This window comes from Nonomuraea montanisoli (assembly GCF_013363975.1).
GTDB lineage: Bacteria > Actinomycetota > Actinomycetes > Streptosporangiales > Streptosporangiaceae > Nonomuraea > Nonomuraea montanisoli.
In genome coordinates, this window is the sequence record NZ_JABWGN010000001.1 from 338,479 (window position 1) to 453,821 (window position 115,343).

General features: G+C 72.3%; 98 protein-coding genes (2 of these 98 only partly in view). 35 read left to right on the top strand and 63 right to left on the bottom strand.

Translation table 11 applies throughout. From position 1 onward, the window contains the following. Both HTZ77_RS01550 and HTZ77_RS01555 read right to left on the bottom strand, forming a co-directional pair. On the bottom strand, window positions 1-686 hold the 5' portion of the coding sequence (locus HTZ77_RS01550; RefSeq protein WP_175587590.1) for a phosphomannomutase/phosphoglucomutase. It extends 679 nt beyond the left edge of the window; the window shows 686 of its 1,365 coding nt (coding positions 1-686); its start codon is at window positions 684-686; its stop codon lies off the left edge, out of view. Between the two features lie 40 nt (window positions 687-726). Beyond that, window positions 727-1,092, bottom strand: a complete 366-nt coding sequence (locus tag HTZ77_RS01555) for a DUF3499 domain-containing protein (protein WP_175587591.1) — start codon at window positions 1,090-1,092, stop codon at window positions 727-729. Between the two features lie 294 nt (window positions 1,093-1,386). On the opposite strand from HTZ77_RS01555, the gene HTZ77_RS01560 reads away from it, so the two are divergent. Beyond that, complete coding sequence (locus HTZ77_RS01560; protein ID WP_312888105.1) at window positions 1,387-1,752, top strand: metallopeptidase family protein; 366 nt, start codon at window positions 1,387-1,389, stop codon at window positions 1,750-1,752. Window positions 1,753-1,827: 75 nt separating this feature from the next. On the opposite strand, the gene HTZ77_RS01565 is transcribed toward HTZ77_RS01560, so the two are convergent. Both HTZ77_RS01565 and HTZ77_RS01570 read right to left on the bottom strand, forming a co-directional pair. Continuing rightward, the gene (locus HTZ77_RS01565) at window positions 1,828-2,088 is read right to left on the bottom strand and encodes a WhiB family transcriptional regulator (protein ID WP_049564653.1); all 261 of its coding nucleotides are present in this window, start codon (window positions 2,086-2,088) and stop codon (window positions 1,828-1,830) included. A gap of 320 nt (window positions 2,089-2,408) precedes the next feature. After that, the gene (locus tag HTZ77_RS01570) at window positions 2,409-4,979 is read right to left on the bottom strand and encodes a hypothetical protein (protein ID WP_175587593.1); all 2,571 of its coding nucleotides are present in this window, start codon (window positions 4,977-4,979) and stop codon (window positions 2,409-2,411) included. A 192-nt stretch (window positions 4,980-5,171) separates the two neighbouring features. Here HTZ77_RS01570 and cofD point away from each other — a divergent pair, with 192 nt between their 5' ends. The 3 genes from cofD to HTZ77_RS01585 all read left to right on the top strand — a co-directional run bounded on the left by cofD (window position 5,172) and on the right by HTZ77_RS01585 (window position 8,289). After that, window positions 5,172-6,122 (top strand): 2-phospho-L-lactate transferase, encoded by a 951-nt coding sequence (gene cofD / locus HTZ77_RS01575; RefSeq protein WP_175587594.1) that lies wholly within the window; start codon window positions 5,172-5,174, stop codon window positions 6,120-6,122. A gap of 41 nt (window positions 6,123-6,163) precedes the next feature. After that, on the top strand, window positions 6,164-7,465 hold the full coding sequence (locus tag HTZ77_RS01580) for a coenzyme F420-0:L-glutamate ligase (protein ID WP_175587945.1): 1,302 nt from the start codon (window positions 6,164-6,166) through the stop codon (window positions 7,463-7,465). A gap of 89 nt (window positions 7,466-7,554) precedes the next feature. Next, window positions 7,555-8,289 (top strand): lytic polysaccharide monooxygenase, encoded by a 735-nt coding sequence (locus HTZ77_RS01585; protein ID WP_175587595.1) that lies wholly within the window; start codon window positions 7,555-7,557, stop codon window positions 8,287-8,289. A 67-nt stretch (window positions 8,290-8,356) separates the two neighbouring features. Here HTZ77_RS01585 and HTZ77_RS01590 read toward each other — a convergent pair whose 3' ends face one another. The 7 genes from HTZ77_RS01590 to HTZ77_RS01620 form a co-directional block, all read right to left on the bottom strand. Then, the gene (locus HTZ77_RS01590; protein WP_175587596.1) at window positions 8,357-10,036 is read right to left on the bottom strand and encodes a substrate-binding and VWA domain-containing protein; all 1,680 of its coding nucleotides are present in this window, start codon (window positions 10,034-10,036) and stop codon (window positions 8,357-8,359) included. A 154-nt stretch (window positions 10,037-10,190) separates the two neighbouring features. Beyond that, window positions 10,191-12,782 carry a bifunctional FO biosynthesis protein CofGH gene (locus HTZ77_RS01595; RefSeq protein WP_175587597.1) on the bottom strand — a complete coding sequence of 864 codons (2,592 nt, stop codon included), beginning with the start codon at window positions 12,780-12,782 and terminating at the stop codon, window positions 10,191-10,193. A 56-nt stretch (window positions 12,783-12,838) separates the two neighbouring features. After that, window positions 12,839-13,732: a DNA-3-methyladenine glycosylase family protein gene (locus HTZ77_RS01600; protein WP_175587946.1), complete on the bottom strand. Its 894-nt coding sequence runs from the start codon at window positions 13,730-13,732 to the stop codon at window positions 12,839-12,841. A gap of 421 nt (window positions 13,733-14,153) precedes the next feature. Further along, window positions 14,154-15,233 (bottom strand): mannose-1-phosphate guanylyltransferase, encoded by a 1,080-nt coding sequence (manB, locus tag HTZ77_RS01605; RefSeq protein ID WP_235994120.1) that lies wholly within the window; start codon window positions 15,231-15,233, stop codon window positions 14,154-14,156. A gap of 32 nt (window positions 15,234-15,265) precedes the next feature. Beyond that, on the bottom strand, window positions 15,266-16,384 hold the full coding sequence (locus HTZ77_RS01610; protein WP_175587598.1) for a glycosyltransferase family 4 protein: 1,119 nt from the start codon (window positions 16,382-16,384) through the stop codon (window positions 15,266-15,268). A gap of 95 nt (window positions 16,385-16,479) precedes the next feature. Then, window positions 16,480-17,373: a lysylphosphatidylglycerol synthase domain-containing protein gene (locus HTZ77_RS01615; protein ID WP_175587599.1), complete on the bottom strand. Its 894-nt coding sequence runs from the start codon at window positions 17,371-17,373 to the stop codon at window positions 16,480-16,482. After that, a complete protein-coding gene (locus HTZ77_RS01620) occupies window positions 17,370-18,188 on the bottom strand; it encodes a class I SAM-dependent methyltransferase (RefSeq protein WP_328808363.1) in 819 nt (272 codons plus the stop codon). Before HTZ77_RS01620 ends, HTZ77_RS01615 begins: the two co-directional genes overlap by 4 nt. Before the next feature lie 150 nt (window positions 18,189-18,338). Here HTZ77_RS01620 and HTZ77_RS01625 point away from each other — a divergent pair, with 150 nt between their 5' ends. Next, complete coding sequence (locus HTZ77_RS01625; protein WP_175587600.1) at window positions 18,339-19,298, top strand: lysylphosphatidylglycerol synthase transmembrane domain-containing protein; 960 nt, start codon at window positions 18,339-18,341, stop codon at window positions 19,296-19,298. Here HTZ77_RS01625 and HTZ77_RS01630 read toward each other — a convergent pair. The 3 genes from HTZ77_RS01630 to HTZ77_RS01640 all read right to left on the bottom strand — a co-directional run bounded on the left by HTZ77_RS01630 (window position 19,199) and on the right by HTZ77_RS01640 (window position 23,419). Continuing rightward, entirely contained in the window at window positions 19,199-20,260 is a 1,062-nt protein-coding gene (locus tag HTZ77_RS01630; protein ID WP_175587601.1) for a glycosyltransferase family 4 protein, read from the bottom strand. The genes HTZ77_RS01625 and HTZ77_RS01630 overlap by 100 nt on opposite strands. Window position 20,261: 1 nt before the next feature. After that, on the bottom strand, window positions 20,262-21,155 hold the full coding sequence (locus tag HTZ77_RS01635; RefSeq protein ID WP_328808364.1) for a glycosyltransferase family 2 protein: 894 nt from the start codon (window positions 21,153-21,155) through the stop codon (window positions 20,262-20,264). A gap of 173 nt (window positions 21,156-21,328) precedes the next feature. Next, window positions 21,329-23,419, bottom strand: a complete 2,091-nt coding sequence (locus HTZ77_RS01640; RefSeq protein WP_175587603.1) for a hypothetical protein — start codon at window positions 23,417-23,419, stop codon at window positions 21,329-21,331. A gap of 192 nt (window positions 23,420-23,611) precedes the next feature. Here HTZ77_RS01640 and HTZ77_RS01645 point away from each other — a divergent pair, with 192 nt between their 5' ends. The 4 genes from HTZ77_RS01645 (at window position 23,612) to HTZ77_RS01660 (ending at window position 29,598) form a co-directional block, all read left to right on the top strand. Beyond that, entirely contained in the window at window positions 23,612-25,276 is a 1,665-nt protein-coding gene (locus HTZ77_RS01645) for a hypothetical protein (RefSeq protein WP_328808365.1), read from the top strand. A gap of 144 nt (window positions 25,277-25,420) precedes the next feature. Next, the gene (locus HTZ77_RS01650; RefSeq protein WP_175587604.1) at window positions 25,421-27,055 is read left to right on the top strand and encodes an LCP family protein; all 1,635 of its coding nucleotides are present in this window, start codon (window positions 25,421-25,423) and stop codon (window positions 27,053-27,055) included. A 177-nt stretch (window positions 27,056-27,232) separates the two neighbouring features. Beyond that, window positions 27,233-28,549 carry an acyltransferase family protein gene (locus HTZ77_RS01655; RefSeq protein WP_175587605.1) on the top strand — a complete coding sequence of 439 codons (1,317 nt, stop codon included), beginning with the start codon at window positions 27,233-27,235 and terminating at the stop codon, window positions 28,547-28,549. A gap of 56 nt (window positions 28,550-28,605) precedes the next feature. Further along, window positions 28,606-29,598, top strand: a complete 993-nt coding sequence (locus HTZ77_RS01660) for a glycosyltransferase (RefSeq protein ID WP_175587606.1) — start codon at window positions 28,606-28,608, stop codon at window positions 29,596-29,598. Here HTZ77_RS01660 and HTZ77_RS01665 read toward each other — a convergent pair. Together HTZ77_RS01665 and HTZ77_RS01670 are read right to left on the bottom strand one after the other, a co-directional pair. Next, a complete protein-coding gene (locus tag HTZ77_RS01665) occupies window positions 29,595-30,518 on the bottom strand; it encodes a hypothetical protein (RefSeq protein WP_175587607.1) in 924 nt (307 codons plus the stop codon). The two genes, HTZ77_RS01660 and HTZ77_RS01665, sit on opposite strands and share 4 nt — an antisense overlap. Next, window positions 30,515-31,009 carry an RNA polymerase sigma factor gene (locus tag HTZ77_RS01670; protein ID WP_328808393.1) on the bottom strand — a complete coding sequence of 165 codons (495 nt, stop codon included), beginning with the start codon at window positions 31,007-31,009 and terminating at the stop codon, window positions 30,515-30,517. The genes HTZ77_RS01665 and HTZ77_RS01670 overlap by 4 nt, the downstream gene beginning before the upstream one ends. A gap of 53 nt (window positions 31,010-31,062) precedes the next feature. Between HTZ77_RS01670 and HTZ77_RS01675 the strand changes: the two genes are divergently transcribed. Further along, a complete protein-coding gene (locus HTZ77_RS01675; RefSeq protein WP_175587609.1) occupies window positions 31,063-31,776 on the top strand; it encodes an acetoacetate decarboxylase family protein in 714 nt (237 codons plus the stop codon). A 28-nt stretch (window positions 31,777-31,804) separates the two neighbouring features. Here HTZ77_RS01675 and HTZ77_RS01680 read toward each other — a convergent pair whose 3' ends face one another. From HTZ77_RS01680 to HTZ77_RS01705, 6 genes are all read right to left on the bottom strand, one after another. Beyond that, window positions 31,805-32,689 (bottom strand): glycosyltransferase family 2 protein, encoded by an 885-nt coding sequence (locus HTZ77_RS01680; protein ID WP_175587610.1) that lies wholly within the window; start codon window positions 32,687-32,689, stop codon window positions 31,805-31,807. A gap of 186 nt (window positions 32,690-32,875) precedes the next feature. Beyond that, window positions 32,876-33,643, bottom strand: a complete 768-nt coding sequence (locus tag HTZ77_RS01685; protein ID WP_175587611.1) for a CDP-alcohol phosphatidyltransferase family protein — start codon at window positions 33,641-33,643, stop codon at window positions 32,876-32,878. Continuing rightward, a complete protein-coding gene (locus HTZ77_RS01690) occupies window positions 33,621-34,661 on the bottom strand; it encodes an iron-containing alcohol dehydrogenase family protein (protein WP_175587950.1) in 1,041 nt (346 codons plus the stop codon). Before HTZ77_RS01690 ends, HTZ77_RS01685 begins: the two co-directional genes overlap by 23 nt. 60 nt (window positions 34,662-34,721) lie before the next feature. Beyond that, the gene (locus HTZ77_RS01695) at window positions 34,722-35,453 is read right to left on the bottom strand and encodes a phosphocholine cytidylyltransferase family protein (RefSeq protein ID WP_175587612.1); all 732 of its coding nucleotides are present in this window, start codon (window positions 35,451-35,453) and stop codon (window positions 34,722-34,724) included. 78 nt (window positions 35,454-35,531) lie between these two features. After that, the gene (locus HTZ77_RS47225) at window positions 35,532-36,167 is read right to left on the bottom strand and encodes a DUF5941 domain-containing protein (RefSeq protein WP_175587613.1); all 636 of its coding nucleotides are present in this window, start codon (window positions 36,165-36,167) and stop codon (window positions 35,532-35,534) included. A gap of 43 nt (window positions 36,168-36,210) precedes the next feature. Beyond that, window positions 36,211-37,716, bottom strand: a complete 1,506-nt coding sequence (locus HTZ77_RS01705) for a CDP-alcohol phosphatidyltransferase family protein (protein ID WP_268959886.1) — start codon at window positions 37,714-37,716, stop codon at window positions 36,211-36,213. Window positions 37,717-37,809: 93 nt separating this feature from the next. Between HTZ77_RS01705 and HTZ77_RS01710 the strand changes: the two genes are divergently transcribed. Beyond that, a complete protein-coding gene (locus HTZ77_RS01710; RefSeq protein WP_175587614.1) occupies window positions 37,810-39,111 on the top strand; it encodes a bifunctional cytidylyltransferase/SDR family oxidoreductase in 1,302 nt (433 codons plus the stop codon). 56 nt (window positions 39,112-39,167) lie between these two features. Here the strand turns inward: HTZ77_RS01710 and HTZ77_RS01715 are convergent, their stop codons facing one another. Further along, window positions 39,168-40,208 carry a glycosyltransferase family 2 protein gene (locus HTZ77_RS01715; RefSeq protein ID WP_175587615.1) on the bottom strand — a complete coding sequence of 347 codons (1,041 nt, stop codon included), beginning with the start codon at window positions 40,206-40,208 and terminating at the stop codon, window positions 39,168-39,170. Window positions 40,209-40,289: 81 nt separating this feature from the next. On the opposite strand from HTZ77_RS01715, the gene HTZ77_RS01720 reads away from it, so the two are divergent. From HTZ77_RS01720 to HTZ77_RS01740, 5 genes are all read left to right on the top strand, one after another. Continuing rightward, entirely contained in the window at window positions 40,290-41,759 is a 1,470-nt protein-coding gene (locus HTZ77_RS01720; protein ID WP_175587616.1) for an LCP family protein, read from the top strand. 34 nt (window positions 41,760-41,793) lie between these two features. Next, window positions 41,794-42,144 carry an STAS domain-containing protein gene (locus HTZ77_RS01725; RefSeq protein WP_175587617.1) on the top strand — a complete coding sequence of 117 codons (351 nt, stop codon included), beginning with the start codon at window positions 41,794-41,796 and terminating at the stop codon, window positions 42,142-42,144. Between the two features lie 153 nt (window positions 42,145-42,297). Continuing rightward, window positions 42,298-42,477 carry a hypothetical protein gene (locus HTZ77_RS01730; RefSeq protein ID WP_205301953.1) on the top strand — a complete coding sequence of 60 codons (180 nt, stop codon included), beginning with the start codon at window positions 42,298-42,300 and terminating at the stop codon, window positions 42,475-42,477. Window positions 42,478-42,703: 226 nt separating this feature from the next. Next, complete coding sequence (locus HTZ77_RS01735) at window positions 42,704-43,543, top strand: LLM class flavin-dependent oxidoreductase (RefSeq protein ID WP_328808366.1); 840 nt, start codon at window positions 42,704-42,706, stop codon at window positions 43,541-43,543. A 101-nt stretch (window positions 43,544-43,644) separates the two neighbouring features. Continuing rightward, a complete protein-coding gene (locus HTZ77_RS01740) occupies window positions 43,645-44,388 on the top strand; it encodes a DUF4097 family beta strand repeat-containing protein (RefSeq protein WP_175587618.1) in 744 nt (247 codons plus the stop codon). 179 nt (window positions 44,389-44,567) lie between these two features. On the opposite strand, the gene HTZ77_RS01745 is transcribed toward HTZ77_RS01740, so the two are convergent. Further along, on the bottom strand, window positions 44,568-45,398 hold the full coding sequence (locus HTZ77_RS01745) for a hypothetical protein (RefSeq protein ID WP_175587619.1): 831 nt from the start codon (window positions 45,396-45,398) through the stop codon (window positions 44,568-44,570). A gap of 250 nt (window positions 45,399-45,648) precedes the next feature. Between HTZ77_RS01745 and HTZ77_RS01750 the strand changes: the two genes are divergently transcribed. Together HTZ77_RS01750 and HTZ77_RS01755 are read left to right on the top strand one after the other, a co-directional pair. Continuing rightward, window positions 45,649-47,613, top strand: coding sequence for a sialidase family protein (locus HTZ77_RS01750; RefSeq protein WP_205301954.1), 1,965 nt, complete (start codon window positions 45,649-45,651; stop codon window positions 47,611-47,613). A gap of 327 nt (window positions 47,614-47,940) precedes the next feature. Continuing rightward, the gene (locus HTZ77_RS01755; RefSeq protein ID WP_175587620.1) at window positions 47,941-48,630 is read left to right on the top strand and encodes a FadR/GntR family transcriptional regulator; all 690 of its coding nucleotides are present in this window, start codon (window positions 47,941-47,943) and stop codon (window positions 48,628-48,630) included. A gap of 45 nt (window positions 48,631-48,675) precedes the next feature. On the opposite strand, the gene HTZ77_RS01760 is transcribed toward HTZ77_RS01755, so the two are convergent. Both HTZ77_RS01760 and HTZ77_RS01765 read right to left on the bottom strand, forming a co-directional pair. Further along, on the bottom strand, window positions 48,676-49,323 hold the full coding sequence (locus tag HTZ77_RS01760; RefSeq protein WP_175587621.1) for a DUF4240 domain-containing protein: 648 nt from the start codon (window positions 49,321-49,323) through the stop codon (window positions 48,676-48,678). Between the two features lie 61 nt (window positions 49,324-49,384). Then, entirely contained in the window at window positions 49,385-50,965 is a 1,581-nt protein-coding gene (locus HTZ77_RS01765; RefSeq protein WP_328808367.1) for an AAA family ATPase, read from the bottom strand. A gap of 78 nt (window positions 50,966-51,043) precedes the next feature. On the opposite strand from HTZ77_RS01765, the gene HTZ77_RS01770 reads away from it, so the two are divergent. Beyond that, entirely contained in the window at window positions 51,044-51,454 is a 411-nt protein-coding gene (locus HTZ77_RS01770; protein ID WP_175587622.1) for a hypothetical protein, read from the top strand. A 310-nt stretch (window positions 51,455-51,764) separates the two neighbouring features. On the opposite strand, the gene HTZ77_RS01775 is transcribed toward HTZ77_RS01770, so the two are convergent. Continuing rightward, window positions 51,765-52,928 carry an acyl-CoA dehydrogenase family protein gene (locus HTZ77_RS01775; protein ID WP_175587623.1) on the bottom strand — a complete coding sequence of 388 codons (1,164 nt, stop codon included), beginning with the start codon at window positions 52,926-52,928 and terminating at the stop codon, window positions 51,765-51,767. Between the two features lie 96 nt (window positions 52,929-53,024). Here HTZ77_RS01775 and HTZ77_RS01780 point away from each other — a divergent pair, with 96 nt between their 5' ends. Next, a complete protein-coding gene (locus HTZ77_RS01780) occupies window positions 53,025-54,368 on the top strand; it encodes a UDP-glucose dehydrogenase family protein (RefSeq protein WP_205302018.1) in 1,344 nt (447 codons plus the stop codon). 180 nt (window positions 54,369-54,548) lie between these two features. On the opposite strand, the gene purE is transcribed toward HTZ77_RS01780, so the two are convergent. The 3 genes from purE to HTZ77_RS01795 all read right to left on the bottom strand — a co-directional run bounded on the left by purE (window position 54,549) and on the right by HTZ77_RS01795 (window position 57,155). Continuing rightward, entirely contained in the window at window positions 54,549-55,046 is a 498-nt protein-coding gene (gene purE, locus HTZ77_RS01785) for a 5-(carboxyamino)imidazole ribonucleotide mutase (RefSeq protein ID WP_175587955.1), read from the bottom strand. 14 nt (window positions 55,047-55,060) lie between these two features. Further along, window positions 55,061-56,209: a 5-(carboxyamino)imidazole ribonucleotide synthase gene (locus HTZ77_RS01790; RefSeq protein WP_175587625.1), complete on the bottom strand. Its 1,149-nt coding sequence runs from the start codon at window positions 56,207-56,209 to the stop codon at window positions 55,061-55,063. 67 nt (window positions 56,210-56,276) lie between these two features. Then, window positions 56,277-57,155 carry a hypothetical protein gene (locus tag HTZ77_RS01795; RefSeq protein ID WP_175587626.1) on the bottom strand — a complete coding sequence of 293 codons (879 nt, stop codon included), beginning with the start codon at window positions 57,153-57,155 and terminating at the stop codon, window positions 56,277-56,279. A 294-nt stretch (window positions 57,156-57,449) separates the two neighbouring features. On the opposite strand from HTZ77_RS01795, the gene HTZ77_RS01800 reads away from it, so the two are divergent. Continuing rightward, entirely contained in the window at window positions 57,450-57,929 is a 480-nt protein-coding gene (locus tag HTZ77_RS01800) for a GtrA family protein (RefSeq protein WP_175587627.1), read from the top strand. Window positions 57,930-57,944: 15 nt separating this feature from the next. Here the strand turns inward: HTZ77_RS01800 and HTZ77_RS01805 are convergent, their stop codons facing one another. From HTZ77_RS01805 to HTZ77_RS01845, 9 genes are all read right to left on the bottom strand, one after another. Further along, window positions 57,945-59,222, bottom strand: coding sequence for a sensor histidine kinase (locus HTZ77_RS01805; protein ID WP_175587628.1), 1,278 nt, complete (start codon window positions 59,220-59,222; stop codon window positions 57,945-57,947). Between the two features lie 3 nt (window positions 59,223-59,225). Beyond that, entirely contained in the window at window positions 59,226-59,894 is a 669-nt protein-coding gene (locus HTZ77_RS01810) for a response regulator transcription factor (protein ID WP_043620820.1), read from the bottom strand. A gap of 357 nt (window positions 59,895-60,251) precedes the next feature. Continuing rightward, the gene (gene bfr / locus HTZ77_RS01815; protein WP_175587629.1) at window positions 60,252-60,731 is read right to left on the bottom strand and encodes a bacterioferritin; all 480 of its coding nucleotides are present in this window, start codon (window positions 60,729-60,731) and stop codon (window positions 60,252-60,254) included. Between the two features lie 16 nt (window positions 60,732-60,747). Next, window positions 60,748-60,924, bottom strand: a complete 177-nt coding sequence (locus tag HTZ77_RS01820; protein WP_175587630.1) for a (2Fe-2S)-binding protein — start codon at window positions 60,922-60,924, stop codon at window positions 60,748-60,750. A 108-nt stretch (window positions 60,925-61,032) separates the two neighbouring features. Continuing rightward, on the bottom strand, window positions 61,033-61,653 hold the full coding sequence (locus HTZ77_RS01825) for an MBL fold metallo-hydrolase (protein ID WP_175587631.1): 621 nt from the start codon (window positions 61,651-61,653) through the stop codon (window positions 61,033-61,035). Then, a complete protein-coding gene (locus tag HTZ77_RS01830) occupies window positions 61,653-62,738 on the bottom strand; it encodes an S-(hydroxymethyl)mycothiol dehydrogenase (protein ID WP_175587632.1) in 1,086 nt (361 codons plus the stop codon). Before HTZ77_RS01830 ends, HTZ77_RS01825 begins: the two co-directional genes overlap by 1 nt. A 15-nt stretch (window positions 62,739-62,753) precedes the next feature. Beyond that, window positions 62,754-63,803: an adenylate/guanylate cyclase domain-containing protein gene (locus HTZ77_RS01835; protein ID WP_235994121.1), complete on the bottom strand. Its 1,050-nt coding sequence runs from the start codon at window positions 63,801-63,803 to the stop codon at window positions 62,754-62,756. Then, window positions 63,800-64,312, bottom strand: coding sequence for a PH domain-containing protein (locus HTZ77_RS01840; RefSeq protein WP_175587633.1), 513 nt, complete (start codon window positions 64,310-64,312; stop codon window positions 63,800-63,802). Before HTZ77_RS01840 ends, HTZ77_RS01835 begins: the two co-directional genes overlap by 4 nt. A 61-nt stretch (window positions 64,313-64,373) precedes the next feature. Further along, entirely contained in the window at window positions 64,374-65,195 is an 822-nt protein-coding gene (locus HTZ77_RS01845; protein ID WP_175587634.1) for a biotin--[acetyl-CoA-carboxylase] ligase, read from the bottom strand. An 80-nt stretch (window positions 65,196-65,275) separates the two neighbouring features. Between HTZ77_RS01845 and HTZ77_RS01850 the strand changes: the two genes are divergently transcribed. The 3 genes from HTZ77_RS01850 to HTZ77_RS01860 all read left to right on the top strand — a co-directional run bounded on the left by HTZ77_RS01850 (window position 65,276) and on the right by HTZ77_RS01860 (window position 69,526). Further along, window positions 65,276-67,480, top strand: coding sequence for an FdhF/YdeP family oxidoreductase (locus tag HTZ77_RS01850; RefSeq protein WP_175587635.1), 2,205 nt, complete (start codon window positions 65,276-65,278; stop codon window positions 67,478-67,480). After that, a complete protein-coding gene (fdhD, locus tag HTZ77_RS01855; RefSeq protein WP_175587636.1) occupies window positions 67,477-68,316 on the top strand; it encodes a formate dehydrogenase accessory sulfurtransferase FdhD in 840 nt (279 codons plus the stop codon). Before HTZ77_RS01850 ends, fdhD begins: the two co-directional genes overlap by 4 nt. A gap of 100 nt (window positions 68,317-68,416) precedes the next feature. Further along, entirely contained in the window at window positions 68,417-69,526 is a 1,110-nt protein-coding gene (locus HTZ77_RS01860) for an epoxide hydrolase family protein (protein ID WP_175587637.1), read from the top strand. Window positions 69,527-69,621: 95 nt separating this feature from the next. Here HTZ77_RS01860 and HTZ77_RS01865 read toward each other — a convergent pair whose 3' ends face one another. Continuing rightward, the gene (locus HTZ77_RS01865; protein ID WP_205301956.1) at window positions 69,622-70,806 is read right to left on the bottom strand and encodes an MFS transporter; all 1,185 of its coding nucleotides are present in this window, start codon (window positions 70,804-70,806) and stop codon (window positions 69,622-69,624) included. Between the two features lie 129 nt (window positions 70,807-70,935). Here HTZ77_RS01865 and HTZ77_RS01870 point away from each other — a divergent pair, with 129 nt between their 5' ends. After that, window positions 70,936-71,280 carry an ArsR/SmtB family transcription factor gene (locus tag HTZ77_RS01870; RefSeq protein WP_175587639.1) on the top strand — a complete coding sequence of 115 codons (345 nt, stop codon included), beginning with the start codon at window positions 70,936-70,938 and terminating at the stop codon, window positions 71,278-71,280. Window positions 71,281-71,332: 52 nt separating this feature from the next. Here the strand turns inward: HTZ77_RS01870 and HTZ77_RS01875 are convergent, their stop codons facing one another. The 3 genes from HTZ77_RS01875 to HTZ77_RS01885 form a co-directional block, all read right to left on the bottom strand. Next, window positions 71,333-73,954 (bottom strand): phosphoenolpyruvate carboxylase, encoded by a 2,622-nt coding sequence (locus HTZ77_RS01875; protein ID WP_175587640.1) that lies wholly within the window; start codon window positions 73,952-73,954, stop codon window positions 71,333-71,335. A 68-nt stretch (window positions 73,955-74,022) separates the two neighbouring features. Further along, window positions 74,023-75,591 (bottom strand): hypothetical protein, encoded by a 1,569-nt coding sequence (locus HTZ77_RS01880; RefSeq protein ID WP_328808368.1) that lies wholly within the window; start codon window positions 75,589-75,591, stop codon window positions 74,023-74,025. Further along, entirely contained in the window at window positions 75,588-76,382 is a 795-nt protein-coding gene (locus tag HTZ77_RS01885) for an ABC transporter ATP-binding protein (RefSeq protein WP_175587641.1), read from the bottom strand. Before HTZ77_RS01885 ends, HTZ77_RS01880 begins: the two co-directional genes overlap by 4 nt. Window positions 76,383-76,418: 36 nt before the next feature. Here HTZ77_RS01885 and HTZ77_RS01890 point away from each other — a divergent pair, with 36 nt between their 5' ends. Further along, a complete protein-coding gene (locus HTZ77_RS01890) occupies window positions 76,419-78,002 on the top strand; it encodes an acyl-CoA carboxylase subunit beta (protein WP_175587642.1) in 1,584 nt (527 codons plus the stop codon). 14 nt (window positions 78,003-78,016) lie between these two features. Here HTZ77_RS01890 and HTZ77_RS01895 read toward each other — a convergent pair whose 3' ends face one another. Next, window positions 78,017-78,817 (bottom strand): RNA-guided endonuclease InsQ/TnpB family protein, encoded by an 801-nt coding sequence (locus tag HTZ77_RS01895; RefSeq protein WP_175587643.1) that lies wholly within the window; start codon window positions 78,815-78,817, stop codon window positions 78,017-78,019. A gap of 101 nt (window positions 78,818-78,918) precedes the next feature. Here HTZ77_RS01895 and HTZ77_RS01900 point away from each other — a divergent pair, with 101 nt between their 5' ends. Continuing rightward, window positions 78,919-79,119: an acyl-CoA carboxylase subunit epsilon gene (locus HTZ77_RS01900; RefSeq protein WP_175587644.1), complete on the top strand. Its 201-nt coding sequence runs from the start codon at window positions 78,919-78,921 to the stop codon at window positions 79,117-79,119. A 108-nt stretch (window positions 79,120-79,227) separates the two neighbouring features. Continuing rightward, complete coding sequence (locus HTZ77_RS01905; protein ID WP_175587645.1) at window positions 79,228-80,169, top strand: NYN domain-containing protein; 942 nt, start codon at window positions 79,228-79,230, stop codon at window positions 80,167-80,169. Here the strand turns inward: HTZ77_RS01905 and HTZ77_RS01910 are convergent. From HTZ77_RS01910 to HTZ77_RS01925, 4 genes are all read right to left on the bottom strand, one after another. Further along, entirely contained in the window at window positions 80,127-82,397 is a 2,271-nt protein-coding gene (locus tag HTZ77_RS01910) for an MMPL family transporter (protein ID WP_175587646.1), read from the bottom strand. The two genes, HTZ77_RS01905 and HTZ77_RS01910, sit on opposite strands and share 43 nt — an antisense overlap. Before the next feature lie 120 nt (window positions 82,398-82,517). Then, the gene (locus HTZ77_RS01915) at window positions 82,518-82,787 is read right to left on the bottom strand and encodes a hypothetical protein (protein WP_175587647.1); all 270 of its coding nucleotides are present in this window, start codon (window positions 82,785-82,787) and stop codon (window positions 82,518-82,520) included. Next, entirely contained in the window at window positions 82,784-83,113 is a 330-nt protein-coding gene (locus HTZ77_RS01920; protein WP_175587648.1) for an ArsR/SmtB family transcription factor, read from the bottom strand. Before HTZ77_RS01920 ends, HTZ77_RS01915 begins: the two co-directional genes overlap by 4 nt. 59 nt (window positions 83,114-83,172) lie before the next feature. Further along, a complete protein-coding gene (locus HTZ77_RS01925; protein ID WP_175587649.1) occupies window positions 83,173-84,144 on the bottom strand; it encodes an ArsR/SmtB family transcription factor in 972 nt (323 codons plus the stop codon). Window positions 84,145-84,265: 121 nt separating this feature from the next. Here HTZ77_RS01925 and HTZ77_RS01930 point away from each other — a divergent pair, with 121 nt between their 5' ends. The 3 genes from HTZ77_RS01930 to HTZ77_RS01940 all read left to right on the top strand — a co-directional run bounded on the left by HTZ77_RS01930 (window position 84,266) and on the right by HTZ77_RS01940 (window position 87,706). Next, a complete protein-coding gene (locus HTZ77_RS01930; RefSeq protein WP_235994122.1) occupies window positions 84,266-85,480 on the top strand; it encodes an MFS transporter in 1,215 nt (404 codons plus the stop codon). 160 nt (window positions 85,481-85,640) lie between these two features. Next, entirely contained in the window at window positions 85,641-87,203 is a 1,563-nt protein-coding gene (locus HTZ77_RS01935) for a DNA-3-methyladenine glycosylase 2 family protein (protein WP_175587651.1), read from the top strand. Beyond that, window positions 87,200-87,706 carry a methylated-DNA--[protein]-cysteine S-methyltransferase gene (locus HTZ77_RS01940; protein ID WP_175587652.1) on the top strand — a complete coding sequence of 169 codons (507 nt, stop codon included), beginning with the start codon at window positions 87,200-87,202 and terminating at the stop codon, window positions 87,704-87,706. Before HTZ77_RS01935 ends, HTZ77_RS01940 begins: the two co-directional genes overlap by 4 nt. Here the strand turns inward: HTZ77_RS01940 and HTZ77_RS01945 are convergent. Then, window positions 87,646-88,857 carry an MFS transporter gene (locus HTZ77_RS01945; RefSeq protein WP_175587653.1) on the bottom strand — a complete coding sequence of 404 codons (1,212 nt, stop codon included), beginning with the start codon at window positions 88,855-88,857 and terminating at the stop codon, window positions 87,646-87,648. The genes HTZ77_RS01940 and HTZ77_RS01945 overlap by 61 nt on opposite strands. Window positions 88,858-88,946: 89 nt before the next feature. On the opposite strand from HTZ77_RS01945, the gene HTZ77_RS01950 reads away from it, so the two are divergent. Further along, window positions 88,947-89,378: a MarR family winged helix-turn-helix transcriptional regulator gene (locus tag HTZ77_RS01950; protein WP_175587654.1), complete on the top strand. Its 432-nt coding sequence runs from the start codon at window positions 88,947-88,949 to the stop codon at window positions 89,376-89,378. Window positions 89,379-89,505: 127 nt separating this feature from the next. On the opposite strand, the gene HTZ77_RS01955 is transcribed toward HTZ77_RS01950, so the two are convergent. The 12 genes from HTZ77_RS01955 to HTZ77_RS02010 form a co-directional block, all read right to left on the bottom strand. Beyond that, window positions 89,506-90,408, bottom strand: a complete 903-nt coding sequence (locus HTZ77_RS01955; protein ID WP_175587958.1) for a hypothetical protein — start codon at window positions 90,406-90,408, stop codon at window positions 89,506-89,508. A gap of 458 nt (window positions 90,409-90,866) precedes the next feature. Further along, entirely contained in the window at window positions 90,867-91,547 is a 681-nt protein-coding gene (locus tag HTZ77_RS01960; RefSeq protein ID WP_175587655.1) for a hypothetical protein, read from the bottom strand. Window positions 91,548-91,837: 290 nt separating this feature from the next. Then, complete coding sequence (locus tag HTZ77_RS45725; protein WP_328808369.1) at window positions 91,838-94,723, bottom strand: hypothetical protein; 2,886 nt, start codon at window positions 94,721-94,723, stop codon at window positions 91,838-91,840. A 1,247-nt stretch (window positions 94,724-95,970) separates the two neighbouring features. After that, on the bottom strand, window positions 95,971-96,363 hold the full coding sequence (locus HTZ77_RS01970; RefSeq protein ID WP_175587656.1) for a flp pilus-assembly TadE/G-like family protein: 393 nt from the start codon (window positions 96,361-96,363) through the stop codon (window positions 95,971-95,973). A 125-nt stretch (window positions 96,364-96,488) separates the two neighbouring features. Further along, complete coding sequence (locus HTZ77_RS01975) at window positions 96,489-96,857, bottom strand: TadE/TadG family type IV pilus assembly protein (protein ID WP_175587657.1); 369 nt, start codon at window positions 96,855-96,857, stop codon at window positions 96,489-96,491. Window positions 96,858-97,096: 239 nt separating this feature from the next. Next, window positions 97,097-97,489 (bottom strand): TadE/TadG family type IV pilus assembly protein, encoded by a 393-nt coding sequence (locus tag HTZ77_RS47985; RefSeq protein ID WP_328808370.1) that lies wholly within the window; start codon window positions 97,487-97,489, stop codon window positions 97,097-97,099. Between the two features lie 299 nt (window positions 97,490-97,788). After that, the gene (locus HTZ77_RS01985) at window positions 97,789-98,010 is read right to left on the bottom strand and encodes a Flp family type IVb pilin (protein ID WP_175587659.1); all 222 of its coding nucleotides are present in this window, start codon (window positions 98,008-98,010) and stop codon (window positions 97,789-97,791) included. After that, window positions 98,010-98,930, bottom strand: a complete 921-nt coding sequence (locus HTZ77_RS01990) for a type II secretion system F family protein (protein ID WP_175587660.1) — start codon at window positions 98,928-98,930, stop codon at window positions 98,010-98,012. Before HTZ77_RS01990 ends, HTZ77_RS01985 begins: the two co-directional genes overlap by 1 nt. 263 nt (window positions 98,931-99,193) lie before the next feature. After that, complete coding sequence (locus tag HTZ77_RS01995) at window positions 99,194-100,036, bottom strand: type II secretion system F family protein (protein WP_175587661.1); 843 nt, start codon at window positions 100,034-100,036, stop codon at window positions 99,194-99,196. After that, window positions 100,036-101,331 (bottom strand): CpaF family protein, encoded by a 1,296-nt coding sequence (locus HTZ77_RS02000; RefSeq protein WP_175587662.1) that lies wholly within the window; start codon window positions 101,329-101,331, stop codon window positions 100,036-100,038. The genes HTZ77_RS01995 and HTZ77_RS02000 overlap by 1 nt, the downstream gene beginning before the upstream one ends. After that, window positions 101,328-102,044 carry a hypothetical protein gene (locus HTZ77_RS02005; RefSeq protein ID WP_175587663.1) on the bottom strand — a complete coding sequence of 239 codons (717 nt, stop codon included), beginning with the start codon at window positions 102,042-102,044 and terminating at the stop codon, window positions 101,328-101,330. Before HTZ77_RS02005 ends, HTZ77_RS02000 begins: the two co-directional genes overlap by 4 nt. A gap of 1 nt (window position 102,045) precedes the next feature. After that, on the bottom strand, window positions 102,046-102,720 hold the full coding sequence (locus tag HTZ77_RS02010) for a hypothetical protein (RefSeq protein WP_175587664.1): 675 nt from the start codon (window positions 102,718-102,720) through the stop codon (window positions 102,046-102,048). 796 nt (window positions 102,721-103,516) lie between these two features. Between HTZ77_RS02010 and HTZ77_RS45735 the strand changes: the two genes are divergently transcribed. Further along, a complete protein-coding gene (locus tag HTZ77_RS45735) occupies window positions 103,517-110,284 on the top strand; it encodes an FtsK/SpoIIIE domain-containing protein (protein ID WP_235994123.1) in 6,768 nt (2,255 codons plus the stop codon). Between the two features lie 758 nt (window positions 110,285-111,042). Here the strand turns inward: HTZ77_RS45735 and HTZ77_RS02025 are convergent. Together HTZ77_RS02025 and HTZ77_RS02030 are read right to left on the bottom strand one after the other, a co-directional pair. Continuing rightward, window positions 111,043-111,978, bottom strand: a complete 936-nt coding sequence (locus tag HTZ77_RS02025) for a DUF418 domain-containing protein (RefSeq protein ID WP_235994124.1) — start codon at window positions 111,976-111,978, stop codon at window positions 111,043-111,045. Between the two features lie 860 nt (window positions 111,979-112,838). Next, window positions 112,839-113,699, bottom strand: coding sequence for a TetR/AcrR family transcriptional regulator (locus HTZ77_RS02030; RefSeq protein WP_175587666.1), 861 nt, complete (start codon window positions 113,697-113,699; stop codon window positions 112,839-112,841). A 570-nt stretch (window positions 113,700-114,269) separates the two neighbouring features. On the opposite strand from HTZ77_RS02030, the gene HTZ77_RS02035 reads away from it, so the two are divergent. Both HTZ77_RS02035 and HTZ77_RS02040 read left to right on the top strand, forming a co-directional pair. Beyond that, window positions 114,270-115,139: an ABC transporter ATP-binding protein gene (locus HTZ77_RS02035; protein ID WP_175587667.1), complete on the top strand. Its 870-nt coding sequence runs from the start codon at window positions 114,270-114,272 to the stop codon at window positions 115,137-115,139. Continuing rightward, a protein-coding gene (locus HTZ77_RS02040; RefSeq protein ID WP_175587668.1) for an ABC transporter permease crosses the window boundary here: on the top strand, window positions 115,136-115,343 show its 5' end (the start). 1,127 nt of this gene lie beyond the right edge of the window; the window shows 208 of its 1,335 coding nt (coding positions 1-208); its start codon is at window positions 115,136-115,138; the stop codon falls past the right edge of the window. The genes HTZ77_RS02035 and HTZ77_RS02040 overlap by 4 nt, the downstream gene beginning before the upstream one ends.

Here is a 115,343-nt window from a genome sequence, read left to right on the forward strand (position 1 = left end):
CGCTGCAGATCGCGCAGGTTGGCCGGCTCCAGGGGGTTGGCCTCGTGGTTGGGGAAGGTGCCGTCGAGCTCGAAGTAGAGGGGCACCGTCTCGATGGGCAGCCCGTCGAAGACGGCGGGCACGGTGTGGCCGCCCATGCCGTTGCCCGCGTCGACGACCACCTTGAGCGGCCGGATGCCGGACAGGTCGACGAGGGTGCGCAGGTGGCCCGCGTAGCCCTGGAGCAGGTCCTTCTCGATCAGCGCCCCGTTCGCGCCGCCGCCGGCGAGCGCGCCGCCCGAGGCCAGCAGCTCGGCGGCCCGGTCGCGGATCTCGGTCAGGCCCGTGTCGCCGCCGATCGGCACCGCGCCCGCGCGGCACATCTTCATGCCGTTGTAGCGGGCCGGGTTGTGGCTGGCGGTGAACATCACGCCGGGCAGCCCGAGGCTGCCGCTGGCGTAGTACAGCAGGTCGGTGGACCCGAGCCCGGCGTAGACCACGTCCACGCCGCGCGAGCGCGCGCCCCGCACGAACGCCGCGCTCAACGGCACGGACGACTCGCGCATGTCATGGGCGACCACGGCCGACTCCGCCCCGGTCACCTCCGCGAACGCCGCCCCCACGGCCTCCGCCGCCGGCTCGTCCAGCTCGTCGGGCACCACTCCGCGTACGTCGTAAGCTTTGAAGATCTTGGCGAGGTCGCCCACTCTCCAGCTCCGCCCCTAGGTCTGCTACGTCTGGACGAGCCTACCGGTCACGGTGCTGCTGGGCGGAACGAAGAACGCGCAGATGCCCGCGGCGGCCGACCTCGACGCCCTGCCCGACCGGCTCGCCGCCGCCGGGGGTGGGCCGGGCGGCCTCGCGCACGGCGTTGGCCAGCGCCTCCAGGTCGTCGGAACTGGGCGAGGCGCCGTCCGTCGGCAGGCGCACCACCTCCCAGCCGCGGGGGGCGGTCAGCCGCTCGGCGTGTTCGGCGCACAGGTCGTAGCAGTGTGGCTCCGCGTACGTCGCCAGGGGGCCGAGAACAGCGGTCGAGTCGGCGTATACGTACGTGAGCGTGAAGACGGCAGGCTGGCTGCAGGCGGTGCGGGAACAGCGGCGGACGGGGCTCACGGAGGGACCGTATCCGGTAAGGGGGCGGGGCGCCACTATCTGAGCGCTCTTAACGAGCGTGTCGCCACAATTCGGACAGCTGTCGCAGCGTTCGGACGCCTGTCGCAGCGTTCGGCCGAGTGTCACAGTGTTCGGCCGCCTGTCGCAGCGTTTCCACCCACATGCCCCCGATGGCCGTCGTCCTCGGCCCCGGAGGCCGGGTCCCCTTAGACTTGCCGTGTGACACACGAGCGGCGCCCGAGGCGGCGCGATCGGCATGGTCGCGGCCTGCGCGGTCCACTGGCGCCCTCCCACGTGCCCATAGCGCGCTCGCGCAGCGAGCGGTTCGACGACCTGGTGCTCGACGCGGTCGACCGGCTGCGCCCGCAGTGGGGCAAGCAGCTCTCGGCGGTGGAGTTCGCGGTGGAGGACGTGCCTCCGCTGAGCGAGCTGGGCGACGGGCCGGGCATGGGCGCCGACCCCGTGCCGTTCGGGCGGGCCGAGGTGGCCAAGGGCGCCGACCCGGCGTCGATCGTGCTCTACCGCCGCCCCCTGGAGGCGCGCGCCCGCGACCGCGAGACGCTCGGGGCGCTCGTCCACGACACGGTCGTGGAGCAGGTCGCCACGCTGCTCGGCCTGTCGCCGGAGACGGTCGACCCGGGCTACGACGACCGCCGCTGACCGGCCCGTATCCCCCGCTCGCGCGCATGAGAAAGGGCCACGCGGAGCTCCGCGTGGCCCTTTCGGCAGATATCTCTAAACGGCCTGGCGCTTGATCCTTCTGCGCTCCCGCTCGGACAGTCCACCCCAGATGCCGAACCGCTCATCGTGCTCAAGTGCATATTCAAGACACTCTGCACGTACTTCGCAGGATCGGCAGACCTTCTTGGCCTCTCGGGTGGAGCCGCCTTTTTCCGGGAAGAACGCCTCAGGATCAGTCTGCGCGCACAGGGCGCGCTCCTGCCATCCGAGTTCTTCAGCGTCAAGCTGATCCTGTGCGATGACCAGATCGGTCACTGCACACCTCCCTGCCGCCCGCCCGCAATGGAGCCCCCCATGAACGCCTCCCTTATTACCCACCCACGGGAAGGCGTAACAACATGGTTGTAATTACACGCGTGTGCTGTACGTGACGTCAAGCGGCATGCCGGTATCCGGGGAAAGGCCAGCTCTCGCCCCGGTGTGCATGGCATGTGATGTTCGCACCTGACCCATCACCACGTGATCCATGGCGTTGGCCTGGCGTGTTCAACGCTGTCAGCGGTCGGAACCGTACCAGGGCGGTATAGAGCCCCGCCCGTGGCCCACCTACTCTCTAGCCGTGCTTTGCCGGTTCGTTACCTGCGTGGCTCGTTGGGGGTGTATATGGCTGTGGGGTCGATCGGGTCGTCGCCGTCGCGCGACCGGTCGGCGCCGCCCATTCCGTAGGGCTGCTGCTGCTGGTCGAGCCGGATCGTCGACTCGGGGTTGCCCTGTGGCCAGCCCTGCGAGGGCGGCTGCTGCTGGTAGGGCTGCGGCTCGTAGTGCGCCGGCTGGGGCTCGTAGCCCTGCTGGGCGTGCTGGCCGTATCCCTGCTGCTGCGGGGCGCCGGTCTGCTGCTGGGGGTTCCCGTACAGCGCGTCGTACGGCCCGGGCTGCTGCTGCTGGCTCGGGTACCCGGAGTGCTGTCCGGTCTGCTGGCCGGAGTGCTGATACGTCTCGGCCTGCTGGTAGGCGTCGAGGAGCTGCTGCGAGCGCGGGTCGACGGGCGGGTCCGGCTCCTGGTAGGCGGACTGGGCGTACTCGTGGCCGGAGTAGCCGGTGAACGGCTGGCCGCCCTGCCCCTCGTACGCGGGGCGCGCCTCCTGGCCGGCCGGGGGGTACGGCACGCTCGGCGAGGTCTCGCCGGAGGTGTGGACGGGGTCGGCGGGGCTGTTGAAGGCGTTCGGCTGCTGGGCCTGCGGCTGGTAACCGGCCCCGGCGTCGTGGGAGGGGGCGTAGGGCGCCGCCGGCTGGACGCCGCTGGGGGGCTGCGGCGTGTAGGGCGTGTACGGCGTGCCGCCCTGGGGGTCCGTGGCGTAGGGGTTCGCCTGGGAGTCGGGGGCCGGGGCGTAGACGTCGGGCTGGGAGTGGGTGGGGGTGTAGCCGCCGGGCCGCGTGTCCGCCGGGGTGTAGCCGCCGCCCGGCTGGGAGTCGGCCGGGGTGTACGGCGTGAGCGGGGTGTCCAGCGTCGGATAGGTGCCGGGGCCCGAGTCGGCCGAGGAGTAGACGTTCGGCGAGGACGGCGAGGACGGCGACGCGGGCGAGTCCAGGGCGTCCAGGGAGTCGAGGGAGGAGTACGCGCTCGACTGGCCGTAGGCGCCGGGGTGGCTGTCGGCGGGGACGTACGGCGCGGGCTGGTACTCGGTCTGCTGGTAGTCGCTCTGCTGCGGGTAGCCGCCGCCGGGCGCGGTGTCGGCCGGGGTGTAGTCGGCGGTGGTGTAGGAGGGCTGGGCCGGGGCCTGGGGGCTGTAGGTCTGCTGGCCGGACTGCGGGGGGAACGCCTGGGTGGGGCTGGTCTGGCCGAAGCCCTCGGGCTCGGCGGGGCCGCCGTACGGGGACTGCTGTGCGCCCTGCCCGGCCGGGGCGCCGTGCTGGCCGCTCGGCGGGGCCTGGCCGTAGGCGGGCTGCTGCTCGGACCGGCCGTAGGCGCTCGCCGGGTCGGCCTGCCCGTAGGCGCTCGCCGGGTCGGTCTGGCCGAAGGCGCTCGCGGGGTCGGGCTGGCCGTACGCGGGCTGCTGGTCGGGCCGGCCGTGACCCGGCTGCCCGCCGAACGGCTGCTGCGGATGCTCCGGCTGCCCGCCGAAGGGCTGGTGGTCCGCCTGGCTTCCGAACGGCTGGTGCTCCGGCTGGCTTCCGAAGGGCTGCTGGTCGGGCGGGGTGAAGCCCGGCTGGGGCTGGCCGTAGGACGGCTGCTGGTGGACGTCGGGCTGGCCGAACGGCGTCGCACCGGGCTGGCCGAAGGGCTGCTGCTGCTCGTTCTGCCCGTAGGCCGGCTGCTGCTCGCCCGGTCCGTAGGAGGTCGCGGGGTCGGTGTGCCCGAAGGAGGCCGCGAGGTCGGCCTGCCCGTAGGCGGGCTGCTGCTCCGGCTGGGCGAAGCCCTGGTCGGAGTGGCCCGGCCGGGGGTCGGCGTCGGCCTTGCTGTCGCCCGGAGCGGCGGGGAGCGCGGCGCGGGGCTGGGGAACGGGCTGCTGCGGGGGCTGCGGCTGCTGGTAGGGGTCCTGCGGGCCGTGGGGGGCGCCGTCGGGCTGGCCGAAGCCCTGCTGGCCGTGCGAGGCGCCGTCGGGCTGGCCGAAGCCCTGCTGCCCGTAGGCGGGCTGCCCGCCGTACTGGCCGGGCCGGCCCTGCGGGTCGGCGGCATACCCGGGACCGAACGCGTCGGAGCCGCTGCCGTGGACCGGGTTGCCGTACGGCGTCGCGCCGAAGCCGGAACGCGAGCCCTGCCCGGAGTTCGCGGCCATGGCCTGAGGGAGCAGGAAGGCCAGCGCGATGGCCGTCAGGCCGAGCTGCGGCACGCCCGAGAGCAGGAACTCCACCGTGAGCCGGACGCCGCCGCCGGCCAGCAGCCCGAGCAGCAGCGCGAGCGCGCCGAACAGCGCCGCGAGGCCGAGCGCCCCGGTCGCGCCGAGGATGATCGGCCGCGCCTTGGACGACGGCGGGCCGAACCGGGTGACCAGCAGCACGGAGCCGACGAGCAGGGCCACGGCCACGGGGCTGGTGAGGCCGGAGAAGTTGGTGAAGGCGCGGTCCATCAGGGACGAGCCGCCGCCGTACGGGGTCGTCGTGCCGATCAGCACCCGGCCGACGGCGAGCAGGACGTTGATCGCGCCCGCTGCCAGCATCAGCCAGGCGGCCGGCTCCCTCAGCCGCGCTGCGTCAAGTTTGTTCACGACTACTCCCATCGGACCCTTTAGCCCGAAGGGAGTTTGCCACATCACCGCCATGGATGACGGGAGTCCCGCCAACCACTTATCCCCCAAAAGCCCCACATCGCCCGCTATGCCGTGTTTTTCGGAGGGTTGCGGATCGGCAACGCCGAGGCCGTCTCGGGCGTGTCAGAGGCCGGTGGAAGACTGGTCGGCATGCACATCGTGTCCCTCGCCGGCGGCATCGGCGGCGCCCGCTTCCTGCGCGGACTGCGCGAGACCTCGCCCGACGCCCGGATCACCGTGATCGGCAACACCGGTGACGACATCACCCTCTTCGGCCTGCGGGTCTGTCCCGACCTCGACACGGTCATGTACACCCTCGGCGGCGGCATCAACGAGGAGCAGGGCTGGGGCCGGACCAAGGAGACCCACGTCGTCAAGGAGGAGCTGGCCGCCTACGGCGTCGAACCGCAGTGGTTCGGCCTCGGCGACCGCGACTTCGCCACCCATATCGTCCGCTCCCAGATGCTGGAGGCCGGCTTCCCGCTCTCGCAGATCACCCGGGCGCTGTGCGCGCGCTGGCAGCCGGGCGTCGAGCTGCTGCCGATGAGCGACGACCGCTGCGAGACGCACGTCGTCATCACCGACGAGCGCGGCCGGCGGGCCGTCCACTTCCAGGAGTGGTGGGTGCGGCTGCGCGCCTCGGTGCCCGCCGAGTCGATCGCCCTGGTCGGCGTGGACGGCGCCAAGCCGGCCCCGGGCGTGCTGGAGGCCATCGAGGAGGCGGACGTGGTGATCCTGCCGCCGTCCAACCCGGTGGTCAGCATCGGCACGATCCTCCAGGTGCCCGGCATCCGCGAGGCGCTGCTGCCCAAGACGGTCGTGGGCGTCTCCCCCATCATCGGCGGCGCCCCGGTGCGCGGCATGGCCGACGCCTGCCTCACGGCGATCGGCGTCGAGACCACGGCCCAGGCGGTGCTCGACCTGTACGGCGCGGAGCTGATCGACGGCTGGCTGGTGGCGCCCGAGGACTCCGGCGTCCGGCTCGACGGCGTGCGCGTCGTCGCCCGGCCCATCCTCATGCGCGACCCCGAGACGGGCGCCGACGTGGCGGCCGACATCGCCCGCGGCGCGCTCGACCTGGCCCTGGAGCTGGCCCGATGACCACCGACCCGACGACCACCAGCCCGACGACCACCAGCCCGATGGCCACCGACCCGACGACCGCCAGCCCGACGACCGCCGGGTCGGTCGAGGTCGTCCCCGTCACCGGCATCGGTGAGGTCCGGCCGGGCGACGACCTGGCGCTCCTGCTCCGCGACGCCGGCCTGCGCGACGGCGACATCGTCGTCATCACCTCCAAGATCGTCAGCAAGGCCGAGGGGCGGGTGCGCCGCGCGCCCGACCGCACGGCCGCCATCGAGGAGGAGACGGCCCGGGTCGTCGCCCGGCGCGGCGACACCGTGATCTCCCAGACCCGCCACGGCTTCGTGATGGCCGCGGCCGGGGTCGACGCCTCCAACACCGAGGCGGGCACCGTCCTGCTCCTGCCGGAGGACGCCGACGCCTCGGCCCGCCGGGTCCGGGCCGGGCTCGGGGCCCGGGTCGGCGTGATCGTCTCCGACACGTTCGGCCGCCCCTGGCGCAACGGCCTGACCGACCTGGCCGTCGGCGCCGCCGGCGTCGTCCCGCTGGAGGACTTCCGCGGCGGCGCCGACACCCACGGCAACCCGCTCAACGCCACGGTCACCGCGCTCGCCGACGAGATCGCCTCGGCCGCCGAGCTGGTCAAGGGCAAGCTGGCGGGCGTGCCGGTCGCGATCGTGCGCGGCCTCGGGCACCTCGTCACGGACGACGACGGGCCCGGCGTCCGCCCGCTGATCCGGCCGGCCGACGACGACCTGTTCCGGTACGGGTCGCGGGACGTGGTGTTCGCCCGCCGGACGATCCGCGCGTTCTCGGAGGAGCCGGTGGACCCGGCCGCGGTGCGGCGCGCCGTCGCCGCGGGCATCGCCGCGCCGGCGCCGCACCACACGACGCCGTGGCGGTTCGTGCTGGTGGAGTCGGCGGCGGCCCGGCTCAAGCTGGTGGACGCGATGCGCGAGGCCTGGATCGCGGACCTGCGCGGCGACGGCTTCACCGAGGAGTCGGTCGCCAAGCGGATCCGGCGGGGCGACGTGCTGCGCGACGCGCCGTACCTCGTGGTGCCGTGCCTGGTCATGGAGGGCTCCCACACCTACCGCGACGACCGGCGCAACGCCTCGGAGCGGGAGATGTTCGTGGTGGCGATGGGCGCCGGGGTGGAGAACCTGCTCATCCAGCTCGCCGTCGAGGGGCTGGGATCGGCGTGGGTGTCGTCCACGATGTTCTGCCGTCCGGTGGTGCGCGAGGTGCTGGACCTGCCGGAGACGTGGGACCCGATGGGCTGCGTCGCCGTGGGCCACGCCGCCGCGCCACCCCGCGACCGCGCCCCGCGCGACCCGGCCGACTTCATCCTCACGCGGTGAAGCCCTGACAGGGCATGTCATCGGCCATTTACCATTAGGAAAGTTTCCTTTACATTTGGGGCAACCCCCCAGGTAAAGGAGCACTTTCAATGCGAAGGACGCTCACGTTAGTCACCGTGGCGGTGATCACGATCGCCGCCGCGGTGTTCGTGGCCGAGCCCGCCATGGCCCACGGGTACGTCAACTCGCCACCGAGCCGCCAGGCCTTCTGCGCCCGCGGCCAGGTGCCGGACTGCGGCGACATCATCTACGAGCCGCAGAGCGTCGAGGGCCCGAAGGGGCTGCGCACCTGCCACGCCAACGTCTCCCGCTTCGCGCAGCTCAGCGACGAGAGCAAGCCGTGGCCGGCGACCTCGGTCGGCACCAGCGTGACGTTCACCTGGACGTTCACCGCCCGGCACGCCACCAGCTCCTACGAGTACTACATCGGCGACACGAGGGTGGCCTCCTTCAACGGCAACGGCCAGCAGCCGCCCGCGACGGTCTCCCACACGGTGAATCTCTCGGGCTACACCGGCAGGCAGAAGGTCCTGGCGATCTGGAACATCTCCGACACCGCCAACGCCTTCTACTCCTGCATCGACCTCCAGATCGGCGGCGGTGGGGGCAACCCGACGCCCACCCCGACCCCGACCGTCACGCCCACCCCCACCCCCACCCCCACGCCGACCTCGAACCCCGGCGGCACGTGGAAGGCGGGCACGGCCTACGCCGTGGGCGCGGTGGTGACCTACGGCGGCGCCTCCTACCGGTGCCTCCAGGCGCACACCGCGATCGCCGGCTGGGAGCCGCCCAACGTCCCCGCGCTCTGGCAGCGCGTCTGATCCGCCCGTCCCTCCGATGACCGGGCGCCGCCCCGCGCAGCCGGGGCGGCGCCTTCGCGCTTCCGGCTCAGGGCGTCTGCTTGCAGGTGGGGTGGCACAGGCGGCGGGCCAGCGCGGCGAGGAAGACGTCGATGATCTCGCCGGGCTGCTGCGCCACGTGCAGCGACCCGTTCGTCGCGGCCGTGATCTGGCCGAGGCTGTCGCGGTCCGCGCCCGCGCCGAACGCGATGACGACGATCTGCACGGGTCTGTCCGGCCGCCACTCGTCCTTGAGCTTGCCCACCAGCTCCTGGAGCGTCACGCCGCGCCCGTCGTCCTTCCCGGAGGTGATCACGAGGAGCGTGTTGTTCATCTCCTCGTGGTACTCCCGGGTCACCTCGCGGAACCCGGCGAGGATCCCGTCGTAGAGGGAGCTGTCGCGGTCCGGGTGCGCAGTGATCGTGCTGGTCAGCTCGTCGAGCACGCTGCGCCGGATGACCTGGCCGGTGTCGGGCCTCGTGATCGGCCCCAGCGAGACGCGCTCCTGGTAGCCCTTCGCGCCGCCCAGCCCGTCGGCGAACTCCCACATGCCCATGTGCGTCGAGTCGGGGAACAGCCGCAGCCCGAGCTTGGCGGCCTGGAGGGCGATGCCGACCCGGGTGGTGTCCTTGACCCGCTCGGCCATGTGCCGGGAGGTGTCGGCCAGCACGAGGATGTTGGTCGGCGGGGCGAGCCTGCTCCACGCCTGCAGCGCCTCGTCGATGTCCTCCGGCGACACCGACGGCCGCGTCATCGGCGTCTCGGACGGCACCTGCGGACCGGGCGAGACGGGCCCGCGCGCGCCGTCGCCGGACCAGAACCCGGCCCGCCGCACGAGGTCCTGCGCCTCCCCGCCGCGCAGCCAGTCGGCGAAGACCTTCGACGCCTCGGCCACGTCCGGGTCGGTCGCGGTCACCACGTACGGGTAGTCCAGGATGATCGTGCCCTCGCGCGGGCGCAGCGCGACGACCGGGTCGGCCGACGCCGCCCGCCGGTTGTGCTCCCACACCGACTGCTCGGGCACGATGACGACCGGCCGCTTCCAGAACGCGCGGTCGTCCACGGCGGCCATCATCGTGCGGTAGTCGGGGGCGGAGCCGGCCTGCGCCCAGCGCACGAACGCCGTGAGCGCCTTGTCGGCCTCGGCCCCGGCGCCCACCACGTCCCGGGCCGCGGCCACGGTGGCGATGCCCGCGCCGACCAGCGACGGGTCGGGCACGCGCACGACGTCCGGCTCCTGCTCGGTCGGCAGCAGCCGCCCGCGCACGGTCGCGGGGAAGACCATCCGCCAGTTCATCTGGGTGCCGCCGACGGAGAACGTCCGCGCGAGCGAGGAGCGGGTGGCGAAGACCAGCGGGGAGGTCGCCACCACGCTCTCCCCGGCCGGCAGCCCGCTCGCGCCCTGCTTGCGGGCCAGCCGGATCCAGGCCGAGGAGTCGGCGATCCAGCCGTCCGGCCGCTGGCGCAGCACACCCGCCCGGTCACCGATCAGCGTGCGCAGCACGGTGGCCGGCGGCTGCTCGGTGACCTGGACGAGCACGCACCGGCCGCCCGAGGCGGTCTTCGTCTCGTTGAAGCGGGAGGCGGCCTCCATCGCCACGGGCGCCACGTCGACCGCCGCCGCGACGTTGACCAGAACAGGCTCTCGCGTGGCGCACAGCGCCCCGCCGCCGCCCAGGAGCACCACGAGCGTGCCGGCGACGAGGACCACGGCGGTGGCCCCCGCCATCAGCCCTCGCCGGAGTGCCTTCCTCCGCCGCAGCTCAGCGCTTAACGCGGCGCGGTGTCGACCCAACCGCACGATGAACCCTCTCTCCAGGGGAGTGATGATTCTTCCAGCGCCTCCGGGGCGAGGCGCAAGTGCAAGTTAGAACATGTTATATCTACGCCAGCGGCAAGACCCTGCGCACGCTCGTGCAGACGCCGTCGCTCGCGAGGGAGGCGGCCAGGCGCTCCTCGTCCGGAACGCCGTACTCGGTGGTCCGCTGCCGGACCGGCCGCCCGGTCGCGCCCGCCATCGCGCGCAGCTCGCTGATCGTCTTGTACGAGCCGTTCTCCGACCCCGCCATGCGGCTGATCGTCTCCTCCATGAGCGTGCCGCCGAGGTCGTTGACGCCTCCGTCGAGCACCTGGCGGCACAGGTCGTCGCCGAGCTTGACCCACGAGCACTGGATGTTGGAGATGGCGCCGTGCAGCAGGATCCGGGCCAGCGCGTGCACGGCCCGGTTCTCCCGCGCGGTGGGCCCCGGCCGGGCGATGCCCGCCAGGTAGATGGGCGCGCTGGTGTGGACGAACGGCAGCAGCACGAACTCGGAGAAGCCGCCGGTCTCCTCCTGCAGCCGCCTGATCAGCTTGATGTGCCGGACCCAGTGCCGGTGGGTGTCCACGTGGCCGTACATCATCGTGGACGTCGTCGGGATGCCCACCCGGTGGGCCGTGGTGACCACCTGGATCCACTCGGCGGTGGGCAGCTTGCCCTTGGTGAGCACCCAGCGGACGTCGTCGTCGAGGATCTCGGCGGCCGTGCCCGGCAGCGAGTCGACCCCGGCCTCCTTGGCGGCGTGCAGCCACTCCTCGATCGACAGGTCGGCGCGGCTGGCGCCGTTGACGACCTCCATCGGCGAGAACGCGTGGACGTGCATGTCCGGCGTCCGCTCCTTGATCGCCCTGGCCAGGTCGAAGTACGCGGTGCCGGGCATGTCGGGGTGGATGCCGCCCTGCATGCACACCTCGGTGGCGCCCGCGAGCCACGCCTCCTCCGCCCGGTCGGCGACCTGGGCCAGGCTCAGGGTGTACGCGTCGGCGTCGGTGCGGCGCTGGGCGAACGCGCAGAACCGGCAGCCGGTGTAGCAGACGTTGGTGAAGTTGATGTTGCGGTTGACCACGTACGTGACGTCGTCGCCCACGGTCCGGCGGCGCAGGTCGTCGGCGATGGCGGCCAGCTCGTCGAGGGCGTCGCCGTCGGCCGACAGCAGCGCCACGGCCTCGTCCTCGCTGAGGCCGGCCGGGTCGCGCTCGGCCTGGCGCAGCGCCTGCCGGACGTCGGAGGGGGTGCCGGCGCCGGATCCCGCCCCCGCCGTCGCCGCGGGCCCGGTCGCGGCGGCCGGGTCGAGGCGCTCGCGCAGGGCCTCCCAGTCGCCGTAGACGTGGTCGAAGTCGTCGCGCCGGTCGTGGGTGCGGCCCGTGGTGTCCACCTCGACGTGCAGGTCCACCCGGCCCGAGGCGGTGAAGCCGCCGTCCGGCTCCTGCCACGGCAGCCCGCGCGGGGTCACGTCCTCGCGGGCCAGGCCGGTGTCCGGGTCGGCCAGCGCCTGGACGTGCGCGAACAGCCGGGGGTCCAGCCACGGCTCCCCCGCCAGCACGTACTCGGGGTAGATGGTCAGCCGCTCGCGCAGCCGGAAGCCGGCGCCGGCGGTGCGGGCCGCGAGCGCGTCGATCTGCGGCCACGGCCGCTCCGGGTTGACGTGGTCGGGGGTCAGCGGCGACACGCCGCCCCAGTCGTCGATGCCCGCCCGGATCATCAGCTCGTACTCGGCGTCGACGAGGTTCGGCGGGGCCTGGAGGCGCATGCGCGGGCCGAGCACCAGCCGGGCGACCGCGATGGTGGCGGCCAGTTCCTCCAGGTCGGCGTCCGGCAGGCCGCGCATGGCCGTGTCCGGCTTGGCGCGGAAGTTCTGCACGATGACCTCCTGGACGCCGCCGTACTCGCGCGCCACCCGCCGGATCGCGAAGATCGACTCGGCCCGGTCCTCGACGGTCTCGCCGATGCCGATGAGGATGCCCGTGGTGAACGGCACGTTGGAGCGCCCGGCGTCCTCCAGCACGCGCAGCCGCACGGCGGGGTCCTTGTCGGGCGAGCCGTAGTGGGGCTGCCCCTTCTCCTCGAACAGCCGCCGCGAGGTGGTCTCCAGCATCATGCCCATGGACGGGGCCACCGGCTTGAGGCGCTGGAGGTCGCGCCAGCCGAGCACGCCGGGGTTCAGGTGCGGCAGCAGGCCGGTCTCCTCCAGGACGCGCACCGCCATGGCCCGCACGTACGACAGGGTGTCGTCGTACCCGTGGGCGTCCAGCCACTCACGGGCCTGCCGCCAGCGGTCCTCTGGGCGGTCGCCCAGCGTGAACAGCGCCTCCTTGCAGCCCATCGCCGCGCCCTGCCGGGCGATCTCCAGGACCTCGTCCGGGCTGAGGAACGCCGCGGGCAGCTTGTGCGGCGCGGTCGCGAACGTGCAATAACCGCATTTGTCGCGACACAGCCTGGTCAACGGGATGAACACCTTGCGGCTGTAGGTGATCACTCCTTCCCGTCCCACCGCGGCGAGCCCGGCGTCCCGTACCCGGGACGCGTGCTCCAGCAGGGTGTCCAGATGTTCGCCGCGGGCGTGCAGGAGCACGGCGGCCTCGGTGACGTCGAGGGCCTTGCCGTCACGGGCACGGGCGAGCGCGCGACGCAGCGCGCTGTCACTGACCAGACTCATACGAGGCACACTACGACGACCTGAGTTCGCCCCCCGCACCCAGGGGTGGCCCGAGGTCAGAAGGAGCGGTAGTCGCGCACGGCCATCCGCGGGCCGCGCGCGGGCGGGCGCAGGCCCGTGAGCATGACCAGGACGGAGGCCCGGTGCCGGTGCCCGGCGTACGGCTCCAGCAGCCGCAGCATGCCCGGGTCGTCGGTCTTCTCCCCCGTCAGCGCGTAGCCGACGAGCTTGGCCAGGTGGAAGTCCCCCACGCTGAGCGCGTCGGGGTCGCCGAGGGCGCGCTGGCGCACCTCGGCCGACGTCCACACGCCGACGCCGGGCAGCGCCCGCAGCAGCCGGTCGAGCTCCTCGGTGGTGGCGGCGGCCTCCAGCTTGGCGGCGTGCCAGGCGGCCGTGGCGATGGTCCGGGCGCGCACGGCCTCGGCGCCCGCGCGGTGCCAGTGCCAGGACGGGACCTGCGGCCACACCTCGGGTTCGGGCACCACCCGCATGCCCTCGGGGGCAGGGCCCGGGGCCGGCGTGCCGTAGCGGTGCAGCAGCCACCGCCAGGCCCGCCACGCCTCACGGCCGACGACCTTCTGCTCCAGCACGGCCGGCACCAGGGCCTCCATGACGCGGCCGGTGCGCCCGATGCGCAGCCCGGCGTGCCTGCGGGCGGCCTCGGCCAGCACCTCGTGCCGCACCGCGAACCCGGTCAGGTCGTCGTCGGCCCCCACCCAGGCCGGCATCATCTCCAGCAGCCACCCGGCCCCGGGGCCCCACGCCCGGCCGAGCACCGCGCCGCCGTGGACGCCCACTCGCAGGGTGCCGGGGCCGTCGGGGGTCCTGGAGGTGCGCCATACGGCGCCGTCGGGGGTCTGCCGCCAGGTGGGGTCGCCGGAGCCGCGCCGGTGCGGGGCCAGCGCCAGCCCCACGTCCAGCGGCCCACCGGGCTCCCACCTGCGCTCCATCACCCGTCCAGTGTGCCGCCTCACCGGCCCGGCCGCGGACGCCGAGGGGTGTCGGGCGCCCAGGAAAGGTGTGCCCCTCAAGGAGGATGCGCCCTCCTCGCGAAGAGGGTCACCCCGCACGCAACGCGCACCTCAGCGACGGCGCGCCCCCTCAGAAGAGGCGCCCTCGCGGAGGGGGTGCCCATGCGGAGGGGGCCGTCCCCCAGGGAGGATGCGCCCTCCTCGTGAAGAGGGTCACCCCGCACGCAACGCGCACCTCAGCGACGGCGCGCCCCCTCAGAAGAGGCGCCCTCGCGGAGGGGGTGCCCATGCGGAGGGGGCGTCCCCCGGAGAGGAGTGACCCTACGGAGGGGAGCCCCCGGAGAGGGGTGGCCCTGCGGTGGGGTGCCCCTCGAAGGGGTGTGACAGGCCGGGGGAAGTGTCAGACGTCGGTGGAGTAGCGCACGGCCCGCTCGGGAAGCTCGACGTTGGGCCACACACGCACGCCGTGCTGGAGCTCGTTGCCCGCCCCCACCACGGCCCCGTCGCCGATGACGGCGTCGCGCACCACCGCGCCCGAGCACACCCGTGCCCCCCGCCCGACGGCCGAGTCGACCACCGTCGCGCCCGAGTGCACCACGCAGCCGTCGCTCAGCACGCTGCCCGACACCACGGCCCCCGCCTCGACGACCGTGCCGGCGCCGATGGCCGAGCCGCCGTTGACCTTGGCCTCCGGTGAGACCACCGCGCCGTCGAGCGCGAGGTACTCGCCGGGCGGGCCGGGCAGCGCGGGCGAGGCCAGCCGCCCGAGCACGAGGTCGCGCGAGCCCCGCACGAACGCGGCCGGGGTGCCGACGTCGAGCCAGTAGGTGCGGTCGGCGTAGCCAAGGACCAGCTCGCCCGACTCGATGAGCCCGGGGAACGTCTCGCGCTCGACCGAGACGACCTCGCCGCGCGGAATGCTGTCGATGACCGAGCGGGTGAAGACGTAACAGCCCGCGTTGATGCGGTTGGTGACAGGATTGGGGGTCTTCTCCAGGAACGCCGTGACCCGGCCCTCGTCGTCGGTGGGGACGCAGCCGAACCGGGTCGGATCGTCCACCTCCGTCAGATGGAGCGTTACAGAGGCGCCCCTGGAGACGTGGGCGCGCACCTGGTCGCCGATGTCGTGCCCCGACAGGATGTCGCCGTTGAGCACCAGCACGGGGTCGGAGGGCCCGCAGGTCAGCGCCTCGGCCGCGTTGCGGATGGCGCCGCCCGTGCCGAGCGGCGTCTCCTCGGTCATGTACTCCAGGGAGAGTCCGAACGCGGAGCCGTCGCCGAAGGCGGGCTCGAACATCGACGCCTTGTAGGAGGTCGCGAAGACGATCCGGCGCACCCCGAAGGAGCGGGCGCGGGCGAGCTGGTGCGCCAGGAACGGCACCCCAGCGGTCGGCAGCAACGGCTTCGGCGTGCCGAGTGTCAGCGGACGCAGGCGCGTGCCCTGGCCGCCGACCAGGAGGATCGCCTCGAGGCCTGGCAAAGAGCTCTCCATCACTCCGCGAGGTTACCGAACTATTCGACCGCGCGTTGATAGGAGGCGAGATGCGCTTCGGCGGAAGCCTTCCACGTGAACTCGCGGGCCCGCGCGAGCCCCGCCTCCTGGAGCGCCAGGCGGCGCTCGGGCGAGGCGAGCAGCCGGCCGAGCTCCAGCGCGATGCTGTCGGCGTCGGGCTCGGTGTAGGCGACGGCGTCGCCGCCCACCTCCGGCAGCGAGGCGCGGTGTGTGGTGAGCACCGGCGCGCCGCACGCCATGGCCTCCAGGACCGGCAGCCCGAACCCCTCGCCGCGCGACGGGAACGCCACCACGAGCGCGCCGCCGAGGAACCCCGCGAGGTCGGGCATGCGCAGGAACCCGGGGCGCACCACCTTCACGGTGGCCTCGACCTCCCGGCAGGCCGCGTCGACGTCGTCCTCGTGGATGCCGCCGCCGAGCACGAGGGCGGGCGGCTCGTCGATGTTCTTGACGGCGGCGGCGAAGCCGCGGATGAGGTTGGGCACGTTCTTGCGGGGTTCGAGCGCGCCGAGGAAGGCGACGTACGGCTGGCCGTGCAGGCCGCACCGGTCGGCCGCCCGGCGGCGCTCCTCCTCGCTCGGCGGGTGGAACAACGCCTGGTCGACGCCGTGGTAGGCGACGTCGATACGGGTGGGGTCGGCCGCCAGCACGCGCACCATCTCGTCACGGGTCGCCTTGGACGGCACGATGACGCGGGCGGCGTGGCGCACGGCGGTGCGGGTGGCCGAGCGGAAGAAAGCCGCCTTGGCGGCGCTGTGGTGCTCCGGCTCGGTGAACCAGGTGACGTCGTGGACGGTCACGACCGTGGGCAGCCCGGCGTGCAGCGGGATCGAGTAGTAGGGCGCGTGGATGACCTCGGCCCCCGCCTGGCGGGCGAGCAGCGGCAGGCCGGTCTGCTCCCACGTGAGGCGGGCGGCGCGGTTGGTGATCGAGACGGGGCCCGGCCGGACGTCGGCCGTGGGCGCGAGACGGCGGTAGCGGCCGGCGTCGGGTCGCTGGCAGACCACCACGAGGTCGGCTCCGGCGGCGTCGAGGGCGGCCACCAGCCCGTCCACGTAACGGATGAGCGCGCCACGGTCCGCGGGGACGGCCGCCGCGTCGACGAGCACTCGAGGCATTACGAAGATCTTCTCCCCTCAAGATCATCGCGGGAGCCCTGGCGTCCCCCTCTGGGTTCAGCTTATGACCAGCCTCCCCCAAATCGGGGCTCAAATCACACGTCGCCGCGTCGTGCGGCGAGTCCCGCCAAACCCGCGCAGATGAGGTCGCCGATCACGATGATCACCCGGGAGCAGAGGGCCACCGCGATGGCCGATCCCCGGTCCAGGACCGGGGACAACACGGCCACCATGGCCACCTCGCGCACCCCCGCGCCCGCGGGCACGACGAAGGTCAGGATGCCGAGGCACCACGTCAGCGCGAACGCGCCGACGGCGAACACCAGGCTCGCCCGCGGGATGAGGAAGTACAGGTGGGCGCCGTAGCACGCCCAGCCGGCCAGCGCCCAGCCGAGCGCGGTGAGCATGCCCCGGCGCGTGAGCGGCCGCTCCAGCGGCTCCCTCTTGAGCTTGCGCAGCCCGAAGCCGATCAGGCCGTTGACGACCTTCGGCTCCAGCAGCACCAGCAGCACCGGCGCGAGCAGCAGCAGCCAGCCGAAACGGTCCCAGCCGAGCGTCACCGCGCTGACGAGCAGGCCGGTGGCGAGCTGGATCGGCATCATGAGGAAGAACGCGGCCGCGCTGCGCGCCCGCGGCACGCCGAGGTCGCGGCCCATCTCCATCTGGGCGAGCACCGGCCAGACCGCGCCGGGGATGTACTTGCCGAGCTGGCCGACGAAGAACACCTTGGCCGCCGGCCGGTACGGCAGCGGCGAGCCGAGGTCGGCCAGCAGGGTGCGCCAGGTGAGCATGGCCCCGAGCAGCGCGGCCACCACGGCGGCCAGCGAGCCGGCCACCATCGGCCAGGTCAGCCTGGCGAGGCCGGCCACGACGTCGTCCCACTGCGAGGCCACGGCCCAGCCGCCGAACCCGAGGGCGATCAGCAGGAACCCGAAGCGGACGACCTTGCGGGCGACCGGCCGCCGCCCGGCGCCGACGTCGGTGCTCACAGCGGCTGCGGAGGCTGCGGGAGCGCGGCGCCCGCCGGGCGGCGCGGCGTCTTGGTGGCCACCCACAGGTACGTGGGCACGAGCGGCAGCGTCATCCGCAGCAGCGCGCGCGGCGCGCGGGCGAGCACGGCCTGCGCCACGCGGCCCACCGTGCCCGGGAACAGCTCGGAGCCGGCGAAGCTGGTGGGCGTGGCGAGCACCGGGAGCGTGTAGTCCCACACGTGGAAGGCGCGCAGCATGCGGCGCAGCCCCCGCCGGGTGCGGAAGCGCTCGTAGTAGTGGTCGGCCCGGCCGAAGGCGCGCACGTAGCGGTCGGCCAGCGCGGGCGGCAGGTAGGACAGGAACGGCAGCTTGTAGTGGGGTTCCATGATCCCGAGCCGGTTGCCGAGGCCGAGGTAGAGCGTGCCCTTGTCGGACAGCACCCGGTGCATCTCGGCGACCACCGCGTCGGGGTCGACCACGTGCTCGTAGATGTGGTTGAACACCAGCACGTCGATCGAACCGTCGGGGAACGGCAGCGCCGTGCCGTCGCCGCAGACGAACGCCACCCGCGCGCCGAAGCGGTCGGCCGCCCTGCGCAGCCCCGGCACGTCGATGTCGACGCCCAGCGTGCGGCCCGCGCCGGCCCCGGCCAGCTCGTCGGCGATGAACCCGGCCGAGCAGCCGACGTCGCCCACGACCAGCCCGTCGAGCGGGCCGTGGAAGTGCTCCAGCACCGCGATGATCTTCGCGGCCTTGCGCCTGCGCTTGGCCTCGTCGAGCATCGCCGCCTGGAACTCGGAGTACTCGAGCTGCGCGACCCGTTCCTTTCCCACGACGCCCAACAGTACCCGCGCCCCGGGCCGCCGATCGCCCGTCCGGACGCGACGGGCGGGCCGGGACGTCCGGCGCGGGCCCGCCGTGGCCCGCCCCTCCTGCCCCCGCGCCCTCTATCCGCCCGTGCTGATCACGCGTACCCTTGGCGGATGCTCCGCCGCCTGCTGCGCATCGTGCTCGCGCTGGTCGCGCTCGGTTTCCTCGGCTACGGCCTGGCACGCAACTGGGACGAGACCACGACGGCCGTGGCGCGACTGTCGCCCTGGGCGCTGCCCGGCGCGTTCGCCGCGGTGCTGGCCGGCCAGTTCTGCAGCCTGCTCGCCTGGCGGCGGGTGCTGGCCGGGCTCGGCTCGCCGCTGCCGCTGCGGGTCGCCGGCCGCATCATGTTCGTGGGCCAGCTCGGCAAGTACATCCCGGGCTCGGTCTGGGCGTACGCCGCGACGATGGACCTGGGCCGCGACCACGGCAGCCCGCCACGCCGGACGTTCGCCTGCATCTCGCTGTCGCTGGTCATCAACCTCGGGGTGGCGCTGTCCGTCGCCGCCGCCACGCTCGCCACCCAGCAGGTCGTGCGGCAGGCGTGGTACCTCCTGCTGCTGGTGCCGGTGATCATCCTGTGCCTGCACCCGAAGGTGCTCACCTGGGGCCTCAACCTGGCGCTGCGCCTGGCCCGCAGGGAGCCGCTGGAGAGCGTGCTGCCCGGCCGCGCGGTCGTGGCCGCCGTGGGCTGGACGGCGCTCGGCTGGTTCGTGTTCGGCCTGCACACCTGGCTGCTCGCCGGCCGCTGGGACCTGTACGTGGTCGCCACCGGGGCCTACGCGTTCGCCTGGGCCACCGGGCTGCTCGCGTTCTTCGTGCCCGCCGGGGTCGGGGTGCGCGAGGGCGCGATGGTGCTGGTCCTCACGCCGGTCGTCGGCACCGGGGCGGCGCTCGCCGTGGCCGTGGCCTCACGGCTGGTGTTCACGCTCGCCGACGTGACCGCCGCGGGCGTCGCGTTCCTGCTGGGCCGTCAGAGCGCCAGGAGCGCCGAGGTGTACGCCGACCAGAACGGCTCGGGATCGACCGCCTTGACCCCCGACCGCAACCTCTCCGGCTCGCCGGAGGCGTAGAAGCGCTCGATCGCCGCGCGCAGCGCCCCGGCGTCGCCCGGCTCGACCAGCAGCCCGTCCACCCCGTCGGTGACGTGGTCGGCCAGCGCCCCGACCCGGGTGGCGATCACCGGCACGCCGTGCTCGTGGCCGAGCCAGACGTTCTGGCTGGCGGTCGCGCTGCGGTAGGGCAGCACCAGCGCGTCGGCCCGGGCGAACAGCCCCGGCACGTCCTCAGCCGCCACGTAACCGGGCCGCAGCTCGACCCGGTCGGCGACGCCCAGCTCGGCGACCAGCGCCTTCGTCTCCTCAAGCCCGCCCCAGAACTCCCCGGCCACGGTCAGCGACACGCCCTCGGGCAGCGCGCGCAGCAGCAGGTCGAGCCCCTTGTACGGCCGGACGATGCCGAAGAACAGCAGCCGCCGGTGCACGGCCGTGGACCGCTCGGCGTGGGTGGAGGGCAGGTGCGGCGGCAGCCCGGCCACCCCGACGGGGGCGGAGGTCAGCGACCTGGCCAGCTCGGCCTGCTGCTCGGAATGGGTCAGCACGCCGTCCACCCGCCGCAGCAGCGCCCGCATCAGCGGCCGGTCGTACGGCTTGCGCTCGTGCGGCAGCACGTTGTGGCACAGCGCGACGGCGCGGGTCCGGCGGCCCAGGCCGTACAGGATGCCGAGGTAGGCGGGCACCTGCACCGGGCTGAGCACGGCGAGGACGACCAGGTCGGCGAAGCGCAGCCGGCGGCCGGCGGCGACCCACCCGTCGGGGCGGCGCCAGTCGAGGCGGCGCTCGGTCCGGGGGTACGGCCGGCCCTCGGGCGCGGAGATCGTCTGCTGGCCGGGGTAGAGGAACGACGGGTACTGGGCGCGCCAGGACTCGATGACCACGTCGTGGCCCAGCGCGGACAGCCGGTGCGCCAGCTCGGTGGTGTGCTGGGCGCCGCCGCCCTTGTACGGGTAGGTGGGGCCGACGATCGCGACGCGCACGCTACTCGCCCCGCGACCGCACGATCAGGTCGGCGAGCAGCGCGACCGAGCCGATCAGCAGACCGGACAGGAAGATCATCACGGTGTTGGCCGGGAAGTAGAAGGGGTTGCGGACCATGTCGTAGACGCCCTTGGCCAGGCCGATCGCCACCAGCCACAGCGCCGGCGGCATGAGCACCTTGAGCGGGTTGAAGTACATGATCATCCGCAGCACCTGCAGGATGTAGCGGTAGGCGTCGGAGACGAAGCTGAACTTCGACTTGCCGGCCCGCTTGGCGTACTCGATCGGCAGGTAGTGGACGTCGTGCTGGTTCATCAGGAACGACAGCGTGATCGTGGTGACGCAGGAGAACCCGGGGGGCAGCAGCCGCAGGTAGGGACGGGCCACCGGCTTGCGGAACGCCCGCAGCCCCGAGTTGAGGTCGGGGATCTTCTGGCCGGCGAGCATCTCGGCCACCTTGCGGATCACCCACTTGGCCGGCACGCGCAGCAGCTTGTGGGAGCCCTCCTCGGTGGTGCGCGCGCCGACGACCTGGTCGATCGTGGCGTCCTTCTCCAGGATCTGGACCAGCTCGGGGATGCGCTCGTTGGGGTAGGTCATGTCGGCGTCGGTCCAGACGACGATCTCGCCGCGCGCCTCCTGGGTGCCGATGCGGCGCACGGTGCCCGACCCGCCGTTGCGGTGGAAGGCGCGGATCCTCAGGTGCGGGAAGCGGGGCGCGGCCTGCTCCAGCCGGGCCAGGGTGCCGTCGGTGGAGCAGTCGTCGACCGCGACCAGCTCGTAGGTGTAGCCGCTCGAGTCCATCGCCCGGGTGATGCGCTCGACCTCGTCGATGACGTGGTCCTGCTCGTTGTAGCAGGGCAGGACGATCGTGACGTAGGGCGCTTCATCCACGGTGGTTCCACTCTGGCCGGTCTCGGGCGTGCTCACGTGCGTCGAGGGTACTCTGCCCGGCGGCGGACCGGGTCCACATCGGGCCGCGCGCCGCCGCCGTCCGACGCGCGCCCGGCGGGGTCCGCGGCGTGCTCGGCGGGGTCCGGGGGCGGTGGCGGAGCCGGGGCGGCGGGTCAGGCCACGGCCATCCAGGCGCTGATCCGCAGCCCCCACGTGCCGTCGGGCGGGCCCGTCAGCGAGCGCTCGTCCTGGCGGGTCACCAGGCCCATGAGCTGCGTCGGCGTGCCGTACCGCGCGACCTGGTCCACGTCGGCGGCGAGCACGACCGGCACGCGCCCGGCCGCCCTGATCCGCGAGGCGAGCCGTCGCACCGTGTCGCCCGGCGCGGTGTCGCCCACGGTGATGTCGACCTTCGCCGTCGGCACGCCGCAGGAGCCCCGCACGACCTGGGTGAGCCGGTCGCCGGTGACGCGCTCGACGACCAGCACGGACGCGTTCGCCGGGATCCGCGCGCACATGGCGGCCACGGCGGCCGCCTCACCCCGCTCGACGGGGGTGAACGCCGTGCCGATGGACGTCACGACCGGCGGGAGCAGCAGCAGCGCGACGCCGGCGGCGGTGACCCGGGCCGGGGTGCGCGGACCGTACCGGAGCCACCAGGGCCGCTCGCGCAGCCACCGCAGGCCCCACACCGCCAGCACGACCAGGCCGGGGATCACCACGGGCACCAGGCGGCGCGACGCCCACGGGTGGTCGGGGGTGATCTCGGGGCGCAGCAGCGTGGAGACCGTGGTCCAGCCGATCACCGCGAGCGGCAGCAGCCAGGGGAACGGCCGGCCGTCGCGCAGCAGCCGGCGCACCAGGACGGCCGCGGCCAGCGTCGCCAGGATCACGGCGGGCACGCCCACGTACCAGAAGACCCAGTGCAGCGACTGCTCGAAGTAGAGGTGCTCGCCGTCGGGCGGCAGGCCGTTGGCGCGCTGCGTGTCCATGATGAACCGCCAGGTCAGCCGGTCCTCCTTGGTCACCGGCACGCGCCGCACGGTCTGGAACCACGGCCGCGCGGCCAGCCCCGCCATGACCAGGACCGTCAGCGCGGCGCCCGCCGCCGGGAGCCACCGCGGGCGCGGCAGGCGCCCCAGCCACGGCGCCGCCGCCGTGCCCGCCACGGTCAGCGCGAGCACCGCCGCGCAGATCAGCAGCAGCGGCCGGACCGAGCGCGACAGGTACTCCAGGTACGGCCGGGCCAGCTCGTACGCCGCGTACAGCCCGAGCCCGGCGCCCACGGCGACGCCCGCCAGCAGCGGCGGCCCCACCGCGCCCTCCGGCCGGCCCGAGCGGCGCATCGCGACCAGCAGGCCGGCGAACGCCAGCACCGGGAGCACGTCGCGCAGGCCGTCGATCCGGACCAGCACGGCCAGCCCGAACACCAGCCCGGCCACCGCCCCCTCGGCCCACCGGCGGCCCGGCGCGCCCGGGGCCGCGACGGCGCGCGACAGCGTGTCGTGCAGCAGGGCCATGCCGCCGAACAGCAGGATCAGCGACGGGATCTCGCTCAGCGTGGTGCGCGAGGTGTAGAGCACCGGCTGGCACACCGCGAACGCCAGCGCCGCCGGGACCGCCCACCGCGCCCCCGCCAGCCGCGCCGCCACCCCCGCCACCGTGAGCACGGCGAGGGCGCCGAGCACGGCCGGGGTCAGCAGCAGGCCGCCCGCCCACTGCCCGGCGGCGAACAGCAGCGGCGGGCCGGGCATGAACTGCGGCACCACCGCGCCGTTCGCCGGGTAGAAGCCCATGCTGTGGAACACGAGCACCTGGTCCGGCCCGCCGAACGCCGCCACCTGCGACGGGATCGGGAGCGAGCCGTGGCGGGCCAGCCAGATCGCGTACTGGGCGTAGGTGGCCGGGTCGCGCCGGACGACGAGCTGCTCGCTGTGCAGGAGCGCGTTGAACACGCCGGAGGCCAGCGCCACCGCGCCGACCCCGATCACCTGCCAGCGCCCCGCCTCGAGCGGGCCCTCGGACGCGCCCGCGCCGTCGGCGACAGGTGGACCCGCCGGGAGGCGGAGGGCGGCCAGGCAGAGCAGCGCGATCACGGGCAGGCCGAGCAGCAGCGCGGGCAGTGGCCGGTAGACCCCGGCCAGCAGCAGCGGGAGGCCGGCCAGCAGCCAGCCGGCCAGGACGAGGGCGGGCAGCACCGAGGCCACGGCGAGCACCCTGCCCGCCGAGGCCCTTCGCGCCTGGTCGAGCCCGCCGGATCCCATCGGTGATCGCGAGGGTATCCGACCCGCGGGTGCGGCCGGTGACGCGACCCGGGTGACGCGGCCCGGCCATGACCAGGTGGGACGGCGGACGGCCGAACGCGGGTAGCGTACCGACGTGCGCCACCGTCCCGCGTCCGACCCGTCCGCCCGCCCGGAGGGGCGACGGCTCGTGCCCGCCTCCTGGAGCGCCCGGTGACGGACGAGTCGGTGCGCAACGCCGAACCCACCACCCCGCCGGAGTCCCGGCGGAGCGAGAGCGTGCCCGGGGGAAGCGGCGGGAGGCGGCGGGTCGCCGGTGCTAGGCGGGCTGCCCGGCGTGTCGCCGGTGCTCGGCGCGCTCCCCGGCGGGTCGTGGCGGGCGCCGCGGCGCGGGCGCGGCGGCACGCGTGGTTCCTCGGGCTGCTGGCCGCGGGCGCGGCGCTGCGCGTGCTCGCCATGCTGGGCTACCGGCCGGTCCTGTGGTTCCCCGACTCCTACACCTACATCGTCACGGTCTTCCATCCCCGGCCCGACCTGGTACGCCCGGCGGGCTACTCGGCGTTCCTGCGGCTGCTGGAGCCGTTCCACTCCTTCGCCGTGGTCGCGGCGGCGCAGCATCTGCTCGGGCTGGCCACGGGCGTGCTCGTGTACGTGGCCGCGCGCCGGGCGATCCCCTGGTGGTCCGGCCGGCGGAGACGGGCGGGGTCCCGGCGGGCGGGGCGCGGGCGGCCCATCCCCCCGTGGGCGGCGGCGCTCGCGGCGGCGCCGGTGCTCCTCGACGCCTACCAGGTCGAGCTGGAGCACCTGCTCGTCTCCGACACGCTCTTCATGTTCCTGCTCGTCACGGCGGTGGTCCTGGCGCTGGGCGGCCGGCGGCGGGCCGTGGCCATCGGGCTGCTGCTGGCCGCCGCGACGCTGACCAGGACCGTCGGCCAGCCGCTCATCGTGGTGGTGGCGGTGTGGTTCGTGCTGGACGGCCGGCTGCGGCGCGCCGCCGTGCTGCTCGCCGCCGCGCTGGTCCCGCTGGCCGTCTACGGGGCCTGGTTCTACGGCACGTACCAGCGCACCGGGCTCGTCGGCGCCAACGGCGCGTTCCTGTACGCGCGCACGATGTCGTTCGCCGACTGCGCCCGGATGGACCCGCCCGCCGACCTGCGGGTGCTGTGCGACCCCCGCCCGCCGGAGCGGCGGCCCCCGTCGCAGGAGTACCTGTGGGCCGCCGACTCCCCGCTGGTCGAGCTGCCCGGCATCACGTTCACCCAGGCGAACGATGACCTGGCCGCGCGGTTCGCGACGCTGGCGATCCGCTCGCAGCCGCTCGACTACGCCGCCTCGGTGCTGTCGGAGCTGGGGCGCACGTTCGTGTGGGGCCGCCCGGTCTATCCCGACCAGGAGATCTACGGCTACTACGAGTTCCCGGCCGTCTCGCCTCCCCCGCCGGGGCGCTGGGCGGCGCAGCAAGGCGTCGAGCTGGGCCGCAGGTACGAGCGGGGGCCGATCGGCACGGAGGTGGCCGAGTCGTACGCCGGATGGATGCGCGCCTACCAGGGGGTGGCCCGGCTGCCCGGGACCGTGGTGCTCGTGATCCTGCTGGCGCCGCCCGTGACCGGCGCCGTGCGGATGCTCAGACGCCGGCGGCCCGCGGAGGGCGACGGCCCGCGGGCGGCCGTCCGGCCGAGGCGGCTGCCGCCGTGGGCGCTGCCCTGGTCGGTGGCCGTCGTGCTGCTCGTGGCGCCGCCGGCCGTCGCCGAGTTCGACTATCGGTACGTCCTGCCGGCCGTGCCTCTCGCCTGCCTGGCCGCGGCCGTCTGCGCCCGTTCCGAACAGCCCGAACGTCAAGAATTCGGCGATGATATTCCACGAAATGTCCAGCTCTGAGTATGCTTTTGGCCGGTAACAGCACGCCCGGGTCACGGCGAATTCCGCCGGTCATGGCTACGGGTACGCCGTACGTGACCTAGTCTCGTGGCGCAGAAAGGCCATGCCGACGCGTGAGGCGCCACAGACCAGGCGAGGGGGCGTATGAGTGACTACAGGAGCGTGTCCGTGCAGGACCGCAGGGTCGCCCCGGCAGAGCCCGGCCACCGTATGTCCCGTAGAGCGGCCGCGTCGCCGCCTCCCCCTCCGCCGGGTGACGAGCCCCCGCGCGGCGGTCGCAGGGCCGCTCCGGGCAAGGGCGGCGGCGTCAACAAGATGCGCGTCCTGGCCTGGATCAGCATCGGCGTCACGACGGTGATGGTCGCGGGCGCGCTGACCGGTTACACGGTCTACCGCGACGCCTTCGGCAACATCCACAAGAAGCCCGTCAAGATCCTCACCCCGCGGCCGCCGAGCACCGGCGCGCTCAACGTGCTCCTGGTCGGCTCCGACACCCGCGCGGGCGAGGGCAACGCGAAGTACGGCCAGAAACTGGCCCGCAGCGCCGACGCGGGCGGCAAGCGCACCGACACGATCATCCTGTTGCACCTGTCGCCCAGCCGCGACAAGGCCCAGCTCATCAGCTTCCCGCGCGACTCGATGGTGCAGATCCCCACCTGCCAGAACGAGACCACCAAGCAGCCGATGCCGGCCTACCGCGGCCAGATCAACGCCGCCTACAGCTCCGGCGGCATCTCCTGCACGATGTCCACGCTGGAAACCCTCACCAACATCCGCATCGACCACTTCGTCGAGGTCGACTTCAGCGGGTTCAAGAACATCGTCAACGCCCTCGGCGGCATCCAGATCTGCCTCAAGTCCGGCGTCGACGACAAGTTCTCCAAGCTCAAGCTGCCCCCCGGCAAGAGCCTGCTGAACGGCGAGCAGGCCCTCGGCTACGTGCGGCTGCGCCACTACGGCGACGGCAGCGACATCCAGCGCATCAAGCGCCAGCAGATCTTCCTCAGCAAGGTCGTGGCGAAGGCGACCAGCGGCGAGCTGCTCAGCAACCCCGCCAAGCTGACCAGCTTCATCAAGGCCGCCGCCCAGTCCGTGACCATGGACCCGGCGCTGGCCGACGACACCGCCAAGCTGCTCGACATCGCCAAGAGCGCCGAGAAGCTGACCGCGAACGGCGTCAAGTTCACCACGATCCCGTGGATCCCCGACCCGGACGACCCGAACCGGGTCGTCTGGAAGCAGCCCGACGCCGGCGAGCTGTTCAACGCCATCCGCACCGACGTCGAGCTGCCCGCGGCGACGCCGTCGGCCACCGCCAGCTCGGCGCCCAAGGTCGCGCTCAAGCCCGAGCAGGTCCAGGTCCAGGTGCTCAACGGCACGCCCACCGGGGGCAAGGCCCGCGAGGTCGCCGACCAGCTCAGCAAGCAGGGCTTCAAGGTCGTCGGGCTCGGCAACTACCAGGCCCCCGGCGGCAAGGCGATCGCCAAGACCGAGGTCCGTTACGCCAAGAAGGCCGCTGAGGGCGCCGACTACGCCGGAGTGCTCTCCGGGATGCTCGTGCCCAAGCCCGGCCCCACGGCGGGCAAGATCAGGCCCACGTCCACCGACGCCTACACCTCGCCGGTCGCGCTGCCCTCGGGCGGCACCAAGGCGGAGGGCGCGCCGGTGATCCAGCTGATCGTCGGCGAGGACTTCAAGGGGGTCAAGGTGGAGAAGCTTCCTGACAGCGTCACCAACAACACCATCACCGCCTCGGCCCAGAAGAACGTCTGCACGTGACCTCAGAGTTCCCTGTGTAAGCGGGCATTCCGGAGCGCGTCGAGAGACAGGACCGTCTCGGCCGGGATATCGTGGTGCGGGTCGGCGACACCGCTCGTCCCCCGCCGTCAGGGCGTCAGTAAGGCGTGGCGGCCGTCGCGTATCCCCCGGCCCCGAGCGAAGCTGAGCGACTCCGTAGTGTCTGAGACCAAGCCGTCGTCCCCGGTCACCACTCCCCCGGACTCCGGGGGCCCCGGTGAGAACGCCGGCCCCGCGAGCACGGGGGCCCGGTGGCCGCTGCCGGAGGAGACGTTCTGGAGCGAGCAGACCGATCCGCACGGCGTCCTGCCCGGCCCCGCCGCCCCCGGCGCGACTGACGGGCCGGAGGCGTCGACCACCACGGACGACCGCCCGGCCGGTGCGCCGGAGAAGACCCCCGGGACCGCGCCCACCGCGCCGCGGAAAGCGCCCGGCGGGCCGGAGAAGCAGGCCAAGCCCGGCGCGCAGCAGGAGCCGCCCCGGCGCAAGCGCGACCCCTACCTCGACAACGTCAAGTTCCTCCTGATCGCGCTGGTGCCCATCGGCCACGCGCTGGTGCCGACGCTCGACGCCGACTCCTCGCGCGCCGCGTACATCTTCATCTACACCTTCCACATGCCGCTGTTCGTGATCATCAGCGGCTACCTGTCCCGCAACTTCTGGAACTCCAACGCCAAGACGAACAAGCTCGTCGACACGTTCGTCGTGCCGTACGTCATCGTCGAGGTCGGCTACGCGGCGCTGCGCACCGCGCTGGGCCAGAAGTGGTCGCTGACGATCATCGACCCGGCCTGGCTCAACTGGTACCTCCTGGCGCTGCTGTTCTGGCGGCTGTCCACACCGGTGTGGAAGCGGATGAAGTACCCCGTGCCGGTGGCCATCGCCATCTACCTGTTCGCCGGGTACTCCCAGATCTCCGGCGACTTCAGCATGGACCGCTTCTTCGGCCTCATGCCGTTCTTCGTCATCGGCCTGATCATGCAGCCCGAGCACTTCGACCTGCTCAACCGGCGCTGGATCAAGATCGTCTCGCTGGTGGTGCTCGCCTCCGCCGCCGCGGTCGCCGTCTACATCGCGCCGAAGGCGACGCTGAAGCCCTTCTACTTCAAGCACAGCTACCAGGACATGGACCTGTCCTGGTGGATGGGCCTCGGCGTGCGCACCGGGCTGCTCGTCTGCTCGCTCGCCGTGTGCTTCGCGGTGCTCGCGCTCGTGCCCCGGGGCGAGACGTGGTACTCCGACCTCGGCACCCGCACCCTCTACTGCTATCTGCTGCACGGCATCCCGGTGCTCATCGCCAAGGAGAAGGGCTGGCTGGAGCTGCCGTGGCTGCACGGCCCGCTCGGTGTGCTGGCGATCAGTTCGAGCTGCTTCGCGCTGGCCATCGTGCTGTGCCTGCCGGAGACCCGCACGGTGTTCAAGTGGGTGCTTGAACCACGCCTGACCTGGCTATATCGACGCCCGTCCGGAAGTTAAGCGGTAGTTCGGCCCGCATTAACGCTTATGACCTGGTAAGCACCGAGCATCGACGCATGCGGGTATGCGTAGCCACCATCGTCCACCATCCCGAGGACGCCCGGATCATGCACCGGCAGATCCGGGCGCTGCTCGACGCGGGCCACGAGGTGTCCTACGTCGCGCCCTTCACCCATTTCAACGTCACGCCCCCCATGGGGATCACCCCGATCGACGTGCCGTACGAGGCGGGGTTCGGCCGGGCGGGCGCCGCGCTCAGACGCGGCCTGCGCGGCGCCGACCTGCTGCTGGTCCACGACCACGCGCTGCTGCGCCTGCTCCCCCACCGCCGCCCGCCGGTCGTGTGGGACGTCCGCGAGCCCGTCACCGCGCGGCGGCTGGCGCGGGCCGAGCGGCGCCACCACCTCTGCACCTCCTCCGAGGTGCCGGAGGCGACCATGGTGGCCGCGGCGCCGCCCGTTCCCGGCGACACCCGGGTCGTCCACCTCGGCCGGCTGTCGGCCGAGCGCGGCGTGACGGAGCTGATCGGCGTGGCCGAGCGGCTGGTGCCGCACGGGATCCGCATGGAGCTGATCGGCGCCGCCGACCCGGCCGTGCGCCCGCTGCTGCGCGACGCCCAGCGGGTCGGGCTGCTCGACTGGTACGGCTACGTGCCCAACCGGCACGCGCTGCGGATGGCCGAGGGCGCGCTGGCCGGGCTGTCGCTGGCCGCCGAGACGGTGACGGGGGTGCCGACGAAGGTCCTCGACTACATGGGCCGCGGGGTGCCGGTGATCGCCACGGCGCAGTCCGCCTCGCTGGTGGAGCGGACCGGCTGCGGGATCGTGGTGCCGCTGGACGTGGACGCGGTCGTGGACGCCGTGCTCGACCTCAAGGAGGACCCGGCGCGGCGGTCGGCGCACGGCGTGCGCGGCCACGCGGAGGCCCGGGTGCGGCACCACTGGCCGGACCACGCGCCGGCGTTCGTGGCGCAGATGGAGGCGTGGGCCGGGCTTCCGGTCCCGATCCGGAGCCGAGCCGTCAAGACGCCCCTGTCGCGGACGGCCTAGCGGGGGTCATCGAGGTCGAAGGTCACGTCGGCCAGGTGGACGGTGCGCACCCGGGGGTCCTCGATGAGCTTGCGCAGGTCCTTGATCCTGGCCATGGAGTCGACGTAGCCGTAGACGAGGCCGTCGGCCGACGCCTTGCGCAGCCGGGCCAGGGACAGGTCGAAGCGGCGCAGGTTCCCCTCGTCGTGGTCGCGCAGCATGCCGACCCAGCGGCGGAAATGCTCCAGGTCCTGCGCCGTCGACTTGTCGCAGGGCAGGTCGATCCGCATGCCCGGCAGCACCCGGTCCCAGGTGGTCGTGTCCCAGGTGATCGGGGTCGCACCGGGACGCCGCTCGTAGACGAGCCGGGCGGCGCAGGCGGCGGGGAACGCACCCAGCTCGCCGAGCGAGAGCGGCTTGTCGAACTCGACGACGGCCAGCGCGTTGAGGCCGTCGGGCAGCCTTGCCAGCACCTTGCGCACCTGGTCCTTCTGGTCGAGGGTGGTGCCGAAGTTGGCCAGCGAGGTGCTGAGCCGCGTGTTGGCGTAGTTGCCGAGCGGCAGCCGGCCGACCCGGCCGAAGAAGTCCTGGGTGATGGTGTACGTGCCGGCGGCGCGGCCCTCGAAGCCGCCCTCGGCCCGCCGCTCGATGGCGTCGACGGTGAACGACATGGACAGCGGCGTGGTCTGGCAGCAGTCCTGCACCACGATGCTGTACGCCGGATTGTAGATCTTGAAGGCGGTGCCCAGCACGTCCGTCATGCGCTGCTCGCGGTCGCCGCGCTTCTGCACCACCGCCGAGCCGAGCGTCGCCACGAGCGCGACCGCCACCAGCACGGCCAGCACCAGCGACGCCGTCCTGACGATTCCCCGGCGCACCGACCTGCGGGTCGCCTTGGGGTCGAAGTCCGGCAGTTCCAGCACCGGCTCGTCCTCGTTCATCGCACTCCTCCGTACGTCTCGGCGAACGCGCTCCGCGCGCGCCACACCGCGGTCTTGATCGTCGCGTGCTTCGTACCGGTCATCGCGGCCACCTCCACCAGGGAGAAGCCTTCGAGGTAGACCAGCGTGAGCAGCTTGCGGTGCCGCTCCGGCAGCCGGTCGAGGGCGTCGCGCACGTCCACGGCGTCCACGTGCAGCGCGGGGACGCCGAGCTCGTCTGCGTCGGGTAGGGCGAGCTCCCGGCGGGAGCGCCGTACGTGGTCGATGAGGACGTTGCGGGCGATGGTGAGCAGCCAGGCCGCCGCGTTCTCCCCGCGCCAGCCGAGCAGGGCGCGGGTGGCCTTGACGAACGTCTCCTGGGCGAGATCCTCGGCGAGATGGGGGTCGCGGGTGCGGCGCAGGAGGAACCCGCACACGAGCGCCCAGTGCTCGCGGTACAGCTCCTCGATGATGACGGCCTCCGCGTGGTCGGTGATGTCACATCTGCCCAGACGAGACCGCCCCTGGAATGGTCACATCCCTTTCCGGTTGATGTACTGGACGCATGGCATCGCATGTGATCCAAGGGCGTACGGTCACCATGCCTGTCGAGGTGCGCGACGCGACCGTCTGCAGCGCGATGTATCCCGTACGGGCCGACGCGGCCCGGGCGGTGATCGCCTATTCCGGGCTGGACGTGGCCGAGGTGTTCCCGGGCAAGGCCGTCTGTGTGCTGACGTTCGTCGACTACCGCGACGGCGACCTCGATCGGTACCACGAGTTCGGCATGGCGTTCATGGTGCGGCCGCCGGGGGTGGCGGGCGCGGCCGGGCTGGCCGACCTCAGGCAGGCGGGGGTGTTCATCCACTGGCTGCCGGTGGACCAGGGGTTCACGCTGGAGGCCGGGCGGAGCATCTGGGGCTTCCCGAAGGAGCTGGCGGACATCGAGCTGCGGCTGTCGTCGCCGTACAAGCGCTGCATCGTGCGCAAGGACGGGCGGCTCGTGCTCGACATGCTGCTCAAACCGGGGGTGCCCGTGCCCGGTCCCGGGCCGATGACGCCGCTCGACGCCTACACGCACCGCGACGGGCTCACCCGGCGCGTGCCGTGGTCGGTGCGGGCGCGCGGGGTCAGGGTACGGCCCGGCGGGGCGCTGATCCGGCTCGGCAACCACCCCGTCGCCAAGGAGCTGAGCGAGCTGGGCCTGCCCAAGCGGGCCCTGACGTCGTCCACGGTGGCGCGCGTGGAGATGACCTTCGGCGACGCGATCAACCCCTGATCGCCCCCGAAGGGGCGAGCGGGGGTCGTCAGACGATCGGGGGACGGCCGAGCTTCACCATGCGCCAGGCCGTGCTCCAGGCCATGGGACGGCGCTCACCGGCCGGCGTGCGCAGCCCTTCGAAGAAGCCGGAGAACCACGCCTTGAGCGCCGGGCCGGAACCGCGCTCGCGGATCACGGTCAGCACGACCCAGTCGAGCAGGTAGAGGGCGGCCAGGGGCCACGGCAGATTGCGCCGCGCCAGCCACACCCGGTTGCGGGCGTTGAGCCGGTGGAAGTCGGCGTGCCGGGTCGGCGGGACCTGCGGGTGGTACATGACCGTCTCGGCGTCGTACTCGATCCGGTAGCCCTCGCCGAGCAGCCGCCAGGCCAGGTCGGTCTCCTCGTGCGCGTAGAAGAACCGCTCGGGCAGCCCGCCCACCTGGAGGAAGGCCGAGCGCCTGATGGCCGAGGCGCCGCCGAGGAACGTGGTGACCGGCGAGGAGCGCTCGGGGTCGCCCGCGCGCAGCCGGGGCACGTGGCGACGCTGGCCGGTGCCGCCCTCCGGGTCCATCACCCGGAACGAGATGACCGCGAGGTCGGGCTCGGTGGCGAACCGGTCGCGGACGTGGGAGACGACCTTCTGGTTGGCGTACCAGCCGTCGTCGTCGAGGAACAGCACGACGTCACCGGAGCACTCCTCGACGCCGCGGTTGCGGCCGGCCGGGATGCCGGTGTTGCGGTCGAGCCGGACCGTCTTGACGGTCGCGGCCGAGCCCTCGGGTGGCGTCGCCGACACCGCGGGCACGTCGGCGCCGTTGCCGACGATCACCACTTCGACGTCGCCGTCGATCTGGTTGAGCGCGGACTCGACCGCCCGGTTCAGCTCCGCGACCCGGTTGCCCATGGTGAGGATGACGCACGAGATCTTCAACGAATCATCGTCCTGACGCGTCGAAGGCACGGGCGGAGCATTCTTTCATGATCACCGAGTCTGCTGGTCGCATGGTCCTGATGTTGGTGGAGCTAAGCGTATCGGAACCGGCCGTGAACCCCCGCCGAACGACGGAGGTCCGATCAATACGACGGACGGGACGGGCAACCGGTTCCGGGCTTCTGATCAAGCAAGCCGCCTCGATGCCATGATGCTCACCAGGTGCAGCACCACCTGCAGGCCGGCCGCCACGCAGCAGGCGACGACCAGCACCCGCGTGGCCGTGAGATCGCCGATCACCAGATCGATCACCATCGCCACCAGCGCGAGCAGCGACAGCTCGACCGGCTGCACGATCCGGTGGAACTTCGTCGCCGCCAGCACCCGCCGGCCCAGGCTCAGCAGCCCGGAGCGGAACTGCACCCCGGCCGCCTCGCCAGCGGCCGCGAGGCCGCCCTTGGCCCGGGCCACGTCCACGAGGTCGGTCTCGGCCTTGATCAGGATCGCGCCGAGCGCCCCGGCGAACCCCAGCACGGTGTACCAGTCGGGCAGGACGGCCGAGGCCCGCCAGCCCAGCCCGGCCAGCAGCGCGGCCTCGGTGAAGTAGGCGCCGACCCGGTCGAGGTAGACGCCGGCCAGCGAGGTCTTGCCGGTCCAGCGGGCCAGCTCGCCGTCGGAGCAGTCGAGCAGCAGGTAGACCTGCGTGAGCAGGGCGGCGAGCACGACGGCCCACGGGCCCGGCAGGGCCAGCACGACCCCGGCCAGGATCCCGACCACCGTCATCAGCCAGGTGAGCTGGTTGGGCGTGACGGGGGTCTTGGCCAGCAGCCAGGTGGCGTAGATGGACAGGCGGCGCATGTAGAGCACGCCCGCCCAGTGCTCGCCGTTGCGGCGCTCCAGGTGGCCCGGGGGCTGGGCCACCTGGCGCAGCTCAGCTACCGAAGGCCCGGACATAGTCCTCAACCCGATCGCGGATCTCGGAGTCGCTCATGCGCAGGTGCTCCAGGATCGTGTAGCGGCCGGGGCGCGTGGCGGGCGCCAGCGCGACGGCCTCGGCGAACTGCTCCGCGCTCAGCCCGATCTCGGCCGGCGACACGGGCAGCCGGTGGCGGCGCAGGCATCCGGTGACCTGCGCGAGCCGGGCCTCGTCCTCCCTGAGGAAGAAGCAGAAGGCGGCACCGATGCCGGCGAGCTCGCCGTGGTTGGAGGTGCCCGGGAAGAGTTGATCCACGGCATGAAGGATCTCATGATCTCCGCCGCTCGACGGCCGCGAGGACCCGGCGATCACCATGGACATGCCCGACAGGATCAGCGACTCGGCCAGGACCGTCAGGAACGCGTCGGACTCGATCGAGTCGTCGCGCCCGATCAGCGCCTCGGCCGAGGTGCGGGCCATCGAGCAGGCCAGGCCGTCGATCGGCTCGCCGCGCTCGACGTTGCTGAGGATCCAGTCGTCGATGGCCGACAGGTTGCTGACCACGTCGCCCACGCCGGAGCGGACCAGCGACTCGGGCGCGTTGTGCACGAAGTCGAGGTCCACGAGGATCGCGAGCGGCATCGGCACGCCGAAGGAGCCCTTGCCGCCCTCGTACGTCAGCGAGGCCGTCGGCGAGCAGATGCCGTCGTGGGACAGGTTGGTGGCCACGGCGACCATGGGGATGCCGGCGAGCGAGGCGGCGTACTTGGTCGCGTCGATCGTGCGACCGCCGCCGACGCCCACCACCACCTCGTAGGCGCCCTTGCGCAGGTCGGCACCCAGCGAGACGGCCGCCTCGACCGACCCGTCGGCCACCCGGAACACCTCGGCCTCGTCGAGCGTGGGCGCGATCAGGCCCTCGATGTGGTCGCCCTGGCCGGGGCCGACCGCCACCGCGACGCGGCCGGAGGTCGCCACCCGGCTGTCGGCGAGCAGCGCGCCGAGCTGCGCCACCGCGCCCCGCCTGACCTCCATGGTCAGCGGCGCCGGCAGCATCCGCGCTAGGAGCGGCATGCGGCCCCCTCAGAAGCGGCTGGAAGCGGCATCGCGGCCCCCTCAGTAGCGGACGGCGATGGTGCGGGCCTTGGCCAGGTCGTCGTGGTTGTCCACCTCGACCCAGTCGACCTCGCCGATCGGCGCGACGTGGATCTGCTCGCCGCGCTCGATCATCTCCTGGTAGCCGTCCTCGTAGTAGAGCTGCGGGTCGCGCTCGAAGGTGGCCTGGAGCGCGTCGGCGAGCCGCTCGGCCGCGCCCGGCCGGATCAGCGTGGCGCCGATGTACTCGCCGTACGCCTCGGCCGGGTCCATGAGCTTGGTGATGCGCCTGACCGCGCCGCCGTCGAGGGTGACCTTCATCTCCTCGTCGGCGAGCTTCTTCACGTCGTCGACGGCGAGCAGGATGTCGCTGGTCTCGGGCGCGGACAGGAGCGTCTTCTCGACCGAGACGGGGTGGACGGTGTCGCCGTTGACGAGCAGCGCGCCCTGCGCGAAGTAGTCGCGGGCGCACCAGAGGGAGTAGGCGTTGTTCCACTCCTCGGCCTTGTCGTTGTGGACGAGGGTGAGCTTGACCCCGTGGCGGCGCTCCAGCTCCTCCTTGCGCTCGTGCACGGCCTGGGCGGCGTATCCCACGATCACCACGACCTCGCGCAGGTCGACCTCGGCGAGGTTGCGCAGCGAGATGTCCATGATCGTCGTCTCGCCGTCGACCGGCACGAGTGCCTTGGGCAGCGTGTCGGTGTACGGCCGCAGACGTCTTCCGGCTCCAGCGGCCAGCACCATTCCCAGCAACGTGCACTCCTCAGTCGAGCATGACTACCGTAGGCCCAAAGGTTAGTTGGCTTTCGGGCCTGTGCGGGTAATCCGCCGTTAGTCTTGCGTTCCCATGTCGGCCGCCTCGGCCGCCGGCTCCGGCGCGGAGCGGGGTGCGGCGAGCCAGCACGTGAGACTCTCCCAGCCGAAGAGCCCCCACAGGTAGAGCGCGAGGAGCGCGTAACCGAAGGTCATCACGCCGGCGACGCCCGCCAGCGCGATCACCAGCATCCGTCCCTCCCAGCCGAGGCCGAACGTGGACAGCCACGGCGGCGGGTAGACCCGCTGCCGCAGCCGGTACACCAGGTCGTAGTGGTGGAAGGCGAGCGCGCCGAGCAGCAGCATGATCAGCACGGGGTGGACGCCGTGGGCGAACCCGCAGGCCGCCACGAACGCGTACTCGATCACCCGCAGGACCGGCGGCACGAACCAGTCGAAGCGGCCGTCGTGCGGGTGGGAGCTGCCCGGCCCGGCCAGCAGCAGCGTCACGGCGGGCGCGAAGAGCGCCAGCCCGTCGCTCCCGGCCACGCCGAGCATCAGCAGGACGCCGGTGACGAACGCGCCGGCCACGACCGGCGGCAGCGGCGGGAGCTGGCCCGCCACGAGCGCGCCCATGCCGCGCGAGAGCGGCCCGTCGTCGCGGTAGGTGACGACCGTGCTCCTCGGCACCGGCGTCATGTGCACGGTGGTCATCGTGCCGACCTCGCGATCCGCCCGGTGGGCTGGTGGACACCGGTCATCGTGCCGACCTCACGATCCGCCCCGTGAGCTGGTAGAGGGCCGCGACGGCGCCCCAGGTGATGAGCGCCGCGAACGTCACGCGGGCGTTGAACAGCGCGGCGGTCACCGCGATAAGGGCCATCCGCTCGCCGATGGGCAGCACGATCATCTTCTTCGCCCAGTGGATCAGCGAGTCGCGCTCCAGCCGGTGGGACAGGCCCAGCACGCCCTGCGCGGGAGCGCCGGCGCGGCCGTCGGTCTCCTCCAGCAGCGAGCGCACCGGCTTGGCCCACAGCGCGCCGATCTTGGCCGCGTCGGCCACCGATCCCCCGTAGGCGAAGTCGATCGCGTGCCGTACGACCTGGACGATCATCGCGGCGACGGCGAGGTACCAGATCCCGTCGGGGCCGCCGTGCTGCCACGGCAGGCCGCCGGCGTAGCCGAGGGCGAGACCCGCGTAGACGACGTACTCCTTCAGCCGGTCGGCCATGCCGTCGGCCCACGCCCCGAGCGGCGTGAACGCGCGGGTGTAGCGGGCGAGCTGGCCGTCCAGGCAGTCGAGCACGAACGACAGGTAGACCAGCACCGCGCCCAGCACCATCGCGCCCCGCGTGCCGGCCGAGAACCAGACGGCCGCCAGGACGGCCAGGCCGACGGAGCAGCCCGTGACCGTGTTGGGCGTGAGCCTGAGCCGCGCCGCCGGGCGCACCAGGTGGCGCGACCAGGAGGAGACGAAGAACGTCGTGAAGAAGCCGTCCCGGTCCTTGACGGCGGTGTCGAGGCGCACCTGGTCCTCGTCCACCTCCGCGAGCCGGGTGATCGCGCCGTCGGCGCCCGCCTGCCCGGTCACCCGGTCGGCGTGCAGCGGGCCGAGCCGGGCCGCGCGGACCCGCGCCCCCGCCCTGACCAGCCCCACGAGCAGCAGGTCGACCGCCTCGACGGCGCTGACGGGGCCGAGCCGGCCGCTCTCGGCGAGGTCGGCCAGCTCCTCCGCGACGTCGGCGAGCGAGCCGAGGTCGGCCTCGCCCGCCTGGAGCACACCGCGGAAGGTGGCGTTGGCCTGCGGCACGGTGTGGAACGAGCTGGCCGCGGCCACCACCCGGCCGCCCTCCACCCGCAGAGGCGGGCGCAGCGGCCCGACATCGGCGTCGGAGGAGACGAGCGCGGCCGAGCCGCGCGCCGGATGCTGGAGCAGCAGGCCGAGCGCGTCGTTGTGGGCGACGAGGTCGGCGGGCAGCACGACGAGCGGGCCGGTCGAGCCGCGGGCCAGCTTGGCCACGGCGCGCAGGTCGGCGCCGAGCCCTCCGGCGTGGGCGGCATGCTCGGGCTCGGGCTGCTCGCCGTGCGCGAGCAGCGCGCCGCCGGGCGTCAGCACCTGGACGTCGCGGACGGAGAGCGCCGCGAGCTGGTCGCCGAGCCGGTCGAGCAACGTGCCGTCGGCGCAGGAGAGCCTGCATGCCGGGGTCGTGGCGAGCAGGACCACGGAGGCCGTGGAGCTCGCGCGGGTCAAGGAAGGTGTCAAGCGCAGGGTCCTCCCGGTCGTGAGGGAGTGCGTGGACTCAGCGTAGCGAGAGGGCGACGGGATATCACGGACCCAGACCGTTACGCTCCGGGTATGGATTCTGGGTTGCGCGCCGTCGGGGTCGTGCTGGCGGGCGGAGTGGGGCAGCGCATGGGGCTCGGCCGGCCCAAGCAGCTGGCCACCGTCGCCGGACGGACCATCCTTGAGCACTCGATCGCCCTGTTCGACGGCTCCCCCGACATCGACGAGGTCGTCGTGCTGATGACGCCGGGTCTCGTGGACGAGGCGAGGGAGCTGGTCGCGCGGGCCGGGTTCCGGAAGGTGACCAAGGTCGTCGAGGGCGGGGCGAGCCGTACGGAGAGCACCTGGCGGGCGCTGCGGGCGATCGGCGAGGACGAGTGCGACGTGCTGCTGCACGACGCCGTCCGGCCGTTGCTGGAGCCCCGGATCATCACGGACTGTGTGCGCGCGTTGCGGGATCACCGGGCCGTCGAGGTGGCCATCCCGAGCTCCGACACGATCTTCGCGGTCGAGCCGGGGCCCGGCGGGGAGACGATCACGGAGGTGCTGGACCGGTCACTGCTGCGCCGGGCGCAGACGCCGCAGTGCTTCCGCCTGTCGGTCATCAGGGAGGCGTACGAGCGGGCGCTGGCCGACCCGGGCTTCGCCGACCGGCCGGCGACCGACGACTGCGGGGTGGTGCTGCGCTACCTGCCTGACGTGCCGATCCACATCGTGCCCGGCAGCGAGCGCAACCTGAAGATCACCCATCCGGTGGACGCGCGGATCGCGGCGGCGCTGTTCGAGGCGTCACCCGTCCCGGCTCTGCCGGAGGAGGACGCGCTGGCGGGGCGGACGGTGGTGCTCCTCGACGCCGGGGGCGCGGGGGTGCGGGAGGCGGCGGAGCTGGCGTCCCGGCACGGGGCGCGGGCGGTGGTCCTGTCGTGCGAGCGCGACGGGCTGCGGCTGGACGACCCGCGCTCCCTGGCCAAGGCGCTGGCCGGGGTGGGGCGGATCGACCACCTCGTCCTCGCCGTCGCGGCGGGAGGGGCCGGGGGCCTCATGGAGGCGGCGGACGAGAGCGTGGCCGAGGCGGCGGTGTCCGGGTACCTGGGGCCGGTCAACGTGGCGCGGGCCGCGTACCCGCGGCTGATGGAGAGCGGCGGCGGCCTGCTGCTGTGCGTCCCGGCGGGGGCGGAGGACCCGCTGGGGGCGCCGGCCGAGGCGGCGGTGACGGCCCTGGCCCGGTCGCTGGCGGCCGCGTGGGCCGGCGAGGGGGTGCGGGTCAACTGCGTCACCGGCGGTGGGACGGCGGAGGAGACGGCCGGGGCGTGGCTGGCCGTGCTGGCGTCACGCCTCACGGGCCAGGTCGTGGACGCGTCGTCGGCGCGCTGACCTGTGGGGGCGCGCGCACCCGTTGGAACGGTGGACGCGCGCCCGAGACGGACGGGTCAGTGGAGTGAGAGGTGGCCCTGCTGGGGCGACGGGCGGGCCAGCTTGCGCGGGCTGGTCAGGAAGCCCCAGCCCCACGAGACGTGCATGGTGGCGTACACCAGCGGCAGCCTGGCCTTGACCTTCATCGGGTAGCCGCTGCCGGTCAGCACCGAACCGCCCAGGATGGCCAGCAGATAGCCGCCCGGGATGATCAGCCCGAGCGGGAAGAACGGCGAGACGACCAGCCCGAGCGCCATCGCCAGCACGGCGGCCGGCGGCGCGAGGTAGCGCAGGTTGATCGTGCCCTCGTGGGTGCGTGAGACGACGCGCCGCCAGCGGCCGTAGTGGAAGTACTGCTTGGCCAGCGCCTTGACGTTGGGCCGGGGCCGGTAGGTCACGCGCATGCGGGGCTGGAACCACACCAGGCCGCCGCTCTGGCGGATGCGGTGGTTCATCTCCCAGTCCTGGGCGCGCTGGAAGTGCTCGTCGTAGCCGCCGACCCGGTCGAGCGCGGAGCGCCGGAACACGCCCAGGTAGACGGTGTCGGCCGGGCCCGCCGTGCCGCCCACGTGGAAGGCGGCGGCGCCCACGCCGATCTTGGACGTCATGGCGCAGGCGACGGCCTGCTCGAAGGCGGTCACGCCCTCGGCCGCCATGACGCCGCCCACGTTGTCGGCGCCGGTCTCCTCCAACGTCTCGACCGCCACCCGCAGGTAGTCGGACGGCAGCATGGCGTGCCCGTCGACCCGGGCGACGACGCCGCTGCGCGAGGCCGCGATGGCGGCGTTGAGCGCGTTGGGGGTGCGGCCCGTCGGGTTGGGCACGACGACGACCCTCGGGTCGGCCGCCGCGATGGCGTCGGCGACCTCCTGGGTGCGGTCTTGGGACGGTCCGACGGCGAGGACGACCTCGATCTCGCCGGGATAGCTCTGGGCGAGGACCTGGTCGACGGCCTCGCGAAGATGCCGCTCCTCGTTGAGGACGGGCATGACGACGGAGATGGGCGGCCAGCTACGGGTCTCCGCTGGCGCGTGCGGCGAGTCGGGGAACTGCTTCATGGCGGGGCTCACGCTACTGTACGAGCAGGGGAGGAGGGCAATCGAAAGCCCGATCCTCGCGGCGGAACAAGAGGGGGACGGATGCGCGACCCGGGCGAGGAGGACGCTGGGGTACACGTGGGCGGCGACGCCTACGGCGGCGTCAGGCTCGCACCCGGTCGCAGGCGCAGGCCGGGCCGCGGCGCGAAGGCGCGCCGGCGCAACCTGATCATTTCGGGCCTGCTGTCCGCGAGCGTCCTCGTCGGCACCGGCGTGGTGTGGGCGACCCCCCGGCAGATCGGCACGGTGGACGCCGGGGTGACCGAGCCGGTGTCCCGCGGCGCGATGAACATCCTGCTCGTCGGCGTGGACAAGCGCGACGACCTCACCCGCAAGCAGCAGAACCAGCTCAAGCTGGGTCGCGAGGTCGGGCAGCGGACCGACACGATGATGGTCATCCACCTGTCCGAGGACCATCGCAAGATCACCGTGGTGAGCCTCCCCCGTGACACCTGGACGACCATCCCGGGCAAGGGCCAGCACAAGATCAACTCCGCGTATCAGTTCGGCGGGCCGAGGCTCGCCAAGGAGACCGTGGAGCAGGTGACCGGGCTGTCCGTCAACCGCTACATCGAGGTCAACGTCCTCGGCTTCATCGACGTCGTGGACGCGCTCGGCGGGGTCACGGTCTGCACCCCGGTGCCCATCAACGACCCCAAGACGGGGCTCGCGCTCACCGCCGGCACCCACGAACTGCACGGCGCCCAGGCGCTCGGCTACGCCCGCACCCGCGCCACGGCCCGTTCCGACCTCGACCGCATCGACCGGCAGCAGCAGGTGATCTCGGCGCTGCTGGACCGCGCCCTCAGCGCCGGCACGCTCGCCAACCCGGGCAAGCTGGCCGGGTTCGTCAACTCGACGCTGCGCACCATCAAGGTCGACCCCGACGACGGGCTGACGGGGCTCGTCGAGCAGATGCGCGACGTGTCGCTGGACGACGTCGCGTTCGCCGACGTGCCGCTCAAGAACGTCGACTTCAAGGCGCCGACCGGCGAGTCGGCGGTGCTGTGGGACGACGTGGCGGCGCGCGAGCTGTTCCGCCGGATCGCCGCCGACGAGGACCTCGTCAAGCCCAGCCCCTCGCCGTCCTCCTCCACCTCGGCCACCGCCAAGCCCACGGGCAAGCCCGCCGGCGAGGCGATCCCGCCGGAGCGCATCGCCGTCACGGTCAAGAACGGCACGCTCGTCACGGGGCTCGGCGCGCGGACGAAGGAGGCGCTGGTGGCGGCCGGGTTCCGCGTGCCGGACCAGCCCGGCAACACCACGAACAAGGACTACAAGAAGACGGTCATCCGCTACGCCCCCGACCGCGAGGACTCCGCCCGCACCGTCGCGGCCGCGATCCCCGGCGCGGAGCTGCGCGAGGCCGGCGACGTCAAGGGCGTCGAGGTCATCGTGGGCACCGACGATCCCAAGATCCAGAAGCCGGTCGTGCAGACGCCCGGGGCTAAGCCCTCGTCAACCGCCACGCCGGCTGCGAAAACGGCAACTCAGAACATATGCAAGAAATAGGCATAAGTGTTCTTACTTCGGGCACTGGACCGTCATGGTGGTCAAGTATTGGCGGGAGGACCCCTGTACGGTTGTGCGCGTCGTCGGTGACCTCGACGTGGCCGGAGCCCCGCGCCTGCGGGCGGAACTCGACCACGTCCTGGCCAGGAGCGACTCCGCCAACGTGGTCATTGACCTGACAGAGGTCCCGTTCTGCGACTCGGTGGGGCTGGGAGTGCTGGTGGGCGCGTTCAACCACGTGCACCACTCACGCGGCCGGATGATCCTCGTACTGGTGGACGGCATGATCAGCCATCTGTTCACGATCACGAACCTGGACCGTCACTTCGAGACGGCCTCGTCGATCGAGGAGGCCTGCTCGGCCATGTCGGCCGCGGCGGCCTGACCCGCGGCGGCCGGTCTCGGCCCTTTCCCCTGTGACCCCTTGGGACCCCCCGGCACCCCTGGCCGGCGGACGCGCCTCAGCCCGTCGTCCAGCGACGGAGTTCGTCGGGGTTGCGTACCACCCAGATGTTCTTGATCCGGTCGCCCGTAGGTGGTGCCCGATCTGAGTACCGCGCTGCGTCGCATCGAGGCCCACTGCCTGCCGCTGGAGAACGCTCGTTCCCTGGAGGTCTACGGGTGCCCCAGCGCCGTCAACCGCCTTCTCGTCCTCAACGCGGAACACCAGCCTGGACGCGGCACCGTCCTGCTGCTCCGGGAAACCGTCGGATTCTGAACCGCCCGCCGGGCGACTTCCCGTCCGCCATGGTCGCGGCGCCGGTACTCGCCAGGACGGGAACACACGTCCCCTGCGCCGCGCACATCCCCCGTACTGGATACTCGAAGGCCGGACGGCCGCCTCGCGCCTCACCGCTCCCCCGGCCCTCGGGGGTCACCCCAAGGGCGGGCCGAGGAGGGGCAGACGGCCGTGCCGCCTGACCGACGTGACAGGGGAGGCTGCTGTGAGACTCGGAGTGATGTTCGACCGCGACCTGGCGCCGGAGCTGCTGGTGCCGTTCGCCCGCGAGCTGGACGGCCTGGGCGTGGCCGACCTGTGGGTCGTGGAGGACCTGGGATGGACGGGCGCCGTGTCCTCGGCCGCGACCGCGCTGGCCGTGACCGAGCGCATCCGGGTCGGCATCGGCATCACCCCCGCCCCGCTGCGCAACCCGGCGCTCCTTGCGATGGAGCTGGCCAACCTGGCCCGCCTGCACCCCGGCCGGCTCGCCGCCGGCATCGGGCACGGGGTCCAGGACTGGATGCGCCGGGTCGGCGCCGCCGCCCCCTCGCCGATGGCGTTGCTGGAGGAGACGATCACCTCCGTGGGGGCGCTGCTGCGCGGCGAGACCGTCACCCTGCACGGCCGGGCCGTTCACCTGGACGGGGTCTCCCTCGTGCACCCGCCCGCCGAGCCGCCGCCCCTGCTGGCCGGCGTGGTGAAGCCGCGCTCGCTCGCGCTGTCGGGCCGCGTGGCGCAGGGCACGATCATCCCCGAGGGCCTGGAGCCCGCCCGCATTCCCGGCATCCTTCAGCAGATCGGCGCCTCGGACGGCCATGAGCTGGTGGCGTTCACGTTCCTGTGCGTCGGCGACGACACCCCCGAGGTGATGCGGGTCGCGCTGGAGGAGCAGGCCACGTTCCTGGGGGTGGCGCCCGAGGACGTCTTCATGGCGGCGGGGTCTCCGAAGGAGGCGGCCGAGCGGGTGCGGGCGCTGTGGGAGGCGGGGGCGACGACGGTCGCGGTGCGGCCGATGGGCGACGATCCGCTGTCCCACGTGCGCGAACTCCTCTCCGCCCTCTGAACTCTGCAGAAGATCTCGCGGCGGAAATGCGGCCGAACGGTGGATCCCCACTCGGCCGGATGGCCGATGGCGCAGCGGCGCGGCCAGACGACGATCACCCCATGAGACGGATTCTGGGGGCGATGGCGGCGGCGTCGGCGGTGGCCGTGCTCGCGACGGTCACGGGCGGCTGCGGGGTCGAGCTGGACGCGAAGGAGGTGCACGAAAGCCGCGCGTTCGCGCACGCAGGCGGGCAGCTCACCGTCAGGAGCTCGATGGGCGGTCTGCGGATCCTGCCGGGCGAGCCGGGCGCGGTGCGCGTGGACCGCTGGGTGCGCGGCAAGGCGGCGGGCGAGGACAACGCGTCCTGGTCGCTCAAGGACGGGGTGCTGCGGCTCGGCGCCGACTGCACGATGGTGTTCGGCGACTGCGGCGCCCGGTATCACGTCCGGGTGCCGCCCGGCGTGCGGCTCGTCGTGGAGGGTTCGGAGGAGGGCGTGATCCTCGACGACCTCACCCAGGACGCCGACGTGTCGGCGCACGGACCGATCAAGGCCAACGGCACGTCCGGACGGCTGCGGCTGAACGGGGACGACGGGCTGGTCGCGGGCGAGCGGCTGAAGTCGGCGAGCGTGCGGGTGCGGACCCGCGAGGGGGCCGTCCGGCTGTCGTTCGACGTGCCGCCGTCGCAGGTGGACGTGGTGTCGGACGACGGGTACGTCAGGACGACGGTGCCCAAGGGGGCGTACCGGGTGACGGCGGAGAGCCGGTACGGCGACGAGCGCTCGGAGGTCAAGAACGTCCCGAGCGACCGGACCATCGTGGCGAAGAGCACATCGGGAAACATCGACGTCCTCGCCCGCTGACGCCTGGCCACCCCGGCGGCGCGACCGGGACCAGGACTGGGACCGGGAGCTGGGGCGGGACCAGGAGCTGGGGCGGGACCGGCGAGACCGGGAGCGGCCCGTCGGGCACTCGTCCGACGGGCCGCTCTGCCTGGGACTTGGAAGCTGGGACTTGGGGACTGGAGAACTCGGAGTGAGGGCTACCGGTCGGCCGCGAAGATGGCGGCGTAGTGGCCGCCCTCGCCGTCCACCTGCACCGGCCGCAGCCCCTTGGCCTTGAGCTGGTCGAAACGCTTCTGGTAGCCGGAGCCGCTCATCTCGACGTAGTGGGCCCACGACTTGAGGCCGTCCTTGCGCCACACGGCCGTGTAGGTGCCGTCGGGCGCGACCGCGATTTCGGTCGGCCGATACCCGCGCTTCGTCCGGGACTTGAACTCGGCCTCGTGCTGGGAGAGCGTCTTGCCGACGGTGCAGTCCCAGTCACCGCGCGTGCCCTGCGTCCAGACGGCCACGTACCGGGTGTCGCCGGCCGTGCCGTACGCGTCGACCGACGTGAGCGCGTACCCGCGGCTCTTGGCCGAGGAGTTGGCCGCGGCGAGCTGGCTGCCGCTCAGCCCGTGCTTGGCGAAGAACTTCGCGCCGGTCTTCGCGAACGCGGCCACGAACCGCGCGCCGTCACCGGCCCCGGTGGCCGCCACCGAGACCGGCTGCATCCCGCCCTTCAACGCCTGGTCGAACCGCTGCTGGTAACCCTTGGCCGACATGCCCTGGTACAACGCCCAGGGCTGCACGCCATCCTTGATCCACACTGCCGCGTACCGGCCGCCGCCGGACACGTCCACGGCCACAGGCCGGTACCCCTGGCTGCGCAACCTCTCGAAGCGCACCTTCTGCTCGGCCGCGCTCACACCGTGGTAGGCCATGAAGGCCGTCCCCTGGGCGTTCGCGGCGGGCGCCGCCATCACGGCCACGGGAACGGCTGCTCCGACGGCCATGGAGGCGGCGATTGCGATCTTCCTGACAGTCCTCACGGCTCTCTCCCATGCAGAAATTTTTACTGTTTTGGGGGATACGGATGACCATAACAGGCCCCTCCTGAACAACCGCCGACCGGGACGACAGCCTCAAGGACGGCACTCCCAGCGGCTCCGCCCGCCACCCCGCATGCCGCGACCAGAGTGATCACCTCGCCGCAGAGGAGACGTCCAACGCCTATCGAACATCCAACGTTGGACGTAGGATGTCCGCTCATAATCTCCTCCCGTCAGGAAGGGCGAGGACATGCACGATGGCCACCCCCCGGAGAGCCGTACCCGGCACTCCCGCCGCCGCCGTGCGAGCGCCGTGATGGTGCTCGCCGGCTTACTCGTCAGCACATTCACCGCGCCGGCGTCCGCGACGCCGGCCGGCACCTCCCAGGCTGGCACCTTTCAGGCCGACACCTCCCAGGCCGACACCTTCCAGGCCGGTACGACCGCCGGCACCGCACCGTTCGTGGACGAGCAGGTGCTCTACAAACAGGGCGACTTCGGATACGGCTGCTTCCGGATCCCCGCGGTGGTGCGGGCCACCAACGGCATGCTCCTGGCGTTCGCCGAGGGGCGGGTGAAGGACTGCGGCGACGACGAGGACATCGACCTCGTGCTGCGCCGTTCCGCCGACGGCGGGCGAACCTGGGGACCACTCCAGGTGGTCTCGGAGGGCAACGGCACGACCCATGGCAACCCCGTGCCGATCGTCGACGAGCGCACCGGTCGCGTCGTGCTGGTGAGCACCCACAACGGCGCGGAGCCGTGCCCGAACGGCTGTGACCGCGACCCCTGGGTGCAGTTCAGCGACGACCACGGGGCGACCTGGTCGGCCGCCAGGGAGATGACCGAGGGCAAGCGCCCGGGGTGGAACTTCTGGTACGCCACCGGCCCGATGCACGGCATCCAGCTCAAGCGCGGCCCGCACGCCGGCCGGCTGGTCGTCGGGGCGAACTTCGAGAGCTGGGACCGGGTCGGCGAGCACGTCTACGGCACGCACCTGCTCTACAGCGACGACAGCGGCGTGAGCTGGAACATCGGCGCCGAGACGTCCCGCGACGACGGCACGGTCATCGCCCAGGAGGTCACCGTCGTCGAGCTCACCGACGGCCGGATCTACGCCTCGGCCCGTGAGCGCGGCACCGACGAGGGCAGCCGGGCGTACGCGACCAGCAGCGACGGCGGCGAGACGTGGGACGCCCCGTTCCGCACCATGCCGGCGCTGGCGATGACCGACGTCCAGGCGTCGCTGCTGCGCTTCAGCGACGAGCGCGTCCTCTTCTCCTCGCCGATGCACCCGGGCGCCCGGGAAGCGATGGGGATCCGGTCGTCCTACGACGAGGGGCGCAGCTTCGAGACCTGGAACGAAGGCAAGGTCTTTTACTGGGGACCGTCGGCGTACTCGGACATGGTGCGTCTGGACGGTGACGAGGCGGCCCTGATGTACGAGGCCGGCACCATCACTCCGTACGAGCAGATCCGGTTCGCGCGGTTCAACGAGGCGTACCTGGAGACGCCGAACGGCACCCCGCCCGGCATCCCCGAGCCCCCGGCGCCCGGCCCGACGACGCCGGACGGTTCGCCGTACCGCAACAAGGCGTACGTCCGCGGCGGCGCGCAGACCACCGACGGGAAGTTCGGCGACGGGCTGGCCCTGGACCGGGTGGACGACCGGGTGGAGCTGGCGTTCAACGACTCCGTCGACCTCGGCGCGAGGGACTTCACGCTGACCTCCTGGATCCGGTACTCGGACAAGGCCGGGGCGCACGCGATCCTCTGGTTCTACCGGGTGAACCGGGGCACCAACCCGCCGGCGCTGTGGCTGCGGGCCGAACCGGCCAGCAACCGCATCCGGGCGGTCCTCTCCGTCGACCGGTTCAACGTGACCGTGCAGTCGCCGAGCGCGTACAACGACGGGCAGTGGCACTTCGTGGCGCTCCAGCGGGTACGCGGCGAGCTCCGGCTCCTGGTGGACGGCGCGCAGGTCTCGTCGGCGGCGGCGCCGGCCGGTTCGCTGACCCTCGGCAAGGAGTTCGGGCTCGGGGGAGTCCACATCGGGCAGCGGATGGACGGTGTGGACCGCTTCCACGGCACGCTGGACGAGGTACGCGTCTACCGGCGCGCCCTCACCGGCGCCGAGCTGGACCTGATCCGACTGCGGAACCTCCCGATCGGCGGTCAGCTCGGGCTGCGGCTGCCGTTCGACCAGGTCGGCTGAGAGGACACGAACCGCTTCACGATGGCGCTCACCGGTTCCCGGCGAGCGCCATCGCCGCGTCCTGACGGTCCCCGGATGCCGGTGGTGGATCAACGAGCGGCCGAGGACATCCCACGTCCTGTCGGCCAGCCGCGCCGATGTCCCGGACGAGCAGCGGGACGACCACGCCGCGAACGCCCCAGGCCGTCTTGAGGGAGCGGCGACCGATCCGCGTCCGTCCGGTGGCCCCTCCATGTCGTCGACGTAAACTTTCCCGCTTCGCCTGGCCTTACCGGACCGAGAGGTGGGATGTTCTGAGACAAGGTCTACGACGAGCCTGGAGGCAGCATGCGTACGCGTGACAGCGCGTCGCTTCAAGAGCGCATCGTCGCCCTGATCCACGAGCGCGGGCTGGCCCCCGGGGCGCCGATGCCGACCGAGGTCCAGTTGATGGATCTGCTCGGGGCGAGCCGGAACAGCGTCCGCGAGGCCGTGCGGGCCCTGAAGGCGTTGGGCATCGTCGAGATCCGGCACGGCCACGGAACGTTCGTCGGGCACGCGTCGCTCGACGTCCTGACCCCGTCGCTGGCCTTCCAGGTGCGTTCGGGGCCGGGCGGCGGGATCCGCGCGCTGCACGACCTGGTCGAGGTACGCGAGCTGCTCGAGACCGAGCTGATCGGCCAGGTGGCCCAGAACACCAGCGCCCCCCGGCTCGCCGCGCTGAACTCCCTGGTCAATGGCATGGATCGGGACCGGGAAGCCGATCGGGCGTTCCACGCACTGCTCTACGAATCGTGCGGCAACGAGCTGGTGCTACAGCTGATCGGCCTGTTCTGGGACGTCTACCACGAGGTCGAGCCGACGCTCGGCCCCCCGGAGGAGCGGACCGCGGAGATCGTCGTCAACCACCGCCGGATCGTGGCCGCGCTTCGCGCTCGGGACGCCGAGGCCGCACGGGAGGCGATGCGGCTGCACTTCCGCGACGTCAAGGCGCGCATCGCTCGCGCGGAGGCGCGGTCGGTACCCGCACCGACCTGACCCGGCCGCCGCCCTCTCCTCGCCGTGTCGGGCGTCCTCGATGGGTCAGGGCGAGGGGGTGGGACTGCTTCGAAGCCCGAGGTGGCGGGCGATCCGAGGAAGCCTGCGAGCCACCTCCTGCTCGTCGTCGAAATCCCAGTCCTCGCCGCGGGGAACGCCGCCGATCGCCGGAACCAACGGGAAAGCACCGGAAACGCGACAAGCCTCCGCGGCCTCGCCGAGCCCGTCCGAACCCTGCCCTGTCACGCGCTCGTAGGCGTGGTGCGCCACGTAGGCGAGAACTTCGAACTCGGGACTCTCTTCCCTCATCTGCTCGGGATCCGACGGCCGGCGCTTCCTGCCGCTGGCATACGCCTTGTCCAGCTCCAGCAGGTGCAGCACCTGAGGCACCTCGATCAGCCGATCGGGGCAGTCCGCAACGGACTCGAAGGTCTCACGTCCCAGGCTCACGAGCCAGCTCACGAAATACTCGAAACCGTCGAGCGAACCACTGAGGAACACGAACCAGTACGCCGCATACAGGTCGACGGTGCAGCCGCGATTCTGGGTGATCGTCCACCAGACCTCATAGTCGACGATCTCTTCGACCGGCCGGCGCGAAAGCTCGTCCACCAACCACGCGACACGCGCCTTCCTCCTGCCGGCCTCCACGCCGGAACGCTCGATCAGACCCCAGAAGTCATCGACGTCCATGCCGCATGATGCCGGCATCCCAGGGCCACAGCGTAAAGATCACGCAGCTTGGAGGGCGCAGTCACTGCGTGTACCCGTGGAGACGGTCCAGGTCGACGAGGAGAATCTTCGGGTCGGTCTCGGCCGCGGAGGTGAGGTCAGTCGCGAAACCCGATCCCCCGTAGCAGGCCAGGACGGTGTCGCGCGTGTCGTACCCCTTGCCTTCGAGCAGCGCCCGCGCCCGCTCAAGCCGTGCGAGGTGCGCACGTCCCATCACCTCGCCCCACTTGGCCTCACCCAGCGACAGGACGCGCCGCGGCCGGCCCGGTTCCTGCGCGGCGAGAACGGCCACGTCGATCTCGATCTGGGACCGGCGCGCCGGATCGGGGACCGTCCCGGCTCCGACCTCGGCCGGGAAGTCGCCGTAGAGGTTCTGGTCCGCGTCGACGGCGAAGTCACGACACAGCATCTCGAAGTGCGGCCCCACGACCTGCGCCAGAAAGCTCTGCCGGACCGAGCCCCACACGCGCTCCGCCCGATGGATCTCCAGCTCGGGCCACCGCCGTCGCATGATGGCCTCGTAGAAGGTGATCAACGGCTCCACGATGCGGTAACGGGCGCGTCCGGAACGGAACAGGTCAGGCTCGCGTGCGACCAGCGCGCAGTCTTCCAGGACATGGAGCGGATGGGTGATCTGATCGGACTTCCGTCCGACGTAGCTGGCGATGCCGCCGTTGGTGGAGTTGCCGCTCGCGATGGCGGCGAGCACGGAGTGGTAGAGGGCGGGGTCCCGGATCTCGGGCTCCTCGGCCAGCAGGTAACGCGCCTCGCGGAACAGCGGCGTCTGCGGGTTGAGGACGGTGCGGATCACCCAGGCGTCGAAGTCGTCCAGGTCCGCGGGCACGTCACCTTGAGTGAACTCGTACCGGTACGCCGGAGTCCCGCCCAGAACGGCATGAACCTGCACGGCGAGCCTCGGATCCGTGATGCCCCAGAAGTCGGCTGCTTCCCGATAGCGGAAAGGATGGATGACGAGTTCAAGCCCCGCGCGGCCACGCAGCGGGGCCTGGCCCGCCAGCAGTCCGCCCATCACGGACATGGCCGACCCACACAGGACGAGCCGTGCCCGGCTCTGGCGCCCGCTGCCGCCGGGGCCGAGCTCACGCTGGATGATCGACGGCAGCGCCGGCGAGCTCCTGGACAGGAACGGGAACTCGTCGATGATCACCGGCACCTGCCGGTCACGGAAGGCCCGGAAGAGGAGGATGATCGCGTCGTTCCAGTCCCTCGGCGGGATGTCGACGACCTCACGCGTGTAGCGCGTCAGAGCCTCGGTGAACAGCCGCAACGACTCGGCCTCGGTAGCCTCGGTGGCGGCGAAGTACATGCCGCCCGCGGCTTCGGTCAGGGCTTGGAGGAGAAAGCTCTTCCCCTGACGCCGACGCCCGGAGACCACGCCGAGAGCCGCGCCGTTCTGACCCGTGACTGGTCCCTTGCCGGCCACGAACCGGAAGAGCCCTTCCCATTCGCGGGCACGGCCGAAGACCCGCTCTGGCTTGGTGATCACTACGCGCCCTCCACCGCCGCAAAGCTGCAGAACCACACTTCTCAGAAGTGTACTTCTGTTATCGGCGCTATGGGGCGCCTCAGAGCGGCGTCGCACGATTCGACCTGACGCCGCCAGCCCGGCGGGCGCCCAACAACAGATGGTGGTGGACAGCAGCGCTGGAGCGTAGGCAAAGTGGCTACAGAGCTGGAGGCCACGCTGGTGACACGCCTCTCGGCGACCCTCGTCAGGCAGAAGGCCGCCGAAGCGACGCGAGCGACGGCGGCCGACCTGGCGCGAAGAGGCTACGTCCACCGCGACATCGGTTACCTGCTGGGCATGTCGCATCAGGCCGTAGGAAAACTGCTGAACGAGGGTGAGCAGGACAGGGCCGCTCCCGCGGACGATGCCGGTACGCGTCCCCTGGCGCTTTCCCTCAAGGAAATGCTTGATCGGCTTCACATGACGCGCGACACAGAAGCACTGTTGCGTTCATACCTGCTCGAGGCGGCCGCAGGCGATCCGATGGACCGCAAGCTGAACAGGCTGAGGACACTCGGCAAGCAACTACTCCACGGCAGACGACGGAGGCTGACAGACGCTTGATCTCGTGTGGCCGCCCAGCGTTGGCGCCGGATCGCTGAGGGTCCTCAGCCGAACGCCAGGACGACCACGATGGCTTCCCTATGCCACATCCACTGGCGCTTCTGAAACTCTCCAGGTATTTCTGGGGATGGAGCGACCGGCCGCCTGTGGTCTGCGTCGTTGTGAGGCGTCATGGCCCACGAGTGGCGGAGCGGGTTCTGGCTGGGGGTTCGGGGGGCCGTGCCCCCCGATGTGGCTGCCCGAGCCCATACGCGCGAAGCGCGTCCAGGCGAGGACCTTACTGGTGGGCCCCAGACCTCCCCTGGAGGGACTACTTCAACAACTGCCGGGCCATCACCATGCGCTGGATCTGGTTGGTGCCCTCGTAGATCTGGGTGATCTTGGCGTCGCGCATCATGCGCTCCACCGGGAAGTCTCGCGTGTACCCGTACCCGCCCAGCAGCTGCACCGCGTCCGTGGTGATCTCCATGGCGGCGTCCGAGGCGGCGCACTTGGCGGCGCTCGACAGGAACGTGAGGTCCTTCTGCGGCTGCCCGTGCATGGCGAGCTCCGACTTGGCCGCCGCGTGGTAGGTGAGCTGCCGGGCCGCCTCGAGCTTCATGGCCATGTCCGCGAGCATGAACTGCACGCCCTGGAAGTCGGCCACCGGCTTGCCGAACTGCTTGCGCTCCTTCACGTACCCGACCGCGAAGTCCAGGGCGCCCTGGGCGATGCCGAGGGCCTGGGCGGCGATGGTGACGCGGGTGTGGTCGAGCGTGGCGAGGGCGGTCTTGAAGCCCGTCCCCGGCTCGCCGATCATGCGGTCGGCGGGGATGCGGACGTCCTCCAGGATGACCTGGCGGGTCGGCGACGCCTTGATGCCGAGCTTGCGCTCCTTCGGGCCGAAGGAGACGCCCTGGTCCGACTTCTCCACGACGAACGCGGAGATGCCGCGCGCCCCGGCGGACGGGTCCGTCACGGCCATGACCGTGTAGTACTCGGACACGCCCGCGTTGGTGATCCACATCTTGGCGCCGTTGAGCACGTAGTGGTCGCCGTCGAGGACCGCGCGGGTCTTCATGGACGCCGCGTCCGAGCCGGCCTCGGCCTCCGACAGCGCGTACGAGAACATCGCCTCGCCGCTGGCGACCGGCGCGAGGTAGCGCGCCTTGAGGTCCTCGGAGGCCGACAGGAGCAGCGGCACGGTGCCGAGCTTGTTCACGGCCGGGATGAGTGAGGACGACGCGCAGGCCCGCGCCACCTCCTCGATGACGATGACCGCGGCGAGCGCGTCCGCCCCCGCGCCGCCGTACTGCTCGGGGACGTGGACGGCGTGCAGGTCCGCCGCGACGAGCGCCTTGTAGACGTCCCAGGGGAACTCCCCGGTCTCGTCGGCCTCGGCGGCCTGCGGGGCGATCTTCTCGCTGGCGAGGGCCCGGACCGTCTCCCGGAGCATGTCGTGCTCTTCGGTGGGCGCGTAGAGAGGGAAGCTCATGCTCAGATACTAGGACGTCCGACCAGTTTGTTACCAGCCGGTACGGTTTGTGAAATGGCACAGGTGGCACAGAACGAGATAACGCGGGCCGGTAACATGCCCTGGCGCATCGAAAGGAGCCGACACGTGCCATATCGCCTCACGGTGATCGGGACCGGATACCTGGGCATCACCCATGCGGCCTGCATGGCGGATCTCGGATTCGACGTCCTGGGCCTCGACATCGACGCCGACAAGATCGATCGGCTCAACAACGGTGAGCTGCCGATCCACGAGCCCGGCCTCGAACCCGTACTGCGCCGCGGGCTCGACTCGGGCCGCCTGCGTTTCACCACCTCCTACGAGGAGATCGCCGAGTTCGGCGACGTTCACTTCATCTGTGTCGGCACCCCGCAGAAGCGCGGCGAGTACGCCGCCGACGTCTCCTACATGGACGCGGCCATCGACTCCCTCGCCCCGCTCCTGAACCGGGAGTGCCTGGTCGTCGGCAAGTCCACCGTGCCCGTCGGGACCGCCGGCCGCCTGGCCGACCGGCTCGCCCGCCTCGCCCCCGCCGGCGTCCAGGCCGAGCTGGCCTGGAACCCCGAGTTCCTGCGCGAGGGCTTCGCCGTCCAGGACACCCTCAAGCCGGACCGCATCGTCATCGGCGTCCGCTCCGAGCGGGCCGAGAAGGTGCTGCGCGAGGTCTACGAGCCGCTGGGCGAGGTGCCCATGGTCGTCACCGACTTCGCGACGTCCGAGCTGGTCAAGACCGCGGCCAACGCCTTCCTCGCCACCAAGATCTCCTTCATCAACGCCATGGCCGAGGTCTGCGAGGCCGCGCACGCCGACGTCAAGCAGCTCTCCGAGGCGCTGGCGTACGACGACCGCATCGGGGGCCGGTTCCTCAACGCCGGGCTCGGGTTCGGCGGCGGCTGCCTGCCCAAGGACATCCGGGCGTTCATGGCCCGGGCCGGCGAGCTGGGCGCCGACCAGGCGCTGACGTTCCTGCGCGAGGTGGACGCCATCAACATGCGCCGCCGCGCCCGCATGGTGGACCTGGCCCGCGAGCTGGCGGGCGGCTCGTTCCACGGCTGCACGGTCGGTGTCCTGGGCGCCGCGTTCAAGCCGAACTCCGACGACATCCGCGACTCCCCCGCGCTCGACGTGGCGGTCACGATCGGCCACCAGGGCGGCCGGGTCACGGTCTACGACCCGATCGCGCTGGACAACGCCCGCAAGGCGCACCCCGAGCTCAGCTACGGGGAGTCGGCTCTGGAGGCGGTGCGCGGCGCCCACGTGGTGCTGCTGCTGACGGAGTGGCAGGAGTTCGTGGAGCTGGACCCGGAGGAGCTGGGCGCCGCGGTGGCCACCCGCCGCATCGTGGACGGCCGCAACGCGCTCAACGCCGAGGCGTGGCGGTCGGCGGGCTGGCATTATCGCGCCCTCGGGCGGCCGTGATCTTTCCATCTTTTACGGCACAGCCACCCCACCCGCCACCCACCGCACGGGGCTGAGGGCCTCCAGGAAGACGGCCTCTGACCGGATGACGGCGGGCCGCCGTCACGGCGTCCTCTTGACCATGGCTTCCGTGAAAAGCGCGACCGTGGCCTCCGTCGAGCGGCGGAGGCCACGGCCGTTTCAGCCCTCGGCTGCCCGCGCGCCCATCGTGGACGCCTCCGCGCGCAGGCGTTCGCCCTTGGCGTGGGCCTGTTCCTTCAGCCGGTCCTGGAACTCCTCCATGCGACGCCGGAGCTCCGGGTCGGCGGCGGCCAGGATGCGCACGGCCAGCAGCCCCGCGTTCCGCGCCCCGCCCACGGCGACCGTGGCCACCGGCACCCCGGCGGGCATCTGGACGATCGACAGCAGCGAGTCCATCCCGTCGAGGTACTTCAGCGGCACCGGCACCCCGATGACCGGCAGCGGCGTCACCGAGGCCAGCATGCCCGGCAGGTGGGCCGCGCCGCCCGCCCCGGCGATGATGACCTTGAGGCCGCGCCCGGCGGCCTGCCGGCCGTAGTCGATCATCTCGACCGGCATCCGGTGCGCGGAGACCACGTCGGCCTCGAACGGCACGCCGAACTCGGCCACGGCCTCGGCCGCCGCCCGCATGACGGGCCAGTCGGAGTCGCTGCCCATGACGATGCCGACGCTCACGTGTACTCCCCCGTGGTCAGGTAGACGGCGGCGTGCTGGGCGCGGGCGCGGACCTGGTCGAGGTCGTCGCCCAGCGCGGTCACGTGCCCGATCTTGCGGCCGGGTCGTACCTGCTTGCCGTAGAAGTGCACCTTGACGCCCGGGTCGTGGGCCATCACGTGCTCGTACCGCTTGAACAGGTCGGGGTCGTCGCCGCCGAGCAGGTTGGCCATGACGACCACCGGGGCGGCCATGGCGGGTGAGCCGAGCGGCAGGTCGAGCACGGCCCGCAGGTGCTGCTCGAACTGCGACGTCCGGGCGCCCTCGATGGTCCAGTGGCCGCTGTTGTGGGGCCGCATGGCCAGCTCGTTGACGACCAGCGCGTCACCCGAGTCGAACAGCTCCACCGCGAGCAGCCCGGTCACGCCGAGCTCGTGGGCGATGCGGAGCGCGATGTTCTGCGCCTGCGCGGCGCGCTCCGGGTCGAGGCCGGGCGCGGGGGCGAGCACCTCGACGCAGATGCCGTCCTGCTGGACGGTCTCGACGACGGGGTAGCTGACGCCCTGGCCGTGCGGCGAGCGCGCCACGAGGACGGCCAGCTCCCGCTCGAACGGCACGAACGCCTCGGCCATCAGCGGCACGCCGGTGGCGAACGCCTCGGCGGCCTCGTCGGCCGAGCGGCACACCCACACGCCGCGGCCGTCGTAGCCGCCCCGGACCGCCTTCAGCACCACGGGCCAGCCGTGTTCGCCGGCGAACCGGGTGACGTCCTCGACGCCGGACACGCGGGCCCAGGCGGGACAGGGGACTCCGACGGCGCTCAGCCGTTCGCGCATGACGGCCTTGTCCTGCGCGTGGACGAGCGCGTCGGCGCCGGGGTGGACGGTGAAGCCGTCGGCGGCCAGCGCCCTGATGTGCTCGGTGGGCACGTGCTCGTGGTCGAAGGTGATGGCGTCGCAGCCCTTGGCGAAGTCGCGCAGGTCGGCCAGGTCGCGGTAGTCGCCGATCCGCGTGTCGACGATCACGCGCGCGGCGCTCTCGTCGGACGCGTTGGCCAGCACCCGCAGCTCGACTCCGAGCGCGATGGCGGGCTGCTGGGTCATCCGGGCGAGCTGACCCGCGCCGACCACGCCGACGACCGGGCCGATGGGGCGGTAAGAACTCACGTGTCGTGAGCTTACCCGGCCCGACCAGGCAGTCAGCAGGCGAGTACAGGCTGCTCCGCCCGAGCAGTCAGTCCGCGACGCCGCGGCGCGTCCCCACGGTCGTCAGGCCCTTCGTGGCGCTCAGCACGCTGGCCAGCTCCACCAGCTCCGTCCCCTCCGGCGACAGACCCTCCAGGGGGTGCCTGAGAGCCGTCCTCCCGGCCTTGGGCCGCTGCCGGTAGGTGAGCCGTACGACGTCGAAGACCAGCACGGAGTCGGCCGACAGCGCGACCGCGCGGGGCGGCCCGTCGACCAGCTCGACGTCGATGTCCAGCCGGTCCGGCCGGACCTGCGCGGGCCGGGCGAGGATCTCGGCCAGCAGGCCGCGCATGGGATCGCCGGCGGCGAAGCGCACGCCGTTGACGCCGGCGGGGTCGGTCAGGAACGTGAGGTGCCGCTGCGGCACGAGCGCGGCCTCGGTGAGCAGGTCCGGATCGGCCGTGACGCCCGCGCCGCCGGGCCGGACGGGCTCGCCGCGCGCGGGGATCGGTCCCGCGCCGAGCCGCCAGCGCCCGTCCTCGAAGACGAACACGAAGTACGCGGGCGAGGGCTTCCTGGCCAGCGCCGCGAACCAGCCGGGCTCGTCCGGCAGGAAGAAGACGGGGTCGCTGTGGAGGGCTGGGCGGCCGTTCCGGGTGCCCTCGCAGGCACGGCCGCCCAGCGGCTTCTCCGCCCACGCGGTGAGGTCGGCGATGCCGATGCAGTCACGCTGCTCCCAGGCCTCGTCGAGCTCGGTGAGCACGCCGAACGCGGGCTCGGCCGTGGTCGCGTCCGCCCGGGGCGGCGGGGAGGCCGTGGCCGTGGGCGGTTCCCCGTCGGCCACCACGACGTCGGCGGGCGTCGTCCCCCCGCATCCCGCCGCCAGCACGGAGAGGCCGGCGAGCAGCGTGAGCAGTCGTAACGGCACGGTGGGGTCCCGAGGGTTGTGGCCGTGGGAACGGCGATCCGTCTGAGCCCGACATCGGCGCGCGGGGACGCACCGATGATCTGCTTCCGCAGCGTAATACCCAAGATTCACATTTGTCCGGGCATAGGCGCATATTCGTGGGGCTGTTGGTAGGGGCCCCGATCTTTACCGCTCGGGACCATGCGACGGGTGTTCACCAGTACGCTGGAGTGGTCAGGCCCGGCTGCGGGCAACTGTCACATATGCGGACACCTGGCAGTCAGGACGCAGAGCGGGAAGGACCAAGCCGGAGACGTGGATTTCATCAGGGTCCTCTACCAGCGGTTCTCGTCCCTGCTGCACGAACTGACCAAGTTCGGGCTCATCGGGGCCGCGGCGTTCGTCATCGACACGGGCCTCTACAACGCCTTCCTCTGGCTGATCGGGGGGCCGCTGACGTCCAAGGTGTTCGCCACGGTCATCTCGGCCACCTTCGCGTACGCGGGCAACCGGTTCTGGACCTTCCGCCACCGCGAGCAGAGCGGGCTCGGCCGTGAGTACTTCCTGTTCTTCCTGCTCAACGGCATCGCGCTGCTGTTCGGCCTGCTGGCGATCGGTTTCACCAGTTACACCCTGCACCTGCAGGACCAGTTCAGCCTCAACGTCGCCAACATCGTCGGCGTCGGGCTCGGCACGCTGTTCCGCTTCTGGTCGTACAAGCGGTGGGTGTTCCTGGAGGCCACGGAGCCCATCCCGGCCGAGCTGCCCGACGCCGAGGTCCGCCAGGAGCGCTGAGCCACGCGACACGGGTCAGGCGGGTCCGCTCACCACCCGCGTCCGGTTGTCCTCGTCGGCGGGCCGCAGGAAGATCGCGAACGTCGCCGGACGGCGACGCACGAGCTCCAGCCGTCCCCCGTCGGCCGCGGCCAGCGCGCGGGCGAGGGTCAGGCCGAGTCCCGTGCCGCCTCCCCCGCTCACGTTCCGCTCGAAGACCTTGGGCGCGATGTCGTCGGCGATGCCGGGCCCCTCGTCGGCCACCTCGATGACGATGTAGCTGTCGCCCTGCGTGGTCGTGACCACGACGGTGCCGCCGCCGTGACGCAGGGAGTTCTCCAGCAGGGTGGCGATGACCTGCCCGAAGCCGCCGGTGGTGGCCAGCGCCTTGAGCCCGCGGGTGCCCTCCAGCAGCAGGGTGCGGTCCAGGCCGCGGAAGACCGGCTCCCACTCGGTGATCTGCTGGATCAGCACCTCGTCGATGGAGACGGGCTCGGCCTGCGCGTGACGCTGGCGGCGGGCCGCGGCCAGCAGCTCGTCGATGACGGCCGTGAGGCGCTCGGCCTGCACGATGGCCGCCTCGCCCTCCTCCCGGACCACCCCGGGCTGGTCGGAGGCGGCGACGATCTCCTCCAGGCGCATGGTCAGCCCCGTGAGCGGCGTGCGGAGCTGGTGGGAGGCGTCGGTGGCGAATTCCCGCTCCCGGGTGAGCAGGTCGGAGATGCGGGTGGCGCTGCGGTCGAGCACCTCGGCCACCTGGTCCAGCTCGGGTATGCCGTAGCGGTGTCTGCTCGGCCGGGCGTCGCCGGAGCCCAGCCGTTCAGCGATCTTGGCCAGGTCCAGCAGCGGCAGCGTCAGCCGGCGCGACTGCACGATGGCCAGGCCCACGGCCACCGCGAGAGCCGCGCCGGCGAGGGCCACGATCAGCAGCAGGCGCGCTCGGACGTCCTGCTCGACCTGGTCCCGGTCGCGGCTCACCCGGACATAGATGCCGTTCTCGGACTGCGCGTCCTCGGCCATCTGGTGGCCGGGCGGTGACGCCTTGCCGACGATGGTCGCCTTGGGAGGGTTCGCTCGTTCGTAGATCTGGATGTAGCGGCCGGGATACTTCTGTTCGAGCTGCTGAGGGTCCAGCGGCGTCTCCTGGATGCGGGCGTACTCCACCTCCCCCACCAGTCGCGTCGCCTCCGCCCTGAGCTCCTGGGCCGCCTCGTCGACGATCAGGCGGCTGACCACGATGCCCAGGGGGACCCCCAGCAGCAGGACCGCGATGACCGCGACGACCAGAGTGGAGGTGAGCAGGCGGCGGCGCATCGCCTACTCGCGCTCGAAGCGGAAGCCGACTCCCCGGACGGTGGTGATGTAGCGGGGCTTCGCCGCGTCGTCGCCGAGCTTGCGGCGCAGCCACGAGATGTGCATGTCGAGCGTCTTGGTCGAACCCCACCAGTTGGTGTCCCACACCTCGCGCATGATCTGCTCGCGGGTGACCACCTTGCCGGCGTCGCGGACCAGCACGCGCAACAGGTCGAATTCCTTGGTCGTCAGATGCAGCTCCTTCTCCCCCATCCAGGCGCGGCGGGAGTCTGCGTCGATGCGTACGCCCTGGACCACCGGAGTCTCGGACGTGCCCCGTCGCAGCAGCGCGCGCACCCGGGCGAGCAGTTCGGCCAGGCGGAACGGCTTGGTGACGTAGTCGTCGGCGCCGGCGTCGAGGCCGACGACGGTGTCGACCTCGTCGACGCGGGCGGTGAGTATGAGAACCGGAGTGCCGTGTCCTTCGGCACGGATCCGGCGGGCGACCTCAAGCCCATCCATTTCTGGCAGACCGAGGTCAAGGACGATCAGGTCGATGCCCCCCGACAGAGCCCTTTCCAGGGCCTGCGGGCCGTCAGGGCTCACCTCAACCTGATAGCCCTCACGGCGAAGAGCGCGCGCGAGCGGCTCGGAAATCGAGGTGTCATCCTCGGCGAGAAGTACGCAGGTCATGAAGCGATCGTAGGACCTTAGGCGATCGTTTCCCGGGCACAGCGCACGGTTTGACTCGTCGTTGACCTATCCATTGACCTGGGCAAACGCTGATAAATATCGGTTAGCCGGGCTTAAATTACCGCGATTGGCGGCCGGCGCGCGGAATCGGATCGCGGGACGGCCGGAAATGCCGCGTGGCGCGCGTGTTTCGCACTCGGGCGTGTCGCGGATGAAAATCCGCGAGGAATGTACGGTCTTGTTCTTTCCATCCCGCCACGCTGTTCCCACGCATCGCGTCAGCCGCTTATGGGAACAGCGACGCCCGCCGGAGGAGCCCCGGCGGGCGTGGCGTGTGACGGCGTGTCGCGTCGTGGCTCAGACGCTCGGCGGCTCGGTGTAGCGGGCGAGGTAGAGCTGCTCGCCCAGGCTGTGGATGAGCGCCAGCTCGGTCTCGAGGTAGTCGATGTGGTGCTCCTCGTCGGCCAGGATCTCCTCGAAGATCCGGGCCGAGGTGACGTCGCCCTTCTCACGCATGAGCGTGATGGCCGGGCGCAGTCGCTGCACCACCGACAGCTCTACCTCCAGGTCGGCCTTGAGCTGCTCCTCGACGGTCTGCCCGATGTGCAGCGTGCCGAGCCGCTGATAGTTGGGCAGCCCTTCGAGGAAGAGGATGCGGTCGGTCAGGCGCTCGGCATGCCGCATCTCGTCGATCGACTCGTCGCGGGTGTGCTTGGCCAGCTTCGTGTAGCCCCAGTTCTCCTGCATCTTGGCGTGCAGGAAGTACTGGTTGATGGCGGTGAGCTCGGCCGTCAGCTGCTCGTTGAGCAACTCGATGATCTGCTTGTCGCCCTGCATGTACGGGCCCCTCGTGCTATGCGGTCGTCAGTTCCTCAGACCGTTTCAGCATCGCACAGATTTTCCGGACACAAGAGGCACAGTCCCCACCGGCACCAGTGGTGTCGCGCACCTGGCGAGCCGTCCGCGCGCCGGCGGCGATGCAGTCGTGCACCTCGTTCTCGGTCACGGCACGACAGACACACACGTACATGCGGGGAACAGCCTCTCAATCTGGACAGCCGGTAGGTTAGGCAAACCTAAATGTAGCCCAGTTTGGTAAGGCTTGCCTACGTTACCTCCGCCACATCGAGGTAAGGGTTCAGTGTCCTCTGGCCAGCCATTCCTCCAGGTGAGGCGCCTCGGCGCGGATGGAGGTGGACTCGCCGTGGCCGGTGTGGACGACGGTCTCGGGCGGCAGCGTGAGCAGCCGCTCGCGGATCGAGGCGACGATGGTGTCGAACGACGAGTAGGACCGGCCGGTCGCGCCGGGGCCGCCCTTGAACAGCGTGTCGCCGCTGAAGAGCACGCCGAGGTCGGGGGCGTGCAGGCAGACCGCTCCCGGGGAGTGGCCGGGGGTGTGCAGCACCTCCAGCGTGACGCCGCCCGCCTCCAGCTTCTCGCCGTCGGCCAGCGGCTCGTACGGCACCGCGTCGCCGTACACCTGCTCCCACAGCACCTGGTCGGCCGGGTGCAGCCGGATCGGCGCGCCGGTCAGGCCGGCCAGCTCCCTGGCGGCGTTGATGTGGTCGTTGTGCGCGTGGGTGCACACGATGGCCCGGACCGCGCGCCCGCCGACGCGCTCGGCGATGGCCCGCGCGTCGTGGGCGGCGTCGATGACGACGACCTCGCGCGCGTCACCGGCCAGCCAGACGTTGTTGTCGACGTCCCAGGTGCCGCCGTCGAGCGAGAACGTCCCGGAAGTCACCACTTTGTCGAGCATTAGAGGACCACCACCGATCGCAGCACCTCGCCGCGCTCCATCTTGGCGAACGACTCCTCGACGTCGTCCAGCCCGATGGTCTCGGTGACGAACTTGTCGAGGGGGAGCCGCCCCTGCAGGTAGAGGTCGATGAGCATGGGGAAGTCACGGCTCGGCAGGCAGTCGCCGTACCAGGACGACTTCAGCGACCCGCCGCGGCCGAAGAGGTCGAGCAGCGGCAGCTCCAGCGTCATCTCCGGGGTGGGCACCCCCACGAGCACGACCGTGCCGGCCAGGTCGCGGGCGTAGAACGCCTGCCGGTACGTCTCGGGGCGGCCGACCGCGTCGATCACCACGTCGGCGCCGAACCCGTCGGTGAGGTCGCGCACCGCGTCGACCGGGTCGTTCTCGCGGGAGTTGACCGTGTGGGTGGCGCCGAAGTCGCGGGCCCAGGCGAGCTTGCGGTCGTCCACGTCGATCGCGATGATCGTCGAGGCGCCGGCGAGCTGGGCGCCCAGGACGGCCGCGTCGCCGACGCCGCCGCAGCCGATGACCGCGACCGAGTCGCCGCGCGTGACGCCGCCGGTGTTGAGCGCGGCGCCGAGGCCGGCCATGACCCCGCAGCCCAGCAGGCCGGCGACGGTCGCCGGGGCCTCGGGCGAGACCTTGGTGCACTGCCCGGCCGCCACCAGCGTCTTGCCCAGGAACGCGCCGATGCCGAGCGCGGGCGACAGCTCGGTGCCGTCCTCCAGCGTCATCTTCTGCGTGGCGTTGTGGGTGGCGAAGCAGTACCACGGCCGGCCGCGCAGGCACGCCCGGCACTGGCCGCACACGGCCCGCCAGTTGAGGATCACGAAGTCGCCCGGCTCGATCCCGGTCACGCCCTCGCCGACGGCCTCCACGACGCCCGCGGCCTCGTGGCCGAGCAGGAACGGGAAGTCGTCGCTGATGCCGCCCTCGCGGTAGTGGAGGTCGGTGTGGCAGACCCCGCACGCCTGCACGGCGACGACGGCCTCGCCCGGCCCGGGGTCGGGCACGAGCACCTTCTCGACGGAGACTTCCCTGCCTTCACCTCGGGCGATGACGCCCCGCACTTCGTACGGCATGGCAGCCATCCTGCGTCAGGAGGATGATCGCCGCAAGAGATGGGGCCGCACCGTGCCGAGGCCGCGCAGGCTCCGGCGCCGCATCGGGCGCACCTCGAAGCCCGGCTCGCCCGCCGGAGCCTCGGTCAGGCCCTCCGCCATGCCGGAGTCCACGACGATCGTGCCCGGCCGGGCGACGGCGGTCAGCCGGGCGGCCAGGTTGACCGTGGTGCCGTACACGTCGCCCATCATCGGCACCACCGGCCCGTACGCCAGGCCGATGCGCAGCTCGGCCGTGCCGGCCAGGTCGAGCGCGATCGCCGCGGCCCCCGCCGGGGTGGGCGCGGTGAAGAGCACCTCGTCGCCGAGGGTCTTGACCAGCCGGGCGCCGTGGGCGGCCACGATGTCGGCCGCCCGCGCCTCGAACCCCTCGACGAGCTCGGCCAGCTCCCGCTCGTCCAGCTCCCTGGCCCGCCGGGTGAACGCCACCAGGTCGGCGAAGCCCACGGCCAGCGACACGCGCCCCAGGGCGGCCTCGGGCCGCAGGTCGGCCAGGGCGAGCAGGCGCGTGCCCGCGGCGGCGAGCTGGGCCCGCCAGACGTGGACGAGGAGCTGCTCGAAGTCGGGCAGCAGCTCGCGGGCCGTGGCGACCACACGCTCCAGGTCCTCGTCGGACGGCTCGCCCTCCGCGGGCAGCAGGTGGCCGATGATGATCTCGGCCTGCCACTGCGCGAGCCGCGCCGTGGTCTGGCCGAGGGCGCGGGCCATGCGGATGGCCGTGGGCTCGTCCAGCAGGCCGCGGTCGAGCATCTTCCGCACCCTCTCCAGCGCGGCCACGTCGGCCTCGGAGAACGCGACCGCGTCGTCGGCGAGCGTGGGGAATCCGAGGGCGCGCCAGATCCGCTCGGCCAGCCGCTGGGACACGCCGGCGCCGGCGGCGACCTCCGTGCGCGTGAGACGGGCGGGCATCCCGGCCAGCAGCAGCCCGATCTCCTCGGCCGTCGGCCGGCCGGGCCTGTCCTCGGCGGCGGGCCCGCGCGGCTCGGCCTCGGCCGCCGGCCCGCCGGGCCTGTCCTCGGCGGTCAACGGCCGTCGATGTCGCCGTCGGTGGCGTCCTCCAGGAGCCGGAACAGGTCGGCCCGGACCTCCTGGAGGTGCGGGATGTCGCGCAGGACGATCTGCCCCCGGTCGCCCGCGGACTCCACCGTGAGCGTGCCGCAGCCGAGCAGCCGCTCGACGAACGTCTGGTCGGAGCTGACCGTGTTGACCTTGGCCATCGGGATCTCGTCGGTCGACTTGTTGAGCACCCCGGAGCTGATCGTGAAGCGGTGCGTGGTCAGCACGTAGCCGGTGTTCTTCCACTGGAGGTACGGGACGAACGACCAGACGACCAGCAGGACGAGGGCGATCGCGCAGACGGCGATCCTGGCGTAGGAGGAGTACTCCCAGCCGCCGGGGATGAGGAACAGCGCAGCGCCCGAGGCCGCGGCGATGAGCACGAGCGCGGCGGCGGGGCCGACGAGGCGCTTCCAGTGGGGGTGGAAGGACCTGACGCGGCGTTCACCCTGCGTGAGGTGGTGGTCCGGGATGGTCATGCGCAAATCGTGCCACCTCAGGGGACGCGCGGCTACGCCGTCGCGCGCCGGAGCTCCAGGGCTAGGCGGACGGGCGCAGGTGGACGACGTCTCCGGCGCTGAGCGCGTGGTCGCGGCCCTCGGCGGTGAGCTCCAGGCGGCCGCTCGCGTCGACGCCCGTGGCCCGGCCCGTGAGGAACCGGTCGCCGGGCAGCTCGACCCGCACCTCGCGCCCGATCGTGGCGCTGGACGCCTGGTAGGCGGCGCGCAGCCCGGCCTGGTCGGCGTCGCCGCCGGCCTCGCTCCAGTCGGCGTAGTGGCTCTCGACCTCGCGCAGCACGGCCCGCAGCAGCGGGTCGCGGTCGAGGCAGGCGGACTCCTGCAGGGCCAGCGACGTGGCCGTCGTCACCGGCAGCTCGTCGGCCCGCAGCGACACGTTCAGCCCCATGCCGACGATCACGGCGCCCTCCACGCGCTCGGCCAGCACCCCGGCCAGCTTGCGGTCGCCGATGAGCAGGTCGTTGGGCCACTTGAGGCGCACGTCCACCTCGCCCAGCCGGCGCACGGCCGAGGCGGCGGCCACGCCGAACAGCAGCGGCAGCCAGCCGTGCGTGGCGATCGGCGGCTCCGGCCGCAGCAGCACCGACACGATCAGGCTCGATCGGGCGGGCGCGCTCCAGGCGCGGCCCAGCCGGCCCCGGCCGGCCTGTTGCTCCTCGGCCACCAGCACCGTGCCCTCGGCGGCCCCCTGCTGGGCCAGGACGGCGAGGTCGGCGTTGGTGGAGCCGGTGCTCTCGACCACGGTGACGCCCGTCCACAGGCTGCCCGGCCGGACGAGGGCGCGGTTGAGCGCCGCCTCCGACAGGGGCGGGCGGTCGAGATCGGAGTAGCGCGAGTCCGGCACACGTCCATCTTCGCCGACCCGGCACCCTGACCTGACCACCGGGGTTCCCTCCGCCGGAGCAGGAGCAAGAAGATGGAGGGGTGAGCAAGCTTCTCGATCCACGCAACTGGGCGTCCTGGCGGCCGTTCGGCCTGGGCCTGCGCAAGCCGAACAACTACCTGGAGCTGCTGAAGGCGTTCCGCGCGGTCAAGGGACGCAGGAGGTACGCCTGGCGCATCCTGACCCAGGGCACGTGCGACGGCTGCGCGCTCGGCACCAAGGGCATGCGCGACTGGACCATGGACGAGATCCACCTGTGCAACATCAGGCTCCGCCTGCTGCCGCTCAACACGATGCCCGCCCTGGACGCCTCGCTGCTGGGCGACGTGTCGGCGCTGGCCGGGCGGCGCAGCGCGGAGCTGCGCGAGCTGGGACGCCTGCCGTACCCGATGCTGCGCCGCGCGGGCGAGCCGGGCTTCACCCGCCTGACGTGGGACGAGGCGCTGTCGGTCGCGGCGGCCGGGCTGCGCGACGCGCGCTTCGGCGTGTACCTGACCAGCAGGGGCGTGCCGAACGAGAACTACTACGCCGCGCAGAAGGCCGTGCGGGCGCTCGGCAGCAACAACATCGACAACGCGGCCCGCATCTGCCACTCGCCCTCGACGGTGGCGCTCAAGCAGACGATCGGCGCGGCGGCCACCACCTGCTCCTACACCGACTGGATCGGCTCCGACCTGATCGTCTTCATCGGCTCCAACCCGTCGAACAACCAGCCGGTGGCGATGAAGTACCTCTACCACGCCAAGAAGGCCGGCACCCGGGTGGCCATGGTCAACGCCTACCGCGAGCCGGGCATGGAGCGGTACTGGGTGCCCTCCAACGCGGAGTCGGCCGTGTTCGGCACGCGGGTCACCGACGAGTTCTTCGGCGTGAACGTGGGCGGCGACATCGGCTTCCTCAACGGGGTGCTCAAGCACCTGGTCGAGCGGGGCTGGGTGGACGAGACGTTCGTGGCGGACCGTACGACGGGGTTCGAGCGGGCGCGCGAGGCGGTCGCCGGGCAGTCGTGGGAGGAGCTGGAGGCGCTGTCGGGCTCCTCGCGCGAGGAGATGCTGCGGCTGGCCCGGCTGCTGGCCGAGGCGAAGTCGGCGGTGCTGGTGTGGTCGATGGGCGTCACCCAGCACACCTTCGGCGAGGACAACGTGCGGGCGATCGTCAACCTGGCGCTGGCCCGGGGGTTCGTGGGGCGCGAGCACTGCGGGCTGATGCCGATCCGGGGGCACAGCGGGGTGCAGGGCGGCGCCGAGATGGGCGCGTACGCCACCGGGCTGCCGGGCGGGCTGCCCGTCACCCCCGAGAACGCCGCGCGGTTCACCGACCTGTGGGGCTTCGAGGTGTCTTCGACGCCCGGCCTGACCGCGACCGACATGATCGACGCGGCCCACGCCGGCGAGCTGGACGTGCTGGTCTCCAGCGGCGGCAACTTCCTGGAGGTGCTGCCCGACCCCGACTACTGCCGCGAGGCGCTGCGCCGGCCGCGTCTGCGCGTCCACGTCGACATCGGGCTGTCGTCCCAGATGCTCGCGCCGTCCGAGGGCGACGTGCTGCTGCTGCCCGCGCAGACCCGCTACGAGATGACGGGCGGCGTGACCGAGACCTCGACCGAGCGCCGGATCATCTTCTCGCCGGAGGTGGAGGGACCCCGGGTGAGCGAGGCGTGGCCGGAGTGGAAGATCTTCACCGAGCTGGCGGCCCGTGTCCGGCCCGCGCTCGCGCCGAAGGTGCGCTTCACGGGCACGCCCGCGATCCGCGAGGAGATCGAGCGGGCGGTGCCGTTCTACGCGGGCGTCGCGGGGCTGGGGGCGTTCGGCGACAACGTCCAGTACGGCGGGCGGCGCCTGTTCGCCGACGGCCGGTTCCAGACCCCCGACGGGCTGGCGCGGTTCTCGGCCGTGCCGCTGCCCGCGCTGGAGCGGCCGGACGGGGCGTTCATGGTGGCCACGCGGCGCGGCAAGCAGTTCAACAGCATGGTCCACGAGCGGATCGACGGCTTCAACGGCGCGGCCCGCGAGGCGGTGCTGATGAGCGCCTACGACGCCGACCGGCTCGGCCTGCCCGACGGCACCCCGGTCGAGCTGCGCTCCGGCGAGCGCTCCTACCGGGGCAGGGTGCTGCGCGCGCCGATCGTGCCGGGCAACCTGCAGATCCACTGGCCCGAGGGCAACGTGCTGCTCGACGAGTCACGCCGCTCCCCCGACGCCCGGATTCCCGACTACAACGCGATGGTGACGGTGAGCCGGGCATGAGCGAGCGCCCCGGGCCCACCGCCCGCGTCCGCGTCCGGGAGCTGACCGGCGCGACCGCCCGTGAGCGCCGCGACGACCTGGCCACCGAGGAGCCGCTGGAGATCCGGCTGACCTCGCTCGACGGCGCCCGCCGCACGGTGGCGATCACCATGCGGACGCCGGGCCACGACTTCGAGCTGGCGGCCGGGTTCCTGCACGCGGAGGGCCTGGTGACGCCGGGCCGCATCGCGGCCATCGGCTACTGCACAGACGAGGACGTGCCGCCCGAGGCCCGCTACAACACCGTCACCGTACGGGTGCGCGGACCGATCCCCGACCTGCCGGCGCTGGATCGCCACTTCCTGACCTCCAGCGCGTGCGGCGTGTGCGGTTCGGCCAGCCTGGACGCGCTGCACGACCGCTGCCGTCCCGTGCCGTCCGGTGACGTCGAGCTGACGCCCGAGGTGCTGTACGGGCTGCCTGACCGGCTGCGCGCGGCGCAGGGCGTCTTCGGCAAGACGGGCGGGCTGCACGCGGCCGGCCTGTTCACCCCGCAGGGCGAGGCGCTGGCCGTACGGGAGGACGTGGGCCGGCACAACGCCGTGGACAAGCTGACCGGCTGGGCGGCGCTCGCCGGGCGGCTGCCGCTGGACCGGCACGTGCTCATGGTCAGCGGCCGGGCCAGTTACGAGATCATGCAGAAGGCGCTGGCGGCCGGGGTGCCGGTGGTGTGCGCGGTGTCCGCGCCGTCGTCGCTGGCCGTGGACGTGGCCCGGGAGTTCGGGATGACGCTGGTGGGCTTCCTGCGCGGCGAGCGCTGCAACATCTACGCGGGACACGAACGCGTCCGCGTCTGACGGCCGCCCACGCGCGCCGCCAGCTAGTGGAACAAATCATTCCGTTCTGCTATTCTGGAGACAGAACAAAGCGTTCCGTTCCTTTCGGAGAGGTGTCAGCATGACCGCCATCAGCGCCGAGATCCGCCCCTTCCGCGTCGAGATCCCCCAGGCCGAGCTCGACGACCTGCAGACCCGCCTCGCGCTGACCCGCTTCGCCGACGAGATCCCCGGCGTCGACCAGGGCGTCGGCGTCGAGCGGGTGCGGCGGCTCGTCACCCGCTGGCGCGCCGGCTTCGACTGGCGCGCCCAGGAGGCCCGCCTCAACGCCTTCCCGCAGTTCACCACCGAGATCGACGGCCAGCGGATCCACTTCCTCCACGTCCGCTCCGACAACCCGGACGCCCTGCCGCTCATCCTCACCCACGGCTGGCCCGGCTCGATCGCCGAGTACCTCGACGCCGTCGAGCCGCTGTCGCGCCACTACCGCCTGGTCATCCCGTCGCTGCCCGGCTTCGGCTTCTCCGGCCCGACCACCGAGACCGGCTGGGACAACGTCCGCATCGCCCGCGCCTGGGCGGAGCTCATGGCCCGTCTCGGCTACGACCGCTACGGCGCGGTCGGCAACGACGCCGGCTCCATGATCTCCCCCGAGCTGGCCCGCGTCGCCCCGGACCACGTGGTGGGCGTGCACGTGACGCAGATCTTCTCGTTCCCCTCGGGCGACCCGGCCGAGTTCGCCGGGCTGAGCGAGGAGGACCAGCAGGGGCTGGCCGTGCTCGACTGGTTCTGGAAGGAGAAGGGCGCCTTCAACGTGCTGCACTCGCAGCAGCCGCAGACGCTCGCCCACGCCATCGCCGACTCGCCCGCCGGCCTGGTCGGCTGGCTGGCCCAGCTCTTCGACGAGGACCTCGACGACGACTTCGTGCTGCTGAACGCCGCCATCCACTGGTTCACCGGCACGGCCGGCTCGGCGCTGCGCCTGTACTGGGAGAACGCACGCGCCCAGCAGGGCGGCGAGCAGACGGGCAAGGAGCCGACGACGGTGCCGATGGCGCTGGCCATGGGCGAGGGCGACTTCAAGTCGATCCGGGCCTTCGCCGAGCGCGACCACGCCGGGATCGTCTCGTGGAAGACCCTCCCGGCCCCGGCCCACGGCCACTACACGGCCCACACCGCCACGGACGCCCTCACCTCCGACGTCCACGCCTTCTTCGCCGGCCTGAGCTGAGCGCCGGGTCACCACGTGAGGGAGCCGCCGCTTTTCGGAGCGGCCGGAAGTGAGCCCGGTACCCCTCCGGATGGAGGGGTACCGGGCTCGCGGCGTCATGTCTCGGCCTTCTCCCGGGTGGAAGGAGCCGGCTGAGGTGCCGCTGAGGCATGGCGGCGCGCGGTTGTCAGGTGGTGGAGCAGCGCCAAGGTCGTGACAGCGGCGGCCGGCAGCCCCAGCGCGGCGGGCGCGATGGCGAACCACTGCTGGGCCAGTCCGCCCAGGCCGCCGCCGAGAGCCATCCCGACGTAGATGGCCGAGGAGTTGAGGCCGAGCAGGACCGGTGCCGCGGCCGGGCCGAGAGCGATGAGCCGGTGCTGCTGGGGCACGACGACGACGCCCAGGGCCACGCCCCAGATCGCGGCCCATGCCAGGGCGGACACGAACGTGGCGGTCGCCACCGGAGTCAGGGCGAGGGCGACGGCGGCGACGGCGAGAGGACCGGTCAACACGCGCGCGGGGTCGTGCCGGTCGACCAGCCGTCCGGCGACGATGTTCCCGGCCAGGACGCCGATTCCCCACGCCAGCAGGGTGACGGCGAGCAGCGATGCGGAGCCGCCGGTCGCGTCCCGTAGGGCCGGGCCGATGTAGGTGTAGAGGGTGTAGGCACCGAGGAAGACCAGCATGGTGACGGCCAGCAACGCGAGGACCCGGCCCTGCCTGAGCGGGCGCAGCCGGTCGCCCAGCGAGGCGGCGGGGAGCGTCACCTTGGGCAGGCCGGCGGCGACACCGAGGGCCGCGACGAGGCCGATCCCGGCGACGGCCCACAGAGTGATGCGCCAGTCGGTACGGCCGATCAGCGTGCCGAGCGGCAGACCCAGCGCCGTCGCCAGCGTGAGGCCGCCCATCACGAAGGCCAGGGCCGCGCCTCGGCGTTCCGGGGGCGCGATGGCCCCCGCGGTGCTGGAGGCGGCGGAGTTGATCATTCCGGCCCCGACCGCGGTGACCATGCGGGCGATCATCACCACCGCGTAGCCGGCGCCCAGGGCGGTGACGGCGTTGCCGGCCACGAAGACGCTCAACGCGATCAGCAGCGCGGTCCGCCTGTCGAGCCCACCGGTGAGCGCGCCCATGACGGGTGCCGACAGGGCCATCACCAGGGCGAACACCGTCACCAACTGCCCGGCGGCGGGAGTGGAGACCCGCAGGTCGGTGGCGATGGCCGGGAGCAGGCCCGCGATGACGTAGCTGTCGGTGCCGACGGTGAAGGTCGCCAGGGCCAGCGGAAGAAGTCGTTTCAACACCGGGTGCTGCCGCCTTTCCGGAGGAACCTCGGACGTACCGAGGGAACCTTAGGCGATACATGGATGCTTGTCCATGTATCCATGCGTTGGGTAACGTGGCAGGCGTGCGGAACACAGGGGGCGGCGATGCGTGAGGTGTCACAGCCGGCGACCGAGGCCATCCGGCTGGTGGAGGTGCTGCGCGCGCTGGCCGATCCGGTGCGGCTGGACCTCGTCCTGCGGCTCGACCAGATGGGCGAGGACTTCTGCAACGCGATCGGCGCCGAGATCGACGTGCATCAGACGACTCTGTCGCACCACTACCGGGTGCTGCGCGAGGCAGGCGTGACGTGGACGAAGGTGCGGGGCCGATCCCGGCTGGTACGCCTGCGGCGAGAGGACCTCGACGCGCTCTTCCCCGGCCTGCTCGACTCCGTACTGAGCGCACAGCGCCGGGCAGGCGGCACCACGCCCCCCGGCACTGTCGGGTGAGACAGGCCCTCCGGTGAGCAGTTCACGGACTGCTCACCGGAGGCTCCGCGGCTCAGCCGGTGTTCTGGAGGCCGGCCGCGACGCCGTTGACCGAGAGCAGGAGCAGCGTGGACAGGCGCTCGCGCTCGTGCTCCGACGGGGCGCCCGTGCGCAGGGCGCGCAGCGCGCGCAGTTGCAGGTGCGACAGCGCGTCCACGTACGGGTCGCGGAGCTGGACGGCCCGCGACAGGACCTTGCGGTTCTCCAGCAGCCGCGTGTGCCCCGTCACCTCCAGCACCAGGCGCCGCGTCAGGTCGTACTCCTCCAGCACCTGGCGGGCGAAGTCGGGCCGGCCGCCCAGCTCCAGGTAGTGCTCGGCGATCGAGCGGTCGGTCTTGGCCAGCGACATCTCGGCGTTGTCGAGCATCGCGTTGAACAGCGGCCACTCCTGGTAGGCGGCCCGCAGCTCGTCCAGCGAGCCGACCGAGGCGAGGCCGGTGCCCAGGCCGTACCAGCCGGGCAGGTTGACCCGGGTCTGCGCCCAGGCGAACACCCACGGGATGGCGCGCAGGTCGTCCAGGGAGCGCGGCGCGCCGAGCCCGCGGCGAGCGGGGCGCGAGCCGAGCCGCAGCGAGCCCAGCTCCTCCAGCGGGCTGACCAGGCCGAACCACTCGGGGAAGCCCGGCGCCTCGGTGAGCGACCGGTACGCGGTCTCCGAGGCCGTCGCCACCCGCTCGGCCATCGGGCGGAACCGCTCGGCGGCGGCGGCCGTACGGGCGCCGACCACGGGCGAGGAGGCGAGCAGCACGGCGTTGGCCACCTGCTCCATGTGCCGCCGGGCGATCGCCAGGTGGCCGTAGCGGGCGAAGATGACCTCGCCCTGCTCGGTGACCTTGAACCGGCCCGCGACCGAGCCGGGCGCCTGGGCGAGCACGGCGCGGTTGGCGGGCCCGCCGCCGCGGCCCAGCGCGCCGCCGCGGCCGTGGAACATGCGCAGCCGTACGTCATGCTCCGCCGCCCAGGCGGTCAGCCGCTCCTGGGCCTCGTACAGCCGGAGCGTGGCGGCGGCGGGGCCGAGCTCCTTGGCGGAGTCGGAGTAGCCGAGCATGACCTCCATGCGCCGGCCGGTGGTGGCGAGCCGGTCGCGCACCCGCGGGATGTCGAGCATGCCGGACAGCACGTCGGGCGAGTTGGCGAGGTCCTGGCCCGACTCGAACAGCGGCACCACGTCGAGCACCGGCGCCCGCGAGCCGAGCGCGTGCTCGGCCAGCTCGTGGACGGCGGCGATGTCGTCCGCGCCCCGGGTGAAGGAGACCACGTAGCGGGAGCAGGCGCGCACGCCGAACCGCTCCTGGATCCAGCCGATCACCCGGATCGTGGACAGCACCTCCTCCGTGCGCTCCGACAGCTCGCCGCCGGCCCGGATCTCCTCCAGGGCCGCGGCGTGGACCTGGGAGTGCTGGCGCACCTCCAGCTCGGCCAGGTGGAAGCCGAACGTCTCGACCTGCCAGATGAGGTGCTGCAGCTCCCCGTACGCCTGCCGGGCGGCGTGGCGGGCCAGCGACTCCTGCGCCAGCCGCAGATCGGCGAGCAGGTCGCCGGGCGACAGGTAGGCGAGGTCGAGGTCGCGGCGCCGGGTGGCGGCGATGCGGGCGGCCACGAACAGCAGCCACTGCCGGTGCGGCTCACGCGGCGAGCGGGTGGCCAGCTCGGAGACCAGCTCGGGATGGGCGTCCTCGGCCGCGTCGATGGCGCCCTTCAGCTCGGGCGAGGGCGGCGCGAACTGGGCGGTGGCGGTGACGGTGCGGCCGATGCGGGTGGTGGCGTTCTCCAGCGCGGTCAGCACGTGCTCGGCCTGGATCTGCACGGCCTCGCGGGTGACCTTGGCGGTGACGTTGGGGTTGCCGTCGCGGTCGCCGCCGATCCAGCTCCCGTAGCGGATGAACGGCCGGGCGAGCGGCGCCCGGGTGCCCGTGCCGTCGGCCAGCGCCGCGTCAAGGGAGCGATAGACCTGGGGCACGACGCGGAACAGCGTCTCGTCGAAGGCGGCCATGGCGGTGCGCACCTCGTCGAGCGGGTCGAGCTTGCTCGGGCGCAGGTGGGCGGTGCGCCAGAGCAGGTCGATCTCCTCCAGCAGCCGCCGCCGGCTCTCCGCGCGCTCGGAGGCGCCGCGGCCGGGGGCGTTGTACTCGGTGAGCTGGCCGCTGATCCGCTGGATCGCGGTGACGACGGCCCGCCTGCGCGCCTCGGTCGGGTGCGCGGTGAGCACCGGGTGCAGCTCCAGGCTCTCCACCAGCTCGGCGACGCGGTCGGCGCCCAGCTCGTGGACGGCCTGCGCCAGCGACTCGCGCTGGACGCCGCCCTCGGTGTCGCGCTCGCGCAGGGTGCGGATGCGGTAGTGCTCCTCGGCGAGGTTGGCCAGATGGAAGTAGCAGGTGAACGCGCGGGCGATCTGGACCGCCCGGTCGATCTCCCATGCCTCGACCATGGCGGTGATCTCGTCGGCCGACACCTCGCCGCGGCGCGCGGCGATGACCGCCTTGCGCAGGCGTTCGACGTCGGCCAGCAGGTCCTCGCCACCCTGCTCGGCGATGACCTGACCGAGCAGCTTGCCGAGCAGGCGCACATCGTGCCGCAGCTCGTCGGGCATCTCGGTGACGGCGGCGCTGCGACGCTGGATCCCCTGGTCAATCATGTCTCGAAGGGTATCCAGTCGCCGACGGAGGCCGTAGTCCGGTCTCACCTAATGGACTAGACCACTGCTCACGTGGGCTTGGACACGGCGGCCACGAGCTCCGGCATGCGGGCGAACCCGATGGTCGCGCCCAGCCGGCGGCCGAGCGTCTCGATCAGCAGCCCGTACACCGGGGCGACGGCGCACAGCCAGACGAGGCCGAGCGCGATCGGGATCGCGAGCGGCAGCGACAGGGCGAAGATCCCGGCGAACGCCCCCATGGCGGAGGCGAACGCCTGGCCGCCCTGTCCGGGCGCGGCGCCGGTGAAGGCGTTCATGCGCTCGGGCACCGTGTACGGGATGGTGACGCTGGTGACCGCGCCGACCCCGAGCCCGACGCCGAGCGCGCCCCAGGCGGCGAGGACGGCCAGGGGGATGGCCCCGGGATGCCCGGTGAACAGCGACCCCGCCACGGCGACGACGACGAGCAGCGGCGTCGCGGCGACGGCACTGGCCAGGTGCCGTCCGGCCAGGTCGGTGCGGAAGCCCTCCTCGGAGCCGATGGCCATGACGTTCATCCAGAGGGACGGGCCGTCGATGCCGAAGACGTTGCCCGACTGGAGCGCGATCATGACGGCGGCCATCGAGGTGACCGCGACGGGCAGCCACGGTCCGGCCCCGCCCGGGGTGTTGTTGCTGAGCGAGAACGCGATCACGCCGCTCACGGCGATGGCGCTGAACCACAGCACCCGGAAGCGCGGCTCCCGCCGGAGGTACTTGAGCTCCTTGGCGACCACGGCCGCCAGCGGCCCGTCGGGCAGGAACCGGTCGACCAGCCCGCCGCCCTCGCGTACGGAGGCCGCCTGGGTGGAGGCGTCGGGGGTGACCAGCACCCGGTTCAGCGCCCTGATCCACAGCCAGGCGGCCAGCACGACGAGCAGCGCCACGACGGCGACCTCGGCCAGGCCGGCGAGCCCGCCGTCGGCCATCGCATGGGCGAGCAGGCCCGGCGGCGTCCACCTCAGGACGCCCGCCGCGCCGCGCAGCATGGCGCCGGGGTCGCCGAGGTTGGCGTTGAGCAGCAGGTTGGGGAGCTGGGCGAGCAGGACCACGAACAGGGCGGCCACGGCCAGCAGGTCGCGGCCGCGCCGGGTGCGCAGCGCGCCCGACAGGGACGTGGTGACCAGCCGGGACAACACCAGGCAGAGGGCGAACTGCAGGAGCACGGCCACCAGCCCGACCAGCACGCCGCCCGGGCCGTCGGCCAGGCCGGCCGGCGCGCCGGCGACGACGGCCAGCGTGGCGACCGGCCAGGCGCCGGTGGCCGACGCGGCGAGCAGGCCGGTGGCGAGGTCGCGCGTGCGCAGCGGGAACAGCGCCAGGCGCGCCGGGTCGAGCGTGTCGTCGAGCCCGAACGCGAGCAGCGGCACCACCAGCCAGCCCACCAGGATGGCGGCGTAGGCCACGATGACGACGTCGGTGGCGACGTCGCGCGGCGCGAGGCGCACGAGCGTCATGAGGCCGAAGCCGAGCACGGCGATGCCGGCGGCCATGACGAGGGTGAAGACGAAGCCGAGCTTGCGCTGCAGGTCGCCGCGCAGGGCCCCGGCGATGAGGCGGAGCTTGAGCTGCGCGAACAGCACGGCCGCGCCGATCACGCCTCCTCCCCCGAAGCCCGTGGGCTCGTGGGCTGGGCGCCGAGCCAGGACAGGCCCGCGTCGCCGCCGGTGCGGGGGCCGCCGACGAGCCGCAGGAACGCCTCGTTGAGGCTGTGCCCGCCGCGCACCTCGCCGATCGGGCCCTGGGCCACGATGTGACCGCCGCTCATGACCGACACCCAGTCGCACAGCCGCTCGACCAGGTCCATGACGTGGCTGGAGAAGATGACGGTGGACCCGGAGGCGGTGTAGCGGCGCAGCACCTCGGTCAGCGTGCTGGCGCTGACCGGGTCGACGCCCTCGAACGGCTCGTCCAGGAAGAGCACGGCCGGGTTGTGCAGCAGCGCCGCGGCCAGGCCGATCTTCTTGCGCATGCCGGTGGAGTAGTCGACGACGAGCTTGCCCGCGGCGTCCTCCAGGTCCATGACGCGCAGCAGCTCGGCGGCGCGCCGCTCGACGTCGGCCTTGGGGATGCCGCGCAGCCGGCCGCAGTAGAGCAGCAGCTCCCGGCCCGAGAGCCGTTCGAACAGCCGCAGCCCCTCGGGCAGCACGCCGATGCGCGCCTTGACCTGGAGCTGGTCGCGCCACACGTCGAGGCCGCCCACCTCGGCGCGGCCGCCGTCGGGGCGGAGCAGCCCGGTGACCATGCTCAGGGTGGTGGTCTTGCCGGCGCCGTTGGGGCCGACGAGCCCGGCGAAGCTGCCCGCCGGGACGACGAGATCGACACCCGCCACAGCGACCTGCGGTCCGTAGCGCTTGAGGAGGGCGTGCGTGCGAACCGCGTCCGTCATGGATCCACTCTAGGAGGAGGGATTACCCTTGCGCGCATGACAGCGGACGCCATACCAGAACTGCCGGACATCCACACCACGGCCGGGAAGATCGCTGATCTGGAGCGGCGGCTGGACGAGGCCGTTCACGCCGGTTCAGCCGCGGCGGTGGAGAAGCAGCACGCGCGGGGCAAGATGACGGCCCGGGAGCGGGTGCTGGCGCTGCTGGACGAGGACTCGTTCGTGGAGTTCGACGAGTTCGCCCGGCACCGCTCGACGATGTTCGGGCTGGAGCGGCGCAGGCCGTACGGCGACGGCGTGATCACCGGCTACGGCACCGTGGACGGGCGCCAGGTCTGCGTGTTCTCGCAGGACGTGACCGTGTTCGGCGGCTCGCTCGGCGAGGTGTACGGCGAGAAGATCGTCAAGGTGCTGGACATGGCGCTGAAGACGGGCTGCCCGATCATCGGCATCAACGAGGGCGGCGGCGCGCGCATCCAGGAGGGCGTGGTCGCGCTCGGCCTGTACGCGGAGATCTTCAAGCGGAACGTGCACGCCTCCGGCGTGATCCCGCAGATCTCGCTCATCATGGGCGCCGCGGCGGGCGGCCACGTGTACTCCCCCGCGCTGACGGACTTCGTCGTCATGGTGGACCAGACCTCGCAGATGTTCATCACCGGCCCGGACGTGATCAAGACGGTGACGGGTGAGGAGGTCACGTTCGAGGAGCTGGGCGGGGCGCACACGCACAACACCAAGTCGGGTGTGGCCCACTACCAGGCCACCGACGAGGACGACGCGCTGGAGTACGTCAAGGCGCTGCTGTCCTACCTGCCCTCCAACAACCTGGACGAGGCTCCGGCGTTCGAGGCTGCGGCCGACCTGGAGCCCGATCCGGAGCTCGACACGCTGATCCCCGACTCGGCCAACCAGCCGTACGACATGCACCGGGTGATCGAGCACGTGCTGGACGACGGGGAGTTCCTGGAGGTCCAGGCGCTGTTCGCGCCGAACGTGGTGGTCGGGTACGGCCGGCTGGACGGGCAATCGGTGGGCGTGGTGGCCAACCAGCCCATGCATTTCGCCGGATGTCTGGATATCGACGCCTCCGAGAAGGCTGCCCGATTTATACGAACATGTGATGCATTCAATATCCCAATCCTGACATTTGTTGATGTTCCAGGATTCCTCCCGGGTACAGATCAGGAATGGAACGGAATCATCCGGCGCGGCGCCAAGCTCCTCTACGCCTACGCCGAGGCGACCGTCCCGCTCGTCACCGTGATCACCCGCAAGGCGTACGGCGGCGCGTACGACGTCATGGGCTCCAAGCACCTCGGCGCGGACGTCAACCTGGCCTGGCCGACCGCGCAGATCGCGGTGATGGGCGCCCAGGGCGCGGTCAACATCCTCTACCGGCGCGAGCTGGCGGCGGCCGAGGACCCCGACTCCGAGCGTGCCCGGCTGGTCACGGAGTACGAGGACACGCTGGCCAACCCCTACATCGCGGCCGAGCGCGGTTACGTGGACGCCGTGATCAAGCCGTCGGAGACCCGCGCCCAGGTGGTGCGGGCGCTGCGGGCGCTGCGCAACAAGCGTGCCTCGCTCCCCGCCAAGAAGCATGGGAACATCCCGCTTTGACTTCCTCCCCACGCCTAAAGGCGGGGGATTCCAGCCATCACAGGCTGGGATTCCTGCTTCACCGGCGACTGCACCCGGGAGGACCCGGAATGTCTGACGTCACCTCCACAGGCCGACACGGCAAGACCTGCCGCCAAAATGTTCTTCGCGGCGTTGATGTCCCGGTCATGCCGGGTACCGCAGGACTGGCACTGCCACGTCCTGGTGCTGAGAGAGAGTTCGGCCAGCAGATGTCCGCACGCCGAACAGGTCTTGGAAGAGGGGTACCAGCGGTCGATCACGATCAGGTGGCGACCGTTCTTGGCCGCCTTGTACTCCAGCATGCGGCGAAAGGCGCCCCAACCGGAGTCGGAGATCGCTTTGGCCAGCTTACGGTTGCGGACCATGTTCTTGACGGCGAGGTCTTCGATCACGATCACGTCGTGGTCGCGAACCAGCCGCGCCGAGGTTCTGTGCAGGAAGTCGGTGCGGGACGAACGGACTTTACGGTGCGCGCGGGCGACCTTCGCCTTCGCCTTGGCCCTGTTGGCGCTACCGCGCTGCCTGCGTGCCATGCGCCGCTGGTAGCGAGCCAGGTTGTGCTCCCGTTTGGCCAGATGGCGTGGGTTGATGATCTCCAGTTCATCGCTCGCTTTCATCGCCGTGAGATGGGCGTTGGCCTGCGTGAAGCTCGTTGTGACCCGCTCGCCGTGGTAGCGGGCATGCCGCCAGGCCAGGATCCGGTTCCACACCACGCGTACGCAGCCGAACGTGCGGTTCAGTACCGCCGCCTGTTCGGTGGTGGGGTACGCCCGCACCTTGTAAGCCGTACGCACGTTCGAAGCCTATCGAAAAGCACTGTCATAAACAGCACGGCGCGGTGTCGCGTTTCCTCCCCAGTGCTGAAGCCCGAAGTCTCCACGTTCAAGGAGTTTCGATGAAGCCGCACCTCAGGATCGTCCGGGGCGACGCCACGCCGGAGGAGATCGCCGCACTCGTGGCCGTTCTGGCCACCCGGGCGGCGCCCGCGCGACCGGCCGCCGCCCCGGCTCCACAAATGTGGCGAAACCCAGCTAGAAGCATGCGTAAGCCTCTCTCTCCGGGGAAGGCGGCTTGGCGGATGAGCGCCCTGCCCTAGCGAGATCCCAGGAAACGGGTGTCAACTCCCCAGGGACTTGGGACTATCTAGAAAAAAGCAGGAGTATATAGTCGGCCGATCAACTAACGCTGCGGCCTGGAGGACATCATGGCCATCCCAGACCTCATGCCGCATCCTGTGGCGGCCAAGTACGCCGTCCTCGTGGATGTCGGATATCTGTACGCCGCCGCGGGGGAAGTCCTGCTGGGGGCCAAGGAACGCAAAGAATACCGGGTGGCCGCGGACGAGCTGATCCAGAGTCTGCAGAAACACGCGATGGCCCGTATTTCCGGTGAGCTGCTGCGGATCTATTGGTATGACGCCGCCCGCGACCGCGTGCCCACCGTCGACCAGCGGGTCATCGCCCAGCTTCCGTGGGTGAAGGTACGGCTTGGCAACCTCAACGCCCGCGGCCAGCAGAAGGGCGTCGACGCGCAGATCAGGAGCGACCTGGAGGCGCTGGCGCGCCACCACGCGGTGACCGACACGATCCTGCTGGCGGGCGACGAGGACATGGTGCCCGCGGTGGAGGCCGCCCAGGCGTACGGCGTGCGCATCCACCTGTGGGGCGTCGAGCCGCCGTACGGCACCAACCAGGCCGAGCGGCTCGTGTGGGAGTCCGACACCGTCGAAGTGATCTCCGCTGATTTCCTGAGGCCCTTTTTCAGCCGTGCTCCGCAGCCCGTCCCGGTCGCCCCGCCGGTGGCCGCGCCGTCGCCCGCGCAGGTGTTCGCCGGACGGGCGCCCAGCAAGCCTCAGGTCAAGCCCGGCCAGGTCGCCAAGCTGGGGCCCAGCCGCCCGCGGGTGGAGGACGTCGGCGAGCACGTGGCCCAGAAGTGGATCCTCACGCGTGGCCGCGACAACATCCGCGACCTGCTGCCCGGGCCGATCCTGCCCACGGTCATCGACACGGAGCTGCTGATCGAGGCCGAGAAGGAGCTGGGCCACTCGCTGCGGCCCTTCCCCGAGGCCAGGGTGTGGCTGCGCGACGGGTTCTGGGCGCGGGTCTACCGGGAGTTCGACCTCGGGGTCGGCGTCTCGTCGAAGTGACCGCCGGAGAGCGGGCCCCGCCAGGCCCGCTCTCCGAGCAGGGACATCGCGGCGGGCAGCAGCACGCCGCGCACCACGGTGGCGTCGAGCAGGATGGCCAGGGCCATGCCGAGACCCAGCATCTTGTACTCGATGGCGGACAGGGTCACGAACACGGTGAAGACCCCCGTCATGATCAGGGCCGCGCCGCTGACCACCCCGGCGCTCGCCGCGATGCCCCCGGCCACCGCCTCCCGTGCGGAGGCGCCGCCGGCCCGGCGTTCCCTGATCCGGCTGAGCACGAAGATGTGGTAGTCCATGCTCAGCCCGAACAGCACGATGAACATGAACAGCGGCAGCCAGCTCACCACGCCGCCGTACGAGGTGAATCCGAGCAGCGACTCCAGGTGGCCGTCCTGGAAGACCCAGACGAGCACCCCGTACGAGGCCCCGATGGACAGCAGGTTGAGCCCGATCGACATCAGCGACACGGCCCACGACCGGAACGTCACCGCCAGCAGCACGAACGCCAGCACCAGCACGAACCCGAAGACGGCCGGGGTACGGCGGTCGACCTGCTCGGCGAAGTCGTGCGGCATGGCGGTCTTGCCGCCGACGGCGTAGGCGACACCGTCCACCGCGCCGAGCGTCGCGGGCAGGACGCGCTCGCGCAACGCGGTCAGCGCGCGGTCGGCCACCGGGTCCGTGACCGCGCCCGCCAGCGGCACCCGCACCACCATCGCCCGGCCGACCGGCACCGTGGTGATCGGCTCCAGGAGGAGTCCCCCGCTCGCGGCGGCCTGACCGTGCAGCGCGCCGATCGCCCGGCGCACGGCGGGGGTGTCCGCGGACGTCCCGTCCGTACGGGTGACGACCAGCCGCGCCGCGGTCGCCGCGCCTGGGAACGCGCGCTGCATGGCCGAGGCGGCGTCCACGGCGGCCGACGTGCCGGGCGGCAGGCTGGCCGTCACCGCCGCGTCCTGCAGCCGGATCCCCAGCACGGGCAGCGCCATGGCGAGCAGGACCGCGACCGTCGCCGCGCCGCTCACCACGGGCCGGCGGACGACCGCCCGCGCGACGCGGCCCCACAGGCGCGACTCCGAGGCGGCGATGCGCCGCCGCCCCAGCCAGGGGATGAGGGCCAGGTCCACCCGGTCGCCGAGCGCCGCGAGCAGCGCCGGGAGCACCGTCACGGAGCCGAGCACGGACAGGCCGACCACCAGCAGCGTTCCCGCGGTGAGCCCCTTGAAGACGTCCACCCCGGTCAGCAGAAGCCCGAGCGCGCACACCATCACGGTGACGCCGGACGCCACGATGGCGTGGCCCGAGGTGTGCGCGGTGACCCGCAGCGCCTCGCGCGCCCCCTTGCCCGTGGCCCGTTCCTCGCGGAGCCGGCGCAGGTAGAACAGCGAGTAGTCGACGCCCACGGCCATCCCGATCAGCAGCACGATGGCCGAGGCGGCGCTGTTGAACGGCACCCACAGGCGGACGAGCTCCAGGAGTCCGAACGTGCCCGCCAGCGCGGTCGCCGCCAGCAGCAGCGGTATGCCCGCCGCGACCAGCGAGCCGAAGACGCCCAGCAGGACGAGCACGGTGAGCGGCAGCGAGGTGCGCTCGGCCCGCGCGAAGTCGTCCTTGATCCCGTCGTTGACGGCCGCCGACAGGCTGCGGTCGCCCGCCTGGAGGAACCGCACGTCCGGATGCCGTTCCCCGGCCTCCTTCACGGCGCGCTCGGCCGCCGCGTGGTTGTCCTCCAGGCGTTCGTCCGGGCCGGCCACCTCGAAGGTGACCAGCGCCGAGCGGCCGTCACGCGAGATCCAGCGCTCGCCGTCGGCGCTCGCCGGCGAGCCGACGTCCCGCACGGCCGCCCCCGTCCGTCGCAGCCGGCTCACCAGGTCGCCGACGGCCTCGCGCAGGTCCGGGTCGTCCGTGAACCGCCGGCCGCCCCCGGCCTGCCGCGGCTGGACCAGCACGTTCTCGCGGACGGAGCCGACCGCCCGCTGGGCGTCGATCATGAGCTGGGCTCGGCCGGCCTCGCCGGGATCGACCGCCCGCGCGTGCTCGCCACCGGTCGACGCCCCCGCCAGGACCGCGAGCACGACCAGCGCGAGCCAGCCGCAGATCGCCAGGACGCGGTGACGCGCCGACCAGTTCGCGACGGTCTCGACGACGCCGGGACGGGTCCGGGACCGTGCGGGTGTGCCCGGACCGGGGGGTGGAGGGGAGGTGGATTTGCTTTCGGGCAGCATCGGCTGCTCTCCTGTCCTTGGTGGAACGTACCTGTGGAAACTCGCCCTGGGCGAGGTGGTTCGTTGCTCCGTGCCTGGGCCGTCGAGTTGCCGCTCGGCGGCCCAGGGTTGTCCACGGGGTCACTCGACGTCTTTGAGGATCCGTTCGATCGAGTCGGTACGGCCGCTCAGCTCCGAGACGTGCCGGCCTATCTCCTCCAGCCGCCGTTCGACGGCCCGCTGGCCCGCGACCGCGCTCTCGGCCAGCGCCCGGTACTCGCTCTCGCGCGCGAGCCGCGCCTTGGCCCGCCAGGTGACGGCCACCTGGCAGAGCACCGTGATGATCACTGCGGTGAGCAGGACGAAGATGCCGATGGTGCCGATGACCTCCTGCCACTCGTGCTCGTTCACCGGGAAGATCCCTTCTCGTCGGTCAGTGTCTCCACGGCGTCCGCGATGGACTCCGGGGTCAGGTGGATCGAGAACGGTTTCATCTCGTAGAACTTCATCGCTTTTCCGTCTTCCGACAGTTCGAGCTGGGAGCTGACCAGACCGGCCGCCTCAAGCTTCTTCAGGTGGACCTGGAGGAGTGCTCTGCTGATGTCGAGCTGGCGCGCGAGCTGACTCACGTAGGTGCGCCCGCGTGTGAGCGCCGCGACGACGCGCAACCGGTGCGGGTTGGAGAGGGTGGCCAGCACCCGCACCAGGTCGTCGCCCGCCGGCGCGGAGTCGGTCATGTCAACATCCAGCGGCACATGCCAACAAAACTTAGCACGTGCCGATTGGCCTTCAGCCCTCAACCGCGGTGGGCGAGGAGCGCCTCGGCCACCGCCGTGCGCGCATACAGGACGTACCTGCCGGTGCGGTGCGCCGTGCACAGGCCCGCGGCGCGCAGCGCGACGAGGTGCCGGCTCACGCCGGGCTCGGTCAGCGCGGTGCGCCGGGCCAGGTCCTGCGTGGAGGCGGGCTGGTCGAGCTCGGCCAGCAGCCGCGCCCGGGTGCGGCCGAGCACCGTGGCCAGCGCCTCGGGCGCGTCCACGGTGTTCCGCTCCCAGAGCGTCGCCACGCCGCGGGGCGGGTAGCGGACCGTCGGCTGGTACGGCGGCGTCGTGACGGAGAAGACCCTGGGCCAGGCGAACACGCACGGCACCAGCAGCAGGCCGAGCCCGCGCAGCGAACGCACGCCGGAGACGTAGCGGTGCCGCAGGTGCAGCCGCCCGTCCTGCCAGGTGACCGAGTCGTCGAGGTCGGCCAGCATGCGGTCCGCGCCGCCCTCCGCGAGCAGCCTGGCGCGGCGCAGGACCTCGCCGTCGAGCAGCGACCTGATCCGCGGCCAGTACGGGGCGATGGCCGCCTCCCAGTAGGCGCCGACCTCCTCGGCGAGGCGTTCGAGCCCCGTGTCCGGGTCGTCGTACAGGGCCTGGACGCGCGGGGTGCGGGGGCCGCCCACGGTGTCGAGGTCGGAGCGGACGCGGTCGCCGGCGGCCCGCATCGTGGCCAGCTCCACCTCCAGGTCGGGCGTCGAGGTGGACGGCGGGGTGCAGGTGAAGCCGGCGATCGAGACGGTCGGCACGGGCACGAGGTCCGACAGCAGGCGCCAGTCGACGTCGGCCAGGCGGCGGCGCACCTGCTCGGCCCAGGGGCGCAGCGCGGGGTGCGCGGCGGGGTCCTTGACCACGCGCGCGCTGGCCACGACCTCGCCGATGGGCGAGACGGCGAAGCGGATGTTGGCCATGTCCTGGGCGGTGAAGGACAGGGTGAGGGGCATTGGATGAACGCCTCGCTTCATCGATAGCGCTGTACCCCGATATTTCAGCATCGTCAGCGGTATGGCTTCTACCTCCTCTCCTGGTCCGGTCGCTCCCGTCGCTTCCGTCGCTTCCGCCGAGATGCCGTTACTGCGGCAGCGTGGCTTCCGCAACCTCTACACCGCCGGCGCGGTCAGCGGGCTCGGCAGCCAGATCAGCCAGGTCGCCCTCCCCCTGCTCGCGGTCACGGCGCTCGGCGCGGGCCCGGGCGAGGTGGGGCTGCTCAGCGCGCTCGGCACGCTCACGGTGCTGGTGCTCGGCCTGCCCGCCGGCGTCTGGGTGGACCGCGCCCGGCGGCGACGCCTCATGGTCGTCATGGACCTGGTTCGGGCGATCGTGCTGCTGTCCGTACCGGTCGCCTGGTGGGCGGGATGGCTCGGCATGGGACAGCTCTACGCGGTGGCGATGCTCGGGGGGGCCGCGACGCTGGTGTTCGACCTGGCGGCCGTGAGCGTGCTGCCGGCGCTCGTCGGGCGCGACCGGCTGACGGCGGCCAACGCGCTGCTCGTCGGCACCTCGGCCGGCATGGACGTCACCGGCAAGAGCGTGGGCGGGGTCCTGGCGCAGGCCGTGGGCGCGCCCGTGGCGCTGCTGCTGGACGCCGTCAGCTACCTGTGGTCGGCCGCCTGGCTGCGCCACGTCCCCGAGCCGCCGTCCGGCCGGGCCGCCCCCACGGAGGGGCAGGGGCTGGGCCTGGGCCGGCAGATCGCCGAAGGCGTGCGCTTCCTGCTCGGCAACCCGGTCCTCGTCGGGATGTCGGCGATGGGGGCGATGGCGAACCTCGCCTTCCCCCTGTGCTCGGTGCTGCTGCCCGTCCTCCTGGTCCGGGAGCTCGGCTATCCGGAGTGGGTGCTCGGGGCGTACCTCGCGACGGGCGGGCTGGGCGGGCTGGCCGGGTCGTTCTCGGCGCACCTGTTCGGCCGCCGCCTCGGCCCCGGGCGGGCGACGCTGCTCGTCAGCCTCGCCGCCGTGCCGGCCGCGCTGGTGGTCCCGTTCCTGGACCGCGGCCCGTGGCTGTGGGCCGCGGCGGCAGCGTGGTTCGTGCTGGCGTTCCGCACGGGGGTCAACAACGTGCTGCTGGTCAGCGTGCGGCAGCGGATGATTCCCGACGGCATGCTCGGCCGGGTGAACGCCACGCTGCGCCTCGTCCTCACCGGCGCGGTCGGTCTCGGCGGGTTGCTCGCCGGGGTGCTGGGCGAGGTGTGGGGCGTGCGGGCGGCGCTCTGGACGGGCGCGGTGATCATGGCGCTGAGCTGGCTGCCGGTCGTCCTCTCGCCGCTGCGCCACCAGCGCTGACGCCGCGCCGGCGTCGACGCCGCGCCGGCGGTGTTGATCTCGCCCTCCGGTTGGGTCCGATTTCCGCCAGTCACCCCGTACGACCTGCTGACCTGCGCTTTCACGCTGAGGTCCGATTTCCGCCAGCCGCCTGTCGGTGCCTGCGCATACCGTCGTAGGCATGTCACCACTCGAGCTCGACTTCGACTCCTGTTACCGGGCGGTCTCCGCCCGGGACGCCCGCTTCGACGGGCGTTTCTACACGGCGGTGACGACCACGCGCATCTACTGCCGGCCGATCTGCCCGGCGCGCACCCCCGCCTCCAGGAACGTGCGGTTCTACCGGCACGCCGCCTCGGCGGAGGCCGCCGGCTTCCGGCCGTGCAAGCGGTGCCGGCCCGAGCTGTCCCCGGGCGACCCCGGCTGGGACGTGCGGGGCGACCTCGTCGGCCGGGCGCTGCGCCTGATCGACGACGGCGCGGCCGACGAGCGGGGCGTGGCCGGGCTGGCCGCGCGGCTGCACATCACCGAGCGCCACCTGCACCGGCTGTTCGTCGCCGAGCTGGGCGTCGGGCCGCTGGCCGTGGCCAGGACCAAGCGGCTGCTGCTGGCCAAGCAGCTCCTCACGGAGACGGACCTGCCGGTCACGGATGTGGCGTTCGCCTCCGGGTTCGGCAGCGTGCGGCAGTTCAACGCGGCCATGCGCGAGACGTACGGGTTCACGCCGAGCGAGCTGCGCGCCACGGCCGGCGGCCCCACCCGGTCCGCCGCCGACGCGCGGAGCTCCCAAGCGCGCGCCGACGGAGCGCGGGCTGACGGAGTGCGGACCGGCCGGGCGCGGGCCGGCGGGACACTGGCCGACGAGGCACGGGCTGACGGGACACGGGCTGACGGGGCGCGGGCGCCGCTGGTCGGGTCGCCGCTGCGGCTGCGGCTGCACCGGCGGGAGCCGTACGACGTGGAGGGCGTCTTCTCGTTCCTGACCTCGCGCGCGATCCCGGGCCTGGAGACGGTCACGGCCGGCTCCTACAGCCGGGCCGTGCCCGGAGGCGTCATCACGCTCACCCCGCGCCCCGGGCACATCGCGCTGGACGTGGCGGTGGACGACACGCGGCAACTCGCCCGGATCGTGGCCCGCTGCCGCCGCCTGCTCGACCTCGACGCCGACCCCGGCGCGATCGCCGACGCGCTCGGGCAGACCTCGCTGCGCCCTCTGGTGGAGGCCCGGCCGGGGTTGCGGGTGCCGGGGACGTTCGACGGGTTCGAGCTGGCGGTGCGGGCCGTGGTGGGGCAGCAGATCTCCGTCGCGGGCGCCCGTACGCTGCTCGGACGCATCGTCACCCGGGCCGGCCGTCCGGCGGGGGGCGAGAACCCCGAGACGCCCGGCCTGCTGTTCCCCTCGGCCGGCGAGCTGCTGGAGGCCGACCTGGAGGGGCTCGGCCTGACCGGGCGCCGCGTCCTCACCCTCAAGGAACTGGCCACCCGGGTGGCGGACGGCCTGCTCGACCTCGACGGCGGCCAGGAGCCCGCCGAGGCCGTGCAGGCTCTGCTCGACGTCCCGGGCATCGGCCCGTGGACCGCCAGCTACATCGCGCTGCGCGCGCTGCGCGATCCCGACGCCTGGCCCACCGGCGACCTGGTGCTCACCAAGCGCATGGCCGCCCTGGGCATCCCTCACGACCACATCGAGCGGTGGCGGCCCTGGCGGGCCTACGCCGCCCTGCACCTCTGGAGTTCATCATGATCGAAGCACAGGTCCTGCCCACCCCGATCGGCTCCCTCTCCCTGCTCGTACGGCAGGGCGTGCTGGTCGCGGCCGGTTTCACCGGCGAGCCCGGCGAGATGCTGGCCCGGCTCACGCCGGAGCTCCAGGCGGAGGGCATGAAGGTCGTGGACGACCTCGGCCCCATCAGCCAGGCGGTGCGCGACTACTTCGACGGCGACCTCGACGCGCTCGACGAGATCCCGGTCGAGCAGCCGGGCAGCGCGACCCGCAAGCGGCTCCACCAGGCGCTGCGCGAGGTCCGGGCGGGCACCACGGTGTCGTACGCGGAGCTGGCCGAGCGGGCCGGCCTGCCGCGGACGGCGGCCAGGGTGGCGGGCTCGGCCTGCTCCCAGAACCTCATCGCGCCGTTCGTGCCGTGCCACCGCGTGCTGCCCAGCAGCGGCGGCTACGGCGGCTACCTCTACGGCGTGCCGGTCAAGGAGTGGCTGCTCGCGCACGAGTCCGCGAACCGCGCCTCCTGATCCCGCGTTCGTACGCGCTGGGCGTGGAGTCCCGCCACGGCCGCCACCGCCAGCCCGGCGACGCCGAGCAGGCCGGCGGTCCAGGCGGGAGCCACGTACCCGAGCCCGGCCTCGATCGTGAGGCCGGCCGTGAACGAGCCGATGGCGTTGCCCACGTTGAAGGCGCCGATGTTGGCGGCCGAGGCCAGCGTGGGCGCGCCCGCCGCGGCGTCCAGCACGCGGGTCTGCAGCGGCGGCACCGTGGCGAACCCCGCCAAGCCGAACAGCGCGATCACCACCATGAACGCGATCTGGTTGCGCGCGACCAGCGCGAGCACGACGGCCAGCACCGTGAGCAGCCCGACCGAGCCGTAGATGGCCGGCATGACGGCCCGGTCGGCGAGCCGCCCGCCGAGAAGATTGCCCACGACGAGCCCGACGCCGAACAGCGCCATGACCACGGGCACCGCACCGGCGGAGAACCCGCCGACGTCGGTCATCATGGGCGCCACGAACGTGATGACCGCGAACACCGGGGCGAATCCGAACACCGTCATCGCCAGCGCCAGCCACACCCCGCCCGAGCGGAACGTGGCCAGCTCGCGCAGCACGCCGCCCTCAGGGCGCGGCCGGCGCGGCACCAGGGCCAGCACGCCGGCGAAGCCGACCACGCCGATCGCGACGACCAGCCAGAACGTGGCCCGCCAGCCGAGACTCTGGCCGACCCAGGTGCCGAGCGGCACGCCGGCCACGTTGGCCAGGGTCAGGCCGGTGAACATGAGCGCGATGGCGCTGGCCCGCTTCTGCGGCGCGACGAGGTCGGCGGCCACCACGGAGCCGACGCCGAAGTAGGCGCCGTGCGCGAAGGCGGCCAGCACCCGGCCCACCATGAGCACGCCGTACGAGGGCGCGAGCGCGGAGAGCAGGTTGCCGGCGATGAACAGCACCATCAGGGCCAGCAGCATGGTCTTGCGGGGCAGCCGGCCGCCGAGCATGGTCAGCGGCGGTCCGCCGACGGCCACGCCCAGCGCGTACCCGGAGACCAGCAGACCGGCGGTGGGGATGGTGACACCGAAGTCCGCCGCCAGGTCGGGCAGCAGCCCGTTGATGATGAACTCCGTGGTCCCGATGCCGAAGGCGCTGATCGCGAGGGCGAACAGAGCGAGAGGCATAGAATACTCCTCAGACGACGTTAGTAAGCGTGAGCATTATTTGCACACGCCGACTAACTCACACTACAACGATGTCTGGGAGGTGTCACATGCCGCTGCCCGATGACGCCGCTGAGGCCCGCGCGCAGGGCTGGCGCCGGCTCGCCGCGCTGCACGCGCGCATCGAGGACCGGCTGGAGAAGGCCCTGCAGAAGCAGCACGAGCTGAGTGTGAGCGAATACACCGTGCTCGACGTGCTCGCCGGGCAGGACGGCTGGCACATGCGCATGCAGCAGCTCGCCCGCGCGGTCGTGCTCAGCCAGAGCGCCACCACCAGGCTCGTCACCCGGCTGGAGAACCGCGGCCTGCTCCGCCGGTACCTGTGCGAGGACGACCGGCGCGGCATCTACTCCGAGGTGACTCCGGAGGGGCGGGAGCTGCTCGCCGCGGCCGAGCCGACGCACGACACGGTCCTGAAGGAGGTGCTGGCGGAGGCGGCCGAGGTGCCCGAGCTGGCCCCTCTGGCCGCCGTCATCGCCTGATCTCTCGCCGCCGCCGCGCACCCGACGCCGCCGCGCAGCCGGCGCCGCCGCGCAGCCGACGCCGTCGTGCCGCTTGGGGCCGCGCGCTCAGCCGGTGGTGCCCGTCGCGCCGGTTGGGGAGGCTCGCTCAGCCGGTTGTGCCGTCGTCGCGGACGCTGCTCTGCACCTCGCCGACCGGCACGTCCCGCGTGACACCCACCCGCACCGGCTGGTACTGCACGTCCACTCCCGGGTTGGCCACCTCCACCGGCCAGACCGTCGTCACCGTGAGCTGGTACACCTCGCGCGGCTGGTCGAGCGACGCGCGCAGGTAGCTCACGCCGCAGCTGTACGTGCCGCCCTTCACGTACGGCTTGCCCGCCGGCCCGCAGTCCTCCGCCACCTTCGCCCGGTCGCCGGAGGTGCCCGGGTCGATGTCGATGCTCTTGAGCGTGGCCACCACGGTCGCGCTCATGACGCCGGGCAGGGTCGCCGTGGCCGTCCGCCTCGTCTCGCCGACGCCGTCCAGCCATACCCAGGTCGGCAGGTTGACGAAGCTCTTGGCGTCGGGGTTCAGCCGGACCTTGGGCTCGGGCACCGTCAGCGCGGCCCGCGCGATGTCGGTCAGCTCGCGGATCGTGATGCCCTGGGGCGGCGTGGTGTCGGGCGGCACGAAGATGAACATCTCCAGCCCCGTCCAGCAGGAGATGCCCCGCGGGTCGTCCTCGTTGTAGGCGGGGGTCCACCAGCGCCCCTCTTTGCCGATCTTGTCCTTGAACTGCTCCAGGAAGCGCAGGAAGCTCTCCTCACCGGCCTTGATCCGGTTGAAGTGGGTGGCCGAGTCGGACTGCTGCTTGAGCATCTCCTCCGGGGTCGGGCCCGGCTCGTACCAGCAGGGGCTGGTCAGCCGGTAGCCGTCGCGCCGGCCGGCCCTGACGCCGTTGCCGCTGAGCACGATCCGCGAGTTCTTGAGGCTGATGACGCTGGTGCGCCCCTTCTGCGCCCCCGTCACCTCGGGAGAGCCGCCGCCGGGATCGCGCGCGGGAGCCATTTCGCGTACGGCTGCGGCGACGCGAACACCCGCGGCGGCGTGGCCCTGGACCGCCACGGCGGCGACCCCCTGGACTGCCGCAGCCGCGGGAACCCCCGGAACGCCCGGAGCCACCGCGACGCTTCGAACGCCCGCGGCGCGCTGGACGCCCGCGACGCTTCGGACCACCGCGGCGCTTCGGACCACCGCGGCGCTTTGGACGCCCACAGCCGTGGCAACCCCCGAGACAGGGGGCGCCGCCGCGACGTTTTGAATGCCCGCGACGTTCTGGAAGCTTGCAACCTTCCGGACGCTTGCGACGGGCCGGACGCTCGCGACAGGCTGGACGCTTGCGACAGGCCGGACGCTTGCGACGGTTGGGACGCTCACGGCGACGGTGCCGTCGATCGCCGGGGCGTTCGCGTGGACGCCTGCGGCGGTCGTCAGCAGGCCGGCGACCAGCGTCGCGATCAGTGGCTTCATCGGCTGCACCCTTCCTCACCGGTCACGAAGGTCCGGATGCGCCACACACCGCCGTCGTAGCGGTGCGCGGCCACGCCCTGCATGTACGGGGCGCGCGTCCAGGCGGGCTGCCGCGAGACCGCCTTGCCGGTGCGCGTGGACACCAGGCGCACCCCCGTCTCGTCGACGCACGCGTTGACCTGCGCGCCCTTACCCATGACGGACGCGACACGCAGGTTGTACAGGCGGGCGACGCCGCGCAGAGTCCGCTCCTGGTCGGCGAACTCGTCCACCCACCGGCCGGCGATGTCCACGGCGTCGTACTCCAGGTTGTCGAGGTATCCGTCGTCACCGGTGACGACGGCTCGGCGCGAAGCCACGTAGTAGTCGGCGACGAGCCGCACCAGCGGATCGGCCCCGGACGGCCACTCGATGCGGACCCGCAGCGCGTCGCCGATCCGCACCGTCTGGGTGCCGCGCGGGACCGCCGGGCTGCCCGCCGACGGCTTGCCCGAGCTTTCCGCGCTCGGCGGGGTGCTGAGGGTGTCGGCCGTGCTCGGGGTGCCTGGCTCGCGGGAGGCGCCGACGGCCGGCGTGCCCGTGCCCGAGCCGTCCCCCGGCGTGTACGGGCGCGCGGCCTCACCGCATCCGGCGAGCACGACGGACGCGGCCAGCACCAGCGCCACGAAACCTCTCAAGCGCCCGGCCCCAGGCACACCACCGGCCCTCTCACCGAGCCGGACCCTGCGCACGGTCCGCGCGCCAAGAGAGGGGATCGGGCCCAGCCGAAACCCCCGCACAGTACGCGCGCCACCAACCGTCCAGCCCAGCCGGAACCCCCGCACGGCCCGCGCGCCGCCGACCATCTCACCCAGTCGGAATCCCCGCACGGTCCGCGCGCCGAGGGAGGGGATCAGGCCCAGCCGGAACCCCCGCACACTACGCGCGCCACCAGCCGTCCCGCCCACCCGGAACCCTCCTGCGGATGTCATGCCGTCGACTCCCTCACCACGTGGATGCGCCAGGCGGGCAACAGCTCATCGATCAGCGCCTCGGTCTCCGGCGCCAGCCCGCCCGTGTAGGCGTACGCCCCCGATCTCCTGGTCAGCGCGTCGACCACCGCACGCAGCCGCACGAAGTCGCGCGTCGCGTGCGTCGCGCGCAGCAGGTCGCGCCACAACCCCTCGTCGTCGGCCGCGAGCAGCAACGCCGCCCGTACGGCCGCCACCGCCGCCTCCGGCTCCCGCTGCGCGAGCCGTAGCTCGCACAGCCGGTGGGCCGCGTCGGCGACGGCAGCCGACACGTCGTACTCCAGATCGTCGGCCGCCAGCCAGGCGTACCGGCCCGGCGGCCGCCCGCTCAGCAGCGGGCCGCGCACCAGTCCGAGGGCCCGTTCGAGCAGGACGGTCCGCGCCGCCGTGTCGCGATGCGACCGGCGCACCAGCTCGCGGAACAGCGCCCAGTCCGTACGCACCCCCGGCCCGAGGCTCAGCCGGCCCGCCTCGTCCACCCGCAGGTGCGCCTCGCCGAGCCAGTCGGCCACCCGCGCGATCGTGGCGTCGCGGACCATGGCCTGCACACCGCGTGGCCACAGCACGCCGCCCAGGACGACCGGGTGGACCCCGCCGGGATGCGTGGCCAGGTACACCAGCATCTCCGCGGCCAGCGCCATCCGGCCCTCCTCCAGCGGGGCGAGCCCGGCGATCTCGATCGGGCCGAGCATCCGGACCTCCACCGCGGGGGGCTGGAGGTCCTCCAGCGGCTCGGCGTCGGCGATCGGCTCGCCGTCGTACCGGCCGGCCGTACGGAACAGCTCGACGAGCGCCTGGTAGTGGCGGCGCGGCAGGAGCTGGGCGGTCACCTCGAACCCCAGCTCGGCGATTCTCGCCTTGCCCTCCGGGGTGATCTCCAGGGTCCAGGTGGCGTGGGGGACGTCGCCGGTCACCACGTAGCCGGCCGTGTCGTTGCGCGCGAGCAGCGCCAGCCGGCGGGCCTCCTCCTGGGTGGGGGTGACGGCCGACAGCAGGTAGTGGGCGTCGCGCCGGCGACCCGTGATGCGGCCGGTCAGCACCTCCTGGCGGGGGGCGGCGGACGCCTCCAGTTCCGGAAGCACCTCGGCCAGGCTGCCCACCGACCGCACCCGGTCGGGCGCGATCGCGGTCAGCTCCTCGCCGAACCCGACGAGCGTGATGCTCATGCCGTCGGACCAGCGGTTGGTGGCGAGCTCGACGGCCAGCGCGGCGAGCGCCGCGGTGGTCTGCGGGCCCCGGATGTTGATCAGACCTTGTGCCGCCTCCAGGTCGACGAGCACCCTGCCGCCCGCGTCGGTGCCCAGCGACACGAGCCCGGGGTACGGGGCACCCGGCCTGCCGCCCACCGAACCCGGCCCACCACCCGCGTACGGCACACCACCCGCCGCACCTGACCCACCAGCCGCGTAGGGCACACCACCCGGCCTACCACCGGCGAGACCCGACCCACCACCCGCGTACGGCACACCACCCGCCGGACCAGACCCACCACCCGCGTACGGCCTCAGCCCAGCGACATCACCGGTAACAGTGGCGGTGGCGGTGGCATGGGCGGTGGCGGTGAATGCGGCCGTGGCGTCCCAGCGCTCGGCCAGCAGGCGTCCCTCGTGCGCGGGCAGCCGCCACACCTGGCCGCCGTCCTGCACGGTCCACGGGGCGGGGGCGTCGCCGTCCGGTGGATGGATCCACAGGTCGAGGTTGCGGGCCGACAGGTGCGCCGCGTACACGGTCGGCGGTGTGCGGCCCTGTGCGGCCAGTTCGGCGCCCAGCACCCGAAGACCGATGTCCAGCAGGCGCGTGCCGGGGGCGTCGGCGCCGATGCGCAGGGCGACCTCGGCGCTGGCCGCGTCGCCGCGCGGCCGCGCGATGCGACGGCCGAACGCGCGCCGCCACAGCTGCTCGCGGCGCCGCCGGCCGAGCAACGCCAGCAGCCCGGCGGCGGCCAGCGAGGCGCCCGCCAGGTAGTCGACGAGGTCGAGGCCCTGCTGCTCGCGCTGATCCTGCTGTTGCTGTTGGGGGGCCTGGTGGTGTTCGGGGCCCTGCCGTTGGGGGGATTGGTGCCTCGGGGCGTGGTGCGTGACCTCCTGGCGTACCTCGTCGGCGGCGCGCCCGGGCCCCGTGGAGACCCGCCCCGGATGCTCGCGCAGGGTCTGCGCCCGCGCCTGGTCGGCGGGGACGACGTGCGCGTGACGGGCGTCGTCGGGCATGTCGAGCACCCAGCCCGGCCTGATCAGGTCGGCCATCCGCAGGCGGGTGCCGTCGGGCTGTTCCTTGTGCTGGTTGAGCCGGAAGATCTCGGGATACCGGCGGCCGTCGCCGAGGCACTTCTCGGCGATCTCCCACAGGCTCTCGTGGTGGCGGCCGTGAGGCGGCTGCACGACGTACACCTTCTTCGCACGCGCCGTCTGGGGCTGTTCCTCCGGCTGGTCGGCGATCGGCGCGGTGAAGGCGACGGCGGCCACGGGCGGCGCGGCGGGCGGCGTCATGCCGAGGCGCGCGATGGGCACGGCCACGGCCCCGGCGGTGAACAGCAGCAGGACCGCCGAGACGAGCCGGTTGGCCAGCGCCTGGGTGGTCCCGGAGAACGGGACCCGGGCCGGCATGCCGACCCGGCGCACTCCCGCGTAGACCTCGACCATGACGCACGCGACGAGCTGCAGCCAGGCGATCCACACGAACAGGACGAGGATGGCCACGATCGTCGACGGCCCGACGCTGCTGGTGAGCAGGTCGAGGTCGAGCAGTTCGGGGGCGATGGGCGGCCCGGCGAACCTCAGCAGCGCGTACGGCACGCCACCGACGAGCGCGACCAGGACGACGAGGGCCCCGAGCCCGGCGGCCACGTCCCCGGAACCTCGGCGGGGGGAGACACGCGCGTGCCCAGGTCCCTGACCGCGCGCCTGCCCCGGTCCTTGACCGCGAGCCTGCCCACGTCCCTGACCGCGCGCCTGCCTCGGTCCTTGACCGCGAGCCTGCTCAGGTCCTTGACCGCGCGCCTGCCCGGATACCTGGCCGCGCGCCTGCTCGAAGCCCCGCCCCTGCACCGGGCCCGGCTGCCTGCCCCCTCCTCGCTCATGCGCTGCCGACGCCTGTCCCGCTCGCTCTGGTCGCGCCGACCGCTGCCCTGCCCACCCTTGCTCCTCCAGCCGTTGCCCTTCTCGCTCTCGCCCCTCTCGCTCCGGCCCCTCAAGCCCCAGCCCTCGTCCCTCTAGCCCTCGCCCCTCTCGCTCCGGCCCCTCAAGCCCCAGCCCTCGTCCCTCTAGCCCTCGCCCCTCTCGCTCTCGCCTCTCTCGCCCTTGCCCTCGCCTCTCTAGCCCCGGCTCTTGCCCTTCTCGCTCTGGTCCTGCCGCCCCTTGGCCCGCTGACCATTCATCCCGCTCAGCGCCTCGCCTACCTCCGCGCGCGAACTGACCTTCGCGACCCCGCCGATCCACCTGACCCTCGCGACCCCGACGACCCGCCTGCCCTTCGCGATCCCGCCGATCGGCCTGCCGTTCGCGTTCGCGTTCGCGGCTCTGCCAGGCTTCCCGAACCCGCTCCTGCGCGGACATCGACTCCCGCGCCTCATCACCGCCGAAGCCCCGAGCCTCCCGGGGCCCGGTGTCACGCGCCCCCGCCCGGCCACGCATGTCCTCGGCGGCCTGTTCGACCGCAGTTCGCTCATCCCGGGAACGTTCCTTTTCAGACCGCCCCCGCCCCGTACCACCGGAGCGCCAGTCCCCTGAGTACTCGGACGGACGCGGCGCCTGCCACAGCCCTGCGGCCGGCCGGCCACTCGCGGACGAATCAGACGAGTCGCCGGTCCGCCGCGAGCCAGGAGGGACCTGCGAATCACCAGCCCGCCGTGAGCCTGGAGCGACCGGCGAATCACCCGGCCGCCGCGATCCGGGCACGGCCGACGAATCACCCTGCTCTGGCGCAGAGGAAGGAACCGGCGGGACCGGTCGGCCGGGGAGGCGTGGCCGGTCGCCGGTGGGGTCGCGCCATGGCGGTCCGGGTGGCTCTGGCGTCGGCATCGCCTCTCCTTTCTCAGTTCAAGCGTGGGTGCTCATCGCTCCCGCATCCATCGACCGGCGGGAATCGGTCTGGCTCATCTCGCCTCGGGCCCGGCCGACGCCTCTCCTCGCATGTCGCCGCCCTGGAACCCGAGCGCGCCCAGGAAGAACGCCCGCCAGGCGACGTTCACCCCGACCGTGACCACGGCCTGGTCGCCGCCCACCTCGCACGAGGCCGAGCCCACCCCGTCGCCGCCCTGCGCGGTGATCAGTTCCTCGGCGCGGGCGCAGACCTGGCCCTGGTCGAGCAACCGCGTCTCGCCGGTCGCGCGCAGGTGGTCGACGTCGATCTTGTCGGCACCGGCGCGGGCGGCCTGCTCGGCGATGTCGGCCGCCCGGAGCCGCGCGTTGATGGCCGCTCCCCCGTCGACCAGCAACCCGGCGAGCATGAACACCACGACGGAGAACAGCACGGTGAACACCGACATGGACCCGCGCTCCCACCCGCCACCTCTCGGTGCCGGCAGTCCACGCAGCCCTGTCGGTTCCGCCAGCCCCGGGGGTCCCGCCAGTCCTCGCAATTCCGACTGCCTTCGGCTGCGCTGAAGCGTGTTCACTCCACCCTCCTGAGCTGCTCCAGGGGCACCACGGCGGTCCCCGTCATCCGCCGCGTTGCCCCGAACCCGAGGAAGCCGAGGTCGAGCTCGCAGGTGACCTCGGCCGACACCTGCCCACCCGCCTCGAAGCGGGACTTGCCGAGCGACACCGCGGGCTGAGCGCAACTCCCCTGAAGCGCCGCGGTGGTGGCCTCTTCGGCCGCCCGTCCCGCCGCGTCGAGATCGCGCTGCACGGAGGCGGCGCGGGCTGCGTCACGGGCGGCGCCGTTGACCTCGCCCTGGGCCTCCACCACCCGCCCGGCTCCGGCCAGGAACATCAGGAACAGCAGGAAGACGGGCGCGAGCATGACGGTCTCCACCGCCATGGACCCACGATCCCCGCGCCACCTCGACCTACGACCAACCGCCCCATACCTCGATCTACGGCCAACCGCCCTGTACCGCGGCCTACGGCCGGCCGCTCCACGCCTCGGCTTACGATCAACCGTCCCGCATCTCGACTCAGGACGAACGTCCCCGTACCGGACCGGTCCGCCGCCTGCAGCACCGCACGTTCCAGCCCGGCAGCAGGCCGCCGCCCCGTACGCTCCCGCCCCGTTCCCCGTCATTGGCAGTCGTCGCCCCCGTTGTCGGGACGGAAGCACTCGACCGGCCCACCCGACGTGGCGGTGATCGTGAACGTGAGCTGCGGCAGCAACGGGATGACCTGCACCGCGTTACCCGTCACGGTGACCCACCGCTGGTCGGGTTCGCGTTCGGCGGTCGTCGCCGTCGCGCCGGCCAGCAGCTGGGGCCCGATGGCGCGTATGACGTCCGTGGCCTTGGTCGTGGCCGCCGTCTCCCAGTCGCCCGAGTCGAAGGGCGCCGAGCGCGCCACGCGGGCGCCCTCGCGGGCCGCCGCCTCGGCCACCTGGCGACCGTGGAACCACAGCGCCACCTGCACGATGAGCAGCACGACGGCGAGCACGACCGGCATCAGCAGCGCCAGCTCGATCACGGTGGCCCCACGCTCGCGCCCGGACCGCTTACCGAAACGCCCGCCAGCACTCCCGAAGCCCTGACGAACCCCCTGGAAGCGCAGGCGAAATCCCCCAAAGTGCGGGTGAGCACTCTGGAGACACAGCCCCTCGCCCTCCGAGCGCGCGCGAGCACCCTGGAAGCGCAACGGCTGCCTGGCGCGCAGGCGAGCACTCCCGAAGCTCGGACGAAGCCCCTGCGAGCCCGGGCGAGCACGCGCGAACCGCGCACGCACTTTTCGCAAGCGCGGGCGACGGCGGAGAGGGGGGCGGGCGGCGATCATGTGTTGCCGTTGCCGCCACCGAAGCTGGTCTGGATGTCGCCCTGCTTCTGCTCCACGAGCGTCCGGATGAGCGTGGCCAGGCCGAGCGCGACGCCGGCGATGATCGCGGTGATGATCACCCATTCGACGGCCGAGGCGCCGCGGCTGGGCGCGGTGCGGGCGCGGTGGATGCGCACGCCGAGGTACGCGCGCAGGTAGACGATCCAGGGATGGTTCATCAGGACCCCAACATCTTCATAGCGGCCGGAAAACTGAGAAAGATCACGAACCCGGCGCAGAGCAGAAGCTGCGCCACGAGCATCGACTGGGAGCGCTCGCCCGCCCGGCCCTCGACCTCGGCCAGTTCACGGCGGCGCAGTGTGGCGGCCCTGGCCGTCAGCGAGGCGCGTACCTTGGCCCCGTCGTCGGCGACCAGGCCGAGCGCCGCGGACAGGTCGCGCAGCTCGTCCACGTTGATCTCCTCGCCGAGCTGGCCGAGCGCCTGCCACGGCGTGATGCCGACGATCCGCGCGCCGCTCAGCGCCTCGCGGATGCGGGACATCGCCCAGTTGGGCTGGTCGCCGCTGATGGTGACCGCCATCATGAGCGCCTCGGGCACGCCGCGCCCGCCGGCGAGGTTCATGGAGACGAGGTCGAGGAACGCGCTGACGACGTGCCGGAAGTCGCGCCGTTTGGCCGCCGCGTCGCGTTTGACCTGGAGGTCGGGCAGGAAGAAGAAGACGGCGGCCGCCGCCACGGCCACCCAGAACGGGATCGTCAGCGACACCCCCCAGCCCATGAGGAACAGCCAGGCGATCAGCACGGGGAAGGCCAGCAGCCCGGCCGCGGCGAGCAGCGCCTTGGTGGCCAGGAAGCCCTCGAACGAGCGTCCCACCAGCGCCAGGTCGGACTTGGTGGAGCGGATCTCCCAGCCGCGTGCCCGGTACAGCCGTGCCAGCCGTACGCCGAGACCGCGCCGGAAGGCGCTGGCCTCCTCCTCGGCGGTTACGAGCTGAACACGCGGCGCGCCCGCGTCCTCGCGCACGGCCTCGATCGCCAGCAACCGCGCCACCAGGCCGGGACGGGCCGGGAACAACGCCCGTACCAGCAGGAACAGCCCGAGGCCGAGCACACCGCCCGCCAGCACTCCCTCAACCACGGCCGCCTCCCGGACAAGTCGGCGCCACCACAGGCATGCCCCCGACAGCTCCCGAGCACCCCGACGCAACCACGAGCACGCCCCCGACCACGACACCCCCGGGACAACCCGGCGCCATCACAAGCGCGCCTTCAGCCCCGGCCGCCCGCAGGCCACACGACGCCGCAGACACCGCAGAAGAAGGGCTGGCGGCGGGCATCCACATCGCAGGCACGCGCTCGATCACGGCTGCCCCGGCCTCCGATCCCCTCGCGGTCAGCACGTCATCCATGGCTGCCTCCGACGAGGAGCCGCGTGGGCTTGTCGAAGCGGGCCAAACGCCGCATCCAGGCGAACCCGGCCCCGAACAACCCCGCCACGACCACCAGCACGGCCTGGCCGAGCAGGCTGGTGTACTCGCTGACGTACGACGGGTTGAACACGACCAGCAGCCCCGCGAACACCAGCGCGGTGATCACCACGATCTGCACGCTGCGGCGGGTGGCCCGGCGCTCGGCCTCGACGCGGCGGCGCATGTCGAGCTCCTCGCGCGCCGACACCGCGAGGGCGCCCAGCACGTCGCGCAGGCCGGGGCCGCGCAGCCGCGCGTTGAGCATGAGCGCCGCCACCACCAGGTCGGCGGACGGGTCGTCGAGCTCGTCGGCGAAGAGGGCGAGCGCATCGGGCAGGGCCATCCTGGTGTGCAGGCGGTCGATGAGGGCCCGCAGATGAGGCCGGAGCGTGGGCGCGGCGGCCCTGATGGACGACGGGATGGCCTGTTCGAGGCCGGCGGCGCCGGCGATGGTGTCGCGCAGCGACTCGGTCCAGGCGGCCAGCCCTTCGAGCCGGCGCATGGCCGCGCGTTCCTCGGCGGCGCCGCCGGACAGACCGCGCCAGGCGAACACCAGCAGCACCGTGCCCGCGGCGAACACCGGCCAGCGGGTCACCGCGAGGACCACCGCCGCGGCCACGGCGGCGATGGCGCCGCGCGTGGTCAGCATCCTGACCAGGTCGCGGCGTTGCCGGGCGGGGCGGGGCCGCATGCCGTACAGGGAGAGGACGAGCAGGTAGAGGCCGCCGCCGACGGCGGCGCCGGTGAGGAGGGCGAGCGGGTCGAGGCCGGTCATCACCACACCCCCGGGGTGTAGCCGTGGGCCATGAGCTCCTGCAGGCAGGCGATCGGAGCGTGGGGCACGGCCGGGCCGTCCGGTCCGGGCACGAACACCTCGCTGGACAGCACGCGGCCGTCGCAGCCGTTGACCTCGCGGATGCTGGAGGCGTACCGGCGCAGGGTGCCGCCGCGCTGGTAGTCATTGCGCTTCTCCACGAACACCACGAAGTCGATGGCTCCGGCGATGAGCATGTGGGTCGCGTCGATGGGCAGGCGCTCGCTGGCCTGGAGCGCGTAGGTGGCGATGCGGTTGAACACCTCCATGCTGGAGTTGGCGTGGATGGTGGACAGGGAGCCGTCGTTGCCCTGGGTCATGGCGTTGAGCATGGTGACGATCTCGTCGCCGAGGACCTCGCCGACGATCACGCGGCTGGGGTTCATGCGCAGGGAACGGCGGACCAGCTCGGCCATGGTGATCTCGCCCTGTCCCTCGGAGTTGGGCAGGCGCTGCTCGAAGGCCACCACGTTGGGATGCAGTTCGGGGAACTGGTCGAGGCCGAGCTCCAGGGCGCGTTCGACGGTGATGAGCCGCTCCGTCGGCGGGATCTCGTTGGCCAGGGCTCGCAGCAGGGTCGTCTTTCCGGCGTTGGTGGAGCCGGCGATCATGATGTTCTTGCGCGCGGCGACCGCGGCCGTGAGGAATCTGCCGATCTCAGGACTGATGGTGCCGTTGCCGACCAGGTCACTGAGGAACACCTTGCCCAGGCGGGCGCGGCGGATCGACACGGCGGGCCTGATCGTGACGTCCATGACGGCGCTCAACCGGGAGCCGTCGGGCAACCGCAGGTCGAGCTGCGGGTTGGCGGTGTCGAACGGCCTGCTGGACAGACCGGAGTAGGCCGCCAGGATCTGGATCAGCTCGATGAGCTCGTCGTCGGAGTCGGCGACCGGCTCCTGCATGAGCTCCTGGCCGTCGGCGTAGCTCACGAAGACGCGATCGCAGCCGTTGATGTCGATGTTCTCGACGTCGGGGTCGTCGAGCAGCGGCTGGAGGCGGCCGACGCCGAAGAGCGCGGCGTGGATGCCCGCCGCCAGCCCTTCCTCCTCCTCGACCGTGGGCGGCGTGCGGCCGAGCCCGATCTCGCTGCGCGCGTGCTCCTCCAGCACCTGGGAGATGAGCGCGCGGGCGAACTGGCGCTCGTCCTCGCCGGTCATCGCGGCCAGGCCGTTGGCCTGGTCGAGCCTGCGCTGGTGGGCCAGGCGGTCGCCGACCTCCTGCCGGAACCGCTTGACGAGGCTGTGGTCGATCATGGTCGGCTCACCAGCCGTCCCGCGAGGTCTCGTGCCGTACGGATGAGCAGAGAACGGTCTAGGCGGCCACCCCACTGGCCGCGCAGCAGCTCGGCGCCCTTGGGGTCGTGGGCGAGACCGTGGACGAACGCCACGCTCGGCCCGACGATGCGGCGGACGTCGTCGATCGAGGAGCGGTAGTTGCGCGGGTCGGCGATCACGACGACACCGTGGGCCTTGGTGATGGACAGGCGTTCGCGCAGGTGGGCGACGTGGTCGAGGGTGGCTCTGGTCAGCAGGAGCACGGTCTCGGCCTCGGCGAGCAGGTCGCCGAGTTGGGGATGGGCGCCCAGGCGGCCGCAGTCGGCGATCACGTCGGCCTGGGGGATGGCGGCCAGCGCCCGGCCCAGCGGGCCCCACAGCCAGGTCAGGCCGGCGGCCTGCTCACCGTGGGTGAGACCGGCGAGGACGTCCAGCCCGCCGACGATCTTCTGGGTGTGCTGGTGGATCTGGCCCGGCTCCAGACCGCGCCGCGCGCCGGCGGCGAGGGTGAGCAGGCCCTTGCCGGGGTTGAGCACACCGCCGTCGGCCGCGGGGAGCCGGTAGGCGATGTCACCGCCCGCCGGGTCGCACTCGGCCAGCAGCACAGGCCGCGGCCAGACGGCGGCCAGGGCCGTGGCGGCTGTGGTGACTCCGGGCGCGCCCTTGTCGGCGGCCAGCACGATGAGCGCCACGTCAGCGCGCTCCCGGCAGCTCGGCCACCGCGATCTCGCCGCTGGAGGCGTAGCGGAGGATCTCGGGTGAGGCGGTGGCGTCGACGATGACGGTGATCAGGCCGTTGCCGCCGCTGCTCCCGGTGCGGCCGGGGGCGCCGACGCTGAAGACGAGCGCCTTGTCGGCGAGCACCCGGCTCTCGGCCTGGCTCGTACGGGCGGGGACGTAGACGACCTGCACCCGGTCGCCCTGCCGCAGCCCGGCCGGCGCCTGGCCGGCCTTGAGCGCGAGCCCCACCTTGGCCTTGCCGGGGACGAGTTCGGAACTGGCTCTCACACCCATGGTGTTGGTGAGCAGCGTGCCGGGGAGGATGGTCACCGCGGCGAAGCTGTTGAGCACCTGCTGCCGTTGCGCCCAGCTCACGTAGTCGAGGCCGGTGTCGGCGATCTGCACCTCTTCGAGGGCGTCCGCCGTGAACTGCTGGCCCGCGCCGATCTGCTGGGTGACGCGGACGGCGGAGATCCGGTCGCCGCTGCGCATGACGAGCAGCGTCGTCGCGAGCGCCCCGCCCAGGATCAGGAGCACCGCGAGGGCGGCCAGCGCAGGCTTCCGCTCACGTGGAGGGACGGGCAGCTTGCGCGAGGCCGGCCCGGCCAACCCCGCCGCGTCGACGGCGGGCTTTTCGCTGGTCCTCATGGGTGGGGGGCTCCCATTTAGTGGAATTTTCGGAATTCACGCCATTATGTGCAGCCCGACCGCGAGGCGGGGCGGGAATGCGAGGAACCATGCTCGTTTCGCAGGTGGGAACCTGTCAACTCAACGTATTCAATACTTATTGTTTCTACCAAGTTGACGGCATTGGCGTTTTGGGGCTATGTGTCACAACTGTCACATCAGTCCCTATATGTTTCGGGCCTTTATGTCACATTTCAGCGGACCGTACCGATCTGGCGGTTCAACCCTGAGGCCGTCGGGGCTCCTCGCCGGATTCGGACGGCTTCGATGCTGGCTCCGGTACGAGGTCAGCAGGCCTCCGGCTGCTGATCCGGCCGCCGGAGAAGTGAAGCAGGACGTCGACCGCTCACCCGCCCAACCGCTCTCCCACGCGCCTGCACGCCCGCCCTGCCGTCACCAGCTCCCCCGCCCACCTGCTCCCCCGCTCGCCCGCTCGCCGAAGACGAGAACGGGACGGTTAGCCGGCGACATAGATGCGTACTTCGCTCACTCTGCCCGAACACGAACCGGGATTCGCCATCCACCCAGCGCAGGCGAAACCGGAACCGTTCACCGGAAACCGGAGGCGAACGGCCGGGTGCGCCACCACGAACACTACGCTCGGCGGCGAAAAACCCGGGCGTGTCATCCACAGGCCATTTCCTGGGACGCCCGGTTATCCACAGCCCGCCGTTTCCATGCCATTGGCGTCAACCCGGAAGCCTAATCTCGCCGCGGGCGCTACCTTGGCGCCGAGATCCGACTGAGGAGACGGCACATGCGGATCATGCTCACCGTGCTCGGCGAGCGGGGCGACCGTGACATCGTTCTCGACGGCGACGACGGAGCCACTGTCGCCGCGGTGAGTGAGGCGCTCGACCAACGGGAGCCGCTCACCAACGTGGTCCGTCTACCCCGTGCGCGCGCCCCCTACGACCCCTCCGGGGCCGCTTCTCCGTCATGGGGCGCCGAGCCAGGCGCGCGAAGGGCCGAGCGTGGCCCGCGACGGGCAGACACGGGCGCGCCGGGTGCCGGACGCGGTACGCAGCGGACCGAGCCCGGCGGACGGAACGCCGGCTCGGGCGGCACGCTGTGGCGCAACGGGCGGCCCCTCGATCCCCGGGCCCCCGCCACGGCCGTGCTGCGCGACGGCGACAAGGTGACGCTCGACCCCCACCTGGCGCCCGCGACGATCGTCGAGGAGCCTGGCGGGGTGGCCGAGGTGCGCGTGGTGGGCGGTCCCGCCGCCGGCGCCGTCCATCGGCTGGGCCTCGGCGTCCATGTCATCGGCTCCGACCCCATGTGCGCGCTCACCGTGGCCGACCCCGCGCTCGCGCCCGAGGCCGTCGTCCTGCGCGTGACCCCCGGCGCGATCACCGCCGAGCCGGTCCGCCGGGCCGTCCCCGACGCTCCACGGCTCAAGCTCAAGGGCCGGTGGGCCGACGAGGTGGCCGAGATGACGGCGCGGGTCGCGGAGCGGCAGGCCGCCGAGGCCGCGTCGGAGTCGTGGCAGCCGCCCGAGCTCGACGGCCGCCCGCTCGACGGACCGGCCGACTGGCTGGAGCACGCGGTGCTGACCTGCGGGTCGTCCGTGTTCGCGCTGACGGCGATCGAGCCCCAGGACGCGCATCTGGCCCCGAGGCCCGAGGGTGGGGTGGCCTACAACCGGCCGCCGCGGCTGCGCCGCTCCGCCGGGGAGCGCGCGTTCGAGCGGCCCGCCGAGCCGCGCCGCTCCGAGGGCATGCGGCTGCAACTGCTGGCCGCGTTCTTGCCGGCCGTCCTCGGCTGCACGCTGGCCTACGTCATGCACCAGTGGTACTTCCTGCTCATGGCCCTGATGACGCCCGTCATCATGATCGGCCAGTGGTGGAGCGACCGGCGGCACGGCCGCAAGCAGCATCGCAAGGCGCTCAAGGAGTTCCACGAGCGGCTCAGGGCGTACGAGCGGGCGGTGGAGCAGGCCAGGGCCCGCGACGAGGTGACGCGCCGGTCCGACGCCCCCGACCCGGCCGAGGTGCTGCTCACGGCGACGGGCCCGCGCAGGCGCCTGTGGGAGCGCCGCATCCACGATCCCGACGCGCTCCGCCTCCGGATCGGACTGGCCGATCTGCCCGCCGACCTCGACCTGACCGAGGAGCAGGGCGGGCCGATCGACCCGCCGGTCTGCCGGGCGGTTCCCGTGGCGCTGGCCATGCGCCGGCTGGGCGTCGCCGGCATCACCGGACCGCGCGACGCCGCGACGGGCCTGGCGGGCTGGCTGGTGGGCCAGGCCGCCACCCTGCACAGTCCGCGCGACCTGGCCATCGTGGTGCTGTCCGCGCGCGGTGACGGCGAGCGGCGCTGGGGCTGGGTGCGCTGGCTCCCGCACTGCGCGCCCCGCGCCGGAGAGGACTGCGTGGCCCTCGTGGGCACCGACCCGGAGTCCGCCGCGCGGCGCGTCGCCGAGCTGGCCGCGCTCATCGACGAGCGGCAGAACACCGCCATCCCCGAACTGGGCAAGATCCCTACCGGCTGGGACGATCTCGGCGGGCCCGAAAGACCCGTCTTCTCCACGTACGACGACCGTCCGTACGACGTGCTGGTCCTGCTCGACGGCGCCCAGGCCCTGCGCGGCCTGCCCGGCATGCCGCAGGTGCTGCGCCAGGGCCCGCGGGCCGGCGTCTACACCCTCGCCATCGACGAGGACCAGCGGCTGCTGCCGGAGGAGTGCGCGACGGCGGCCGCGTGCGGCACCGACGGCTACGTGCGGCTGCGCGGCGGCGGCCTGGACGTCATCGGGCCGGTCCTGGCCGACCTCGTGTCGCCCACCTGGTGCGACCGGCTGGCCCGCGCCCTGGCCCCCATCCGTGACGTGAGCCGGGACGACCCCGCGGGCAACCTGCCCGCCGCGGCGCGCCTGCTCGACCTGCTCGGCCTCGCCACGCCCACCGGCCAGGCCGTCGCCGCCCGCTGGCGCGGGCGCGGCTCCACCAGGGCGATGATCGGCATCGGCCCCGCGGGGCCGTTCGCGGTCGACCTCGCCCTCGACGGCCCGCACGGGCTCATCGCCGGCACGACGGGTGCGGGCAAGTCCGAGCTGCTCCAGACGTTGATCTGCTCGCTGGCCGTGGTCAACCGTCCCGACCAGCTGACGTTCGTGCTCATCGACTACAAGGGCGGGGCCGCGTTCAAGGAGTGCGTCCGGCTGCCGCACACCGTGGGCATGGTCAGCGACCTCGACGGCCATCTGACCCAGCGGGCACTCGACTCGCTCGCCGCGGAGCTGCGGCGCCGCGAGCGCCTGTTCCAGGCGGCGGGGGCCAAGGACATCGACGACTACACCGGCGATCCGCTGCCGCGGTTGGTGCTGATCATCGACGAGTTCGCGGCACTGGTGGCGGAGCTTCCCGACTTCGTCGCCGGTCTGGTGGACGTCGCCCGCAAGGGCCGTTCGCTGGGCATCCATCTGATCCTCGCGACCCAGCGCCCCGCCGGCGTCGTCACGGCCGAGATCCAGGCCAACACCTCGCTCCGCATCGCCCTCCGGGTCACGGAGCCCATGGAGTCATCTGACGTCATCGACATGCCGGACGCCGCGCACATCTCGAAGAGCACCCCCGGACGCTGCTACGTGAAGTCGGGGGCCGGCGCGGCGACGGCCGTCCAGACAGCCAGAGTGGGTGGCCGCAGCCCCGTCCTCCGCCCTCACGCCCCTCGCCCTCTCCTTTCGGCTCCAGTCCCCGAAGATGACGACCCCTTCGCGCCGTCACCTCAGGGAAGCGACGGTGTTCCCCCAGCTCCGCCCCCTGGAAGCGACCGCCTCCCGCCAGTACCGCCCCTTGCAGGCGACGGTCTCCTCGTGACGCGGCCCCCTGGACGCGACGGTTTCCTCCCGGCCTCATCTCCTGAAGGCGATGGCCTCTTTCCAGCGTCATCGCTGGACAACAACGGCTTCCTCCCAGCTCCACGGCCCGGAAGCGACGGTTTCCTTCCTCCGCCGCCTTTCGGTGGTGGCGCCCCTCTCTCAGCACCATCCCCTGGAGATGACGGCCTCTTCCCGGCACCACACTTCGGAGGTGACGACTCCCCCCTCCCAGGGGCACCGTCTCCTGCGAATGACAGCACAAGCAGAGGAGACGACGGTGCCGACGGCGTCGGCCGCGCCGGTCGTGGTGGCGGCACCAGCCCAGTAGCCTTCGACAGCAGCGGGCACGCAGGTGGACAGCCTGCCCCGCGCCACTCGCGCCCTCGCCCCGACGGCCATCCTTACGGCTCCCGCCCCCTGCCCGGCAACGCCGCCAACGCCCCGCAGGCCGGGCGAAGGAGCGACGGCCGCCACCATGCCCCCTACACGCGCCCGTCCTACGACGCCCTCCCCGAGGAAGCACCCGGCCTCCCCGCCGCCGACGGGCACCTCACGCCACGGCGCGGTACGGCGGATGATGCCGCTCGCTCCATGCCGCATGGTGCACCGACCGCTGACGGCCCAGCCCGAGACTGGCCTCCGCACACCATGCCCCCGAGCGCCACACGACCGGGAAGCGCCCCTCCCGACCCGCTAGGGGCATGGGGCACATCCCCGGCTGACCAGGACCCCGGAGACGCTCGCCGTGGCGCGACTCCCGGCGGAAGGGACGCCCGCGACACGTCCCCTTCTGGACAGGCACCGGACGTCCGCGACACGTCTCCTGGACGGGCACCGGATACCCGTGGCACGTCTCCTGGACAGGCACCGGATGTCCGTGGCACGTCTCCTGAACAGGCACCGGATGTCCGTGGCACGTCTCCTGGAGGGGAACCGGATACCCGTGACACCTCTCCTGGATGGGCACCAGGAGAGGTGACTCCTGGCGGATGGCCACCGGAAGACATGCCAGCCATGCCAGCCTCGGACGGCATCACCGACGACCCGACTCGCGCAGGTGGCGCATCATCCGGCTTGTCCGGCCGAGGCAGCCACTCTCCGGGCGACCGGTTCCCCGGTGTCACCCCACTGCCCCGTACGGACGGCCTGTCGGTACGCGGCAAGGCGCCAGGGGCGGATGGCATGCCTGGGCACGGCTCTGCGCCCGATCCCGGCTTCGTCGGCGACCCCGGAGTCGCCGGACGTGGCTCCGGAGTCACCGGACGCGGCTTCGGCCAGGACAGGCTTCATGAAGCGCTGGACGTCCTTGGCCCCGCCGACCTCGGGAGACCGGGCGAGTGCACTGGTCGGTTCGAGATGAGCGACGGCGGTCCGGGGAGCGTACGGGTCGTGGATGTGGATTGGCGGTCTCTCGGCCGGCCCTTGCCCGCGCCGCCGGAGCCTCCGGAGGAGTCGACCGTCACCGACCTGTCCATCCTGGCGGACGCCATCGTGGAGGCGACCCGGCTGACCGGGGTACGGCGGCAGCCCAGTCCGTGGCTGGAGCCGTTGCCGGCACATCTGGTTCTCGACCAGGTCCATGCCATGACCGGGCGCCCCCGGGCGTACACGGGAATGGGTGGCGAGTCGACCACGCGTCAGGAGCGGCCTGAACGCCCAGGGACGCACACCGGACCGGCCCCTCAGAGCGGCCGCTCGGCGACACACCGGCATCCAGCCGAACACCCTGACTCGCACACCGGAGCGATCCCCCAGATCGACTACTCGGGCACGCACCGCCATCCGGCCGCACACCCTGACGCGTACATCGGACCGGATCCTCGAAGCAGCCTCCTTGGGTCACACGACGATCCGGCCGAACGCCCTGATGCGCAGCACACAGGGTGGAGTTCTCCGACCGGTCGCACGGGGCCCCCGCGAGGCCCGGTCGAACGTCCTGAGGCGTACACCGGGCCGGTCTCCGAGAACGACCCCACGGGGACGCGCCGAGGTCCGGACGAAGGCCCTGATGCGCATACAGGCTGGAACCAGCAGACCAGCGCCATGGGGACATACGGCCGCCCGGCCGGGCATCCCGATGTGTATGCCGGGCCGGGCCCTCGGATCGGACATATGGGGACGCATTCCGATTTTGGCTCGTCCGATTTCATGGAGGTGGAGCCGATCCCGTTCGGCGTCATCGACCGGCCATGGGCGCAGGATCGGCGCCCCCTCGCGCTCGACCTGCCTCACGGTGGTCACCTGCTCATCGCCGGGTCGGCGCGCACCGGACGGTCCACGGCACTCCGCACGGTCGCGGGCGCGATCGCGGCGCAGGCGTCCCCGGCCGACGTCCACGTGCACGCGATCGACTGCGGTTCCGGGGCGCTGCTGCCGCTCGTGGCGATGCCGCACTGCGGTGCCGTGGTGACACGCGACCAGCTCGACCGGGTCGAACGCCTTCTCGGCCGGCTCCGGGCCGAGGTCGGTCGTCGTCAGCAGTTGCTGGCGGAGGCGGGGCACGCGTCCTTGGCGGAGTACCGGGCGGCGGGTCACCGGCTTCCGTGGCTGGTGTTCATGCTGGACCGCTGGGAGGGGTACGTCGCCGCGTTCGAGAGCTACGACTACGGGCGGCTGATCGACGCGGTGCTGCAGTTGCTGCGGGAAGGGCCGGCGGTGGGCCTGCGGGCGGTGGTGACGGGCGACAGGTCGTGCCTCATGGGACAGGTCTCCACGGTGTTCGACGACCGGCTGATCCTGCGGTTGGCCGATCCCGCCGACTACGGGCTCGCGGGGTTCCCTCTCAAGGGCTTGCCCTCGTCCATGCCGCCCGGACGGGCGCTGTCGATCGGCGAGCACGGCGTCGTCGAGAGTCAGATCGCCCTTCTGACGGCTGATCCTTCCGGCCCGGCCCAGGTGGGAGCCTTGCAGGACCTCGCGCGATCGGCGTCCGGCCACGAAAGGGGCCAGGGGACGATGGTTGCCGGCCCGGGTGGTGCCGATCGAGGGGCGTGGCTGCGGGAGGGTGAGCCTCCGCTGCGGGTGGACGCGTTGCCCATGCGTATCACCGCCGGCGAGGCCGCAGCCCTGGCCCCCGCCTTCAGCCGTCCGTCGCCGCTGTGGGCGCTGGTGGGAGCGGGCGGGGACGCTCTGGCGCCGCTCGGCATCGACCTGTACGCCCAGGGGCCCGGCGCGGTGATCGCCGGACCTCCTCGCTCCGGCCGGTCCTCGGTGCTGCTCACCGCCGCTCACTCACTCATCGCGCACGGCACGCCGGTGGTGGCGGTCGCGCCGAGACGCAGCCCGTTGCGTGACCTGCGGGGTGCCGTGGCGGTCCTGGACGGCAACGCCACCGATCTCCAGGAACTGCTGGCCGAGCACAAGGAGTACGTGGTGCTCGTGGACGACGCGGAGCTGATCAGCCCGGACGGCCCTCTGGGCATGGCACTGGAGGAGGTGCTGCGGTCCGGGCGCGACGGAGACCACGGGCTGATCATCGCGGGGTCCACCGGTGATCTGACGCAGGCCTATCGGGGGTTCGTGGCGGAGACCCGTAAGTCACGGACGGGAGTGTTGTTGTCGGTGCAGAGTCCGGCGGATGGGGATCTGCTGTCGGTACGGCTGCCGCGTGGCGCCGTTGGGGGTCCGCCGGGGCGAGGGCTTCTCGTCACGATGGGCACCATGACCCCCATCCAGGCAGCCCTCCCGGAGGGCGGTGTGTAGGGCACGGCATCCCCTTGTGCATGCACGGCATCTTCCTGTGCATGGTGCCGGGTGCATGATGCGGCGTCATCGAGCTCGGTCACCGCCTGAAGGCCATCGCCGTGGAGACCTCCGTCCCGGAGAACGCCGCCGTGGACGCCGACGTCCCGAAAGACGCCGCCGTAGAGGCCGACGTCCCGAAAGACGCCGCCGTGGACGCCGTCGCCCCGAAAGACGCCGCCGTAGAGGCCGACGTCCCGAAAGACACCGCCGTGGACGCCGTCGCCCCGAAAGACACCGCCGTGGACGCCGTCGCCCCGAAAGACGCCGCCGTAGAGGCCGACGTCCCGAAAGACGCCGACCTGGAGGCCGTCAACCCTCAGGCCACCTTGAAGACCGTCGTCCCGGACGTCCGCGTCCTGGAGGTGAAGTCAGTCGCCAGGCTCGGCCGGGGCAGGGGCCAAGTGAGACGGGCAGTGGGGACATCCGTGCCACGTTCGCGTCCTGCTGAGCGGCAAGGTGAGAGGGTGGGGCTGTGGGCGGAGCAGGGCACGCCTCGCCATGTGCCCGTCCCGACGCGGGAGCAGGCGCCCATTCCCAACGCCGGGGCAGGTGCCTCCCGCGACGCAGAGGCCGATGCTCCTCTCGGTGCAGAGGCCGATGCTCCTCTCGGTGCAGAGGCCGATGCTCCTCCCGCCCCAGGGGCAGGTTCCCCTACCGGCGCGGGGGGCAGGTTCCCGTCCCGCTGCGGCGGCGCCCCCGGGGTTGGGTCGTCATTGTCATCGCAGGGGCGGGCGGCAGGCCCAGGTGGCCCAGCGCCACAGCCATTCCAGGGGACCTTGGCGGTATGTCCGCAGCCATAGCGTGGACCACAGCCACTGGACAGCGAGGATGCCGCCGGCGATGGGCACAACCGTTGCCGAGGTCCAGCCGTCGGGCGAGCTGCCGATGAGGCGGGCGGTCACCAGGACGAGGAGGGTGGCGGTCAGGTAGTTGGTCAGCGCCATCCGGCCCAGCGGCGCGAAAACCCTCTGGAGCAACGACCGGAGCGGGGTTTTGAGCAGGAGCAGCACACCGCACACGTACGTGCCTGCGGTCAGCAGCCCGGCGATGCCGAACCAGGGGTTGAAGTGCGCGTCATCGGCCGATGCCTCGATCTGCAGCCAAGCAGCGGGCACCGCTCCAGCCACGAAGACCAGGAACAGCGCGACCGGTCCCCATGTGGCACGCTCGATCCTGCCGATCACGCCGTACCGGGTCAGCGCCGAGCCCAGCAGGAACAGTCCGGGCACCTCCGGCACGCCGTTGCTGCCCAGAACCGGTGGCAACGCGATCAGGATGGCGGCGAGCCCCGCGACGGCCCAGCGCGGCAACCAGGTCGAGGGCAGGAGCACCACCAGGCCGACGACGGCATAGATGGTCAGGATGTCGCCCCGCCACAGCAGGAACATGTGCACCAGGCCGATGGCGAGCAGCGCCAGGAGGCGGCGCAGCAGGAGCACCCAGGGGCGCGGGACAGTTCGGCTCGCTGAGTCCAGCAGCAGCGAGAAGCCGACACCGAACAGCAGGGAGAAGATCGGGAAGAAGCGCTGGTCGACGAACAGGCTCGGCCATTCCTCACCGCTCTGCCCCTTCGTCCCCACAGCCTGCGTTACCGATACGGCGTCGACCATGTGGGCGATCGGCTTGACGTTGGCCAGCAGGATTCCGCACAAGGCGAACCCGCGGATGACGTCGAGTGCGGCAATGCGAGGGCGGCCCCGTGCTGGTGCGGCGGAGTGGGATTGGGGGGCTGGTGCGGATGCTGCGGGGCGGTATTGAGGAGCGGGTAGTAATGCGGCGTTCGGAGAGGGGGCGGGTGCCGGTGCGGCTGTGTGTGGGCGGGCGGGTGGACGGCTGTCGGGGTCGGGGTAGTCGGGGTGGTGTCGGGCTGGCTCAGCCGGGGGGAGTTCTTCGTGTGACATGAGGACTCATCCTGCGGGCCCGGGGTTGGGAGCGGCACGGGTCGAAAGCAGGGTTCGCGGCTTGAGACACCGTACTTTCGGCCGGTACGGGGAGACCGCCGCGACGGTTTGGTCTGTTGGGTGGACACAACGTGCATTCGGGGCGCTGGCGCTGCGTTCAGGGTGCTGGAGCAGTGGCGGGGTGGGAGCTTACTGGGCTGCGCGGGGTAACAGTGGGGTGCGCGGAGGGGCAGGGAGGGGCGGTCACCCCCCGATGTCGGACGAGTGTTCGCGTAGCGGGACACTGACACAGGCGTCGGATCGGCGAGTGGGGCGCGGGGACACTGACGTGGGCGTCGGACCAGCGGGTTGGAAACGGGAACACTGACACGGGCCGCGGACCAGCGGATTGGAAACGGGAACACTGACACGGGCCGCGGACCAGCGGATTGGAAACGGGAACACTGACACGGGCCGCGGACCAGCGGATTGGAAACGGGAACACTGACACGGGTGTCGGATCGGCGAGCGGGCGCGGGACACCGACGCCGGCGGGACGTGGGCGGGACGTCGGCGGCTGGGGTACGGGGTCTGAATCGGGTGTTGGGCCGGCGGCTGTGGCGGGGGCCAGGTCACTGCTCCCGCACCTCTGCGGCTGCCTGGCTGGTGCGGTCGAGGAGGACGGCGATGCCGTCGAGCATGCGGTGCAGTCCGAACTCGAAGATGTTGTCCGGTTCGGCCGCCTCGAACGCCTCCGGGCCGAACTCCGACACCATGGGCAGCCGTGCCTCCCGAATGGAGCGGTCGAAGCTCTCGCGCCGGGCCGCCGTCCACTGCTCCCGGGTATGGCGGCTCCTGCGGGCCGCCTGCGTCTCGTAGGCCAGCGGCGCGGCGGCGCTCTGCAGATAGGTGCCGATCATGATGGCGATCTTGGTCAGTGTGGCGAAGTCCAGGTCGTGGCCGGCCAGGGCGCGCATGCGCCAGTCGGTGTACGCCATGAGGTGCGGGGCGTTGGGCGGCCGGGTGGTGGCCACGACGAGCTGCGACAGCCAGGGATGTCTGCGGTGCAGCGCCCATTCCTGGCGCGCGGACAGCTCCAGCTTGTCGCGCCATCCGTCGGGGCCGGGTTCGGGGAGGGGGTGGTCGGCGAAGACCGTGTCCACCATGAGGTCGTTGAGTTCCTCCCGCCCGGCCACGTACCGGTAGAGCGACATCACCCCAACCCCGAGGTCGGCGGCGATGCTCCGCATCGAGACGGCGGCGACGCCCTCGCGGTGGGCGCGGGCCAGAGCGGCCCGGACGATGACCTCCCGGTCCAGGACGGCGTCGACGTTGCCCGGCGACTGCGGCTGCCGGCGTGCCTCGACCGTGGCCGGGCGTTCGGCCATCCGGGCCCGGTAGGCACGCGTCCGGCAGGCGCGCGAGCAGTAGCGCCGCGGGCGGCCGCGTTCGGCTGGGCGCAACGCCCTGCCGCACATCTCACAGGTCATCATGATCACCGCACCTCATCACAGGCCACCGCCCACCGCAACGCCGGCTCCACATCGCAAGCCGCCCTCCCTCTATGAGCTCACCACGCGTCGGCCCAGCCGTGCGTCGCCCCCATGAGCTCGCCACGCGTCGGTCCAACCAGGCGCGGGCGACCCTCCACGAGCTCGCCACACGTCGGTCCAACCAGGCGCGAGCGACCCTCCACGAGCTCGCCACGCGTTGGCCTGCCCCTGCGCGGCCTCGGCCACGCCTCGACCTGAAGGTGCGCGGCGGCCGCATCACGCTGGCGCCACTCACGGGCCGGGCGCCGTTCCTCTCGCATCACCGTTCACGGGCGTCGCTCACGGGCGCCGTTCCTCTCGCATCGCCACTCACGGGCGTCGCTCCTCGCGCGTCGCCGCTCACGGGCGCCGTTCGCGGGCGCCGTTCCTCGCGCATCGCTGCTCATCTACGCCGGCCTCCTGCGTACACCGGGCTCCTCAGCTCGTATTTCGTCACAGCGCTTATTCGTGACGAAATTATAGTTCATCCCTTTTCAAATGCAGTAATCGGATATGCAGTACGGTGTATTTATGACTCGTGCAGCGTACGCACATCAAGTGACGAACAAGACCACGCACGCCCTGGAGCTCCGCGACGTGACGAAACGTCACGGCGCCGGCGACACGGCCGTGACCGCGTTGGACCGGGTGTCGCTGTCGATCCCGCGCGGCACCTTCACCGCCGTCATGGGACCGTCCGGATCGGGGAAGAGCACCCTGCTCCACTGCGCGGCCGGGCTCGACCGGCCCGACTCCGGGTCCGTGGTCCTCGACGGACACGAGCTGACCGACGCCGACGAGACGGCGCTGACCCGCCTGCGACGCGAGCGCATGGGGTTCGTGTTCCAGTCGTTCAACCTGGTGCCCACCTTGACCGTGGCGCAGAACGTGGCTCTGCCTCTGGAGTTCGCCGGCCGCCGTGTGGACGGGCCGCAGGTGCGGGGGCTGCTCGCGCGGCTCGGGCTCGGCGACCGGCTCGACCACCGTCCCGCCGAGCTGTCCGGCGGGCAGCAGCAGCGGGTGGCCATCGCGCGCGCCATGCTGTCCCGGCCGGCCGTCGTCTTCGCCGACGAGCCCACCGGAGCGCTCGACACCCAGGCCGCGCGCGACGTGCTCCGCATCCTGCGCGAGGCGGTCGACGCGGGCGGGCAGACGATCGTGATGGTGACGCACGACCCCGTCGCCGGCGCCTACGCCGACGCCGTCGTGTTCTTCAGCGACGGCCGGATCGTGGACAGCATGACCCGGCCCGACCCCGCCTCGGTGGCCGCGCGCATGGCCCGCCTGTCCACGCCCGTCCCCCAGGGCGGAAACGTCCCGGCCGCGCCGATCCGCCAGGGCGGCGTCCAGCAGGGCGGCGTCCAGCAGGGCGGCGTCCGGAGGGGTGGTGACGTCCGATGAGGTGGCGGCTGGCCTGGGCCACGGTACGCGCGCACCGCACCTCCTCGCTCGCCTCGGCCGCCGTCATGGCGGCCGGCACCGCGCTGCTCACCGCGTTCGCGAGCCTGCTGGAGACCGGCCTGGCGACCGGCCGGGACAGCGGCTTCCTCATCATGCTGCCGGCGATCCTGGGCGGCTGGACGGTGGCGATCGTGGCGTTCGGGG

Coding starts and splice junctions, on each gene's coding strand:
- cofD (WP_175587594.1), top strand. CDS start 5,172: ATGCACATCGTGTCCCTCGCCGGCGGCATCGGCGGCGCCCGCTTCCTG.
- HTZ77_RS01580 (WP_175587945.1), top strand. CDS start 6,164: ATGGCCACCGACCCGACGACCGCCAGCCCGACGACCGCCGGGTCGGTC.
- HTZ77_RS01585 (WP_175587595.1), top strand. CDS start 7,555: ATGCGAAGGACGCTCACGTTAGTCACCGTGGCGGTGATCACGATCGCC.
- HTZ77_RS01590 (WP_175587596.1), bottom strand. CDS start 10,036: ATGGCGGGGGCCACCGCCGTGGTCCTCGTCGCCGGCACGCTCGTGGTG.
- HTZ77_RS01595 (WP_175587597.1), bottom strand. CDS start 12,782: ATGAGTCTGGTCAGTGACAGCGCGCTGCGTCGCGCGCTCGCCCGTGCC.
- HTZ77_RS01600 (WP_175587946.1), bottom strand. CDS start 13,732: ATGGAGCGCAGGTGGGAGCCCGGTGGGCCGCTGGACGTGGGGCTGGCG.
- HTZ77_RS01610 (WP_175587598.1), bottom strand. CDS start 16,384: ATGCCTCGAGTGCTCGTCGACGCGGCGGCCGTCCCCGCGGACCGTGGC.
- HTZ77_RS01625 (WP_175587600.1), top strand. CDS start 18,339: ATGCTCCGCCGCCTGCTGCGCATCGTGCTCGCGCTGGTCGCGCTCGGT.
- HTZ77_RS01640 (WP_175587603.1), bottom strand. CDS start 23,419: ATGGGATCCGGCGGGCTCGACCAGGCGCGAAGGGCCTCGGCGGGCAGG.
- HTZ77_RS01650 (WP_175587604.1), top strand. CDS start 25,421: ATGAGTGACTACAGGAGCGTGTCCGTGCAGGACCGCAGGGTCGCCCCG.
- HTZ77_RS01660 (WP_175587606.1), top strand. CDS start 28,606: ATGCGGGTATGCGTAGCCACCATCGTCCACCATCCCGAGGACGCCCGG.
- HTZ77_RS01665 (WP_175587607.1), bottom strand. CDS start 30,518: ATGAACGAGGACGAGCCGGTGCTGGAACTGCCGGACTTCGACCCCAAG.
- HTZ77_RS01675 (WP_175587609.1), top strand. CDS start 31,063: ATGGCATCGCATGTGATCCAAGGGCGTACGGTCACCATGCCTGTCGAG.
- HTZ77_RS01685 (WP_175587611.1), bottom strand. CDS start 33,643: ATGTCCGGGCCTTCGGTAGCTGAGCTGCGCCAGGTGGCCCAGCCCCCG.
- HTZ77_RS01690 (WP_175587950.1), bottom strand. CDS start 34,661: ATGCTGCCGGCGCCGCTGACCATGGAGGTCAGGCGGGGCGCGGTGGCG.
- HTZ77_RS47225 (WP_175587613.1), bottom strand. CDS start 36,167: ATGACCACCGTGCACATGACGCCGGTGCCGAGGAGCACGGTCGTCACC.
- HTZ77_RS01710 (WP_175587614.1), top strand. CDS start 37,810: ATGGATTCTGGGTTGCGCGCCGTCGGGGTCGTGCTGGCGGGCGGAGTG.
- HTZ77_RS01715 (WP_175587615.1), bottom strand. CDS start 40,208: ATGAAGCAGTTCCCCGACTCGCCGCACGCGCCAGCGGAGACCCGTAGC.
- HTZ77_RS01720 (WP_175587616.1), top strand. CDS start 40,290: ATGCGCGACCCGGGCGAGGAGGACGCTGGGGTACACGTGGGCGGCGAC.
- HTZ77_RS01725 (WP_175587617.1), top strand. CDS start 41,794: ATGGTGGTCAAGTATTGGCGGGAGGACCCCTGTACGGTTGTGCGCGTC.
- HTZ77_RS01740 (WP_175587618.1), top strand. CDS start 43,645: ATGAGACGGATTCTGGGGGCGATGGCGGCGGCGTCGGCGGTGGCCGTG.
- HTZ77_RS01750 (WP_205301954.1), top strand. CDS start 45,649: ATGCACGATGGCCACCCCCCGGAGAGCCGTACCCGGCACTCCCGCCGC.
- HTZ77_RS01755 (WP_175587620.1), top strand. CDS start 47,941: ATGCGTACGCGTGACAGCGCGTCGCTTCAAGAGCGCATCGTCGCCCTG.
- HTZ77_RS01760 (WP_175587621.1), bottom strand. CDS start 49,323: ATGGACGTCGATGACTTCTGGGGTCTGATCGAGCGTTCCGGCGTGGAG.
- HTZ77_RS01775 (WP_175587623.1), bottom strand. CDS start 52,928: ATGAGCTTCCCTCTCTACGCGCCCACCGAAGAGCACGACATGCTCCGG.
- HTZ77_RS01780 (WP_205302018.1), top strand. CDS start 53,025: ATGCCCTGGCGCATCGAAAGGAGCCGACACGTGCCATATCGCCTCACG.
- purE (WP_175587955.1), bottom strand. CDS start 55,046: ATGGGCAGCGACTCCGACTGGCCCGTCATGCGGGCGGCGGCCGAGGCC.
- HTZ77_RS01805 (WP_175587628.1), bottom strand. CDS start 59,222: ATGCGCCGCCGCCTGCTCACCTCCACTCTGGTCGTCGCGGTCATCGCG.
- HTZ77_RS01810 (WP_043620820.1), bottom strand. CDS start 59,894: ATGACCTGCGTACTTCTCGCCGAGGATGACACCTCGATTTCCGAGCCG.
- bfr (WP_175587629.1), bottom strand. CDS start 60,731: ATGCAGGGCGACAAGCAGATCATCGAGTTGCTCAACGAGCAGCTGACG.
- HTZ77_RS01820 (WP_175587630.1), bottom strand. CDS start 60,924: ATGTACGTGTGTGTCTGTCGTGCCGTGACCGAGAACGAGGTGCACGAC.
- HTZ77_RS01825 (WP_175587631.1), bottom strand. CDS start 61,653: ATGCTCGACAAAGTGGTGACTTCCGGGACGTTCTCGCTCGACGGCGGC.
- HTZ77_RS01830 (WP_175587632.1), bottom strand. CDS start 62,738: ATGCCGTACGAAGTGCGGGGCGTCATCGCCCGAGGTGAAGGCAGGGAA.
- HTZ77_RS01840 (WP_175587633.1), bottom strand. CDS start 64,312: ATGACCATCCCGGACCACCACCTCACGCAGGGTGAACGCCGCGTCAGG.
- fdhD (WP_175587636.1), top strand. CDS start 67,477: ATGAGCGAGCGCCCCGGGCCCACCGCCCGCGTCCGCGTCCGGGAGCTG.
- HTZ77_RS01860 (WP_175587637.1), top strand. CDS start 68,417: ATGACCGCCATCAGCGCCGAGATCCGCCCCTTCCGCGTCGAGATCCCC.
- HTZ77_RS01870 (WP_175587639.1), top strand. CDS start 70,936: ATGCGTGAGGTGTCACAGCCGGCGACCGAGGCCATCCGGCTGGTGGAG.
- HTZ77_RS01875 (WP_175587640.1), bottom strand. CDS start 73,954: ATGATTGACCAGGGGATCCAGCGTCGCAGCGCCGCCGTCACCGAGATG.
- HTZ77_RS01885 (WP_175587641.1), bottom strand. CDS start 76,382: ATGACGGACGCGGTTCGCACGCACGCCCTCCTCAAGCGCTACGGACCG.
- HTZ77_RS01890 (WP_175587642.1), top strand. CDS start 76,419: ATGACAGCGGACGCCATACCAGAACTGCCGGACATCCACACCACGGCC.
- HTZ77_RS01900 (WP_175587644.1), top strand. CDS start 78,919: ATGAAGCCGCACCTCAGGATCGTCCGGGGCGACGCCACGCCGGAGGAG.
- HTZ77_RS01905 (WP_175587645.1), top strand. CDS start 79,228: ATGGCCATCCCAGACCTCATGCCGCATCCTGTGGCGGCCAAGTACGCC.
- HTZ77_RS01910 (WP_175587646.1), bottom strand. CDS start 82,397: ATGCTGCCCGAAAGCAAATCCACCTCCCCTCCACCCCCCGGTCCGGGC.
- HTZ77_RS01920 (WP_175587648.1), bottom strand. CDS start 83,113: ATGACCGACTCCGCGCCGGCGGGCGACGACCTGGTGCGGGTGCTGGCC.
- HTZ77_RS01925 (WP_175587649.1), bottom strand. CDS start 84,144: ATGCCCCTCACCCTGTCCTTCACCGCCCAGGACATGGCCAACATCCGC.
- HTZ77_RS01930 (WP_235994122.1), top strand. CDS start 84,266: ATGCCGTTACTGCGGCAGCGTGGCTTCCGCAACCTCTACACCGCCGGC.
- HTZ77_RS01935 (WP_175587651.1), top strand. CDS start 85,641: ATGTCACCACTCGAGCTCGACTTCGACTCCTGTTACCGGGCGGTCTCC.
- HTZ77_RS01940 (WP_175587652.1), top strand. CDS start 87,200: ATGATCGAAGCACAGGTCCTGCCCACCCCGATCGGCTCCCTCTCCCTG.
- HTZ77_RS01945 (WP_175587653.1), bottom strand. CDS start 88,857: ATGCCTCTCGCTCTGTTCGCCCTCGCGATCAGCGCCTTCGGCATCGGG.
- HTZ77_RS01950 (WP_175587654.1), top strand. CDS start 88,947: ATGCCGCTGCCCGATGACGCCGCTGAGGCCCGCGCGCAGGGCTGGCGC.
- HTZ77_RS01955 (WP_175587958.1), bottom strand. CDS start 90,408: ATGGCTCCCGCGCGCGATCCCGGCGGCGGCTCTCCCGAGGTGACGGGG.
- HTZ77_RS01970 (WP_175587656.1), bottom strand. CDS start 96,363: ATGTCGGTGTTCACCGTGCTGTTCTCCGTCGTGGTGTTCATGCTCGCC.
- HTZ77_RS01975 (WP_175587657.1), bottom strand. CDS start 96,857: ATGGCGGTGGAGACCGTCATGCTCGCGCCCGTCTTCCTGCTGTTCCTG.
- HTZ77_RS01985 (WP_175587659.1), bottom strand. CDS start 98,010: ATGAACCATCCCTGGATCGTCTACCTGCGCGCGTACCTCGGCGTGCGC.
- HTZ77_RS01995 (WP_175587661.1), bottom strand. CDS start 100,036: ATGACCGGCCTCGACCCGCTCGCCCTCCTCACCGGCGCCGCCGTCGGC.
- HTZ77_RS02000 (WP_175587662.1), bottom strand. CDS start 101,331: ATGATCGACCACAGCCTCGTCAAGCGGTTCCGGCAGGAGGTCGGCGAC.
- HTZ77_RS02010 (WP_175587664.1), bottom strand. CDS start 102,720: ATGAGGACCAGCGAAAAGCCCGCCGTCGACGCGGCGGGGTTGGCCGGG.
- HTZ77_RS45735 (WP_235994123.1), top strand. CDS start 103,517: ATGCGGATCATGCTCACCGTGCTCGGCGAGCGGGGCGACCGTGACATC.
- HTZ77_RS02030 (WP_175587666.1), bottom strand. CDS start 113,699: ATGATGACCTGTGAGATGTGCGGCAGGGCGTTGCGCCCAGCCGAACGC.
- HTZ77_RS02035 (WP_175587667.1), top strand. CDS start 114,270: ATGACTCGTGCAGCGTACGCACATCAAGTGACGAACAAGACCACGCAC.